A 115343-nucleotide genomic window follows, 5' to 3' on the forward strand; every position below is an offset into this window, starting at 1 on the left:
GAGACTATTCTAAGACAGAGACATCCCGACGTCTTTATTGGTCTTAAATACCGGGCTGCACCTGACGATAGATCACGTGAATGATTTCAAGGGGCCTAATATGCTCCTGGAAAACTTGGCAGACCCGGACATCCTAGCCTACCCACACCGGAAAAGAACCGGAAATCAAAGCCGCCCTGCGACTGGCACCTGTGTAACAGCGCTACCTAATTGAAAATCTATAGGCAATGCTCAAGGGATGGTAAGCTATCGCAAACAGAAACGAAAAACCGCATCATGCTTTCTCTCTCATCCTCAGCGCCGCTACAGAAGACACTATTCAGGATAGAGCATAGAATCCTGTGATGATTGCCAACAATATTCTGAATTAATGTCGATGTTCTGATATTCGTTCAAGTAAAAATATCATCCGCGGCCACAGTGTAATAAACTCAAAAAATGACCCCAGAGCATGCTGTGAGATTTTTTATTCTTCATTAAAAAAGGAGCATCTTTTTTGGCAAGAAAGTATAAGGCTTCATTATACGACCCTCCTTTTCTCCAAAATACATCAATTTTCCCTACAGCACACAGTGCTGAAAGTATGTAGCCGCTTGGCCAGCACCATTCTCGATGACCTTCTGGGCAAAGAGAGCCAAGTTTTTTTATTTCTTTATCAAAAGATTCTTGTGTTACGTATTTATTGATGAAGAAAATATTAAAGATATCCTCAAATGCACGACCTTTAAATACAATATTATTGATTCTCTTGTACTGTGAAATGCTCCTTCTTTGTCTTCTTTTTAAGTAAATTGTTCCATCTTCACTTTCAAAAATAATTCTTCTTTTAACCATATCTCGTATCGTCTGATCACATACGTCATGATCCACATCTTGGCATATTGCATTAATATCATTGGCGGTAAACTCACCTTTAACGACTCCACACAGAGCCCATAAAATCCATATCTCTGGGGAATCTAATGTTAGAACTATCATAAGATTTTATCTCTCTTCATAAGATATATAATAATATGTATTTAGTTTTCCCTGAACAATAAAATCATTGTCAAGCGTTTGACCGCTCATGGAGCGTGTCTAAAGCGCAACGTCAGACAATAAACAAGTACGATAAAGCCGTGTCATTCCCCCTCACGCCCGGTCAGACACCTGCATGAAACCCTTTACTACAGCAATGTTGAACTCTTGCTACCTGCCTCACATTACATAACCTCTGATAGAAATGATGCCTTAGAACGGTTTCAAGAGCTAGAGAACTGTCATTCACATACGAAAAACAGCATTTTTCTGCATGACGACTAGCTGCATCACAGCCGCAACACAGACGACATGACGTTCTCACACCCCTCTAACCAGCAGCCATCCCTCTCCAAAAGGAAAACTAATGAAGAAGCTCATGGTCACAAAAATCTAAGGAGGCCACACGCACCCAGCATGACCCTCAACGTTCCATGACACAACAAAAGAGCCCATCCATCATAGGCTCAGCCACCATCATCCTTAGCACGCAGCCGCTTTGAGAGCCTGACTGAGATCCGTTTTCAAGTCATCAGGATGTTCTAGCCCAATAGAGAGCCTTACATAGCCGGGAGAAACACCCGTCGCCTGCTGCTCTTCTTCCGATAATTGTGCATGCGTTGTTGAGGCCGGATGAATGGCCAAGCTTCGTGCATCGCCAATATTAGCCACATGGTAAAAGAGCCGCAGCGCATCAATAAAGCGCTGCCCTGCTTCATACCCACCACGAAGTTCAATCCCGACAAGACCGCTAAAGCCACGAGGGAGATATTTCTGCGCACGTTTCAACGCGTCTCCCTCTTGGAAAGTAGGGTAGATCACCCGTTCCACCTCTTTCTGCGCGTGTAAGAACGCAGCGATGACGTGGGCATTCTCGCTATGGCGCGCCATACGCAGAGGCAATGTTTCCACGCCTTGAAGAATTTGGAACGCATTAAAGGGCGATAAGGCTGGCCCCATATCACGCAAGATCACCGCCCGTGCCCGCAACGCATAGGCGATTGGGCCTAGCGATTTCGCAGCTTCCGTCCAGATAGCCCCATGATAGCTAGGGTCAGGCGTATTCAATAATGGTTGCCGATCCCCTGCTTTTTTCCAATCAAAGTTCCCACCATCAATGATCATGCCACCAATAGAGGTGCCATGTCCGCCAATATATTTCGTGGTGGAATACACAACAATCGCTGCGCCATAATCAAGCGGGCGCGCTAAGAGAGGTGCCGCTGTATTATCAACAATCAGAGGAATCCCATGACCCCGCCCAAGCGTTGCAATGTCCTCAATGGGGCACACAATCAGCTTCGGGTTCGGCAAGGTTTCAATATACCAGCCTCGCGTGCATTCATCGCTGGCTTTTAGAAATGCGTCAGGATCGGAAGGATCCACAAACCGGACCTCAATGCCCAGATTTTTGAGCGTATTGGCAAAGAGATTCCATGTCCCGCCGTACAAATCTGTCCCACTGACGATATTATCGCCAGCACGCGCAATATTCTGCACTGCGGTGGCCGAAGCGGCCTGCCCAGACGCCACAGCCACGGCCGCAACACCGCCCTCAAGCGCTGCAAGACGCTGCTCCAGCACATCGGTGGTGGGGTTGCCCAGCCGCGTATAGATTGTGCCCAGTTCTTTCAGCGCAAAGCGATTAGCTGCTTGCTCTGCATTGGCGAATTGATACGATGTGGTTTGATGGATCGGCGGCACAACAGAACCTGTTGTCGGGTCCGCACGCCACCCGCCATGAAGGGCCAGGGTTTCCGGATGAAGCGACGGTTCTGTCATAATCCATACTCCTTTAAGGGGCGAAAGCGTGCCTTACCAATCGTTACGATGGCCAAGCTGTTCTAAAATAGCGCGCCGTAACGCAATCACATGTGGATCATCACGATGACGCTGTTCGGCAGAAAGTTCAATAGGCTGGTCGCTCACAATGCGTGCAGGACGGGGGCTAAACACCAGAACGCGGGTCGCCAGCAGAAGCGCCTCTTCCACATCATGAGTGACCATCAGCGCGCTAAAGCCTTGTTGCTGCCAAAAGCGCCTAATCTCCCCTTGCATCGTCAAGCGCGTTAGACTGTCAAGCTTTCCTAGCGGCTCATCAAGGATCAGCATACGCGGGTTATTCACCAGAGCCCGGGCCAAAGCTACACGCTGCGCCATGCCACCAGAGAGCTGATGCGGCCATGATGTCGCGTCTTTCTCCAACCCCACAAGATGGAGCGCATCACGCACAATCTTCGGGTCGCGCTTTTTATGAATATCCAACCCTAACGCCACATTCTCCTCTACCGTCCGCCACGGATAAAGCGTGGGGTCTTGGAACATCACGATCCGATCAGGGCCGGGGCCGGTGATCTCTCGGCCATCTGCTTCAATCGTGCCCGATAAGGGCGCTTCCAGCCCGGCGATCAGACGTAACAAGGTTGATTTCCCACAGCCTGAAGGGCCGAGAAGAGCGACAAACTCCCCCGGTGCCACATCAAAGCTGACATCATCCAACACCGGGCGCATCGCCCCTTGGGCCTCATACCCATGATTGAGATGATCAATATGCAGGCTCAGCGGTTTTAGAGCGGGCTGTGTCGCTGCTGTCTTTACCATTTCAGCCCATCCTTCTGCCATCTCAACACATAATCACGCAGCTTAAAGAGCAAGGTCATCAAACTTGTGCACATGAGCGCCATCACCAGCAGCGCAGCATACATGTTCGGATAAGCGGCCCATCCTTGGGCCCATTGCATGTAAAAGCCCAAGCCAGATTTCACACCCAGCATTTCCGCCACAACAAGCATGGAGAAGGAAGCGCCCAACCCCATAAAGAGCCCAACGAAAATTTGTGGCGTTGCAGCCGGTAAAGCAACACGCAGCACAAGAAAGCGATCTTTCGCGCCCATTGTGCGGGCCACATCATAATAGGCCGGATCCACCGCCGCGACACCCGACCATGTCAACACGGCGACCGGAAAACCAGCCGATAGCGCCATCAAGGCCTCTCCGGCTAAACGCGTTGACGGCATGATAACAAACGCCAGCGGCAACAAGGCGACAGGTGGCAAGGGCCCAATAACCCGCATAATGGGACGCACCCAATAGCGAAACCGTAATGACCGCCCAAGCGCCATCCCTACAACGATCCCCACACAGGCCCCTATGCCATAGCCAATCAGGAGCAAGAGCAGAGAGTGCAGCAGACTATCTCCAAGGCGCTTCCAGTCTGTCAGGAAGACATCGAGCAAGTCTTGCGGCGTGCCGAAAAAGGGCCGTGGCAGAAGGAGGAATTTGGCCTGCGCCACCTCCCATGCACCAAGGCCTAGCCCAAGAACCGCGCTCCACGGCGCCCAATAGCGAAGCCGCTTAAGCGCTGCGAGGATGAGCAACACCACGCCACACGCCAGAAAAAGTCCGGCGAGTAACGTCGTGTCGGGAAAGTCATCTCCATCAGGGAGCCACCATGTCAGAAAGGCCGCCACCCCCCAACAAGGGCCTGCTCCCCAACGCCACACCATGTCTTTAACAGAGGAGTGCGTCGTTTCATGTGTCGTCACGCGACTCATCCCAGCAAATCCTGCGTCACACGATCAGCATAGCGGCTTGTATTAAAGGACGGACGGAAAACACCAATTCCCTTGAGGGCTTCAGCATAACGGATCACCTCATCACGGAACGGCCCATCAATGACCTGATGATGATGGCCTTGCATCCGCAGCATCTGTGCGAGATCCGCTTGACTGACCTTCGGGGCAAAAGGTTGGAAGACAGCCGCCGCTTCCTCTGGGTGGCACGGGATCCAAGCTCCCGCTTCTAAAATCGCGCTCGCCACCGCTGCGGCGACATGGGGCTCTTCTTTCACCAGCTTTTCACGCAGCCCAATCACACAGCACGCATGGTTAGCCCACTCACCCGCCATATTGCTATCAAGATCGAATAGATTGAACTGACGACGCTGCAAATAAGCCACCGGATCATCATTGGCGATGGCCTGCACGTCCCCTCGTTGCAACGCGATAGGCAGCAAATCAGACGGGAACTGCCGCCATTGCACATCCTCTTCAGGGTCAACACCTGCTTCTTTCAGGCGAATAGCAAAGAAATTTCGATCCGGCCCACCAATATCAGCCACACCAACGGTCTTTCCCTTGAGGTCTGCTAGGCTTTTCACACCAGACTTCTGCGATGTCATGAGGTAAATGCACCCCGCATGAAGCCCTGCAACCAGCTTTACCGCAAAGCCCTGTTGCAAGGGTTTGAGCCAACGCAACGCCATGCCCGGCGCACCGTCGGCCTTCCCAGTCGATAACGTCTCAAGCAACTGGTCTGTTGATCCCGCAAAATTCACGTAATCAACATCAAGGTTATATTTTTTGAAAAAGCCTTTTTCCTTCGCCACCGGAACAGCAGACGTGCAAATGGAATCCTCATTCCACGCGATCGTCAACTTACGCGGCGCACCGGGGATAGGGGGCACCTTGCCACTCCCGACCGCCTGACACTGCATTCCATCCTCACCCATCGCAGCAGCATGAAGCGCACGCCCCCCACCAAAGAAGGCCATCCCTCCTAGCGAGGACAACAACAGAGCACGACGGGATACAGAAGCACGGTCAGACATACATCACCTTAAAATGTCATCACCAAGACAAACCATTGCCTCGGTGGTCTTAATTTATAAACACCTACCACATTATGATATTTATTCAATTATACTTTTCTTGATCGTTGTAAGTATACCTCTACTCTGTATATCCTGGGAAAGGCCTTCCCTACTCCTCGCCCTCATTCTCTTGATATCGTTTATCGATATCGTCCTCATATGACAGGCAAACACTATCCTTGACGATTGAGACGCAACATACGTGTTCAATCGCATAGACAACCAAAGGTGATGTTTAAACCATCTTGCTGACAGGCTTTCGTAAACGCTGTTGTGACTTACTTGAAATCTGTAATAATTCCCATCAAACTTCGCTTTTTAAACGCACCCACTCTCACCATATCTCATCCCTGAGAGCTTGCCTTAAGCCCATGACATCATGAGAAGATTGGTTTCTTCTTTTGAGTGATCAATAAAAAAGAACAAGGCACTTCTCCCAGCCTCGTAAGGAGAGACACACCTTCTGCTTCCTCGACTTCTTGTCAGTATTAAGAAAAAAGACACCCAAGATACCGACAAAAAGAGATAATAGTTTCACAAAAAATGTTCCAATATTTCAAAGAGCGCACTGAAAGCCTATAAATTATTAGGCACGAAAATATCTTTGTATAACGACGAAACAACGATCCTTCTATATTCTCTTACAAAGGAAGCGTATGTTCCCACAACATTCACCGCCAAAAGAAAAAAATCACACCCCGAACTATGGGAAATTACCCACCTACTCCCTAGATAAGAAACTTCTCGAACATTTTGGGCCCACATTTTCTTACCATAAGGTTTTCTATGAAGCTCGCGTCCATCATTCGCAACGATACTGGCAATGATCACGCACCAACCGTGGTGTTGATCCATGGTGTTTTCGGGCGGGCCCGTAATTTGGGTGTGCTCCAGCGCGCCCTTAGCCCTTATTTCAATACCGTTGCGCTTGATCTCCGCTCACACGGAAACAGCGAACACGCGCGACTGACCTATCCGGATATGGCCAATGACGTGCTCGAAACGCTTGACCATCTCAATATCGCATCAGCAGATTTTGTTGGACATTCAATGGGGGGAAAAGTCGCTATGACCATCGCGCTCCACGCCCCTCATCGCGTGCAACAACTTCTCGTCGCCGATATTGCGCCAGCTCCGATGCATCATGGACAAAATGCGCTTGTCCAAAAACTGGATGCGCTCACGCTGCCCGCTCTTGAAACCCGGGCCGATATCCGCAGCTTCTTAAACCCTATTACCGACAACCCTGCTGTTACGGAGCTGATTGGGCAGAATATTGAGCCGGGTTCTCCTGCCCGTTGGCTCATCGGCCTGCATGAAATTGCCCAAAGCTTTCCCACAATTGAAAACTGGCCCAATACCCTGCCAAATGCGCGCTGGAGTGGCCCTACCCTCTTTATTCGTGGTGGGAACTCCCCTTACATTCAGCCCGAACATCATGGGCTGATCCATCATCTTTTCCCACGGGCGCATATCCGCACCATTCCCAATACGCACCACTGGCTTCATGCTGAAGACCCAGAGAGCTTTAACGCCATTATGCTGGATTTCTTACGTCACACAGACTAAGGCCCGCGCCATTGGGGACGGCATCACCTGACACAGTACGCGACGCGCCGCTCTGTCTTTTGCCTCACCCGTTACGCCCTGCATTTCCCACTTTTTAGGTCATTCAAGGCTCTGTTATGTATATTGCGATGAATCGTTTCCGCGTTAAACCTGACTGCTCCGAAGCTTTTGAGCAACGCTGGCAAAACCGTGAGGTATTCCTCAACACGGTTCCGGGTTTCGTCAGCTTTCAACTACTCCGTGGCCCCGAGCATGACGACCATACGCTCTACGCGTCCCATACCATCTGGGAAACGCATGATGCGTTCATTGCGTGGACACAGTCAGAACAATTTCGCCAAGCACACCGCCATGCCGGTGAGGGCCCGTCCCTTACCGTAGGCCGCCCTGTTTTTGAGGGGTTTGACGTGCTGCAAGAGCTCCATGCTTAACCATCTACAGCACCATGTGAGAGAGGGGCACACAGATGCCTCCTCTCTTTCAGAACATCCCGTTATTTTAACCGTTCAGACAAGCTCATCGCGTGAGCATCTAACCCTTCCTCCCGCGCGAGGCGAGCACCAGCCGGGCCTACTTTTTTCAACCCTTCAAGGTCTGTCTCAATCGTCGTTGTCCGTTTCAGGAAGTCATACACCGACAAGCCTGACGCAAAACGTGCCGTCCGGCTCGTGGGCAGAACATGGTTCGGCCCACCGACATAATCCCCCACCGCTTCTGGGCAGAAACGGCCCATAAAGATCGCCCCTGCGTGACGCACCTTGGCACTAAACGCACGTGGGTTTTCAACCATGACTTCAAGATGCTCTGGCGCAAAGAGATTAACAATCTCTGCCGCTTCATCGTCGTTCTGAACCGTTATGACGGCCCCGCAATCACGCCAGCTCTTCCGTGCGATCTCCGCACGCGGGAGCGTCTCTAGCTCACGTTCGACCGCAGCACTCACAGCCTCAGCAAAGGCCGGGTCTTGGGTGATCAACACAGACTGCGCCTGCTCGTCATGCTCCGCTTGTGCCAGCAGATCAATCGCTACCAGACGTGGGTCATTGGCTCCATCAGCCACCACAACGACTTCTGAAGGGCCTGCAATGCTATCAATCCCGACATGGCCAAAAACCTGCCGCTTTGCTTCAGCAACAAACGCATTACCCGGCCCAACGATACGGTCCACCGGTGCAATGCGTTGCGTGCCGAATGCCAGAGCTCCGACAGCCTGAGCCCCACCAACGCGGTAAATCTCATCAACCCCGCAAAGCTTTGCTGCCGCCATCACGAGCGGGTTAATCACACCGTCAGGCGTTGGCACACACATCGCCAAACGGCTTACCCCTGCCACACGTGCCGGAAGCGCGTTCATCAGCACAGAGGACGGATAGGCCGCTTTACCACCGGGCACATAGAGCCCCACCGCATCCAGCGACGTCCAGCGCATCCCCAAACGCAGGCCATCTTCATCGGTATAATCAATATCTTTGGGCAGCTGTGCCTCATGAAAAGAGCGGATGCGCTTGGCAGCCAAAGCAAGCGCCTCATGCGTTTCAGGCGAGACTTTCGCCGCCGCCTCATCCACTTCTGCCGCGCTTAAACGCAACTTATCAGCAGGAAGGGCGAGGCGGTCAAAGCGCTCTGTATACTCGCAAAGGGCGTCATCTCCACGCTCGCGAATATCGGCTAAAATAGCCCGCACCGGCTCCACAACAGACCCGCTTTGTTGGCCACGTTCAGCTAAAACCGCTTTAAGACTTTCCGAAAAATCAGGGGATTGTGTGTCCAGACGTCTCATGAAACTTTCTCTCCCGACTGAGCAAGCTGCGGCAAAGCCAGACGGAATTGCTCAATCAAACCATTAATCTCTTCTGGGCGCGTTTTGAGGGCAACGCGATTGACAATTAAGCGGCTTGTGACCTGGGCAATAACATCTACCTCTTCAAGCCCATTCGCCCGCAATGTTGACCCAGTATCAACCAAGTCCACGATAACATCAGCCATATCCAGCGCGGGGGCGAGTTCCATGGCCCCATGAAGATGCACAATCTCCGCATTCACCGCACGAGAGGCAAAATAGCGTCGGGCAATGGCAGGATATTTGGTGGCAACTCGCAAACGCGACCGCCCTTCCGGCATCACCTCGCCGCCCCCTTTAAGCCGGGCAACAGAAATACGGCATCCGCCAATCCCCAGATCAAGCGGTGCATAGAGGTCTGGATAATCGAACTCCATCAGGACATCCGCCCCGCACACGCCAATATCCGCTCCACCATAAGCCACAAATGTCGCGACATCGAACGAGCGCACCCGCACCACATCGAGAGAAGGCTGCGACGTCGGAAAGCGCAGACGGCGGCTGCTTTCGTCCAAACAATCCGGGGCGGGCTCAAAGCCTGTATGCTCTAAAACAGGGCGCAGCGCTTTGAGAATACGCCCTTTAGGGAGGGCAAGAATGAGCGGTGAGCTCTGCGGGTCTGTCATGAAAGGCTCCTGATCGGCACGCACGGTAAGAATCTCATTGTCCCTATCTCTACCACGTCCCAGCAGGCAGGAAAGCCCCACAAACACAGCATCACCATTAAAGCGCGTTTAATCTTTTAACAAATGGAACCTTTAAGGCAGCAAAGATTTTAAAGACGTGGCAATATCTACACGCCGCATAGTGGCAAGCCGTGCCGCTTTTAACACCGCTTCCGCCTCATCAACGGCCTTGTCTAACGTCTCATTCACCAACGCATACTCAAACTCCTCCCAATGCGACATTTCGCTCAGAGAGGCTTTCATACGTTTGGTAATTTCATCATCACTATCGGAGGCCCGACCACGCAACCGGCGCTCTAGCTCCTCAAGAGAGGGAGGCAACACAAAAAGCCCCACCACATCGTCAGGCAAAGCTTTTTTCATCAAACGATAGCCCTGCCAGTCAATGTCCAACACAATATCACGCCCTTCTGAAAGAGCCGCCTCTACCGGAGCACGTGGGGTTCCATACCCCCGACCGAACACTTCCGCCCATTCAAGCAGCTCCCCTTTTTGGGCCATCTCGCGGAATTGCTCCATCGTGCGAAAATAATAATGCTGCCCCTCTGTCTCACCAGCACGAGGCGCGCGTGTCGTGACAGAAACAGACGTAAAAAGATGCGGGTCACGCTGACGCAACGCCTGAGCAATGGTCGACTTCCCTGCTCCCGATGGCGCTGAAATGACCAAACAAACCCCACGGCGCGCTTGTTGTTGCATGACCTCATCTTCCTTCCCAATGGCCCTATGATGCGCCCTTCCTAAAGGATGACTCTTTTTCTGGCCAGAAAACATCTTCACAATGCTGTGTTTATCGCGTGACTTTTACGCTCTGCGCCCCCATAATTTTGTAATATCGGCTTTACAGCGGGGGGGTTCCTCTGCTTCCTCCAAAAGTTGGTCTAACCCTGTCATAAAGGAGACATCTCATGGCTTGGAACACACCAAAAGTGACCGAGATCCCATTGGGCGCTGAAATCAACTCTTATGTGTGCGGTGAAAAGAAGTAACTCTTCCATCACCTAAAAACAGGGAAGCGGTCTTATCCTCTTCCCTGTTTTCTTATGCCATGATCAACGCCAGAAAGGGTTCTCATGCTGGATGTCATTGTCCTTGGTGCTGGAGCGGGGGGCGGTTTCCCCCAATGGAATTCAGCAGCCCCTGCCTGTCTTAAAGCCCGTTCAGGCAACGGTGCCAAACCACGCACGCAAGCCTCGTTGGCTATTAGTGGCGACAAAGAGCATTGGTTTCTCCTCAATGCATCGCCTGACCTCCGCCAACAGATTTTGACAACCCCAGCCCTCCAGCATCACGGCTCTCCACGTGGAACGCCCGTCCAAGGCGTCATCCTCACAGGGGCAGAAATTGATACGACTGTAGGCTTGTTCACGATGCGTGAGCGTGAACCCTTCACCCTCTATGCAAGCCGTTCCTCTCTCGCCCAGCTTGACGCTAACCCGATGTTTGAAGCGTTAGACCGCGAGATTGTCACACGCTCCCCCCTTCCACTCCATCAAGCCTTTCCCCTCCCGCTCAAAAATGGCCAACCATCAGGCTTAACGCTGGAAGCATTCCCCGTCCCTGGGAAGGCGCCGCTTTACGCGGAAAAGGACGGAACAAAGGAAGATGACAGCCTCGGCCTTTCCATCAGCGACGGGCAGCGCACCCTGCTGTACATCCCCGGTTGTGCCTTCATCACGCCTGAGCTTTTAGAACGCGCTCAAGCCGCAGATCTTCTCTTTTTCGATGGCACACTCTGGGATGATGATGAAATGATCCGCGCAGGGCTCAGCCCCAAAACGGGCCATCGCATGGGCCATGTCTCTGTTGATGGAGACGACGGGCCATTGAAGCATTTTGCCGCGTGCTCAAAGCCCCGCAAAATGTTCATCCATATCAATAATTCCAACCCCATCTTGCTCGAAGACAGCCCCGAACGCCATGCCGTTGCAAAAGCGGGCTGGACTGTTGCCGAAGATGGCATGACATTTCAGCTGGAGGCCTTATGAGCACCCCACTTTCTCCCGACGCCCTAGAAGCTCGCTTACGCGAAATTGGCGCTGAGCGCTATCATCGTAACCATCCGCTCCATCAAGCGATGTATGCTGGCGAACTTACCAAAGGCCAGCTCCAAGCGTGGGCACTGAACCGCTATTATTACCAAGCACAAATCCCCATTAAGGACGCGACCCTCCTTGCACGCCTGCCAACAACAGAGCTCCGTCGTGAATGGCGCCGCCGTATTGAAGACCATGACGGCACAGAACCCGGAACAGGCGGCATTGCGCGCTGGCTTAAATTAACCGAAGGATTGGGGCTGGACACCCCCTACGTAGAGAGCCTGCGCGGCCTTCTCCCTGCCACACGCTTTGCCGTGGATGCTTACGTCGCTTATGTGCGTGATCGTTCCATTTTAGCGGCCATTGCCTCGTCTTTAACAGAGCTCTTCTCCCCCACCATTATTGGGGAGCGTATGGAAGGGATGCTGCGCAATTATTCTTTCATCTCCGAAGACACGATGGCCTATTTCGCACCACGCCTCACCCAAGCCCCTCGGGATTCGACCTTTGCACTGAACTACGTGAAAGAACACGCACGAACAGTCGAGCAACAGCAAGAGGTTATTGACGCTCTCGAGTTTAAATGCTCCGTCTTATGGACTCTTCTTGATGCTCTCGATTATGCCTATGTTGAGGGCCACACCCCACCTGGCGCCTTTATTCCAACAACACCATGAGTTCTGTCACCCTGTCCTCCGTCCCCCGTTTCACACGGGGGTATCGCCTGCAACATGACACAGTCCGTCAGCAATGGATCATCCAAGCACCTGAACGTGCCCTCATCGCAGACCCCATTGCGGCGACGATCTTACGCTATGTTGATAATACCCGTTCCGTTGACGTCATTGTGGACGCGCTCTGTCAGAGCTTTGATGCTTCACGTGAAACAATTACGCATGATGTCCTCGCCCTCCTCTCTGAGCTCGTAGAGAAAGGGATCCTTCGTCTGTGACCACGCCCATCACACCTCCTCCGATGAGCCTCCTCGCCGAGCTCACCCATCGCTGCCCACTCGCCTGTCCTTACTGTTCCAACCCTCTCGAGCTTGAGCGCAAAAACCAAGAACTCGACACGCAAACATGGAAACGGGTCTTAGATCAGGCTGCTGAGATGGGGGTCTTGCAGGTTCACTTTTCAGGCGGCGAGCCCATGGCTCGTCCTGATCTGATGGAGCTCATCACCTATGCACGTCAGCTCAATCTTTATACCAATCTCATCACCTCAGGTGTGATGATCAATGACAAGACCATGAAGGCCCTTGATGTGTCTGGTCTTGATCATATTCAACTCTCTTTCCAAGATGTGGACGTGGCTGAGGCTGACCGTCTCAGCGGGTATAAAAATGTTCAACCGCGTAAGCTCAATGCTGCTCGCCTGATTAAAGACGCTGAAATTCCATTAACGCTCAATTTTGTTCTGCAAAAAAACAATATTGACCGCATGCCAGAAATGTTCGCACTGGCCCGTCATTTAGGGGCACAACGCATTGAAATGGCCCATACGCAATATTACGGCTGGGCTCTCAAAAATCGCCTTGCGCTTCTCCCCACCCCGCAACAGCTGGAACGCGCCAATGCGTATGTTGCAGCAGAAAGCGACAAAGGCGGCCTCGCCATTGATTACGTCACACCCGATTATTACGCTGATCGCCCTAAGCCTTGCATGGGAGGATGGGGACAACGTTTCGTCAATATTTCCCCTTCCGGGCGCGTTCTCCCCTGCCATGCCGCTGAGACCATTCCAGACATGACATTCGACACGGTGAGAGAGCACTCTTTACACGATATCTGGTTTCACAGTGAGAGCTTTAACCGCTTTCGTGGAACCGACTGGATGCCAGAGCCATGCGCATCATGCGATCATAAGAAAACCGACTGGGGCGGGTGCCGCTGCCAAGCCCTCGCCCTTACTGGACGTGCCGAGGCCACTGACCCTATCTGTAGCCTCTCTTCCTTTCGGCATCTCGTCGACACGGCAATTAACGAAGCACACGCGTCACCACAGCATGACTTTCAGTACCGACGCTAACATTGTAACGGAAGAAGACCTTACGCTGTCTTCTTCCTCAAAAGTTTGGCATAGCGCCTTACTGAGAAAGACGTTTTCACCAATGGAAGATGCACAGACAGTCTGCCCCTGCTGATAGTGACATAATAATTATTGAGGCACAAATAACGCTTCAGCAGCGCTCTATATCCTGCTGCTCCACGGTAGTAGCGCCAATATAAGCTTTTCAGAGGATGCATACAGCTGACACGCCAAGGCTTACGACGCCCAGTAAAATGCAACACAGCAGGATTACGACGCGCCTCGTCATGCTCCTTCTTAGTATAAGCGTATTCTTCCCCTTCAGCACGCCCACACACATGGCTCGTTCTCTGATAAAGATAAGCGGAACTGGCGACATTCCAACGGAGAGGAAGAATGAAAATATCCTCTTTATATGCTAAATTGAGGATATCCTGATCTTGCATCGTGATATTATGCGTATTTTTATAAAAAGCTTCCGCATATAAAAATTCGAGCTTGCCATAACGTTTCTTCGCACACGCTACATCAAAGAGCAGCACGCCAGAATTAATGTAATTATTGTTAAACCCCTCTCCAAAAAGACGGCGCGATTCAATCAAACCATCTTCGTCACGTGCCCCACCCAAAACCTTACCATGAAGATCTGTATTCCAGAGCTTAGTAACGTCATCACACAGAACAACGTCTGTATCAAAATAAATAACACGCTCAACCGTTTCCGGCAGAACACTACTAATAAGAAGCCTATAATACGCATTCACGTTAATATGCTTCCTATTCATAGGGAAATATTTGACAAATGTATCCCCAATACGAACAAACTTGATCTCCAGCAATCGTCCGTAACGAGCCGTAACCTTCCTGATGACATCATCAGAAAGTCTGTCATCATGGATAACATAAAGCGTTATGTTGTCCGTGTTTCTCGTATGCCTAATAATAGAGCTAATCGTCGCACAAGCCGGTCTGTAATAATTTGCATCAAAAGACACGACGAGATTAATATGGCCTCCATAAAGAACATCCATCGGTTGATCATGATGCACCTTCTTTTCATGCAACATAATCTCTTGGGAAACTTTCTTAAAATCGAGACCAATGTCATCATCATCTGTATAAATAATCGATGCTTCTCGTATAATAAGACTTCTATCTTTTTCAGAGAGATTTTTAAGGTAAATATTCCCCAAAAACTCAGCAAGCAAACACCATAAATTCCTCTGGAAAGAACCACTTTCTGACAAATGTTCTATGTCACATATGACGGAAAACACAAAAGAGCAATAATCATGAAAAATATGGCTCTTCATGACAAATATATTCCACGGAACCATCGATGTTCCGTAAATAAACTCTAATGCATTAATATAATATTCTGGATGTTTTTCCTTTATAAGACATAAAAAGAGTTCAATATCACGCGCACTCCCTCCTTCTTCGATGAAGAAATCATAAGGAGAATAGACTCCCTCAGAAAGACTAATATCTTCTAGCGAATAACGATGAGGGATAAGCACATCACATGATTGCAAAAGGGTCGTCGCACCACGCCGAGTCCACGCATGACGGTGCACTAACCCCCCTTCTAGTCGAGCAACAGCACCGTCTTCATTCCATTTCGACGAAAGTGACAGATAACGCCTATTTTGCATCAGCCCCACATAATCGTGACGCACATTCTTCCACATCCAATAGAGGTTGGCGAGCTCTCCCCACTGCTCATACCCCCGCTCATAATGCGCCTCATCAACCTGAATGGGGACGAAAAGATCATTGCTGAGGACGGGATGGTCTCCTGAGTACCGCACATAGACCCGAGCATCAATAAGTGACATGATCTAACCCTCACCCGCACTGTTATACATCATCATAAATACCTTTTCGCTCTGCTCTTATGAGTTTCTCTTAAGATTTTCTATTGAAAACAACGTCGTAAAATCCCTATTCCGCCGCAGTATCACCTCGCCTTTTTTGATGGTTATAGCGTTGTTAAGAGAGAGAAGATATTCTCTCAAAGAAAGACGAACGCTCCTCCTCAAATGTGACCAAAAGAGCGCTTTAAGCGGGTGCATACTATTAAACTTCCACGGTTTTTGCTTTCCCGTAAAATGAATAATCTTTGGATGATTGACCGCATCTTGACGCTCTTGGTCTGAGAAGACGTTTTCTCGCCCCTCGTAATCCCCATCAGAATGAGCGCTCTTTCTATAATAAGCGGACGAAGGCACGTTCCAATTTAAAGGGAGCAGAGCGATATCATCTTTATAGGCAATATTGAGAATATCTTGATCCTGCATCGTGATATTAACGTCATTCTCATAGAATGATCGCGCATATAGGAAATCAAGATTCCCATATTTTTCGCGTGCCTGTTTAAGATCAAGAAGAAGAACTCCCGAGTTAATGTACCTATCATTCATGTGAGCGCCCCAAAGACGCCACGAGCAGACAATGCCACTTTCATCAAGAACGCCGGCAATGATATTATTGTTCAAATTAAAATTCCATAAATCAATGATATTACCACAAATAATTGTGTCAGTATCTAAGTATATTATCCTATCAATATGATGGGGAATCATATTTTGAAGTATGAGTCTATAATAAGCATTTACATTAATATGTTTTCTATTCAGAGGAAATTTATGAACAAAGTTATCCTCTACTTTTATAAAATAGAAATGAACCTCACCCTCATAAATATCTTCCATTCTATGTATAGTTGATTGAGAAAGCCCCTCATCATGAAGCACATAAAAGGTAATATCGTTCTTATTGGCCGTATGAGTGAGTATGGAGTTTATCGTCGCACAAGCAGGCTTTAAATACCGGTCATTAAACGACAGAACAATATGAACGTGCCCACCATATTCCACCTCTTTAGGGGATGCTGTCTTGATCGCCCGTGCATGCGCCGCTTGCTGAGAAAGAACCTTCCGACGGTCAAAAGAGAGATCATTGCCATCCACAAAAAGGATAGGCTGCTCTCGCAACTTTAAACTTGGCTCTACCGCTAAACGATAGATAATGTCGATATTTAAGAGGCATTCCGCCAGAAAAGTCCAATTATGACGTTGGCAGCCAATATGCCCTTCCATATCATGACGGCTCTTAAACGCTTCTAAGACGGAAAAGAGAAACGCTCCATAGGACTGAAAGAGCTCTTGTTTCATCACAAACAGATTCCAAGGCCTCATCGAGTACCCATAGAAAAACTCTAACGCATGAATGTATTTTTCTGGATAAAGCTCCTCAATGATCCTTAACAAAAGGGCGATTTCTTGCGCTGTCCCGCCCTCACGCACGTAAAGGGCATGCGGCGTTTCAACCTCTTGTAACACGGTAATCTCTTGCACATCATAAGCCCGCGGCACAACAATATCGTAGTGCTTTAAAAGGGAGCGTGCCCCCGCTAACGTCCATCCATAATGCCGAATAGAGCGCTGCGAAAACCCTTCTAAGGCGCCATCTTCTCCACCTTTGACAAGAGAGAGCAGCCGCGCTGCCCGCATCCAGCCGACATACTCATGTTGGGTGTTTTTCCACACCCAGTAGAGAGAGGTTAGCTCTCCCCACTGAGAGTAACGGTCGGATATATGGTCGCCCGTATCGTCCCCCACCATATCTGGCAGAGCCTCATCAGCCTGCTGCCGCCCCGCCTGGAGCGGCACAAACAGATCATTACCCAATACCGGGCACGCCTTCGTGTGACTGACATAGATACGAGCATCAATCACAGGCGATTTTCCTCACTTTCGGGTTAAGAACGCGCAAAACCTAGCAAATGAGGGAGAATTCTCAATAGAATCCCTCGGATTAATACCTAAATTATTGTTAGGATTTCGGCGTTTCCCGTAGGAATGACACTGTCTCCACGCAAGCAGCCGCGGCCTCCCGCCCCTTATTATGGGCATCATCGCGTGAACGCAGTACTGCTTGCTCCTCCGAATACGTCGTTAAAATACCAAATGAAATCGGTGTTTCTGCTGCCAACTGGGCCTGCATCAAACCTACCGTAGCCCCTAGCGAGATAAACTCAAAATGAGCTGTATCCCCCTTAATCACACAACCAAGACAAATAACCCCTTCATAACGCCCCGTCTGCGCTAAACGCTGCGCCATGATAGGGAGTTCAAATGCACCTGGTGCGTCGTAACAATCAACAGAGTCGATGTGATGCTCAGACAACCAAGCGAGCGCCCCTTTTTTGAGGCCACCTGTCACATCAGTATTAAAACGACTGACCACAAGCGCGATCTTAGGGGACGGAGACAAAATAAGCCCTTCTGGCGCCGTCGCAATATGCTTACTCATCGTTTAGCTCTCCTGCAAAAAATGACCCATACGGGTTCTTTTTGTTTCTAAATAATGGCGATTAAACGGATTAGATGGCACGTCCAAACGCTCCACCGCCTCAACATCAAACCCAGCGTCACGCAATCCTTGTTCTTTCCGAGGGTTGTTGGTTAACAAGCGCAGCGATGTCACCCCCAGAGCACGTAAAATGCCAGTACCAACGTCCCATTGTCGTGCATCGACAGGAAGACCAAGCGCTTCATTCGCGTCCACCGTGTCCATGCCCTGATCTTGCAGTTCATAAGCTCGGATTTTATTCACCAATCCGATGCCACGCCCTTCATGGCCACGCAAATAAACCACCACACCACTTTGCGCTTGAGATACACGGCGCAACGCTTCGCGCAATTGCGGCCCACAATCACAACGCAGAGAGCCAAGCGCATCACCCGTCACACATTCAGAGTGCAACCGCACGACAGGCGTTCCCTGCGTCGGATCTCCTTTGACAAGCGCTAGATGCTCTACACCATCAGCAGAACGAAAGGCATGAACTTTGAGATCAGCCCCACCGCAGACACTTGGTAAATTCGCGACAGCCAGTGCAGCATGCTCAGAGAGTTCTTCCTGAGGTAATACCGCCTCAACCTCTCCCACATCACCACGACCATGCAGAGCAATCCATGACCGCATCTCTGCAATACTGATCAACGGCAGCCCATGACGCTTGGCATACTGACGCAAGGCTGTCAGGCGCATCATCGTGCCATCTTCAGCCATAATTTCGCAGATAACGCCCGCTGGAAGCAGCCCAGCAAGGCGCATCAAATCGACAGCTCCCTCTGTATGGCCTTCCCGCGCCATCACCCCATGAGGGTTGGCACGAAGAGGGAACATATGCCCTGGTGAGACAATCTCGCCCGGTTGCACGTCAGGGTTTGCTGCAACCCGCACCGTCCGCGCACGATCTGCGGCCGAAATCCCGGTCGTAACACCCGTTGCGGCCTCAATAGACGCTGTAAAGGCCGTCCCGCGCGGATCTTTATTGTGCTCAACCATTGGCGGCAATCCGAGACGGTCAATTTGCTCGCCTTCCAACGACAAGCAGATAAGCCCGCACGCCTGACGGGCCATAAACGTCATCGCTTCAGCCGTCGCAAACTGCGCAGGAAGGATTAAATCACCTTCATTTTCCCGGTCTTCATCATCAACCATCACCACCATACGCCCCGCACGCACGGCGGCAATAGCTGCTTTTAGAGAAGGAGAAAGCTGTTTCATTATCCCTCTCCCCCAAGGCGACGCACGGCATCCTCTGGAGAGAACCGCAACAGATTCTCCACATATTTAGCCATCATATCGACCTCAACATTCAGAGCATCCCCCACTGACAATGTCGAAAGATCTGTATGCGTCCATGTATGCGGAATAATCATCAGACCGATCTCAAAACCCTGCACACCCTCATGCGACTGCCCATCATGAAGGTGATTCACCGTGAGGCTAATCCCATCTAACGTGATGGACCCTTTTTCCACCACATAACGCCGTAGCTCTTGTGGAATAAACATATGAAGCTTGTAGGACTCACCTGCTTTTTCCACCGACGTTAACACGGCGATCGTATCCACATGGCCTTGCACAATATGACCCGATAGACGCGTATTAAGCGATACAGCCCGTTCTAAATTAACGGACGCTCCTTTTTTGAGGCGCCCTAGCGCTGTCCGTGCAAGCGTTTCGCCACTCAGATGGAAATTTACACGACCCTTGTCATTAAACTGGGTCGCTGTCAGGCAGACTCCGTTAACAGCGATGCTCTCACCCTCTGTCAAATCTGTAAAATGACTATCAATCTGCAAATCCATCGCCTGCTCACGGACTGTCGCCTCGCAGACCTGTCCAACCTGTTCAATAATGCCTGAAAACATCTTACTTTCCCCCAATATGCAACAAAGAGAGCGGGCTCATATCTTTCTGTGAACCATCACGCATCTGCCATGACAGCCGATCATCATGGTCATTTGCCTGCTGATGAATAGTCAGCCAGTCATCCCACAAGTTCGCCTCTTTGATAGAACGCAACACGCTTGGCCCTGCCTCAATAAGCGCCCAATTCGCCCCATAATCGCGTAAGGCTACCAACATAGCCTCAAGCGATGAACAAACTCGCACGTCAAAGCCATCACGCTCTCGCGCCTTGCGCCATTCTTCTGGCAAACGCCCTTGCTGGCCCAGCACAATCAACAACCGTTTGTGACGATGCGCATGATCAGGCAGGTGACGCACTGTAAAAGACGGGTCGTCCGCTAAAACAGTGCCAATGCCGGTGATAACCGCATCAGTCGCACGGCGTATGTGATGTGCAAAAAGCAGAGATTGAGGCGATGTGAACGTTTTTGTCCCTTTAGGAGGGATCATACTGCCCGAATGATCCAGCGCCTGCTTAACGGTCAACCAGGGCCGATCCTTGGTCACCCGACAGGAAAAAGGAGCAAGTAAAGCGCGACATTGTTGCGCAATCTCTCGGTAGGCGGGCTTATCGTCTAGAAAGACGACCCTTTTTGCCCCTTCCCCTTGCGCTAACGACGCACCGCCACCGGCAGCAACAGGGTTGGGGTCTCGCGCGCCAATCCACACAGCCTGTACAGGGCTCTGCCGCAAACGCTCACTACATGGGGGGGTGCGCCCATGATGGGCACAGGGTTCTAACGTCACGAGAGCCGTATGGGCACGCTCTAACGTGCCTTCTTGATACGCTTGCTCTAACGCCATGACTTCCGCATGTGGCTGACCAGCGGCTTCATGCACACCAACGCTGAGCACACGGCCCTCTTGGTCAAGTAACACACAGCCAACGGAAGGGTTAGGCGCAGTCGCGCCTAATGTAGGAATCGTCTTTTTAAGTGCCAACTCAAAGCCTGCTCGTATGGCTTCAGTCTGATCCTGGCACTGTGCCTGCTGAGACACGGTCATGATCTCTGTCCCTATCTTTAGGGACGTCCGCGGCGACGGTACGCCTTCCTCCCCTATAAATGTCAGCACGAGCTGAGGACACACCCCAACACGACCAACCTCCACAGGTCGGAGAGCGTTCTCTCTCATCCGGACTATCACCGTCGGCTCTGGAATCACACCAGATCTGCTTGTCCTCTCTAGCTAAACCAGAGAGCGCTCGCGGGCTTAAGCAATACATACTGCTCTCACCGCCGGTAGGGATTTTCACCCTGCCCCGAGAACGTCTAAGTTTCGTCTCCCCTCTATATGGTTAAAAGCCTCCAAAAGAGCAAGGGCGCCTCCCTCTGGAAGGCGCCCTTGGCCGAGAAAACTTTTAACGAGAGAAAACTCGCCTAAACTTTCTTATAGGCCACCCAAAGCCTTCCCAACGGCACCGGCAGCAGCACCCTGTGCTCTCTGTTTAGCTTGGTCAACTTGACCCTGTGCCTGGTTCTTCAGGGAATCAACCTGATTCTGCCCCTGAGACTTCCAGTTGTTCAGCTGGCTCTGTGCTTTCTGACGCACATCGTCTGGTGCGTTCTGGATCTTATCCTTCAGCTGGCTCAGCTTCTCTTTCTTAGCGTTCAGCTTCTCTTTCTCTGCATCAATTTTGGATTGCACAGAATTGATACGCTTTTTCAGCTTAGCGCGCTGCTTCTCGGAAGCATTTTCATACTTCGCTTTCAGAGCATCCAGCGTCTTTTCATGGCTCTGCTCAAGATTAGTCAGATTATTATACTGGCTTTGAAGCTTGTTGCTTGCAGAAGCAATTGATGAAAAAACACCATTATCATCAGCATGAGCCTGTGGAAGCACAGCTAAAGATGACGCAAGAATTGACGCAGAAAAAAGAGCACGAATGTTCATGACATTCTCCTCGTTAGAAAAACACAAAACGGCAGCACAGATATTAAGACTAGAGCTTAACCGTTCCCTTCAGCAATAGCACGAAGACGGTGCGGCGCTAATAACGTTACTGCCGTTACCCCCTGTACCGTAATCAGTTTTTCTTTCTTGAAAACCCCCAAGGTGCGACTCACCGTCTCAATTGTCATGCCAAGATAATCAGCAATATCTGTCCTGGACATTAACAGCTTGATTTTAATCGGTTTTTCTTCCTTTTCCAATAAGTCAGGTGCCGCACAACAAGGAGGAAGGCTTTGCTCAATCAAGAAAGTTGCAAGACGTTCACGTGCTGTCTTGCGCCCTAATAAAACCAACCTGCGTTGCATAATAGTTAATTCACGCGATGCTTCATCACGCAAACGGTGCTCTAAATGCGGAAAACGCTGTGTAAGACGGTCAATCCCCGAATGAGAAAAACGACAAAGTGTCACGTCACAGATCGCTTCAGCGCTAAAAGCGTAGCTATCCACGGCCGCAAGCCCAAGAAAGTCACCACATTCTGCAAAGCCTGCAATTTGCCTCCGACCATCAGGTAGGAGGTTAAAAAGTTTTACGCGCCCTTCTGTTAAAACATAAAACTCATGCGCCGGCGTGCCTTCTTCAATAAAAGCGCGCCCCTTTGCAACCTGCACCCGTGCAGACTCCGCCACCAAAATCGGCAGTTCATCATCGTCAATCACATTACAAATGCTGTGCGATCGGCCAGGACAGTGGGCGCATCGCTCACGTACTGCATCACTGGTAATGGATGTCACCATGCCTGTTCCCTATAATAATTTATCCCCTTCTAACGGGAGTGGTCGCTGGTGCAAAAATAACACAACCGATAACTGTTATCGGTTTTTATATCATTTTTGATCTAGATCAAGGAACTTAAAAAAGCTTAATGCTCTTTGCATCACATCGTCTGGTTTCATCAAGATATTATCGCACTTAGGGTCAGGACATCACCGCGCTATGAAACGCTCACTCTTTAGAACGGCTTGCGCCGCTTTCGGACTGCTTGCCTCTTCCTCTCTTGCTTTGGCTAACGCCCCTCAAGCGACAAGTGCCACAGCCGCCACAACCAGCCCTATGCAAGCCGCTCCGGATGTGAACCTTCATGTTCAGGCTCCTAAAACGCGCTATCCTGCAAACTGCCTCTTCGCAAACTGCCCAGGCACAAAGGTTGGTCTCGGTAAGGGCGATTTCATTGTCCGCCTTTCTGCGATGGGTCTGATTACCAACAATACCCATTCATCTGTGAACCTTCGCAATGCCCCAGCCCCCCTCAATGGGCGCCAAGGGCACTTAAATGCAACGAACCAAGCGGCTCCTGAATTCACCTTTGAATATTTCTTCACTGACCATATCTCCCTTGACGCCATCGCTGCTTCCACACGTCATGAAGCCAAGGCTGTCGGCACCAAAGCTGGCAATGTCGATGTTGGTAGCTTCTGGGTGCTGCCACCAACGCTAACACTGGCTTGGCATTTCCGCCCACATAAACGCTTTAATCCTTATGCCGGTATCGGGATTACGGTGGCCTTCTTCCACAATACGAGCGCTGCCCACAATAATCTTGGCTTGGGAAACAACACATTTAACAAGCTGAAGCTTAACCCAACGGTTGGGCCAAGCTTCAACCTCGGATTTGACTATCAGGTTGTTGGCAATTGGTTCTTCAACTTCGATATCAAACAGATTGTCCTGCTTGATACACCCATCCACATCAACCATCACAACTCTGGTGCTGTTGGTCGCGTACATGCACATGATAGCATCAACCCAACGGTTGTGGCTGCAGGTATCGGCTACCGCTTCTAAGGTCTTGGGAATACCCGCAGACCATAAAAGGCAGACTCTCTGACAAGAGTCTGCCTTTTTATTATTTAAACAAATTGTCATGTTACTCCTCATTATCTCTAGCAAACATGACAAATGTTTCAGTTATGGAACCGTGACATAATATCCATATCATGGCAGAAGAATGCGTCTTTCTGATCACAGAAGCAGGAACCATGACATGCGCGCATCGCGTTCACTTATCACTCTGATCGTGCTGTTTCTGCTGATCGTTCTCGGCGGTTGGCAATTCTGGCGTTTCACTCACCACCCGCATGAAGTCTCGCCTGAAGCCCCCATGGTCACACAAGATGGTGACACGCTTCGTGTGAGAGTCGGCAGCCCCCTTCATAAACGCTTAATCATCGAGCCTGTCACGCTTTCCGCCTCACCGCATCATATTGAGCTACCTGCCCAAGTCATTGCCGTCCCCGGACGAAGTATTAATATTTATACACCTGTCTCTGGCCGGGTCGCCGATATTCATGTGCAGCCAGGGCAGACTGTTCAAAAAGGCGATGTCCTCGCTGTGCTTTATTCTGGAGACCTCGCGCAGGCATGGTCAGACCAGCGCAAAGCTCAAGCAACCCTGGCCCTAACGCGCAAAGCCTATCGTCGTGCAACGGCTGTCTTGTCCGCTGGGGGCAATGCTGTAAAAGACATGCAGTCTGCTCAAAATGACCTCGAGCAAGCACAAGCAGAAGCCCATCGTGCGCAAGAACGCCTTCAGGCTCTTGGGGCCAGCAGTGCAGAAGGGTACCAACCCATTATTGCCCCCTTTACAGGCACGATCGGTACCGTTTCCATTGGTGTTGGGCAAAATGTGACTGATCCAACATCAGCACTGATGACCCTTGTTGATACACAAGATGTGTGGATTTCTGCCAGCGTGCCTGAAAGCATGTTGTCAGAACTTCGCCCAACCATGACATTGAGCGCACCTTTTGACGGACAAACATGCTCGGGCCCTATCACAACACGTGACCCAACCTTACGCACAGACACGCGACGTTTGAACCTGTACCTGCGCTGTTCAAACGCACAAGGGATGTTACGCCCTGGTCAATTCACGACAGCGTCTCTCAGTATTCCAAGTCAGACGTATCTACAAATCCCCAAAACAGCACTTCTCATGAATAATGATGAAGTTTCTGTCTTTGTTGAAACCGCGGCCAATGTCTATCGACGCCGTACGGTTGGTATCCGTTACGATGAAGGGGATAATGTCAGCGTTCTCTCTGGTTTAAGTAACCATGACCGCATTATCACCCATGGCGCTATCTTACTAAACGACAACTAAGCCGGGAGAACGGCCCATGCATATTGAACGCTTTATCTCCTGGTGTTTTGAACGTCGGAAAGCTGTTTTCTTCTTCTCCCTCTTCCTCGCGATCGCCGGTGCTGTCGCGTGGAAGCAAATTCCTGTTGAGGCTTATCCTGACATTGGCCCAACCAGCGTGCTGGTCACCACGCAAATGCCCGGCCTTGCCGCCGAAGAGATGGAAAAACAGGTCACAACACCCGTTGAACGCGGCCTTGCAAGCGTCCCCGGTGTAGAAGAAAGCCGTTCAAGCAGCACATTTGGCCTCTCCCTCGTCACGCTTATTTTCCGTGAAGGAACGGACATCTACCTAGCTCGTGAGCAAGTGCAAACACAGCTTGCCAGCCTCCAGCTCACCAATGGCGCGCAACCTTCTCTTGGCCCCATTTCCGGCCCCAGTGGCGAGATCTATCGCTATACGTTGGAGTCTGACGACCAAAACCTCATGGCGCTGTCAGATGTCCAACGCTGGACGGTGATCCCAACACTTCAGCGTATCCCTGGCATTGTAAATATTGACAATTTCGGTGGTTTCACACGCGAATACCAGCTCATTCTCAACCCAAACGCTCTTATTCGCTACAGCATCGCTTTAAGCGATATTATGAATGCGATCCGCAATAGCAATGTAAATGCAGGTGGAGGACGCGTCACCCGAGGAGAGCAATCATACATTGTTCGTGGTATCGGCCAGATCCATTCTCTTGCCGATCTGAGCGACATTGTTGTCGCTCATCATGATGGTATTCCTGTTTTTGTGCATGATCTCGGCCATGTTGAGTTTGGCCATCAAGTCCGTGAAGGGATGCTCGGCAAGAACGGCAACCCCGATACGATTGAAGGTGTTGTCACCATGCTACGCGGGGAAAATCCCTCCCTCGTTTTGGATAATCTGCACAAAACAATCGACAAACTCCAAAAACAGCTCGCCCCGATGCATATGCGCATCGTCCCTTATATTGACCGCGATAATCTGGTTCAGAACACCACCGCTAAAGTTGGGGAAACGATTACGGAAGGGATTATTCTTGTCCTCGTCATCCTTTCCTTCTTTCTCGGTTCCCTCCGAAGCGCCGCTATTACCGCCGTCACCATTCCTTTTGCGCTCGCTTTCGCGTTTATCCTCATGCGCTCTTGTGGCATGGCCGCCAATCTTTTCTCCCTCGGTGCAGTGGATTTTGGCGTGATCGTTGATGGGGCTATTGTGGTAACGGAGGTTATCCTTCGTATTCGTGAAGAACACGCCACAGAACCGCTTGATTCTAAGACTGTGCTTGATGTGACCCGCCGTGCAGGACGGGCCATTTTTGCGTCTACCCTCATTATTATTGTTGCCTACAGCCCACTTTTTGCCTTTTCAGGCAGTGAGGGAAAAATCTTCCGCCCTATGGCCTATACGGTGAGCTTTGCTCTCCTAGGGGCCTTGCTATGCGCGCTCTCCCTTACCCCAACACTCACCTTCCTAGCGCTTCGTAAGCCCCATAAAACATGGCATAATCGCCCACTTGAATGGCTCCATCACCGTTATGACGCAGCCCTACAAACGGCCCTGCGTCATTCTTATGCCGTTTTCTCCGTCGCTGGTATTGCTTTAGTGCTCGTCATTATTCTTGGCGTGAGCACTGGGCGGGAGTTTTTGCCCCCTCTGGATGAAGGGGCGTTATGGCTGCAAGTGCAAATGCCAACTGGCATTTCTCTTGAAAAAGGGCAGGAAATCGCCGCCGAAGTACGCCATGCTGTCCGCGAATTTCCTGAAACATCCTACGCTATTACCCAACTGGGTCGCTCTGATGATGGGACTGATCCATGGACGCCGTCTCATATGGAAGTTCCTGTCGGGCTTATCCCTTATGACAAATGGCCTGACCGAGAGAGTAAGGCAGAATTTGTCACGCGTCTTCGTGCGCGTTTGTCCAAGGTTCCCGGTATTAGCTTTTCGATCAGCCAGCCAATGGAAGATAATATCAGTGACCTCATGGGCGGCGCTCATAGTCCTCTGGTCATGCGTATTTATGGTGATGATTTTAACGAGTTGCGCCGTATTGGGCAGCATGTCGTCAAAACCCTCTGGCAAGTGCCGGGTACGGTTCAAGCCGCCATCTTCCAAGAACCGCCCATTCCGCAAATCGCCATTACGGCTAACCGCCGTCAGGCTGCACGATACGGCCTCAATGTGTCCGATGTCTCCGATGTTATTAATAATGCTATTGGCGATGGGCCGTTAACGACGGTGATTGAAGGCGATCGTTTTTACAATGCGACCCTTCATGTTGATACGCCTCATCGCTCAAACCTTGAGATGATTAAGCAGCTTCCACTCGCTACATCAGACGGCGCAGTGGTGACCCTTGGTGATGTTGCTTCCATCAAGCTTCATATGGGGGAGAGCAACATCGCTCATGAAATGAACGAACGAGAAATCACCCTCCAAGTTGATAATGGCAGCCGCCCCATGTCCCAATATCTCGCAGACGCTCAAGCGCGGATTGACCGGGATGTCTCTTTTGACCATCAGCATTATCGTTTGGAATGGGCTGGCTCTTTCCAACAAGCGCAAGAAGCACAAAAGCGCCTCATTATCGCCTTGAGCATTATGTTCGCCGTCATGCTCGGCCTCCTCTATGCAGAGTTTAAGAAAATCCGCCAAGCTGTGCTTATTCTCAGCATTGTGCCGCTGGCGACCTTAGGCGGGCTGATTGCCCTGCATCTGCGCCAAGAAACGCTCAATATCGCAACAGCGGTCGGATTTATCGCCCTCTTTGGTGTGGCGATCCAAAACGGGATTATCATGGTCTCCAGCATTAACCGCCACCGCGAAGAAGGGCACGATATTCGCACCGCAACGCGCATAGGAGCAACCGAGCGTTTCCGCCCCGTGCTGATGACAGCTACAGTGGCGAGCGTCGGGATGCTTCCCGCTGCCGTCGCAACGGGTGTTGGCACTGACGTTCAGCGCGGGCTCGCCACTGTTGTGGTCGGTGGGTTGGGCATTGCAACCTTGCTGACTCTTTTCATTCTTCCCGTCAGCTTCTGCCATTTAGAAGAATATGTTGCTCGTCGCACCAAAACCGCTGCTCAAAGCGAGGGAGAAGAATAAGATGTCCCATCCTTTGGTTCACGCCTCCTCTCCTCTTTCTTCCCGCAAAACACGTTGGGGGCTTCCGCTTCTGCTCTGCGCTCTCAGCGGGTGTATGGTAGGGCCTAAAGGTGATACCCCGCCACTGCCTGATAAAGCCGGCTATACAGCCCAATCTATGGCCCATACGTCTGGCCGCACGGCAGGAAGCTCCATCCTTCGGCGTCAGGACTTTGTGACAGGGATGGATATCCCCGGGAAATGGTGGGAAGTCTTCAAAAACCCCAAGCTTAACCAGCTTGTTGAGCAAGCCTTGGCCAACAACCAATCGTTAAAGGCTATGCAAAATTCTCTTAAGGCTGCTTGGGAACAGCGGCGCGTGGAAGGGGCTGCCCTTTATCCAAGCATTTCAGCCCAATTTATTCCCTCACGCAACAAAACCTCTAAAACGCTCTCCCCCGTCCCAAACAATAATAGCTGGCTGTATAACCTCCATACCGCTCAGCTCAATATCGGCTATGTGCCTGACCTTTGGGGGGGAACACGCCAAGCCATTAAAGCCGGCGGTGCACAAGCAGACATCCAACATGCCCAGCTTGAGGCAACAGCCCTCACGATGGTGTCTGACCTTGTCACAGCCACGATTACGGAAGCTGGATTACGCGCGCAAATCCGCGCGAAAGAAGCTCAAATTTCAGAGCAAACCAAAATGCTCTCTATTGGAGGGTCTCAATTTGGTGCGGGCGATGTCTCTCGTCAAAGCCTCCTCGTCCAACGCGACGCTTTAGCACAAATTGAAGCGGATCTTCCCCCTCTCAAAAACCAGCTTGCCCAAACACGTGACCAAATCGCAACGCTGATTGGTAGCACCCCCAATGTGGATCTACCCGTTTTTGAGTTAGATGACTTTACACTCCCAGAGAAGCTCCCCGTCACACTTCCTGCTACCCTGCTGTCACATCGCCCTGATGTTGAAGCCGCCCGCGCTCAAATCCAAGCAGCGGCCGCACAGGTAGGGATCGCCATTGCCAATCGGCTGCCCAATGTGCAGCTGAGTGCTTTGCCAGGCGAAGCGGTCGGCCATATGAGCCAGTTCTTTAAACCTGGATATGGCAACTGGGATATCGCTGCCACTGTTACACAGCCGATCTTCCAAGGTGGGTCACTCCTACATGCCCAACGTGAAGCACGCGACAGCCTCCTACAAGCCAACGAATATTATAAATCAACCGTCATCAGTGCGATCGGTGATGTCGCCAATAGTCTGCATGCCGTAGAATTTGACAGCGACACCTTGCTGGCCGACCAAAAAGGGCTCGAAGCCGCGCAAGAGTCTTATAAAATTGCCCAAGCTCAACATCGCCTTGGCGATAATAGCGAAATTGACCTCCTCCAATCTAAGCTCGCGGTTGCTCAAGACGAGCTTTCTGTCGCTCAAGATAAGACCGCCCGTTTTTCCGATACGGTCGGGTTATTCCAATCTCTTGGCGGTGGATGGTGGCATCGTAATGATCTTGGCATGTCTCCCAAAGAGGCCAAAGAGCTCTCAAAATCTCTTCTCCCTTGGTAACAGCTCATGAACCTCACCCTTTCACTCGCCTCCTGCAGAAAAGAAACGTCGTAAAGGCACAGCGTGATATTTTTCCTTGACCGATCGGTCATTTTCTGAGAAAAAGGAATGTCGCCATTGCTGACACGTGCACCTGTCTTGAGCTCTCTTTCTGTCTCGAAGGGAGTACAATAGGGATGCCGTGTCCTTTGTTCCTTGAAAGCCTGAATGCCTCACGACCGCTCTCCTCAGAACACGCCAACCGTCTGGCCGATCGTTCGTACCGCCTTTCCACTTGGCCTTCCTCTTTTCCTAGGAGGATGTTTTTTACAGGGAGCGACCAGCTTTCCCATCGCAGGTGCTTACTTTCCCGGCTGGCTCACCTGCCTATTTATTGGGGTGATCAGTGCGATTCTCTTTCGTGCGCTGTTTCTCGCTCTCAATATTGATTCCTTCTTAAGTCTCCGACTTTTTACCTATGTATCCCTTGGGAGTCTTGTCGGGCTTATCCTATGGGTTTGTCTTTTCGGAGCCTAATTTATGGAACGTGTCCATCTCTCTGGCAAAAAGCCTTTGGGGCTTATCATTGCAGCTCTTTGCATAGCAGCAGCCCTCGGAGCCGCTTTCTATGTCGAGTATGATTCCTATCATCATCCAGAGACCGATAGCGGCACATTATATGCCGACACAGTTCATGTCGGTGCGCTCGTCGGCGGACGCCTCAAGACACTCCCCATCCGGATCAATCAGTTCGTCCATAAAGGCGATCTTCTCTACCAAATTGATCCAGAACCTTATGAGATTGCCCTACATCAGGCTGAAGCCAATCTCGGCCTTGCTCAAGCCAACCTTGAAGAAGCCGAACGTCAACTCAAGGTACGCGTCAACAATGCAGCGTCTAGCCTAAAGCGGTTGCATAATGCCGAGGATGAGCGTGATCTCCTCAGCCGCACTGTCACACGTCTTAAGCCTCTTGCGGAAAAACATTACATCTCATGGCAAGACTATGACCAAGCGCTCACAAAGCTCAATGGTGCCAATGATGCCCTTTCAGAAGCTCGACATGCCGATGAAGCCTCTCACACCGCCATTGGTGACTTAAAGCGTTCTCTCGCCTCTCGTGATGAAGCACAAGCGGCAGTAGAACGCGCACACTATAATATTCGGCAGACAACCGTTCGTTCGCCCGTTAATGGCTACATCACGAGCTTGGATGTCAAAGAAGGGGAAGTCCTTGCAGCCAATCAAATCCTCTTCACGATCGTCAGTAGTGATGATTGGTACGCCATCGCAAATATTCGTGAAATTAATTTACGCCCCGTCAAACCTGGAGCCTGTGCAACCGTTTATTCAATGATTGACCGGCAAGCCCCCATTAAGGGGCGCGTCGAAAGCATTGGGTGGGGGGTTAAAACCGACCAAATGGCTACCCAGCCCCAGAATCTTCCTTATGTAGAACGCCAGATGGATTGGGTGCACGTTTCCCAGCGTTTCCCTGTCCGTGTTCATCTCGATCCATCAACAGCACCAGACCTTCTACGTATGGGCGCTACAGCTGATGTTGAAATACTCTATGGCGCAGCCTGTCATTAAACCCATCATTCAACCCGCTTACCTTTCATGGGGGCGGGCTAGACGGCTCATCACCCGCCCAACACCGGGACGGCTGGGCTTTACACTACGTATGACCGTTGCGGCCCTATTTGGTATTCTCATTGGCGAAACATGGCAGCTTCCAGCGATGGATCTGATTCCCATTATCGTCGCTGGGGTCTGGCAAGAAGATCGCATGACAAATTTTGTGGTCGGCAAAACTGTTATTATCTTTTTCACCTTTTCATCACTTCTAACACTTTTTGGTGCCATTTTAAGGGTTAATAATTACTTTATGACCCTTTTTATTAATTTAGCACTTAGCTTTTTATTTCTGTTCTTAGGATCCGCTAGTAAATTAAAAATGATCGGAATTGTTTGTGGGATTATTCTTTCATACCTACTGATCACCCTGGATAGCGTCTCGAACGGCGATAAGATTGCCCGCTTTGTCCTTTATTCGTGGTGGGACATTATGATTGCGGCCCTCATTATTATCGTCTTTGGCCTCCTTGTTTCCCCCTCACCGCGCACGCTTCTTATGGAGCGCATTTCTTATCGTCTTCATTTAGCCGCACGGCTGATGCGTTCTCCAACGGATCGTAAGCTGAATGAAGAAGTGCATGATATCCTCCACCAAGGGACATCAAGCATGCTCACAAATGTTGCTTTGGCGACCAAAGAAAAGCTCTGGTCTCCCCATGATCTCAACTGTCTGCGTCAATCGGCTATTCATAGTTTTGGCCTTTTAACGCTCACCGATAATATGGCCCGCCATCACACCACCACTCATCAAGAAGAAAAGGAAAAACTCGCCCAGTTACTAGACGATATGGCGCACTGTTTTGATGAAGATGCCTATCCTCGCCACATAACCCCTCCCTCCATTGATCATCCAATTTTGGGTAAAATGTGCGCTATGATCGCTCGTTTTAGTGACCCATCAGAAGAAACATTGCCCCCCTCTCCTCCACCGCCTAAGTTCTTCCTACCTGATGCATTTACAAACATTGACCATATTCATTTTGCCCTCAAGGGCACTCTTGCGGTGTTAATCAGTATTGTGACCTACAAAGCCCTCAACTGGCCTGGAATTCACACCTGTATCATTACGTGCTTTGTCGTCTCCCTTCCCACTATTGGGGAAGTGCGTGTGAAACAAAATTTGCGTATCATTGGTTCCCTTATTGGATGCTCTCTCGCTATTTTAGGGATCATTCTCATTTTGCAACATCTAACCAATATCGCCCAACTCCTCCTTATGATCGGCTGTGTGCTCATCTTTGGGGGATGGATTAAATATGGCGATCCACGCATCAGTTATGCAGGGCTACAAATTATGTTGGCCTTTTTCCTCTCTGATCTTACCCATTTTACACCCGCGACTGATATCACAGTCCCCCGTGATCGGGTTATCGGTATTCTTATAGGGCTGTTGATTAGCTACGTTGTCTATACGCATTTTTGGCCCAAGAGTGCTGCTCATACGCTTGATGACAATCTAAAAAAGATCAAAAATCTCCTTCATGGTGAACACACAGCCTCTACAGAACTTGAGAAAATCGTCCTCGCCTCACGCGCACAAGAGCTTATCGGTGCGACAGAGCAATCTTTATTTCATGCTACCCTTGAACCTCAGCCCTTCAATCCCTCGCAACAGAAGCGCGTATTCTACCGCACTCAGCTTCTTCAAGCGACCACACTTATGGAAGATTTACTCAGCTTCCCCTACCCCAAGGATCAAACCCCAACTGCGCTCCATCATTTCTTGAACGAACAGCCGCAGACCAAATAAACCCTTACCAGCCCGATGTTCTCAAAGATTACACACCTCATGAAACACGCTCTTTCTACTCTCTTCCCAAGCGCTTTGTTCTGCCTCCTTTGCGGTTGCGCGACAACGTCACTCCATGACGCTCCCCCCGCGCCAGATCAGCCATGGGCCGCTACGAGTGATGAGCATGGCATGATCACGCCCCCTCAATCCCAGCATCTCCACCGCCATAAAGGGCTGGCTTTACCACCGGGGTACCGTCTTCCGACCGATTACACCCTGCCTCACCAAGACACGCCGCTCAATTTACCACCCGACCACAGCTACTCTCTCCCTGAGTTGGTTGATATTGCTCAATCTAGCAACCCGACAACGCGTGTTGCATGGAATGCAGCCCGTGACAGCGCATTAGCGACAGGTCTCACCCGCGCAGCCTATCTCCCTCAACTCACCGCCAGCGTTATAGGCGGGTACGGCTATCTCAACACGCATATCAGCAACTCCACCATGCATGGCAGCCCGCGTATTTCAGGAGAGGGCGAAGTCCAAGCGCTCTCGCTCAGCTGGCTTCTGTTTGATTTTGGAAAACGCTCTGCAAGTATAAGCGCAGCCCAACAGAATTCATTAGCAAGCAATATTCTTTTTACAGGAGCCCATCAAAAAGTTGTTTATGAGGTGACGTCAGCGTACTACCTCACCGTCGCTATTGAAGCGCATATTCACCTGATCGAACAAGCACTCCATAATACACGCGCTATTGAACGCGCTGTAAAAGCCCGCCTCCTAAACGGGCAAGCCACCGTTATTGATACAGCACGCGCTGAACAAGCCACAGCACAAGCGGAACTTAACTTAGTCCAGACACGTGGCGATCTAGAAAACCACTACCTCGCCTTGATGACAGCCATGGGTATCTCTCCAACAACTCGTCTCTCTCTTCAAAAGGAAGCCGACCGCGCTTTAACTGTTCATGACGTCACATTGAGCGAAAAAATGGTGCAAGAGTCCGTTGCCCGTCGTCCCGATGTTCTCGCTGCCTACGCCAAAGCTCGTGCCTCTCGCAGTCAAATCCAAGCGGCTCGAGCTGAATTTCTTCCCAAAGTCTCCCTTTCTGGCAATGCAGCTTACGGTGTTGGCCATCTTGGCCTTTCCGGCCTTGGAAGCTCCCCGTTCAGCGCAAACGGTAATGGCTTTGGCGGCCTCATTTTAGGGCAAATTACAATGCCTATCTTTGATGGCGGTATGCGGCAAGCACAGCTCAAACGGAGTAAAGACCAAGCCGATAGTGCTGATGCCCAATTACGTGATACACGCTACCATTCTGTCCAATCCATTGTCTCAGCAGAAAATACGCTTCATACCGGCGTGAGCGCATACCAAGCTGCCCAAAAAATTGAGCACACAGCCCAGACAGCATTTGATGCGGCTTTAGCAAGCTATAACACGGGGGAAGGGTCCGTCACGCGGCTTCTCGATCTACAAACATCCCTCTTTAACGCTACGATCATGCGCTCAGATAGCTATTACACAACCCTCATCGCCGCCGCCTCCCTTGCCTTTGCCACCGGCTCTCTCGGCGATGCTAACGCCGTTCAAAACAGTATTACCGACCCCTATGAAGCCACCCCCTAAGCCTCTCTCCATCACGCATCACAGCAACGTTATGAAGACGCCTCTATCATTTTCTTGATCGAAATTTTAAAGCGTCCATCTTATAGGAGGCTCTCTCGTGACGGGACATCATCCTCTCGCACAGAAGAGGGTAACCGTCTGAGGAAGACCTTGTTTCATGACCTATAAAGTTGCCTTCGTCACCGGCGCATCCTCCGGTATTGGTGAAGTCACCGCCAAAAAGCTCCTCCAACAAGGCTACATCGTTTACGCAGCAGCCCGGCGTATTGAACGCATGGAGCCCATGAGCCGTTTAGGGATTCATATACTCTCGTTAGATGTAACGGACGAAACCTCCCGACATGCGGCGATCACCCATATTATGACCCAATCTGGCCGTCTTGATATTCTGGTCAATAATGCAGGTTATGGCGCTTACGGCGCCCTTGAGGATATTCCTCTAGAGGAAGCACGGGCCCAGTTCGACGTTAATGTTTTTGGCGCTATGCGCCTCATACAACTTTCCCTGCCTCATATGCGCAGGCAAAAATCCGGCACCATCATCAACGTCTCATCTATCGGTGGGAAAATTTATACACCGCTCGGCGGGTGGTATCATGGCAGTAAATTCGCCCTTGAAGCGCTCAGCGACTGTTTACGCCTAGAAGTGGCGCCCTTCGGCATTCATGTCGTCATTATTGAGCCCGGAGGCATTAAAACAGAATGGGCCGACATTGCCGCAGCAAAACTCCTCAAGACCTCTGGTCACGGGCCCTACGCTGCCCAAGCACACGCGATGGCCCAAACCATAACCGGCACACTCAGCCGCCGTTATCAATCAGCTCCTGAACTCATCGCCAACACCATCGTCAAGGCCGTGACGACAGATCAGCCAAAAACACGGTATGTCGCAGGCTTAGGCGCTAAACCCTTACTTCTCCTCCGACATCTTCTCTCAGATCGTCTGTTCGACCGTCTTATCCGCCTCACAGCAAAGAAATCTCGAAGGCTGTAAACGCCCTAACCTCGTATCCGTGTTTCTCTCCCCTTTACCCTGACAGTAGGAGAGAAACCAACGGTCACGCCGTTACACAGGAAGGCTCTGCTCCAGCACCCATTGCTGACCATCAAGACAGGCCTTCACAGGAACCGCATTGGCTAAGCGGACATTCACCTCAAGCCCCATCGCGTAACGAAGCGCCCGGAAAAGAGCACCATGAGCCACAATAAGAGGAACCCCTTCAGCCTGCTCTTGAGCGCGATTAACGCCTTGAACAGCACGTGTGGTCAGCTCCTCAAAGCATTCTCCTCCTTCGGGGACAAACTGCCCTTCAATCCAAGGATTATACCAGTCCCCCATAGGCTTGCCTTCCTGCACACCAAAGCACACCTCTTGGAGGTCTCTATCATGTGTGAGAGGGAGCTCAACGCCAGCCTTCTCTTTAATGGCCTGCTGCACATACTCAGCTGTGACATACGCCCGCATCAAAGGAGAGGCCACAATATAAGAAAAAGGACGCTCTCCCTGAGCAAAAAGAGCGGCTAGCGCCTCTCCTGCACGCTTCGCCTGAGCAATGCCCGTGTCATTAAGAGGAATATCCGTCCGCCCTTGTGACAGATGTCGAGCATTCCACTCTGTTTCCCCATGGCGCAAAAACCAATAGGGGCGCGCAAGAAGTTGAGACATGGCCGTGATTTACTCCTTCATCAATCAGGTCAAACGACCTGCCTCAATCAAATAATGTCGAGACGGAACTTTCATCCGACACTGCACGGATGGCGCGTCCTAACAGATCAGCTGTTGTGATCTGACGGATATTCGGTGATTGCGTCAAGGCTTCTGTTGGCGGAATACTATCTGTTAAGGTCAACATGTTGATCGGGCTTTCTGTCACACGTTCACAGGCATTGCCGGTCAACACACCATGCGTGACATAAGCCTCCACTCCGGCTGCCCCATAACGCATGAGTGCCTCTGCAGCATTACAGAGTGATCCACCACTATCAATAATATCATCCACCAACACGCAATAGCGCCCGCGCACATCTCCAATAACGTTCATCACCTCAGAGACACCAGCACGTTCACGCCGTTTATCAATGATGGCCAAATCAACATTGAGACGACGAGCAAGCTGACGAGCGCGCACCACCCCGCCCACATCTGGGGAAACCACCATCAAGTCACGGTCAGCATGGCGCGCCATAATATCACGCACGAACAAAGGGGCCGCGTAGAGGTTATCGGTTGGGATATCAAAAAAGCCTTGGATCTGCATCGCATGCAAATCCATGGTCAGAATCCGACTCGCACCGGCTTCTGTCAGCAAGTTCGCGACCAATTTGGCACTAATAGGCGTGCGCGGGCCGGACTTACGATCCTGCCGAGCATAGCCAAAATACGGCATCACAGCCGTAATACGGCGTGCAGAGCCACGACGTAGAGCATCAAGAACGATCAATAATTCCATCAAATTATCATTGGTCGGTGTGCATGTGCTTTGGAGGACAAACATATCCTCACCACGCACATTTTCTTGAATCTCAACAAACACTTCACCATCGGAGAAGCGCCGGATCATGGTCTTACACAGAGGGAGGCCGAGTTCTTTAGCCACCGCCGTGGCTAACGGGATGTTACTGTTACAGGCGACGATTTTCATAATCAGGCATTCTCACAGACTGGCAAAAGAGCGCCTTCCTTCTACCAGCCCACCCTCTCTCTGTCATGGCTTTCTCGACAGATCGGTCTTTATTAACGTGCAGGGCTCGTAGGCGACGTATGCATAAGCGGCATATCATCATCGTCTTTATCCGCCCCCGTTTGCGGTGGAAGTGGCTTATGGTCACGCCCTGAATAATTCGTGATGATCGTATGCACAGCACCGGCGGCCTCCTGAGCCGCGGCTTCAGCGACATCACCCCATGCCCCATCAAGCGAATGAGCCGGCACCCCATGCACCTGCGTTGCAGCACCCGCTTCCTGCCCTTTGGGAGTTAAAACATGCCAGATAATCGTGACGAGCTGCTCAGCATTTTTGGCTTTAGGTGCCGCAGGAAGTGGCGCAATCTTGACCGTTGTTTTAACCGTATAATCCGCGCCTTTAGCCGATGTTTGCACAGTATTCCGCGTATCCGGGAAGAGCGTATAAAACGCACGCCCTAGCGCCACATTGCCATCCCCCGGCGCTCCTTGCACACCAGCGAAATAGACCCGCGCTGCTCTATTCATCAAGCTGTGAGGGTCGCTATGCATCAAACCAGCTTGGATACCCGTCAGATTCTGCGCAATATCAGGCGCCATCTGTAAGGCCACAGTATTAAGCGCATCAGGGTCTGCCGCCAGCCAACCAGCACGATCAATTTCCGCGCCTTCACCGCGCGCCCGCACGCGCCCGTCTGGGCCCACAATCGCATAACGTGGGATCACACCACCATCAGGCGCATGTTTTGCCCCAAGACGCACCCACCAATCACCTGGTTTAGGGTTCTGAGACACCGCCGGAACCGACTGCCCGAGCAGCGCAACAACAACATCTTTCGCCCAGCGCGCAGTGGCCGGGCGCCACGGGGCATTAGCCGGCACGGGAACTGGCACAGAAAGCCGCGATGGTGGCAGATTATCCTGCGTTAAGCGGCGCGCCTCTTGCCCGGGATTGGCAAAAGGATGCGACACACTCAAACAGCCCGGCAATCCAAGCAAAGGCATCAAAACGCACAGGGTACGACAAAAACGCATAGCCACTCTATGATCCGATACTATCAATGCAGGCACCCATCATACCCTCAAAAGGGTTCTACTCTGATTAACGATGAAGCAGGATGTAGTTAATCGTTACATCAAGATCAAAATGATCCCCTGCCATATCTGGCGGCACTGGAGGCAACTGCGCCCCTTGGAACATACCAACCGTTGCTGCATCAAGCGAATATGACCCTGATTGCCCCGAAAGACGCACAGCTGCCACCCGTCCGCTGCGATTAATAACAACATGAACAGAAGACGGGCCATCCTCTCCAGCATTACGGGCTTCATCGGGATAGAACATATGTGCACGCACCCAACGATCAATCTCCTCACCATAATCCGAGCTCACCCCTTTCACGCTATTTTGCGTTTTATAGGGAGCATTCACTTGGCCATTTAGGCTGAGAGGCCCTGTTGACAGGTCAATTGGCCCACCAGAGCCACCACGACGCCCGCGATGACGTGGATGGGGAGACGGCTCACCACTAAAGGAGAGATCCATCGGATGAGCGAAAGGATTATTATCCTGATGCGCCTGCGTGCGATGCTTTGTCGGCGAGGGGCGTGCTTTATGCGTATGTTTGGGCGTTGCAGGTGTAATCGCATGAGAGGTCTCAGGGGCATCCGCGAGCTCCCCCGATGGAGACGGCACACTCGGTGCCGAAGAGGGTTGCTGCGTCGTCGGAGCAACAGCCGTCGGTGATGATTCTGTTGACGATGCAGCGGGCGACGATGACCCACCGCCATCCTCACGTGATCGCGGCCCTTGCTCACTATGCTTTACCGGTGGCGTGTCAAACACCATATCCACCTGCGGCTGATCCGTACCTTGAGGTGAGCCGTGCGGTTGAGATGGCACTGCTGAAAACAGCCAGAACAAAAAGATATGCACCACAAATGAAAGAAAAGCTGTACCCACCAATGGGGTGTCCACCACCAGCGGAGGGCGCACCATAGGGGTACGCGCCATCTCGAGCCCTGATGGGACAGCCACATATTCACTCAAACGCTCACGGTAGCGCTTTGGGGCAACATCCGATAACGTCACAAGGCGTTTTTCCATCGATAAAAAGAGGGGCACAACAGGATCATAGTCATGACACTTCCTTGTGCCCTAGAAAAGACCGTATTGTCATTAGTCCCTTTTGAAATATCCGGACTTCTCCACGTTTTAATGGATTAATTTAACGCAATGCCTTCTCTTCCCAGCGCTTTTCAGACAGACCCAGACCTTGCTGCCTTTATCAACACTATCGGCCCATGCCCCCTTCGTGTTGATTCAACACCCTCCCCTGAAGCCTCCCTTTATACCTCCCTGCTCAAAGCCATTACGGGCCAGCAACTCCATAATGCTGCAGCACGTGCTATCTTCGGCCGTCTCTGTGCTCTCAACCTCCAAGACCCAACGCGTCCCCCACCCCCAGAACAATTCGCGCAGCTCTCTTACGAAACATTACGGGGCTGCGGCCTTTCCCAAGCAAAGATCGACACCATCCAACGGGTCGCCATCGCTCAACACAATGGCTCACTTCCCTCTTTGCAGGACGCCATCACGTGGAGTGATAGCGCGCTCATCAATACACTCACACAATTTAAAGGCATTGGCCGTTGGACAGCCGAAATGTTGCTTTTATTCACCTTTCACCGACCTGATATTTTCCCAGCTCATGACCTTGGCGTGCGCGAGGGCTGGCGCCGCCTCAAACAGCTTGCCCACCGCCCTACCCCTAAAGAGCTTCTTCAAAAAACGACTATTTTTGCCCCACACCGCTCCACCCTCACATGGTATTGCTGGGAAGCGAAAGCTCACTTAGCGCCCTCTCCCTCAGCGTCCCCGCGTTAAGAAGCAACAATCAGGTGCTAAAATCAGGTAAAGCAACGCGCTTAAGCCTATTTCTCTTGACGTCAGGCGATGAGCGTCGCACATAATGCGACAAATTATGCTGTGATGGAGGCTGTCTTAATCGTGTCTTCGTTGTTGCATGAACATTATTCCACCCTCCTTCTGGCCAAGGATACCCATGCCTAAAGAAGATCTTATCGAATTCACCGGCACAGTTTCTGAACTTCTGCCTAATGCCATGTTCCGCGTTACTCTTGATAACGAACATACTATTTTGGCCCATACAAGCGGCAAAATGCGCAAAAACCGTATTCGCGTCCTCGCTGGTGACCGCGTGAATGTGGAAATGACCCCTTATGACCTCAGCAAAGGTCGCATCACCTTCCGCTTTAAATAAGCACGAGAGGGCTTCGCCTTCTATGGTGGCTTCTTCGACCGCATCTTCTGCCGTCCCCACGAGGGAGCGCCCGGCTCTCATTTTAGCATCCGCCTCCCCTCGGCGGCTGGCTTTGCTTGAGCAAATCGGCCTGCCTCCTGATGAGATTCGCCCTGCTGACATTGACGAAACGCCACAGGCTGGGGAGCTCCCCCGTCCTTACGCGGCTCGTATGGCGCGCGAAAAGGCGGAAAAAATTGCTCGTGAAACGACCAAACCAGCCCTCATTCTCGGGAGCGATACGGTCATCGCGGTCGGGCGGCGCATTCTCCCTAAAGCGCTTGATGAAGACACGGCACGGCACTGTCTCTCTCTCCTCTCGGGACGACGCCATAAGGTACTGACCTCAGTCGTATGCTGCCCAAGCGCTGCTTGGCCTGAGGGGCATCATAATGCACGGCTGGTGGAAACATCTGTTATTTTTAACCGCCTGACCTCCCAGCAGATTGACGCGCTTATCGCCCAAGGAGACTGGCACGGCAAAGCAGGTGGGTATGCCCTCCAAGGAGCGGCCGCGGCCTATATTCGCCAGATCAGTGGCAGTGCATCTGGGGTTGTGGGGCTTCCGCTCTTTGAAACAGCCCAACTCCTTCGCGGGCAACCATGTCCCGCTCATGCGCGCTGGCTGCCTTAAATGATAGAGCTGCGGCTTTCTGGCTCCCCGGGGGAGGTTCGCATTGCTTTGCTTGAGGATGACACGCTTGTTGATGTCGCCCTCTGGCGCCCGGGCAGCCCCGATGGGTGGGGGAATATCTATGACATCCGCGTCAAGACTGTCGTCCCGTCCCTTGATGGAGCTTTTATCCAAACGGGTCAGGGAACAGACGGCTTCCTGACCTCACGTAAGAAGATAACAGAGGGCTCGTTGCTCTGCGCACAGCTCATCCGTTGTGCACAAAATGGCAAAGGTGCTCGCTTTAAACCCATTGCACGCCCAACCTCCCTTCCGCCGGCCACGGAACCACGCCTGCTACAATGCGGCCCCTCTCCTCTTGAAGAGCTGGCAGAACGCGTCCCCCACGCTCCTATTATCGTCGATGATATGACCGTCGCGGCAGCTCTCCCTGCTGCTCTCAGAACCCGCGTTCAACGGGTTCCCAAAAGTTTCGATACTGTCCTTGAAGGAGAGTGGGATGCCCTCATGCAGCCTTCCGCTTCCCTTGGGCCTTTCATCGCACATTTTTCCCCAACACCCGCTCTCACAGCAATTGACCTTGATTCCGCATCGCATCCCGACTTCGCGACCAATGTGGCCTGCTTTCCTGAGCTGTTGCGACACATTCGCTTGCGCAATCTCTCCGGCACACTCTTAATTGATCCCGCGGGTGTGCGTAGTCGCAAACGCCCTGCCCTTGTGCCATTCCTCAAGAAAGCGGTTGAGCAGGAAAACGATCCCTTACAACCCCGAGTCACGGGCGTCACCCCATCGGGGCTCCTCGAGCTCACCCGCCCGCGCCGTCGCCCTCCGCTTCACGAACTCATGCGCTCTCCTCATGGGCAGGGGTTAGCTATTTTGCGCCAGATTCTGCGTGACAATCTCCCCGGCCAGACGCTCCATGCTCCGCCTGAGATCGTACACGCCCTTGAAGAAGACCCAGATGCGCTGTCAGAATGTGTACGCACGCGCTGCCAGCCTCTGGCTTTGCACGTTGCCCCACCCTCTTCCTCTTGCTGTTGGAACCTGTCATGAGCTGCCCCATCTGCAAAAAACCAACTGCTCAAGATTATCGTCCTTTTTGCTCAGACCACTGCGCTCAAATTGATCTTGGTCGCTGGTTTAAAGGCGATTATCGCGTGCCCTCTTTCCGCCAAGATAATGACGACCCTTCTGACCGAGAAGAGCTCGCCCAAGCGCACAAAGCTGCCGCTCATCAACAGAATGATCGGTAACACGCTAGGTTCTTTTCCCTCCTGAGCAGAAAACATCAGATAGAGGGTTGATCCCCTCCCCATCATGAGGTAAACCCCTCATCACAGCAGGTGCTTCTTATTGTAGCCTTGCCCGGTGCCCGAGTAGCTCAGTTGGTAGAGCATGCGACTGAAAATCGCAGTGTCGGTGGTTCGATCCCGCCCTCGGGCACCATTTAATTCCCTTACATGTCATTCTTTGCTTGAAGAAGAAGAGTAAAAGCGTTCTCCTGTCCTGATCATGTTCTAGAGTCTTTCTCTGACAGTCTCGACATAAGGAGCTTCCGCTATGGCAGCCTCGACCCTTCCCACCATAACGTTGCGCGACGGCACCACCATTCCACGGCTCGGTATGGGCACATGGCGTATGGGCGACGATCCCGCACGCCGTAAAGACGAAGTGCGCAGCCTCCAAGAAGGGCTTGATAGCGGGCTTCGTCTCATTGATACGGCTGAAATGTACGGCTCTGGTCGCTCTGAATCCGTCGTCGGTGAGGCTATTCGTGGACGGCGTGATGATGTGTATCTCGTCAGCAAAGTCTTACCGTCCAATGCAGACTATAACGGCACGATTAAAGCCTGCAAGCGTTCACTCAGCTATCTTCAAACAGATAGCCTTGATCTCTACCTCCTTCATTGGCGCAGCAGCACACCGTTAGAAGAAACGATTGGGGCCTTTGAAACACTGCAAAAAGAGGGCCTCATTAAACGCTGGGGGGTCTCAAACTTTGATACAAGTGACATGAATACTCTGGATCGCATTAACCCTCAGGCGATGGTAAACCAGATTCTTTACAGCTTAATCTATCGCGGCACGGAATATGACCTGCAAGAACGCGATGCCCGCCATCATGTCGCGAGTATGGCCTATTGCCCCCTTGGGCAGGGCGGCGCGTTTCTCAAAAACGCCACGCTGGTACAGATTGCTCAACAGCATGAAACATCTCTTGGGCCGGCGACACCTGCACAGATTGCTCTCGCGTGGGTATTACGCCGCCCTAATGTTATCCCCATTCCCAAAGCTGCAACGCCACAGCATCAACATTATAACCGCGCCGCGACCGAGATTCAGCTGACAGAAGCCGACCTCGCAGCGCTTGATCGTGCGTTCCCGCCACCTCGTCACAAAGAACCTTTAGCCGTTATTTGATGGACAACGGTCTTTTGCCATACGGTTCTGATGAACATACCTGTTGTGAGAGCCGTGTGGGAAACAGCACCCTAGTACCAGCTGATGCCTTCGTTACGATAATACATACATATTACGCCAAAGAAGGCATCAGCAATGAAGCAGGCTCTCCTTCAGCCATCAACAGCGCGATTCATCGTCGCACGAAGCGGAAAGATCTCAACATGATGCAACGTCGCTGCTGCGTTGGTAACTTGAAGCGTTAAAGCCTCCAATGGGTTCGTCGGGAATACGAGGGCACTGCCAACCGACATCCCATCATTTGCAAACACTTCCAGCGTGCTGGCATCGAGAATGATCCGCCATTTAAAGCGCTTGCTGCCCGGCACGAGAGGAGACGAAAAGCTTCCTGTAAAAAAGGGATGGCTAAAGCCATGAAGATTACTGCGATCAAGCCACATTTGGCTTGAAAACGCATCAAAACCAATGCTCAAGCTCTCGCCCTGACGGTTCGAGAAGATCGCCGCAAAACGTCCAGAACGCCCCTGATCTCCATCAGGATCCACTGTGCCGCGGTCTTCAATCGTCACGTCTAACAACACTTCGATCGCTTGCATCACAGGAATCGCCACCTGCGTGCTACTTTGCTGTGGAAGACGTTTTTTATTAAAGGGCAATGCTTTCAAACGGAGCGCTTCTAACCGATACGGATTTTGCACCAAACGCAACCACCCAGCCTCATCACGTATCAATACAATTTGACGAGGAAGTGTCATCGTCCCACGCCATTTTTTATTAGGAACTTCCTCGCAATACTGCCAATTATTGAGCCAAGCGAAATAGGTTTTTACACCACCGGGCATATTTTCATATGTTTGTAAAGCGTAACTATCTTTTGCAAAATCAGTAAGCCCCACAACCGTATCTTCAGGCTCAAAACGCTCCCCGTCAAAATGCCCGACGAAATATTGCGTAATACTGCCCCCTTGGGGGCCGCCAGGATTAACCGACACAAACAACACCCAGCGCGTGTCATTTTTCCCCTCCCCTTCAACGGGAACTTCAATAAGGGAAGGGCATTCATAATCCACCCCGATAACACCGGCAGGGCCGAAATCACTGAGATGCATCCAATGCAATAAATCGAACGACCCATAAAAGGACACTTTATGGTCGCGCGCGCGCACTACGACCATCACCCATTTTCCGCTATCACTATGCCACAGAACTTTGGGGTCACGGAATGAGTTATGACCAATATCCAGAATGGGATTCTTGGTGTAATCAATAAAGCTTTGCCCCCCATCGGGGCTCCACGCCACATATTGTGTCTGACGTTGCGGCGTTGCGCGCGTATAAAGGGCAACGAGCCCACCGGCCATCGGGGGGAAACCCGTGTCCATCGGAGCAGGAGAGATGTCTTCCGCAACGGGATGAGGCAACTCATGAAAAAGCCCGTCTTTGGGTGGCTCTATCCCCAAAACCTCACGCTCACTGGCAGTGAGATCAACAGGCCGTCCTTTCTGCAATTCTGGCGCAAGGTCTTGCGCGGCTTCCTGCGCAGCCGTCGTCGCCGCCCCTGGCTGGGGGTTTTGTGATGTCCGAGGGGGAAACAAGCCAGACCTATTATCACGGTCTAACACCGCACATCCGCTATACGCCTCTCCGGCTTCTGTTTCCTCAATAGCCGTAGGGAGATCTTGCCAATGATAAAGATCTGTACTGACCGCATGGCCCCAATGCACATGCCCTGCATAAGGCGCATACGGATTATACTGATAATAAAGATGATAATAATGACCATCAAAAATGAGCCCGTTCGGGTCATTCATAAAGCCTGTTGATGGCGTAAAGTGAATAGTCGGCCGATAGAGAGCATCTTGCGGTGTCGTCGCAACAGGGGCTGAGGCAATATTGGGGTTATTACCCGGCTCGCCATGCGCATTATTAGGCTGCGCCGGTGCGTTATCTCCCTTCGTCGCAGAGCCCGCGTATGCCCGCCCAAAGAGTGCCCCTGTCGCAAGAAACGATCCCAGAGCCATACGCCGATTCATCATCACACGACCTTCACGTCTTTTGCACATAATGCGATGATGTCACTATAGTTGCTCTGCTTTTGCAAGCTCTCTCTTTGACGGCCCCTTATTCTCGCGGGAAAACTGCCATGAAGCGCCTCGATCCATTCCTTACTTCCTTGATCTGTGCCGTCCTCTTGGCGTCTTTCCTCCCATGCCCGCCTTCTTTGCAACCTTGGCTCTCACGTCTGACCTCTTTGTTGGTCACACTGATGTTCTTTTTCCAAGGGGCTAAATTACAACGCCATGCCATTGTTGAGAGTCTCCAAGATTGGCGTTTACAAGGGGCAACGCTGATCATGAGCTTTGGCGTTTTCCCCCTTATCGGACTCGGCCTGTTCGCGCTCTGCCATGTCATTTTCCCCAATGGGCTCCTTAAGCCTGATTTATGGACAGGTGTGCTTTTCCTGTGCTGCCTGCCCTCCACCGTGCAATCATCCATTGCTCTGACGTCCATTGCACGCGGCAATGTTCCAGCCTCTATCTGTGCCGCCACAGTGTCTAATATTCTGGGAATCCTCTTTACACCGCTCCTCGCAGGCTTACTGCTCCATCGCAGTGATAGTGGGTCTGGCCTTGGCACGATCATTGATGTCAGTCGTGAACTTCTCCTCCCCTTCATTATTGGGCAACTCGTGCAACGATGGGTTGGACCAATCGTCAAAAAACATAAAGTGCTGCTGTCTTTTACCGATCGTGGCTCAATTATCGTTATGGTCTATGCCGCCTTCAGTGCCGCTGTGCTGCAAGGGCTCTGGCATCGTATCCCGCTCATTCAACTGGGAGAGGTTGCTGTATTAGATAGCCTCTTGCTCGCTATCATCTTAGGCCTCACGGCTGCTCTGGGCCGCTTGATGGGACAGACGATTGAAAATGATATTTCGCTCCAATTTTGCGGTTCTAAAAAGTCATTGGCAACCGGGGTTCCTATGGCAAGCGTCATTTTCCCTTCCGGCGCAGGGATTGTCGTATTGCCGCTTATGCTATTTCATCAAATTCAGCTTTTTGTCTGCACCGTTCTCGCGCGCCATTACGCGCAACGACCCAACTCATAACGTATAGCCATCCCTATCACTCGGATCTTTCTTTTATGCCTAACCGTCATGCTCTGACTGAAACTTATATTGACCATCTTCACGCCCACACGCTCTTAACCGAAAGCCTGCGCGAAAATCTCCTCGAAGCCCTCAGCCGACCCGAGGCTCCTAAAACGCTGCAGCAATGGATCACCACCATTTTGGAGCAAAATCGCCAGCAAGCGCGACACATCAACCGGATGTTGCGCCAGCATGGGGAAAAGCCTCGTGATGATCATGACACCGTCTCTTCTATGCTGGACACAATGGTTTCCTGCTTGCCACCCGGCCAAACACCGCACCATCTTCTCGGTGTCGTGCTCAACCTCGCAGGCGCCATTGCACGCCAGCGCACCTCCCTCGCACTGCTACGCCTCTTAGCAGAAAAACAGGGCCTTGACCGCGAAACACAGACCCTTTCTGAGCTCCGACAAATGAGCAAGAATGCTTCGCGCGACCTAAAAGAAGTCCTCCCTTCCCTTCTTGATGAGCTAGAAAGCTAACACAGCCTTATGTCGTCCTTCCGCTTTCTTCACGCTGCTGACATCCATCTTGATAGCCCACTCCGAGGCCTTGACCGGTATGACAGCTTGCCCAAAGACGAGATCCGCCACGCAACCCGCCGTGCACTCGAAAATCTCGTTGAGCTCGCCATTACGGAAAAGGTCGCCTTCGTCCTTCTCGCAGGGGATCTATATGATGGCCCGTGGAAAGATTCCCATACAGGCCTCTTTATGGTGAAGATGCTCACTCAATTAACCAGAGCAGGGATTGAGGTCTTCTCCCTCTCGGGGAACCATGACGCTGTTTCCATTGTTCAGCAACAATTCCATATGCCCGAAGGCGTGCATCATTTCTCCTCCCAAAAGGCAGAAACCATTCTTCTCGAAAAATGGAATGTCGCTCTGCATGGGCGCAGCTTTCCTAAACGTCACGTCCCAGACGATTTCGCTCTACACTACCCCGCAGCTCACGAAGGTTTCCTGAACATCGGCGTGCTCCATACCTCCCTAGAAGGCGTCTCGGACGGTCATGACAGTTACGCCCCCTGTACGCTCGATGAGCTCAACAGCAAGGGCTATGATTATTGGGCACTTGGCCATGTGCATCGCGCTCAGATCGTCCAACAAACACCTTCATGGGTTGTCTATCCCGGCGTGCTGCAAGGACGCCACATCCAAGAAACAGGGATGTGCGGTGTCATGCTTGCAGACGTTGACAATGGACAGATCACCGACGTCCGTCCCGTTGCCTGCGATGTGCTTCGCTGGAACCCTATCACGGTCGACCTCACGGGTGCAGACGCCCCTTTCGAGCTTGAAGAGCGCGTCCAACACGCCCTCAAAGAGGTCTTTACAGCGCACCCTGACCGTTCTCTTGTCGTACGGATCACCCTCACCGGACAAACATCCCTTCACGGCTTTCTATGTGGCAGAACGGACTGGAAAGACACATTTCATGCTTTGCCAGAACTCATCAAAGAAGACACACGCTCTCTCGGCATTGAAAAAATCATCATCAACACGTCAGAACCTCGGGCAGAAACCACTCTCCACCACGAAGCACTCAACCAAAGTTTTACAGAGGCTATGGCAGACCTCGTCAACGCAAAAGAAAAGGATCAGGAATTCGCCGCTTTTCTCGCACAACTTCCCGATGACATTAAAAGTGCTCTTCCGTCACCATACGACGAAGACACTCTCGACGATGCCCGCTCTGCACTCACTTATCGCTTAAAGGGAGGAGCTCTCTAATGCGTTTCCATGATTTTTCTCTCAAATATTACGGCGGTTTTGAGCACAAAACATTCTCCTTCCCTACAGGAGCCCATGATTTCCATATTATCTACGGCCTTAATGAAGCAGGGAAATCTACGCTCTTACGCGCATTTCGTGACTTTTTGTTCGGGTTTCATCAACATACGCAAGGCGAAAATTGGAAATACAGCACGAGCCTTATTCGCCTTGGTGCGACCTTTAGTCATGATGGTCATACACAAACAGCATGGCGCCGCCGCCCTGCCACCAAAAGAGGCGATTTTTTTGACGAAGATGACGCAACGCCTCTCAACCCAGCATTACTTATACAAGCCTATGGCCAATTAACGCGCGAAGAATTCTTCCTCTCTTGGGCTCTTGACCATACGCGCCTTGCTGAGGGCGGAAAAGAAGTCGCTCATGAGCGTCAAAATGCCGAAACAACCAACCTTGCGAGAGAGTTGGGCAATATTGACAACCTTTCCGATATTATTGCCTCCCTAGAGAAGGAGAAAAGTGACTCTTGGGACAAAAAACGACGAAATCCCCGCATAAAAGAGCTTATTAAGAATTATCATGACACGAAAAAAGCGCTAAGAGACGCCACAACATCTCCGCAAAAACTCAAGGAAGCACAAGCGACCGTTCAGCATCACAATGAGCATTATAAATCATTACATTTACAGAATAACACTCTCATTGAACAAGGCAATGACTACGCCCATCTCCAGGCACTTATTGGCCCCCATACGAGCTATCAAGAAGCAAAGCGTCTCGTTGATGAACGAGCACAATCCTTTTTTGATAAAAACGAATCAGAAACAATCATTTCTCTTTTTGATGCTCGTCATAGCTCTCATCAGCAGATTGCAAAAAACAACGCTCTTCTTGAAAACAGAAAAAAAGAACTCGCCACCCTTGGTGTACGTCCATCCCTGCTTGACGATGAAAAGACCCTCATGCTTCTTTCCCAAGAAGCACTTAATGACGCCCAGCATCAAAGAGAGTTCCAAGAGAGAGAAAGAACCTATACTAAACTTGACCAAAAAAGGACGGATCTTTTCGCTCATCTTTCCCTCTCAGAAGAAAGCAGCTTCCCAACACTTGCTCAATTAAAGCCACTCTCGGATTTATTAGAAAGGTATGCTGAGATTACCGCACGTCTTAAAGAACGTCAGCGCACTCTTGCCTATACCTCTCCCCCAGAAGAGCTGCCACAAGCCCCTAATATAGAGCAATTAAACGCCCTTAAGGACTGGCTTAATACCGCCATCCCATATGCTCAACTTGATACAGAGCATGACACCTTAATGAGCACACTTGCGACACAAAAACGCTCCATCATCACATCCCTTGAAGCCTTAGCTCCTTGGACAGGAGCGTTTGAGGAAGCCGATACTCAACTGCAACGTCTCACGCCACCAAGTGAAGAAGAATGTCAGAACATTCTCTCAATCTTCAACGCCTATACACAGCAAGCGCGTGAAGCCGTCCAAAGGGCCATGACAGCACAACACGCCTATGATCGTCATGAACAGCATTATCAGCAATTCAGCCATGCTCCTGAATGGGTTTCTGAAGCCACACTCAACGAGGCCCGCCAAAAACGTGATTATTTTTTCAATAAGATCGATAAAGAAACATTCATATCGTCTTGGAAGGGCCTTAAAGACCTGATTCATCACACCGATCACCTTGCCGATCAGCGTTTTCTCTCAGCCCAAACCGACGCACATTTGCGCGATATTCGCCGTCAACAAGAACTTCTAACGCTGGATATCCGTCATGCCAAGCAAGAAGAAACAACAGCTCTGTCTGCCCTTCAAGAAGAACAAGAGAAATGGAACAAACGCCTTAATACGGCGGGTCTTCCCATTTTGACTCCGCATCAATTTTCTACATGGCGACAACAGCGCACGGCCATTTTGGCACGTTATGACACATACTATGACACGCAAGAAAAAATGTTACAGCTTGCTCGCAAACGCCAGCAGCTCATAGAGCAGTTTAAGGCGATTATCCCACATCATAAAGGGTGCGATATTTCACAGTTAATATCTATATCAAAACGAAATATAGAAGAACTTTCTTCAGAGCAAAAGCATTATGATCATGCTGTAAGAGAGCATCATAGTGCACAAAAAAACCTTATCACCCTCAAAGCCAATCTTGCAGATGCTGAGCGCGAACGCAAAGAATGGCACGACGAATGGACTCAAGCGGCTCAACGCAGTGGCTATCCTTTAACCCTGTCGCCTGATGCTCTTCCTGCGTATCAAGACCTCATTAAAACACAACAAGACTTCCAATATATTTCTGAAGAGAAACAAAATAAAGAATCAGAACGTCTCAAGCGTCAGCAACAACGCACCCAACTCTTAGAACGCCACCAAGCGGCCTCTCTTGACGCTCTGGAGAAAACATTAGAAGCCGCTAAACGCGACGATAAACAGCGGGACATTCTCTTAAAACAGAAGAAAGATAGGGAAGAGGCGCTTATTGAGCTGGAAGAGGACGCCAAGATACTCGATGATCGTCTCTCACGCTTCCTTCTCCGCCTTCCGGAAGGCAGCACCCTAGATGACCTCCTAAAGACCGCTCAACGTGATAGCGAAACAGCCCAGCTTGCAACCTCCTATCACGCAGCCAAACGCGCTCTGCTCAATGCCGGGCGAGGGCGCTCCCTTGATGACATTATTGCAGCACTTGGCACCCTTGATTATGAGCAGCTCGACGAAAAAAAGGCTCTCATCAATAAAGAAAACACTCGCCTAGAAAACGAGAAAAGCATCGTCAGTAAGCAGCTCTTCCACGCTCAACAAGAGCTTGAACAGCTTGAAAAGAAAGACGAAGCTTCAGCACTCGCTGAAGAATTACAACACCTCAAAGCGCGCATTGAAGAAGAAGCAAAACAGTATGTCTCTCTTCATGCGCAGTATCAGCTCTTACAGCATATGCTGTACCAACAAAAAGAGAAGCTTCACGGCCCCTTCCTGTCATTAGCGAGCACCTGTTTCTCACGCCTTACCTTAGGCGAATATGCAGAGCTTGCCCTAGAAAGCGACAATAAAGGCACACTCACCTTCATTGGGTTACGCCCTGATAAACAAGAAGCTGTGCCCCTACCACAGATGAGTGAAGGCACATGCGATCAGCTTTATCTTGCCCTCCGCCTTGCTGACATTCATCAGAAATTAGATGCAGGTATTTCCCTTCCCTTCTTTGCTGACGATCTTTTCATCACCTTTGATGACAAACGCACAAAAGCCGGTATGGAGCTTCTTGCAGAGCTATCACAGCGCACGCAAGTTTTCTTCTTCACCCATCAGCTTGCCACGTTAGACCATCTTCCACCAGAAAAAGCACAACGACTAGCCCTTTCAGCACATAGCTAAATTCTGTTGATAAGGTAGTGTACCCTCAACTTGACAGCAGAGAGAGTAAGAAAGGCAAGAAAGCTCCACATTATCCGAGACGGACTATTTCAGCCATTTTCTGGCGTCATCAGAATGGCATGAAATGGCTTGTTTTGATGGAACGATTATACGTGCCCATCATAAAGAAGCCGGGGCCGCGAAAAAAGGGGGAACAGAGAGCGATCAGGAACGTGTCAGAGCCTTGGTCGCTCACGCGGTGGTTTCGGATCAAAAATTTGCGTAGCATCGGATGGGCACGGGAACGCTTTGGCTTTTACCCTTTCTCCTGGCCAAGCTCATGAGGTGCCGCAGGCCCGTAACCTTCTTGATCAATTGCCCAGTTCCCAACCTATCTGCTGTGTAGCAGAGGATATGCCTCATATAAATTCAGAAAAATACGTCAACAACATACGTGCATCCCTGTCATTCCTCCCAAACGACGACAATTCCCTTTCTACTGCCCACAGTGGGCGTACAGAAACAGACATTTAGTGGAAAATCTCTGGGCAAGGCTCAAGGAATGGAGAGCGGTGGCAACACGCTATGATAAAACAGCTTCATCTTTCATATCCGTCCTCTACATCGCCGCCTCAATTGATTATCTCAAATCCTAACAGAGCCTAGAAGTCGGCACGGTGTTAAGACAGAGAGCTCTATAAGGACATCAACCCCGAAATAATAAGGTATGTTCCCCCCTGTCAGGGTAAGACCAAGAGGGCCTCTTAGACCATCGGCGCGGGCATGGATTTTTCTCGTACAACCACGCGGCTTCAACCAAAGCCTTCCTTATATGTCCTCTTTTGCGCCAACTGCCTGACTTATAACTCCCGAGCGACCATGCTCTCGGTCATGTGCTGCCAGTCATCGACCAGACTGAGTTCAACCAGCATTTCCCAAAAAGCATCCCTAATGCCGTGCTTTGCCCATTGGTGAAACTGTACATACACTGAGTTCCATTAACCGTAGCGTTCATACATCTCGCGCCATGACCATCCAACACGCAAAACATAAAACATTCCATTCAGAAACAAACGATTATCTTGTGCTGGGCAAGACCACCTTCAGGTAACAAAAGACCGGAAATCATCGCTCATTCTGTAGTCGTCATGGCACCATGCATTTACTGTTCTTCATAAAACACTCTCAACATAACCTGAAAATGTTTTGTCAGACTATTCTACATATATGGGGAAACACCGCTATGTCAGCCCATTACCACAGCACCAACAACAACTCATCATCAGAAGAATAGCTTATTTACGCACCGATCTATGACAACGCCTTAACCGTCGAAAGATGAAAACAACATCATCACACCCATCTCACATACTGTCAGACACCGAAACTAGCTCAAACATATCCTGCCACTGTAGAAACAAAAAAGGGAGAAGGCCCGCAGGCCCTCTCCCTTTCGTCATCCATCATGCTCTAGAAGCTAAGCGCTCTTTAGCTTTCCACTTTTCCAGCCAGCAAAGAGGCAAGGCTGCGAGCAAAACCGCTTGGGTCTGGTAAGGATTCCCCTTCCTGAACGCGGGCAAGGTCGAGCAAAATACGTGCATGTTCTGTCACGCTTTCACCCTTCGCGACACGATCAGCCAACGCACGAATAAGCGGATGGCGCGGGTTTAACTCCAACACAGGCGGCATAGGTGGCATAGTTTGCCCGGAACGACGCATCAGGCGTTGCATCGCCAAATCTGGCCCGCCTTCTGAGGTCATTACCACGGCACTACCTGTCAGACGAACCGTGCTGCGCACGTCTTTAACCGCCTCACCCAACGCATCCTTCAACGCAGGAACCAGCTTATCCATCTCAGCTGGCTCACCCTGAAGCTCCCCTTCTGGAGCGAACTTCTCAAGGTCTCCATGCGCCTGCGCAACAGAGCGGAACGTCTTGTCTTGGTAAGAATAGAGACGTTCTGGCCAGAAGCTATCCACTGCATCAGAAAGCAGCAACACTTCCAGCCCGCGTGCCCGGAAGCCTTCCAGTTGAGCTGAAGCTTTCAGCGCGTCTAGGCTCTCACCCACCAGATAATAGACCGCATCCTGCTCTGGCTTCATGCGGCTGATATAATCATCCAGCGTGGTGAGCTCATCACTATGGGTGGAGTGGAAACGCGCAAACCCTGCAATTTCCTGACGATACTCAGAATCTTCCCACAGACCTTCTTTAATAACGAGACCGAAATTATCCCAGAAGGTTGTGAATGCCTGATCCGCCTCTTTCGCACGGTTCTTGATTTCATTGAGCACACGACGGGTTACCGCTTTGCGAATACGCGCCAAGACAGGTGTCGCCTGCAGCATCTCACGGGACACATTTAGCGGCAGATCTTCTGTATCCACCACACCTTGGACGAAGCGCAGCCAGTTCGGCACCAAGTTCGCCTCATCTGTGATGAACATCCGCTTCACATGCAGGTGAATACGGCTCTCACGGCTGCTCTGCTCCATGAAGTCCATCGGGCGTGCCCCGGGAAGGTAAAGCAGAGACGTGAACTCTGTCATCCCTTCCGCATGCCAATGCAAGGTCGCGTAAGGCTCATCAAAAGCACGCGCAACATGACGGTAAAATTCCGTATATTGTTCCGGTGTGATCTCAGACTTCGGACGGCGCCAAAGAGCTGTCCCCTCATTGACGGTTTTATCTTCGCTGGTGCCGTCTTCTTTTGTTTCGTGCAGAACAACCGGCCATGAAATATGGTCAGCCCATTTGCGGATAATGCTCTGCACACGCATTGGGTCGAGGAACTCTTCCGCATCCTCTTTCATATGCAAAACAATATCCGTCCCAGCCTGGTCACGCTGCGCCTCTCCTAACGCATACGCCCCTTTACCTTCAGACTGCCATGAAAAAGCGTCATTAGTGCCAGCCTTGCGAGACACCACATCGACACGATCCGCCACCATAAAGGCTGAGTAGAACCCGACACCGAACTGACCAATCAAGCTTGGGCGGTCTTCCGGCTTCGCAGCACTCAGCTTTTCACCGAAGGCTTTGGTACCAGAGCGCGCAATGGTGCCAAGATTTTGAACCAATTCCTCACGCGTCATCCCCAGACCATCATCTGAGATGGTGAGAGTCTTAGCCTCTTTATTCGGCACTAAATGGATGGTCGGCCCTTCTGGAAGCGCAACAGCTGATTCCGTCTGCGCTTCAAAGCGTCTTTTATCCATCGCATCAGCCGCATTAGCGACTAACTCACGCAAGAAGATTTCACGATCTGAGTAAAGAGAATGCACCACTAAGTCGAGAAGCTGTCCAACTTCAGCGCTAAATTGATGCTGTTCCATCGTGTTCTGTGTATCGCTCATCGCGTTATGTGTTCCTTTAATCGCACGAGCGAGGTCCCAATGTTAGGCAACCTCATCTGTGCATTATTGTCCTAGAAAGCGCTTAATATATGGGAATTCTTGTCCTATTTTCAACTCTTATAGCAGGACAATGACGGCAAGCTTACGAGACAATGCCCAGCGTCGTCCCTTCATCCACCACCAACGAAGCCCCATGCATCGCGATAGCTCCTTCACTGGCTAAAAAGGCCACCACATTGGAAATGTCTTCAGGCGTCGTGAAAGCGCGTCCACTGGGGTTTGATGCCGCAATCTCGCGCAAAACATTCTCCTGCGCGGGGTCACTGAGTAACGCATCATGCATGGATGTTTTGACGCGGCCCGGCTCCACTGCATTGATGTTGATCCCCAGAGGCCCCAGCTCCAACGCTAAGGAACGTGTTAGAGATGTCACCGCAGCTTTACTCGCACTATAGCCAGAGTAATTGGCAAAGCCATAAAAACCGGAAATAGACGAAATGGCGACGATTTTACCGCCACTGACCTGCCCCATTTTCCGACGCATATAAGGCAGCGCTGCTTGGACGATATGCCACATGCCATTGACATTAACATTCATCATCCGCACGAACGCATCAGGGTTTTCGTCGGTAATCGGGGTATCAAAAAAGACACCCGCGCTATGGACGAGCACATCAAACGTGCCCACTTCATCATGAATATGAGCCATCAATTTTTTGACAGCCGCAAAGTCTGTAATATCGACGCCATGCGCCATGACATTAGGCTGACACCCGACCTCTTCTGCCGCAGCACGAACCTCTCGCACAGCGGAACCATAATCACGCGTTGGGTTGCTCCCAATCAAGACGAGATCATGCCCGTCTCGGGCAAAGCGCTGTGCAATCGCCAAGCCAATGCCAGACGTGCCGCCTGTGACAAGAACTTTCTTCGGGTGTGTCATGACTCTATCCTTTCTTATGATGGCGCGTCATTATAGCCTCATTTCTATGTAAGTGATCAGCTCCGTCTATGTCAGTCCTTCCCTGCCGACTTTATAAAACTTTAACGCGTCCAGCTCTCACAGGAAGTCTTCTTATCATCAGCGCTCTCGCTGGTATTTTCTGTGCTTCTTCACCGCTCAGCACATTCTATCACGTGTCTTTAACGGCCGTTCCCATCACATCCTTCCCGCTTTCGCTTGAAGGATGGATCAGCCAAGGCGTCATGACGCTCTTTTTTGCCGCGCTCGCGTTAGATATCCGCCAAGATATGCGCCCCGGAGGGCCATTAAGCCGGCGGCGCGAAGCGACTCTCCCCCTTATCGGGGCCTTAGGCGGCATGCTGGCCCCCGCTTTGATAGCGTTTCTATGTGGCTCTCTTATTTCTCCTAGGCCACTCCTTAGCGGCTGGGCTGTACCCACCGCGACGGACGCCGCTTTTACCGTGCCCATTCTCGCTCTTATCCCGGGGCTTCCCGCCTCTTTGCGAGCCTTTATTATGGCGCTCGCCATTTTTGATGACCTTGGCGCGATCCTCATCCTCGCGCTCTTTTATGGGCATATGCCTCATCTGCTATGGCTCGGCCTCAGTTCAGCCCCGTTTCTGGGCCTTCTCACGCTGAGCTGGTGCGGGAAAAGTGCTCTTTGGCTTTCTCTTCCCCTCACACTCTTCCTCTGGTTCACCCTCTTTCATGCTGGTGTGGAGCCCACTCTCGCTGGCGTTGTCTTTGGCCTGTGCTGCCCTCCCACAACAGGGCTCCGCCTTGCTCACATGCTTGCGGTGCCTGTTGGGCTTGTTGTCCTCCCTCTCTTTGCGCTGAGCAGTACAGGAATTGACCTCCGCCTCTGCACCGCCTCTGTTCTACTCTCCGCGCCGTTTCTGGGGGCCGCTCTTGGGCTTTGGCTGGGCAAACCATTAGGGATTAGCGGGGCTGTCTGGCTTGCCACACGCAACAAAGCCGCCCTCCCCACCTTGCGAGGGCGCGCACTTATCGGGCTGAGCATGGTCTGCGGCATTGGCTTTACCATGAGCCTCTTAATCACATCTTTAGCCTATCATAACCCAACCGCCTTGATGGAAGGACGTTGCGGCGTGCTGGTCGGCTCCTGCCTTTCCGCACTCACAGGCTGGATCGTCCTCCGCAACGCTTTCCCTCCTAACGCTAAAACCAGCTCCTGATCCCAAAGGTAAAGCGCGCTTGGGCCGCCCCTTCACCTTGCTGTCGGGCAATACGCCGCGCTTTATAAAGCGGGCTGTCATATGTAACCGCCACGTAAGGTGCGACTTTACGCCAAATTTCGTAACGTAAACGCAGTCCCGTATCGATATCCGACAGTCCTGACCCAACTCCACGCCGCCGGTCAGACTGGCTATAGGCATTCAGTTCGACCTGAGGTTGTAAAATTAGCCGGTTCGTCAAGAGAATATCGTAGGACCCTTCCAACCGAGCCGCGACACCGCGCCCACTAACAAAGCCTGCCAAACGAACATCAAATTGATAGAGCGCAAGCCCTTCAATCGCGAGAGTGCCCCACGGACGGGTTGGCCCTGAATCAATATCAAGCCGAACACCCGTTTGGAGATTAAAGTACGATGAAATAGCCCGGCTATAGAGAAGTTCATGACTTCCATCATGCACCTTCCCCTTGGTCATCGTGCCTTCGCTCTTAACCCACAGCCGGTTATAATCCGAACCATACCAGAGGTCTCCATCCCACCGAAGAGAACTCTTGCCTCCAGCCTGATACCGGCCTTCAAACTCGTTAAGAATACCGTGGAACCACCGCGCTTGATCCATCACGGGCATAACACCACCCAGTGTCACCATCGGAGCCGCCATTGGCGCATCCACGGCCTTACGGACAACACGCGCTGGGTGTTTTTTGCGCGCATGAACAGAGCCCGGTACTGTCTTCTCCGACTTAGGACGTTTTGACGCAGGTTTAGGAGATGGCTTTGGAGACATATCGCCCATATCCATCCCTTCCATTGAGCCCATATCTCCCATTGGCTCTTCAGCCTGAGCCGCTGTTCCCATGAGGATCGTGAGGAGGGGGAGCATTTTCAGGAGCTGGGTCATCACACCACCTCCACAATGCGAAACATGCCTGTATCCATGTGATACATCAGATGACAATGGTAGGCCCAGCGCCCCGGGGCATCCGCCGTAATGAGCGACCGCGTGATGGAGCCCGGCTGGGTGATAATCGTATGTTTGAAGGGGCGATACTCTCCTTGGCCATTTTCAAGCTCCCCCCACAGACCGTGCAAATGCAAGGGGTGTTCCATCATCGTATCATTGATAATCGTAAAGCGTACGCGCTCATTCCGCCTTAAACGGATCGGGCCTGATTCTGAGAATTTGCGCCCATTAAAGCCCCAAATATAACGCTCCATATTCCCAGTAAGATGAAGGATAAGTTCTCGCGATGGAGGGCGTGGATCAGGCGACGGTCTGCGTGCACGCAGCTGACTGTAGGACAATACGCGCCGGCCCGTTTTCTCCAAACCATCACCGGGACTCATGGTTCGATCCAGCGGGTGCTGTGCGATGTTTTGATTTTCCACATTTAATGGCGGAAGGCCGGGGTCATCAATTTCCTCAGCCTCACCAGCAGGGAGGGTAGAGGAGGGACGTTCCATCCCATCCATCCCCATCATCATGCCGGCCATTTTTCCTTTAGCGGGCATAGCCCCCATAGAGCCCATTCCCATATCAGCCATACCGCGCACAGGCCGGGGGTCCATCGCAGGGATGGGGCCTTGCAGTGAAGGTCGAGGGGCAAGGGTACCCGCTGCAAAACCGGTGCGGTCTTCACTTTGAGCAAAGACGGTATAGGCTTTGTCCTCTTTAGGGCGGACCAACACCGTATAAGTTTCCCCATTACCAATCCGAAACTCATCCACCGTCACGGGCTCAATAGGATTCCCGTCCGCTTCCACCACGACCATCTCAAGGCCGGAAACGCGCACATCAAACAAGGTCATGGCCGAGCCATTAATCACACGCAGCTTCACTCGCTCACCGGGGTGAAACAGCCCTTCCCAGCGCTCTTGATGACGCTTACCGTTGAGCAAATACTGGTAAACAACCCCACTCACATCTGAAATATCTGTCGCGGCCATCCGCATCTGAGACCAGCGTAAGCGGTCTCCAAACGCATGTCCCAAGCCCCCTTCAACACGGCTCTCATGCGGTAAGCTCTGCACACTCCGCTGACGAAACGTATAATAATCACTCTGCATTTTGAGGTTGCTGATAATATCCGCTGGAGGAACGTCACTCCAATCACTGAGGAAAATGACATAATCACGCTCAGACGGCGGTAGCGGGTCTTCGCCAGCTGGTTCAATAATGAGAGCCCCTGACAGACCATTAGGCTCCTGCCCGCCAGAATGGCTGTGATACCAATAGGTGCCACTTTGTTGGACAGGGAAATGATAGGTAAAGCGCCCCCCAGCAGGAATACCCGCAAAGCTCAGCCCCGGCACACCGTCTTGGTCTGCAGGGAGGCGGATGCCATGCCAATGCAGGGAGGTGGGTTCGTCTAAATGATTAACGACATGGATGGTGACCTCTTGGCCCTCCTTCCAACGCAATGTCGGGCCAGGGAAGCTACCATTGATGCAATAGATAGGCCCCGTTACCGCTCCAAATTGAGCCGAACGACGCGTAATATGAAGCTCAAAAATCGCCTCTGACGAAGAGACTGTATGAGCGAGAGCAGAAGGCACGAAACCAACTGCCCCCAAACCCGCCAACATGTGACGGCGAGACAGAGCGAACGAAGACATACGCTTCTTTTCCTTGCTGAACGCTTGCCCAAAACAGGGCGTTAAGACGAATCACGCAAGAAAAGAGATCGGCGGCCTTAATAGAGCGGGCACATAGGCCGCAGGCTGATGGTGGAAGGCCTCATATAAACGAGCACGCTTACCATCGCTCGACGTAAAAAGCGCCTTATGGTCAGATAGCAACATTAAGTCACACGCCCCATTATGGGTCACGCAACATTTGCCGTTCATGGCATGATTTTGGCCAGCTTCAGCCTGCATCGTAGCCGACAGACCCGCCTCTCTATGCTCTGGCCCCATAGAATGATGCATAGAATGCATCGACGAAACCATGTTAGACGGCATAGAGGCATGCGCCATCGTGACCGGTCCCACCTGTAATGACAGCAGGGCCAGCATTGTCAGGGCCAAATATGTCAGCTTTCTGACCACGATGAGTGTCCTTATGGTAAAGGTGCTGATAGAATCACATAAGAAAGACCCACTCCCTTTGGCAAGTGATCTTTTCGCGCAAGGAGATATTTTATCATGACCAAAACAGTTCGCATCGCCCTTCAGGGCCTGACCTGCGATGGGTGCGTTAGCTCCCTCACCACGGCTTTTATGACCAATCCAGCCGTAGAGAGCGTCACCGTCACCCGGGAGCCTTCCCAAGCTACCGTCACCTATAACTCCGCAGAAACAACGCCTGAAGCGCTATGCTCTCTTGTCGATGATGCTGGCTTTGAAGGCACTGTCAGTGAATCGTAAATAAACTCCTCCCTCACGCAAAGGCTTAACCTAAGCAGGGAAGAAAAGGTTCTCGTCTCTTTCAGAAGGCACATTCTACTATCATGGCGAACCGCCCTCACCCTTTTTCTGCCAATATCGGCCCTAAAGGGCCATGCGCCCCCACTCGTGCACGTTTCGTGCAGGGTAATATCATGCGCCATGTCGTCGTCATGGCCGGAACGGGGGCAATCGGGTTGATGGCGGTCTTCCTCGTCGATCTGCTTAACTTCCTTTATATCTCACATCTTCATGACCCGACACTGACGGCCGCCATCGCCTTTGCAACATCACTGAGCTTTGTTCAAAGTGCGGTCTCACTCGGGATGTCGATCGGTTTAGGGGCCAGCACAGGGCGACTGATTGGCGCCTGCCGCTCCCATCGAGCCCGACGACAGGCGTCTGCTTTTTTAGTGGTGATGGTTGGTGTCACCCTGCTTCTCGGCTGCACAACCGCCTTTTTTGCTCACCCGCTTTTAGCCCTCCTTGGGGCCCATGGTGGCGCTTTGGAGCACGGCACCTCTTTCCTGCACATCGTCTCACCGGCGCTTCCACTCATTTGCTTAGGCATGGCCCTTTCCTCACTCCTTCGTGCGGTAGGCGATGCCAAACGCGCCATGCGTGTCACGTTAACGGGGGCGATCTGCACCGCTATTCTCGACCCGCTCCTTATTTTCGGCCTGCATATGGGCCTTGAAGGGGCGGCCATTAGCACCGTTTTATCGCGCTGCATGATTTCGCTCAGCGGTTTTCTCAACCTGCGTGGCTATAATATGCTGGAATGGCCACGCCGCCGCATGATCCCCATTTCCTGCCAGGACATTGGCAAAATTGCCCTCCCAGCCATCGCCACCAATATGGCCACACCCATCGGCAATCTCTTTGTCACACGCTCTATGTCACGCTTTGGCCTCGAAGCGGTTTCCGGCCAAGCCGTGGTAGACCGTATGGTGCCCGTCGCTTTTGCTTTTGTTTTTGCCCTTACCGGTTCAGTCGGCCCTATTATGGCGCAAAATCTCGGCGCTCGACAGCCAGCACGCGTGCGAGAGACCTTCCTTGCCGCCCTTAAACTAACAGCTCTCTGTGTCGCCCTTGCATGGGCCATCTTTGCCGCGGGACATAACATCATTCTCCAAGCATTCCATGTGCAAGGGGCCGGCATTGCGCTCGTTAAGCTGTTCTGCTGCTGGGTGGTCGCAAGCTATATGTTTATTGGCCTGCTTTTTGTCAGCAACACCGCCTTTAACAATCTCGGCCATCCGCTCTATTCCACCGGCTTTAACTGGGGGCGCGCCACCTTGGGCACCATTCCTTTTGTTGCCATCGGGGCTCATTATGGCCCCCAAGGCGTGATGATTGGGCAAGCCTTGGGGGTGGTGGTGTTTGGCTCTCTCGCCATGGTCGCTGCTTTGTCTGTCATCGGTAATCTTGAGAAGAAATACAGCTCTTAACCCTCAAAAACCTGCTGATAAAAGGCCAGCTCACGCTGCAATGAATCAACAATGACATCTGGCGCTCGGAAACCATGCCCTTCATGCGGGTAAATATGGAGCTGCTGCTCACCCGCAAGCTGTGCTACCAGCGCTTCGGCCTGTGACAAAGGAACGACCTGATCCGCCCCTCCATGGAGGAACAAAACGGGCGCTGTAATCTTTTCCGGCCAGCTTAGGGGAGAGCGCGCACGATACACGGCTTCCCCTTCAGGCCATGGGGCAATCAGCCGGTCTGTATAACGCGCTTCAAAACGGTGCGTATCAGCCACCAACCCACGTAAGTCCGTCACGCCATAAAGCGACGTTCCTGCGACAAACAGATCCGACTGTGCCAAAGCAGACAGCACGGTCAGCCCGCCAGCACTACTGCCACGGATCACACAGCGGGCCGGGTCAACACGCCCCTGCGCGATCAAATAACGCACCGCCGCACAGCAATCACACACATCCCGCACGCCCCATTGCCCATCCAGCGCCTCTCGATACGCACGGCCAAATCCTGTGGAACCACGGTAATTAACATCCAGCACCGCAAAGCCACGTGATGTCCACCATTGCACTTTAAAGGACAAATCCGTCCGCGCTTGCCCTGTTGGCCCCCCATGAACGATCACCACCAAAGGCGGCGTCTCCTCCGCTGGAAGACAGTGCGCTCCGTGAGCTGGGGGATAGAACAACGCATAAAGGGGGCTTGGGCCGTCATCGTCCACATCAATCTGCAAGGTTTCTGGTGTGGCAATATCCTCTTTCGTCACGCCCTCTGGCACCTGCCATGCTAGGCGGAAGCGATCAGTCGGCCCTTCAAAGCCGCCCAGCGCTACAGCGGGGGGTTGATCAGCCGGGGCATCCAACCACGCCACGCGTCCGCTGCCATCTTCTAACGGAAAAGGCACATTCTCCGGCGTTCCCTCAAAAGCCAAAACGTGCCAACCACTCTCAGGCTCATAGCGCAAAAGCTTTGCCACACCATGATACAGACCACGAGCCAACAACCCGCCCCCTTCAAGCGGCACGCACGAACGCTGCCCAAAGACCCACGCAGGAAGGCCAATTTCCCCGCCAGCTGGCGGAAGCAACGCAGGCTCCCATCGTCCTTGTGCCTCGTCAAAAGCAATCGGTGTCCAGAGCCGCTCTTGCCCCTCAACCGTGCGATCAGAAAGCGCGTAAAGACGCGTGCCATCCCAGAAAGGTTCCATAACGCTGCAAGGTTCGGCCTCTCCTTCAAGAACTATGGGGGAGGCACTGCGTGTCAGAGCGGTAACGGCAAGGCGTGTTTCCGTCCAAGGCATATGGGGATTGTCCCACATCATCCATGCCAAAAACCGCCCATTAGGTGATGGACGTGGGGCTGCGTAAAAGTCCGCTCCCTCTGCCCAAACATGCTCATCTCCTTGCTCAGTAATCGATACAATCTGAGCGGTTTCTTGCCCCTCATGATGGGTTTCTCGCACACAAAACACCATCATCTCTGATGGAGCAAAGCAAAGATCGGCATAATGGCATACATGCCCGTCACTATGGGTTGCTGCACACCATGCAATCGACGGCTGCCCGTGACGGCTTAACCAAACCCCTCCCTGGCGCCGGTCACTATAAACAACCTCCACGCCATGCGCTGTCACCCGCACGTCCCATGCACCACCACCATAGACATGCACAGAAGTGCCAACATCACTGCCTTGCGGTGTCAGATCTTGGCAGTGCCCATCAGGCGCACGCCCCACCACCACACTTCGCCCTGCCTCGTCTGGTCGACGCTCTAGCCAAAAAACCCACCCTTTCTGTGCGCGCACTTCTGAGAGGGCACGGTTTTTTTGCACCATGAGGGCAGGACTGACCCAAGAGGTACGATCTGATAATGACTGTGATGAGGACATGAAAATGAGCCTTTTCTCTATGATCAGCGCCTCTCTTACAGTAGCATGAGCCGGCTACACTGTCTGTTCTGGCACGGTCATAGCAGTCACGTTTTCTTGCAGGAGTACGGACCCTGTCGCATTTTTTTGATCTTATTGGACATTTCTTCAACTCACTTGGGCATACTCTTTTTGACGTACTCGCTCATCTCCCACCGATGCACGCCTATATTGTCCTCGGGCTCATCATCATGTTTGAAAGCACGGGCATTCCTCTTCCTGCTGAAAGCTTGCTGATTTTGCTCTCCGTTTATGCCGCACGCACCCATCATCTTTCCATGGAAGGGATTATGAGTGCAGCCATCATCGGGGCTATTCTAGGCGATAATCTCGGCTATCTTATCGGTCATTATTTTGGCTACCGCCTGCTGGAGCGTCATGGCAGTAAAGTCGGCATTAACGAAGACCGCTTGCTGCTGGGCCGTTACCTTTTCCGCCGTTTTGGTGGATTAGGCATTTTGTTTGGTCGCTTCCTCGCTATTTTGCGCATTTTTATCGCACTCCTTGCCGGGGCGACGCGCATGCCTTGGAAGCATTTTATGTTTTACAATGCTCTTGGCGGGATCATTTGGGGGGCGGGCTATGTGTTCGTCGCCTATACGATTGGCGACCAAATGACCCATTTTTCTGGCCCTATCGGCCCAATCATTGGCGGCCTGCTCATCGTGAGTATGCTGAGCGGTCTCTTCTTCCTCCATCGTCACGAACATACGCTTGTTGAAAAAGCCAAACGGGACGAGGGACGTGGTGAACAGGCGCCCCAATAAACGGGGCGCCTCCTCACTTAAGGGCGTACAATAATCATCACCACAATGATCATCATTAAGATCGTGGGAACCTCATTGGCTACACGATAATAACGCTCACTATGGGCATTGCGCCCCTGTGAAAAACCACGCCACCAACGCGCGCACGTTCCGTGAAAAGCAAACATCCCAATAACGCTCACAAGCTTGGCCCACCACCAGCCCGCGTGCCAATCAACCACACCTGGCAAGGAGGCCATCGCGCTCCCTGTCAGAAAGGTCACGACCATGGCCGGCGCCATGATCTGCTTAAGCAAGCGTCGCTCCATCAGCGTAAAGCGATCACTCTCCGTTGTACCGTGCTGCACTTGAGTATGGTACACAAAGAGACGAGGAAGATAGAAAATCCCCGCCATCCACGCGATCACCGCCATGACATGCAACGCGATAATCCAACTTAAATGCATCATAAGAAACATGGTCATAGCGTGATCACCCTTATCGGTTACAAGTTCAGAGCAGGGTTAGCTTATCCTGCAAAAGTGGAAAGACCTCACGTAGATGGCGCACACGCACAAAGCCCGCCACCGGCCAATAAGGAGGCAGAGGCAGCCCGTCATCACGTAATAAAATACATGACATGCCAGCCCGACGCGCCGCATCAGCTCCCGTGTCACTATCCTCAATCACCACCGTTTCCGCCGGCGTCACCCCTTCTTGCTGGGCAGCATAGAGGTAAACGTCTGGATCAGGTTTTGGGTGGTTACGGTCTGTCGCGGAATGAATACGATCAGGTGTGAAATACCGATCCATCCCCGTGCGACGGAACTTTGCTTCCATTTCCGCCTCTGAGGAGTTTGAGCCAACCCGCATCGGCACATGCTGCGCTGTTAGAACTTTAAGCAGCGCCATCGCCCCCTCAACAGGCTCTGCCCCTTTTTCCATCAAATCAACCAAGCCTTGGCGAAGAATATCCGCTGTATTGGGTGGAAGAGGGTGGCCTAATAAGCTTTCAAGCTCCTGCGTGACTTGAGGTAATGCCTTGCCCGCAAAGCGTTCCAGCGCTTCTTGATCGGATATCTCCAACCCCTGCGAGCGGGCAAAACGTGCGGTTGCGTGGCAAGAGGGACGTTCACTGTCGATCAACACACCATCGCAATCAAAGACAACCAGTTTCAGGTTATTCCTTAGCTCTGTCATGCTCATGAAACATCCCGGATCGTTTCCACAAGGAGCGCTACATGCTCAGGCGGTGTTTGCTTCATCACACCATGTCCTAAATTAAACACATGAGGCCGCCCCTTCATACTGTCACGAATACGTCGGGCTTCTTTGACCAACTTATCGCCACCATTGAGCACCGTCATGGGATCAAGGTTGCCTTGTAAGGGGAGGGTATCGGGCACCATGCCCGCTACTTTGGTCATGTCGGCACTCGTATCCAGCGCCAATGTCTGCACCCCTGTTTTCTCAGCATATTCTGCGACCATCACACCGCCCAAACGCGGGAAGCCAATCACAGGAGTATCTGGGTGATGCCGATGGATTTCTTCCACAATCCGGCGTGTCGGCTCAATGACATAGCGGCGGAATTCTTCAGGAGGCAGCAGCCCACTCCATGAATCAAAGAGCATGACCGCTTCCGCACCCGCTTCGATCTGACCGCACAGCATTTTCGCTGTATTGGTCACCAGCAGCTCTATCAAGCGATCATACAAAGCAGGGTCTTTTTGCATCAGCTGACGCGTATGCATGAAGTCGCGCGATCCGCCACCTTCCACCATGTAGCACGACACCGTAAAAGGACTTCCAGCAAAGCCCAAAAGCGTCGTGTGCTCAGGGAGCTCAGTCGTCAAACGACGCAGCGCTTCACGCACAGGAGCTGTAGCCTCCAGCACGCGATTTTCATCCAAGGCGTCGAGGTCTTCTTTCGTCCGAATAGGTGTTAAAATCGGCCCGCGCCCTTCTTCAAAACGCAGAGACTGCCCCAACGCCCACGGGAGGATCAAAATATCGGAGAACAAGATCGCCCCATCCATCTGATACCGACGAATAGGCTGCAACGTTAATTCCACAGCGATATCAGGCGTCATGCAACGCGTTAGAAAGTCTGCTTTCTCACGCATGGCGCGAAATTCGGGAAGGAAACGCCCCGCCTGACGCATCAGCCACATTGGCGGGGGCCATACAGCCTCACCACGCAAAGCCCGCAGGAGGGGTTTTTGACCCGTTTTAACGGATGGGGAAGACGTGTTTTCCAATGTCATACAACCTACTTAATATCTATAAAGACAACGACACGATGATGATAGAAACAGAGTTTGTGCGCTTTGCGGCAAAGCTCTTTTTTATGACAAACCACAACTTACCCACAGCACAAAAAGCGCTACACCGCTTGATTCTCCAAGGAATTAAAGAGTTTTCCCATTTTTTCCACAGACTTTTATACACAAACTCTTACATCGCTCTTGTTCAACATCTCCGATCATGCACCATAGCCCAGACCTCCTCCTAACAGTACAGGCCTATTTTTTCTGCAAGTCTCGTCAATCATGACAGCTCTGTTTCTCTTCTAAAAGAAAAGCGCACCATGTCCTACTTTCCAACCCAATTTCCGCTCATTCTCGCCAGCGGGTCTTCTATTCGGCGCACACTTTTACGCCAAGCAGGGATTAACGCGACATCACGCTCTGTTGATGTGGATGAAGCCTTCCTCCGCCAAGAAGCTGAAAAAAATGCGCTTTCCCCAGCACAAACGGCTCTATCACTCGCTCGGGCTAAAGCAGAAAAAGCAGCGCACGATTTCCCCCCTCAAGCACTTATTATCGCTGCCGACCAAATTCTTGACTGCCACGGCACGATTTTTTCCAAGCCCTCCTCACGCCACCATGCCAAACAACAGCTTCAACAGCTACGAGGGCGCACCCATAGCCTCCATAGTGCGGTTGTTTTATGGCAAGGAGACCGCTGCTTATGGGAGCATGTCAGCTCTCCGCACCTCACCATGCGGAACTTTTCTGATCGCTTCCTTGACCAGTACCTAGCCCTTGATGGTGAAGAAATCCTTTATTGTGTCGGAGGTTACCGCCTTGAAGGGATCGGGATACAGCTGTTTGAGGAATATAAAGGAACCTATGACGCGATCCTTGGGCTTCCGCTCCTCCCACTTCTTGAAGCCTTACGCTGCCATGGCGGGCTAAAAACATAATTTGCTCTTGCCAGCATTGTGCAGACTCGATATAGAAGCCTCACAGGCGCGATTTTGATCACGCTATTGTGGGGCCATAGCTCAGTTGGGAGAGCGCCTGAATGGCATTCAGGAGGTCGTCGGTTCGATCCCGATTGGCTCCACCATTTCCTTTTAGGGAAAGTACCCTCCAGAAAATTCTTTTCTCACCGCTTCCTTTCTTGAAGCAGTAGCTTTTCAGCGTCGATCAATGTTATCATATAACATTGACCTATGAACGGAACTGAAGGGGTTTGCATGCGTTGTTTGCGCCATGGCGGCTTACAGACCATTTTCGCACTGAGCGTATGGGCCTTCATGAGCTTCTTCTCTTCAGTCGCTCACGCAGCTCCGCGTCATATTGTCTGTGTTGAAAGCGTTTGGTGCCGTATTGCCCAAGACATTGGCGGGGAGAGTGTCACCACACAAGCCCTCATTACCAGCCAAGATTTAGACCCTCACCATCTGCACCCCACACCCTCTATGGCCCGTCAGCTTGCGCAAGCGGACGCTGTATTGATCAATGGCGCAACCTATGATGATTGGGCGCTTCCTCTTTCAGAAAACACAATGCTGCGTATGGTCGCAACGGATTATGCGCCTTCTTGGAAAGAAGGTGATGACCCGCATCTCTTCTTCGACCCAGACACAGTTTATCACTTTGGAGAGCATTTTGCTCACTGGCTGATCTCACAAGAGCCTGACCATAAGGCCGCCATTGAGGCACGGTTAAACACATTCCAGCGCCATTATGACGCGATAACACAGCATTTAGCGTCTCTTAACGCCCGCTTTCACGGCCAAGCCATCGCTGTAACAGAGCCCGCAGGAGAGCGTCTCCTCCACCGTGCTGGACTGCACGTCATTGACCAAAGCTGGGCGCACGCCATCATGAACGATTCTGGTGTCTCTCCACGCGAAACCGCCGCACTTGAGGATGCGATCACCAAAAAAACAGTGCGGTTTTTGCTCGTCAATCCAACGGTTTCCTCACCGCAAATAGACAGGCTGGTTTCTCTAGCGCAAACGCATTCTGTGCCGGTTTTACGTCTGGGCGAAACGCTTCCTTCCGGCTTATCATGGGCTGAATGGATGAACACGATCCTTACCCCCATTGATCGCGCCTTATCACAGTCCACACCATGACCACACCATGTCTCTTTGGCCGTAAGCTTTTACTTCAGGTGGGGCCGTGTACCGTTCTCAATGATGCTGATTTTGACCTCCCTCTAAACGGAATTACCATTTTACGTGGGGCTAATGGCGTAGGAAAAACGAGCTTTCTCCGTGCCATTCTTGGGCTTACCCCTCTCCAGGCTGGCACCCTCTTGCTTGACCATAAACCTCCCAAGCAAGCCCGACATTGTATTGGCTATATGCCTCAAAAAGCCGGACAACAGGCCCCGATGTTGCCCGTCATCAGCCATGTCATCGCGTGCATTGCCGGACAAAGCTGGGGGCTTTCATGGTCGCGTGCACCACGCCGCGAAGCCTTACGTCTCTTGACCATCACAGGAGCGGTCCATCTAGCCGACCGCCCATTAGGCGTCCTCTCAGGTGGAGAGCGGCAACGGGTCGCTCTGGCTCAAGCCTTAGCCCATCAGCCACGTCTGCTCATTCTTGATGAGCCACTCGCAGCCCTTGACCCACAAGCTCGTGACGCCAATAGAATCCTCTTCTCTGAGCTCTATAACCGTTACGATATTGCCTTGCTCATGACGGCGCATAGCGCGCTTGAAGCAGATGATTTTTCATGCCCCGCTCACGAAATTTGGCTTGAAGAGGGGCAGCTTCATGTTTGACTTCCCCTTTATGCAACATGCCTTTGTCGGCTGTTTGCTCGTCTCCCTTCTTGCGGGCCCCATCGGCTGGTTTATGTTACTCCGCCGGCAAGCATTCGCTGCCCATGCTCTGCCTCATATTGGCTTCAGCGGAGCGGCCGCTGCTATCTGGCTAGGGATCGCCCCTTTATGGGGGATGATGGGCTCCAGCCTCATCGCTGGGCTGTTTATGGCCCAAGAAAGCAAAGGAGAGGGAGGCACCTTCGCGCCTATTCGTCGCGAAAGCATGACAGGACTTGTTTTGGCCGCCAGCTTAGGGATTGGCGTCTGGTGCCTCCATATGGCAAATAGCGCCTCTAATCAGGCCTCTACATTACTCTTTGGCGACGTGCTCGGTTTAAGCACCCACACTCTTTTCTCTCTAGGGGCTATTCTCATCTTCTGTATAGGCGTGCTCGGAATCATTGGCCGCCCTCTGCTCTTTAGCAGCATTGCGCCTGACCTCGCTCAAGCACGCGGTGTTCCCATCACTGTGCTGTCGCGGCTTTTTATGATGCTCGCTGCTTTTGCTGCTGCAGCATGCTCAGAAGTCGCGGGCGCGTTACTCTCTTTTAGTTTAATGATCGGCCCGGCATCCGCCGCCCTGCGCCTTGAGCTCTCCCCTACAAAGGGCCTGCTTTTTTCTCTCGTCAGCGCCCTCTGCCTCTCATGGGGTGGGCTTATCCTCTCTTGGTATACGGATGCCCCAGTGGCTTTCTGGATCGGGATCGGAGCTGTAGCGCTTTATATCAGCGCCAGTATTATCCAGCACTTACGCCAAACACGCAGACTTCTTTAGAAGTCATGCATGGTTGATACCTTCCAATGGATAAAGGCAATAAAGCTGAGCATCAAGACATGAAGAATAATCAAAAACTTCATGTCTACAACTGGCACGGCGCTTGGGTCTTTTTTCGGCCGCTTCCAAAAACGAAGATTCATCGCCTTAATGCTGCTTTAGCTGCTTGACCGTCTGGGCCAATGTTGCCCGCCAATCTGGCAATGTCACACCAAATATGCGTGCCAATTTGCTGTTGTCGAGCCGTGAATCGGCGGGACGAGGGGCGGGGGTTGGCCAATCCTTCGTGCCGATAGCGGTCATCTTGGGCATTTTCTGGCCATACGCTTCAGCACATTCAAGTGTCGCCCGTGCCAACTCAAACCATGTGGCAGCGTCCCCTCCGCCTGTCGCATGGAAGATCCCTCCATAAGAAGGCTTCCACCCAGTGCGTTTGACAACGCCAACAATGGCCAAAATCGCTTGGGCGAGATCGTCCGAACTGGTCGGATTGCCTTGTTGGTCTCCGACAACGCGAAGCTCAGGGTGCTTTGTGCCCAGCGCCAGCATCGTCTTCACAAAATTCTTCCCATAGGGGGAATAAACCCAAGCAGTCCGCAGGATGATATTTTTCCCCTCGGTCGCTAAAATGGCCTGTTCACCAGCCGCTTTCGTCCGACCGTAGGCACTTTCTGGGCAGATAGGGTCTTCCTCTGTGTAAGGCTGCCCCTTTTTGCCATTGAACACATAGTCCGTTGACACATGAAGGAAAGGAATATCACGACGTGCACATTCCTCCGCCAAACGAGCCGGCCCCGTATGGTTGGCACGATCTGCCGCGTCTTCCTCATCTTCTGCGGCATCCACAGCCGTCCACGCCGCTGCATTCACCACAAAGGAAGGCTTGAGACGATCAAGTAGGGCCGCAAATTTTTCCGGATGGTCTAGATCAACCTCAGGCCGCCCAACGCAGGTAACAGCCTCTCCGCCAAAATGACGCAGCGATGTCGCAAGCTGGCCGTGTTTACCGACCACCAGAAGAGGGGAAGAAACGGTCATGACACTCACCCTTTATAGGAAAACCACCCTTGAGCGGCAGAGAAGGACGGAGAGGCGAGGTCTTTTTCTGATAGAACCGCCTCATCAGCTGAGATCGGCCATTCAATGCCGATCTCAGCGCAGTCCCACTTAACGCTACGCTCAGAGTCTTTATTGTAGAACGACGTGCACTTGTACTGCACTTCTGTATTTTCTTCTAACGTCACAAAGCCATGCAGGAAGCCCGGCGGCACCCAAAGCTGAGACCAGTTTTCAGCAGAAAGCTCCGCACCGGCCCATTTCCCATAGGTTGGGGAACCCGTCCGTGCATCCACAGCGACATCCCAAATAGCCCCTCGCGTTGCCCGGATAAGCTTCCCTTGTGCGTAAGGCTCAAGCTGGCAATGCAGGCCACGCACGACGCCTTTTTGACGCGATAGGCTCTGATTGTCCTGAACAAAAGGTACCGTAATACCAATCTCTTTAAGGGTATTTTGATTATACGTTTCGGAGAAGAAACCACGATTATCTTCAAAACGTCGTGGTGTAATCAATAAGACATCTGGAAGAGAAAGAGGGGTAACATCCATAATGATGGCTCCTGATTATGATTTTTTACGTTTTAGGGGCCGTTTATTCCCCTCAGCGACATTCAGCAACATCCGCCCAAGTTCTGTTTTAGCCATGCTTTGCCCACGCTCACGCAGCTTCTCTGCCGAGAGAAAGCCCATACGGAAAGCAGCCTCCGTCGGTGATCCCACCAATAAGCCTTGCCGCGATTGAATAGCCTGCACAAATGTTCCAGCTTGCATCAAGCTATCCGGCGTTCCCGCATCAAGCCACGCACAGCCGCGATCCAGATGGTCCACATGCAACGTACCCTCTGCAAGGTACATACGGTTTAGGTCGGTAATTTCAAGCTCACCACGTGGGCTTGGTGTCACTTTATGGGCCATCTCACACACGCGATCATCGTAGAAATAGAGCCCTGTTACTGCCCAGTTTGACTCCGGCTCCTCAGGTTTCTCAACAATATCAAGCGCTTTACCCTGCTCATCAAATGTCACCACACCATACCGTTCGGGGTCACGCACTTGATAAGAGAAGACCGTAGCGCCACGCTGACGCCGTGTCGCATTAAGCAACATGAACTCCAACCGGTCGGCAAAAATCAGGTTATCACCCAAGGCTAATGCACAATGGGAGCCCTTGAGCCAATCCTCAGCAATAAGAAAAGCCTGCGCAATCCCTTCCGGGCATTGCTGAACCCGGTAGGTAAACTCAACACCAAAAGCCGACCCATCCCCTAGAAGCCGCTGAAATTGGGGCATATCCGTCGGCGTCGTGATAATCATAATTTCCCGAATTCCCGCCAAGATCAGCGTAGATAACGGGTAAAAGATCATCGGTTTGTCATAGACAGGCAAGAGCTGCTTAGAGGCAGCCTGCGTCATGGGATAAAGACGTGTCCCAGACCCGCCTGAGAGAAGAATACCCTTTGTATGCGGGGCTGCATGCGGAGCAAGTTCTGTCATGATCCCTTTCCCAAGCGTTGGCCATTATAGCGCTGATCCATAATCATCTGCCACCAAGACTGATGATCAATATACCACTGAACCGTTTTCCTCAGCCCAGCGTCAAGTGAATGCGTTGCCGTCCAATCCAGGCTCCGCTCTGCATGAGAGGGGTCGATCTCATAGCGGAAATCATGACCAGGACGATCCGAGACAAAATCTATCAAACGCTCACGCGGCTCTAAGTGGTCAGGCCGCAACTCGTCAACAATAGCACAAATTTTACGCACCACGTCTAGATTTGTGTGAGGTTGACGTGCACCAATCGCGTATGTCTGGCCGGGAACACCACGCTCCACCGCACGGACGAGCGCCTCAGCATGATCTTCCACATACAACCAATCCCGGATATTTTGTCCCTGACCATAAACGGGCAAGCGCTCCCTCTTAAGCGCTTTGATGATCATAAGAGGGACAAGCTTTTCCGGGAAATGTCGCGGGCCATAATTATTGGTCGTATTCGTCACAAAAGTTGGCATACCGTAGGTGCTATGCCACGCCCTCACAAGATGATCTGATGCTGCCTTTGTCGCAGAATAGGGGCTCCGTGGATCATAAGGCGTTGCTTCAGTAAAGGGAGGGTCTTCTTTGCTGAGATGCCCAAAGACCTCATCAGTCGAAATATGAAGGAAACGAAACGCCTCTTTCTTCTCCACAGAGAGGGCATGCCAGTAGCCACGCGCTGCTTCTAAAAGCGTATAAGTGCCCATCACATTTGTCTGCACAAATGCATCCGGCCCATCAATAGAGCGGTCAACATGGCTTTCCGCCGCCAAATGCATCACCGCCTCAGGCTGATATTCATCAAATACCTGCCGAAGAGCACCGCCATTCCTAATGTCGATCAATGCGTGCGTATAACGTGCGTTAGACGCAATATCAGACAGGTTTTCAGCCGACGCTGCATAAGTCATACAGTCAACATTGAGAACATGGTGAGCCGTATGCTCAATCAGATAACGCACTACGGCCGATCCAATAAAACCACACCCACCCGTCAATAGAATTCGCATACCTATCCCCCGCCTTGCAGGGGTTTTCCCCCTTACTGGTTGCTATCATCAATACTGTGTTCGTATGGCATTATATTAACGCCATGCCCTCTATAAGAAAAGCAGCTCTGATAACGAATTCAAGCGGCCCATACCTTATACAGATTGAACCACACACCAGAACACCCTTTGAGATTGGAGAGATAGTGGTAAAAGGGCCTCCAGTATTGATGGAAAGGACAGAACATGCAGCGGGACGATCTGGAAGCCAGGCTGAGAAAGGTTCTTCAAAGACCGGATCTTCTCGTCATGTCAGAAGGCCTTCAGATTGACTGTGACCCCCACTTAAAAATGGCCCTTTCCTTACGCCACACAGACCATGGTGCCATCCTGCATCTTGGCGGGTCTAGTCCACGCTTTGACACATTGTCTCCAACCTTGATCCGCTACGGGATTGAGCTTTTTTATCTCATTGAGGCTGGCATTCCCCCGATGCTCGCCAGCTTCGCCAGCGCACGCATTGCCGCACAGTTCCATTTGCTTGATGTTGCTGACGCTTGTCCACTTCCGCTCTTTCTCTCTCCTTTTGCTTCAGCTCATCCTGATAAAGACGCTCTTTTACATCGGATCGCCGATCTCTGCGCCTTTCTTCCTGATAAGGCACTGCCCAGCGCGACTGAACGCCACGACGCTGTTCAGACTGTTATGGCTCTCTGGTCTCTTCTCGCGCCAACAGAAACATTGATGGGTGGAGGAGGGGATTCCCGCCTCGCCGTCGATACAAAAACAGGGCTTAACCGTTACGCATGCTCGCATCGCCCTCGCCCTTGGGCGGTCTCTTTTGGCTCATCAACCGCTTCCTCCTTATCTGAAAGAGGCTTTGGCGGTGCCGAAAAAGCACGCCGGGCCATGATGATAGCGCTTCTGTCCAATCATAACGCTCACGATGTCCAACATCACTGCCTTGTATCCGTCAGAGAACGCATTGGCCGCCATATCGGCCTCCCTGTTAACCAAGTTATTGTCAACGCCTCTGGAACGGATTGCGAGCTCGCCGCCCTGAGCTTGGTCGCAATACGCACCTCGCGCCCCATAAGCACCTTGCTCATTGCCCCAGATGAAACAGGCAGTGGCGTGCCACTCGCCGCACAAGGGCGACATTTTGCCTCCGACAGCGCCTGTACAGACCATGTGCATAAGGGAGAACCGATTAACGGTTTTCCTCAAGAGATCACACTTATTCCCATTGCTATCCGCACTGAAGACGGGAAAAGCCGCACACGTGAAGAGATTGACCAAGAATGCCGCCAAATTGCTCTCCAAGAAGCAGAGAAGGGACGACATGTTCTTCTTCATCGCTTAGATCAATCGAAAACGGGCATGGTCGCCCCCTCCATTCATATTGTCGACGAACTCATGGAACAGCTCGGCGAGCATATCACCGTCGTCGTTGATGCGTGTCAGGCCCGTGTCAGCCCTAGCCGCATGACGCAATGGGTTCAACGCGGCATGATGGTGATGCTGACCGGCTCCAAGTTCTTTACCGGCCCCCCATTCTGCGGGGCGCTCCTTGTGCCCAACTTCCTTGTTGACCAGCTGCGCCATACATCGCTTCCCACCGGGCTGCGCCATTACAGCCATCGTTCAGAATGGCCCGATCATGCTGATAACAGCGCCCTCAACGAAGGGTATAATCTTGGCCTCGCTTTCCGGTGGGAAGCTGCTTTAGCGGAAATGGACGCGCTCTTCGCCCATTCCAATGAAACCATCCGTGCGCGGCTTGAGCATTTTATGGATTATGTCAAACAAGCCTTAGACCATATACCGCAGGTAGAGTTGATCCCCCCACCATCCCTCGGCAATGACCCTCTATGGGATGGCATCCCAACCATTCTATCATTCCTCGTTAGTGACCCGACAACACCCAATCGCCCGCTGTCCCTCGAAGACGCACGCCGCCTCCACCGCTGGCTCAATGCCGACCTCAGTCCGTGGATCTCCGAACAAAATGAGGAACCCTCCCTGTTTTGCGTCTTAGGCCAACCTGTCCCGGTCGCCCATACATCTCTTAAGGGCCCAGCGGGGGCTTTGCGCTTCTGTGCCGGTGCACGTCTTGTGTCAGGCGAGCCCTCTCATAACCATCTCAACAGCACACAACGCATGGCGCGTGAATGCCGCGATGTTCAGCGTGTGTTGAAAAAATTGCAGCTTATTCTCCGTCATTGGACTACTCTTCTTGAAGCTGACCCCATTCCTCGCTATGCGCCTCTATCACAGCCATGATGAAGGCATCACGTTTGACACAGAACACCCGCCCAACTTTAGACCCGCAAGCCCATTTTATTGATGGGCCTACCCTCCCTTCGGGAACAACACGCTTTTGGCTTGTTCGTCATGGCGTGGTTGAGGAAGATGCACGGCGCACAATGTATGGCACATTGGATGTCCCGCTCTGCCCCCACGCTTTACAAGACCATCAACCAGCCTACGCGTCTCTTGCGCGTCGTCTTCCACATGACGCCTTATGGTTTAGTTCGCCTCTCCAACGTGCCTATCAAACAGGCCTAACGATTCAAAAAGCAGGCCGTTTCTCCACGCCAATCGCGACAGAAGCGGACTTTACCGAGCAATCCATGGGGCAATGGAGTGGGGAGCCTCACGCAACCTTCCCAACACTCCTCAGCAAACCCTCGCACCCTTTCTGGTCTCTTTCGGCAGATGAAACACCTCCAGGAGGAGAGAGCATGGATCAGGTTAAACAGCGCATTGGTTCATGTTTAGAGCGCCTAGCGCACGCCCATACAGGACATGACATGGTTGTGCTCAGTCATGGCGGAGCCATTCGTATGGCTCTCGCCCATGCTTTACAATGTTCACCCGATATGGCCTTACATTTGACCGTTCAAAATCTTTCTTTATCCATCATTGAGCATATTGCCGGCTATTGGCGCGTGATCAGCGTTAATACTCTTCCCGATTTCGGGGAAAATACTCTATGAAAAAATGGTTCCATGATGATCTTTTTGCGTCCATTCTGAAAAATACGGGGAAGCTTGGATCAGGGAAACTCATCGGGGCCTTGCTCGGCTTACTCGCACTCACCTGTGCCAGCCGCGGTATGAGCGCTCATGACTTTGGGGCCCTCACCATGATTGGGGCCTATATCGAGTCCGTCTCTGCCATTGTGCAATTCCAATCGTGGCAGGTTGTTCTGCATTACGGATCAGTACCGTGGCAGAAAGGGGAAAAGAACCGCGTTAAAAATGCCATTCGCCTCGCCGTCGGCCTCGATGTCAGCGCTGGGCTCGTTGGGATGATTGGCGGGATCATTGCCGTTGTTCTCTTTGGTCATCAGCTTGGCATCCATGCCCGTTATAAACATCTTGTCGTGCTTTATTGCACACTCATCCCTGGTATAGGCGCCTCTAGTGTTTACGGGATCTTACGTCTTTTCGACCGTATCGATATCGTCGCACGCCAACAGGTCTCAACCCCTTTTGTCCGATCCATCATCTGTGTTTTTGTGTGGATTTTCCATGGTGGATTAGCTGGTTTTGTTCTCGCTTGGTATGCTGGCATCCTGGCAGGACAGCTTTATATGTGGGCTGGCGCCTGGAGCGAACTCCGGCGCCGAAAGATGCTTGATGCTCTCAAACCAAGCCTCTTTGAAGCTGCTCGGCACATGCCACAAGGCATGTGGGGGTTTGTCTGGACAGCCAGCCTTACCACCTTGCTCGAAACAACCTGGGAACCTGTCAGTAACCTCATCATTGGTCGCCTTTTAGGAACGTCCTCTTCTGGTATGTATACGCTGGCATTAACTTTTCTTGATGCTGTACAACGCCCAGCAAAACTTCTTGAAAAAAGCTATTATCCGGAGGTTGTCCGCCTCGACCCTCGCACCATACGGCCATGGAAACTGGCTCTACGCACATCTCTTCTCTCCGCTCTCGTTGGGGTTGCCGCAACGGCTCTCGTCTATATCGGCGGCGCTCCTGTGATCAGTCTTTTTGGCCATCGCTACGCAAGCGCCGCCCCTCTGATGGTCTGGATGTCTCCAGCGCTCATTTTCTTTATGGCGGGCTTGTCGATGGAAGGGGTGCTCTATACGGCAGGGCGAGCGAAATATATCATGGTCGTGCAGCTTATTAGCGTAACCTGCTATATTCCGTTCCTAATCTTTATGAGCCATCATTACGGCCTTAACGGGGCCGGACTTGCCTATGCCCTCGGCATGGTATGGCTGACCTTCCTGACCTTCCTCCTCACGATGGCCACCTTCATTCGACGCCGCCATATTATCCCTCCTCATGAACGAGAAGAAGCTCTTTAAGGGGTTATAGAGTATGTTTCCTTTTTCCCTCCCAACCCGCCTTAAACGCTTAAAGACCCCCCGCTGTTCTCAAGAATCCCTTGAGACTGTCTTTAACTATGTTCTGCTTGACGACGTTCCCTATCCCAACACGCCCCTTCCTTCAGATGTCTTGCCTCGCTCAACTTCTGAAGAAATTATGGAGAATTATCGTCTCTGCTGGCAACTGCTCGAGTTTGGCGTTCATCGTCCGCAATTTCGAGCGCTCACAAAACGCATTGCGCGCACAGGCCACGCCTCTGTTGATGAACAACGAGCCTTTAAATACGCACGGGCAAAATTCAAACATATGCGCTTTGCCTGTGCGAACCTCAGTAAAGCACATCGTTACCCACTCATTTTGCATATCGTCACTATTATTATGGGCAATATGCAGGACGCTTTTAAAAACAACCAACGCCTCAGCACGTTCATCAATGGCTGCTTCCTGTGGGTCGCCTTAACCCCAGCCTTCTATTGGTTTATCCAGTTATCGCTCCTTACCCTGCGCCTCGATAACCCAGAAGGAGTGCTCGCTTACCAACGTAAGCAAAATACTAAACTCGCACATCTCATGGAAACGCTGGATGCAACAACAGGCCATGAATTCCATATCATGCGCAAAATTATCAGCCGCCGCGTCGCTTATAATGATTCACTACGAACCATTCGCCCAAGCGAATCCCTCAACCAACTGTCAGAATATCTCGCGACCATTAACGGTATGATGGGCGATATGCATGATGATCTCATCGAAAAGAAACTCAACGGCACACAGCATTACCGTCGTGACCGCTTTGAAGCTCCGCATGAAATTATCAAACGTATTACGGTTTTCCTCACCCGTTCTAAAGCGCTAACGCCTGATTAAATCAGGCGCTTCTTGCGTAGCTGCGCAGCAATATCCTCTTTCACAGCCAAATAAGCCTGCCGCGCATCCACATGAACGCAATCTGCTCCTCCAAAAGTAAGCTGTGGCATAAGCTCAATTTTTGTCTGAAGCGCTTCCCGGTCATGATCTGGCTTACGGCCCAGCGCTGTATCCACATCAACATCTAAAACAATCACGAGATCAGGACGGTAAGCCGCAATTTTCTCGTAAAGACGCCGTTCTATCCGCGCTAACAGGCGAATGATGGGGTTATTTGTCTGCGCAGCTGACAAGCCCGGCCCGTCACATTGCCCCGGGATTTCCGCTTGTGGATAACGGTCTGTTATCACAAAATGACCTTGGTCAACGGCCTTTTTAACATGAAGGAAGCGCTTATAGCGCAACAAAGAAAACCCAAAGACAACCAAAGCCGTTACAAGACCGGGAATTTTCTCTCCCTTTGTCCGTGTCTTCTTTGCCTTTTTTGTCAGCTTTCTTTCCAACCACGGCCCAATAAGGGGCCACGTGCCAATGCGACGGCCAAGGTCACCTGAACCAAGCCCCAAATAGCCATACATTGTTGGTCGCATCCGCCCCAGACATTTTACAAGATCCGCGCTTATGCTGGACTTTCCAGACCCATCACACCCAACAAGAGAGACCAAAACCCCTTCACGTTGAGAGGCCGGTGCTGGATAAAGGGCTAAAACACGATCAACAGCCTCTTTGGCGTGTGTCAGCACTGTCTCCAAGGGCTGTGTTGAATCCAGCTCCAAAATAGGGGCCCCATTAAAACTAAGCTTTGGCAGATCACTAATTTTACGCTCAAGCTTAAAACGCACATGATCCGGCTTACGCTGCAATGCTGTTTCAATATCTACATGCAGTCGGATCACTAAGTCAGGCTTAAAGCGAGCCATACGTGCATAAAACACACGCTCAAAACGACTTAATAGCCCCGCCCAATGCTGGGTAAAATTCAAATTAGCAACTGTCGGGCCATCCATCGGGCCGGGAAGGCTATTTTGGGGGTAACGATCCGTTAAAATCGCGTAGCCTCGCCAATGCCACCAACGCATTTTGGAAAAGCGCACGACACGTCGCATAGAAAGAACAAAACCTGCCACAATAGCGACAGAGGTCGCTTTCTTCCCCGTTTGTATGCGCTTATTTTCACTTTTCGCTTTTTTGCTAACAAGCGAACCAATCAACGGAACCGGGCCAAGGGCACGTTCCAAATTGCCCGCTTGTTTGCCTAAATGACAAAAAGCTGTCGGGCGCTGTTTGGACATTTCCTCCAACAACACAGAGCCGACCGTCGATTTTCCGCTCCCATCGCAGCCAATAAGAGCAATAACGGGCTGTTTACGTCCTAAAATAGGCGTCAAGGGGTGGAGGTCTGCACACATAAGACGGGGCCTCATACCTAGTGGAGGGCGCGATAATATGGCTTTTTTCCCTAAAGAGATAGGGGCTTAATTACAGCTTCAAACCAAATTGAGAACCAACCCATGTGACCAATAGATACAACACACAGGTCAGGCTACAGCCAATGACTAGCACGAGCCAAAAATCCATGCCATGCCGTAATAAAAACGGCATCACCAAAAACATCGGTAGCGACGGCAAGACATACCAAAAGGTCGCCTCTGTGTGGTTTGCCATCAGGGACGGGTCTGGCTTTTCGAGCCATAACCACACCATCCCCAAAACAGATATGAGGGGAAGGGCTGCAATAAGCGCACCAAACCCTGGGTAACGTCGCGCAACGCTTGAAACAACTGCAATCAGAAGACCTGAAAGTATCACCTTAACAAGAAACATGGTCTATCTTACTGCGTCGTTTTAGTCCGCATCCTGATTTTTAGGGAAAAGAACGACCCGGTTATGGTGGGCACACTAGGGCTCGAACCTAGGACCCGCTGATTAAGAGTCAGCTGCTCTACCAACTGAGCTATGTGCCCATAACCGGTAGTCGTTGGCGATTTTCTAGCAGCCTCTGCAAAAGACCGCAAGAGCTTTTTTTAACGTTCTGCCTGTAAAACACGCATAAGTTCTTCAAGCTGCTCAAGCGAGCGATAACTAATTTTAAGTGACCCGCTTTTGCCGTTAAAATTAATCTGTGTTTTAAGCCCAAGCTTCAAAGAGAGATCTTCTTCCAACCGTGCAATCTCAGGAGCACGCTCCTTACAGGTTGATGACCCTTCAGCAGCGCGATTGGCCTGCGCCACGAGCGCTTCTGTTTGGCGAACATTGAGCCCTTTGTCCAACACAATCGCCATCGCCGCAACAGGGTCTGGATGGCCGAGGAGGGCACGCGCATGCCCAGCACTGAGCAAGCCATCACGCACATGCTGCAACAATTTTTGAGGCAGGTTAAGCAGCCTAATCGTGTTGGTTATATGGGAACGCGACTTCCCAACAGCGCCCGCTAACTCTTCTTGTGTGAGATGATACTCCTGCAGCAAACGCTGCAACCCTACGGCTTCTTCAATCGGATTAAGGTCAGAGCGCTGAAGGTTTTCCACCATTGCAGCAGCCATCGCGTCCGTATCATCAAGCATACGAATATGCACCGGGACTTCATGCAGGCCCGCACGCTGCGAGGCCCGCCAGCGACGCTCCCCAGCGATGATTTGATAATGGCCTTCTTTATCGGGGTTTGGCCTGACAAGAAGAGGCTGGATGACCCCGCGTGACCGAATGGAATCCGCAAGCTCATTAAGCTTATCAGAGTCCATATGCACACGCGGCTGGAAAGGACTCGGCGCTAACAGATCAACAGCAAGCGTGCCCGGCTGGTTGAACGTGACCGTCTCCTTCGAGGTCTTATGGCCAGCGCGCGCCAAGACAGGCGCTTGATCGCCCAGCAAAGCGGCCAATCCACGGCCCAATCGTTGTGGGGGTCCCTTCTTAGCCATGGCCTTATCCCTTCTTCTGACGCGCTATCAGCTCTTCAGCTAGCGCCATATAGGCTTCAGCCCCTGAGGAACGTCGCGCATAGGTTAGCACCGACTGCCCATGACTTTGCGCTTCTGGAATACGGACATTACGCGGAATCAGCGTCTGGAAGACTTGCTCACCAAAGAAACCACGCGCATCTTCAGCAACCAAAGAAGACAGATTATTCCGCCGGTCATACATCGTCAGCACGATCCCCTCGAGATGGAGATCCGCATTAAAGGCATGCCGCACCCGGTCGATTGTGCGCACGAGCTGGCTAATCCCCTCAAGAGCAAAAAACTCACATTGCAGTGGCACCAAAACACTTTGAGCAATAATGAGGGCATTGAGTGTCAACAGCCCTAAGCTCGGCGGGCAATCAATGAGGATCGTATCATACCGGTCTTTCACATGCTGCAACGCATCGTGCAGGCGATATTCGCGGCGCTCCCCATCCATAATTTCCAATTCAGCACCAGCGAGGTCTCCATTCGCAGGGATCACGTCAAGCTGTTCAATCGCACTGGGTTGGGGAAGAGTGGAAGGCTCTTCATCACCCACAAGGGCACTATAGCTCCCCCGGCTTCGCTGGTCATACTCGACACCGAGCCCCGTTGACGCATTCCCTTGCGGGTCAAGATCCACCAACAAAACACGCTGATGCTGAGCAAGAGCTGCCGCAAGGTTAAGGCTGGTTGTGGTTTTTCCCACCCCGCCTTTTTGGTTCGCAATGGCGATAATTCGAGTGTTGTGTGAAGGCTCTTTAGACACGTTTAAGTTCACTAATTTTAAGAAGAACGCCGTCCTCACTGGACTGGCTGGGGAAGCTTTCTGTTGTCATGTGCCAGTCACGGGTAGCGTCGGTCAACTCATCAGAGGCTTTTCGCCCTTTTAAAAACAAACAAAACCCCTCTTTTTTCAAAAGAGGTTCTGCCCAGCCAAGCAATCGCGACAACGGGGCTAGAGCACGCGCGGTAATAATATCCGCAGGTTCTACCTCAGCGGCCTCAATCCGTTTTGCGATGACCGTTGTCTTTACCCCGCACAGTCGGCTTGCTTCACGCAGAAAGGCGCATTTGCGCTGGTCAGATTCAATAAGTGTGACCGGATTTCCCGTCGCAATCGCGAGGATAAGACCAGGGAAGCCACCCCCTGACCCTAGGTCAATTATGCGTACTCCAGCAGGAATATGCGCCGTAAGCTGCAAACTATCCTCAATATGGCGCGACCAAAGATGGGCCATATCGCGGGGACTAATGAGGTTAATGCGGCTATTCCATTGCTCTAACAGGGCGGCAAATCGCTCTAGTTTCTCATGCGTTTCACGTGAAACACCCGTCATGATCGACTCCTGACATGCGCAAGCAGAGCAACCAGCGCAGCCGGCGTTAGGCCACGCACACGCTGCGCCGCTGCAAAATTAGGCGGCCGTGCTTCCGAAAGGCGCTCTTGCATTTCACGGCTTAACCCACCAATCGCACTGTAGTCCAGATCATCGGGAAGTTGCAGCCCCGTTTCACTTTGAAGCTGGGCAATATCGCGCTCTTGCCGGCGGAGGTACCCGCCATACCGTGCTTCTGTCTGAACATGGCGACGCACACGTTCGGGCAGCTGTCCATACCAAGGGGCAAGGGCCTTCACCTGTTCTTCTTGCGCTTGGGTCGCGAGGACATCAAGCAAGCTCCGCCGCCGTCCATCTTGAGAAACCTCAATCCCCTGTTTTTGCAGGTCTTGGGGAAGGAAGATTTTGTCTGATGCGCGTTTAATCGCCTCATCAATCTGACGCACCGTTTCCTCAAACATATGGCGCCGTTCATCACTGACACAGCCCGCCTCAATGCCTTTAGGCGTTAAACGCAAGTCCGCGTTATCGGCTCGAAGAAGAAGGCGATATTCCGCCCGCGAGGTAAACATGCGGTACGGCTCGCTAATGCCGTGCAAGGTCAGATCATCGACCAACACACCCAAGTAAGATTCATGGCGGCCTAACGTCAGCGGTTCTTTGCCCGCCACAGCACGCGCCGCATTGACGCCAGCCAGCAAGCCTTGCGCCCCGGCTTCTTCATAGCCTGTCGTGCCGTTGATTTGCCCAGCCAGATACAGCCCCGGCAATTTTCTCAGTTCAAGAGAAGGACGTAGCTCGCGTGGATCGACATAGTCATATTCAACCGCATAGCCCGGTGTCACGATCCGGGCGTTTTCCAACCCCGGCATGCTAGCAATCATTTTCTCTTGAACGGAAGCGGGCAGGGAGGTGCTGATTCCATTTGGATACACCAAGTCACCGCCGGGATTTTCAGGCAGTCCCTCTGGCTCCAAAAACACCTGATGGCTATCACGCCCTGCAAAACGAATGATTTTATCTTCAATCGACGGGCAATAGCGCGGCCCACGCCCAACAATTTCTCCCCCATACATGGCGGAGAGATGAAGGTTGTCACGAATGATCTGATGAGTCTCTGCCGTTGTGTGGGTAATCCGACAGGTCAGCTGACGATGAGGCAGCTCAGACGTGAGCGCACTAAAAGCCTCTGGCTCCTCATCCCCCACATCAGCAGGCAAGCTCTCCCAATCAATGCTATCGCGAGCAAGACGAGGAGGGGTGCCTGTTTTCAACCGCCCCATAGCAAGACCGAGCGCCTCAAGTCGCTCTCCAAGCTGCGTAGCGGGGGCCTCCCCAATACGCCCAGCTTCTTCTTTGACATCACCGGTATGGATCACCCCACGTAGGAACGTCCCACTGGTAATCACCACAGCGCCCGCATGATAGCGACGGCCATCTTCACACACCACACCGCTCACGCGCTGATCGTCAACGATCAGATCACCCACAGCACCTGCCTCAATCACAAGGTTAGGTGTCGCACGCAACAACTCCTGCACCGCCGCACGGTAAAGAAAGCGATCTGCTTGCGCACGCGGGCCATGAACAGCAGGCCCTTTGGAGCGATTAAGTAGTTTGAAATGAATACCAGCCCGATCGGCCGCTTTCCCCATAATCCCATCAAGGGCATCAATTTCACGCACAAGGTGACCTTTGCCGATCCCGCCAATGGCAGGATTGCACGACATCGCCCCGATTGTGTCGGGGTTCTGTGTCAGCAATAACGTCGCTGCTCCCGTACGAGCGGACGCCGCCGCGGCCTCGGTGCCCGCATGGCCACCACCGATGACGATCACATCATAATCTGGGGTCATGATCTCTTATTTCCCGATACAAAACTGGCCAAAAATCGTGTCGAGCAAGGCTTCAACATCCACATGCCCGGTTAAACGCCCCAAAGCGCGCATCGCCAAGCGCAGCTCTTCACCACGAATCTCCGGCCATGGTGCGCTCATCGCACGCTCTAAATGATCCCGCGCTTCCTCCAGCCCAGCACGATGACGGGCCCGCGTTAGGGGAGGAGCCGCACGTTGGTTCATCAACGTCTTCACCACATCACTGAGGATCGCCCGCAGCGGAGCAATCCCCTCTGGGCTTTGCGTATGGATGCCAATCTCTCCCTCTAACGCCGGCACAAGGTCAATCTTTGTGCGGACACGGATCGCATCAGGAGCCAAGGTCTCAGCGTCATCACCGGGGCCAACAAGATGCAGTACCCGATCCGCCTTTTCTACATGGCGCATAGCACGACGGATCCCTTCCGCCTCAATCTCATCATCCGTCTCGCGCAGCCCGGCGGTATCAATCAAACGCAGCTTAATACCATCCAGCATCCAATCCACACTGATCGCATCACGCGTCGTCCCGGCTTTTTGCGTAACGATCGCCGCATCATGCCCACACAGCGCATTCAACAAGCTCGACTTCCCAACATTAGGCGCCCCTGCGATGACAACCGTCAGGCCTTCACGCGTGATTTCTCCACGTTCATCCTTTAAATGCTCGCTCATCTCGTGGCCTAAAGCCCGGCACTCTCCAAGCAGCGCTTCTTCCACCTCAGCTGGCAGCTCCTCGTCGGGAAAGTCAATCAAGGCCTCTTGCTGCGCAAGTACCTGCCGCAAACGCTGGCTCCATCCCTGATACAACGTGCTTAACACACCATCAGCTTGGGCAAGCGCTTGCTTCCGCTGGGCCTGTGTTTCCGCATCGACAAGGTCGGCAATCGCTTCCGCCTGAAGCAAATCCAGCCGCCCTGCTTGAACAGCGCGGCGCGTAAACTCACCCGGCTCGGCAGGCCGTGCTCCAAGAGAAACGAGGGCCTGTGCGACCGATTCAATAATCGCGGGGCCGGCATGAAGATGCAGCTCAGCGCTATCTTCTCCCGTATAGGAACGCGGGCCTGGAAGCCACAGGATCAAAGCCTGATCCAACACCTCTCCATCATGACGCAAAGAGCGTAAACTTGCGTAACGTGGAGCAGGTAACGAGCCTGCAAGGCTCTCAAGAATGAACGCACTTTGAGGCCCACTGAGCCGCATCACGGCAATCGCCGCACGGCCAAGCCCGGTCGCGAGTGCAAAAATAGTGGGGGTCTGTGAAGACATGGAGGCAGTCATGGGTGCTTCCATACAGCACTCTTGAAGGAAAATCAGCTTTATTGACGTTCTCAGCTCAAAAAGGCAGCTTAACGCTATGGCTCAGCTTTCTTTTCACATCCCTCTTGGCACCATCACTCTCAGTGAAGACGATGGCCACATTGTCTCTCTGGATGAAGGGTGGGGCCGTGACCAAACCGAAACCCCGCTTTTGGTCAGAGCACGTACCTTGTTGCAGGATTATTTCGACGCAGTCACCGTTGATCTCTCATCCCTCCCAGTACGCCCATATGGAACGAATTATCAGAAACGCGTCTGGGAAGAGGTGCGTCACATTCCTTTTGGCCAAACACGACGTTACGGCGACATCGCACACGCTATCGGTGGAAGTGCCCAATCCGTCGGGACGGCCCTTGGCGCTAATATGATCCCACTTCTTATTCCGTGTCACCGGGTGGTCAGCGCACGGGGGTCTGGTGCGTATTCCGCCTTTGGCGGTGCTGAAGACAAAGTCCGTTTACTCGACCTTGAAAACGGCTTTTAATACACATAGGGTTCCTACCAAAAAGGGGCCCTAAGGCCCCTTCATGATTAGTTATTCATCGCATCAAAGAAGTCTTGGTTAGACTTACTATAGCGAAGCTTGTCGAGGAGGAAGTCCATCGCATCCATCGTGCCCATCGGGGCCAAGATGCGGCGGAGCACCCACATTTTCGACAAGGCAGCACGATCCACCAACAATTCTTCTTTCCGCGTGCCAGACTTCGTGATGTCAATCGCAGGGAAGGTGCGTTTATCGGAAAGCTTACGATCAAGGATGAGCTCAGAGTTACCCGTGCCTTTGAACTCTTCAAAGATCACTTCATCCATACGTGAGCCCGTATCAATCAACGCTGTCGCGATAATCGTGAGCGAGCCACCTTCTTCAATGTTACGCGCCGCACCGAAGAAACGCTTTGGACGTTGCAGCGCATTGGCATCAACACCACCGGTCAACACCTTACCAGAAGACGGAACAACCGTATTGTAGGCACGCGCTAAACGAGTGATGGAATCAAGCAAAATGACCACATCACGTTTATGTTCAACGAGACGTTTGGCTTTTTCCAACACCATTTCCGTCACCTGAACATGACGGTTCGCAGGCTCATCAAACGTAGAAGCCACGACTTCACCGCGCACAGAGCGCGCCATGTCGGTCACTTCTTCAGGACGTTCATCAATGAGAAGAACGATCAGGAAAACGTCAGGATGGTTCGCGGTAATAGATGCCGCAATGCTCTGCAACATCACGGTTTTACCCGTACGTGGAGGAGCGACGATCAAGGCACGCTGGCCCATCCCGATAGGGGCAACCAGATCAATAACACGCGAGGTATGATCGCGCTGGTCACGGCGGCCTTTGCTCTTGGCCGTCTTCGGTGTTTTCTCGTCTTCCTTTGGTTCCGTTTCCATCCGCAAACGACGTTCTGGGAACAAAGGCGTTAAGTTGTCAAAATTAATGCGTGATCGGACAGTTTCCGGCGCTTCAAAATTGATCGTATTGACTTTTAGCAGAGAAAAGTAGCGCTCTCCGTCACGCGGAGCGCGGATTTCCCCTTCAACCGTATCCCCTGGACGAAGGCCAAAACGGCGGACTTGGTTGGGTGAAATATAAATATCATCTGGCCCAGGGAGGAAGTTAGCCTCTGGGCTACGGAGAAAACCAAATCCATCAGGAAGGATTTCGAGAGTACCTTCCCCATACACAATCTGGTCACGCTCAGCCAAGGTTTTGAGAATGGCAAACATGATGTCCTGCTTACGCATGGACGAAGCATTCTCAATATCCAGCTCTTCAGCATAATCGAGCAGATCAGCAGGAGTTTTCTTCTTCAATTCGGCGAGATGCATGAAAATATGCGCCTTGATGTGCCCCTTAGAGGGACAATATCTGACAGAAAGAGAAGATACACCGTCGGCATGGAAGCTCCACCAAGGGAGCCGAGCAAGAACGATAAGCTGAACAAACAGGCTATCAGAACATTTCCCGTAACAAAGACGGGACGAAAAATGGTGTATCCGATGCGGAGGGAACGATCAAAAGCAGGAAAACCTGCCCTGTTAAGATCGCTCTATTCCTTAGAGAAGGACCCTCCGCTCTGTCAAGACGCTCTTCCCTTAATTATAGGACTTTCATCATCGCTTCCGCTGTTCGCAAGGAAAGCGCCATGATCGTCAAGGCCGGGTTTGCTGCTCCTGCACTCGGGAATATTGAATGGTCACTGATCCACAAATTGTCGATGTCAAAGCTTTGCCCGTAAGGCGTGACCACGGCTTTCGCGCTATCTTTGCCCATACGGCATGTGCCAATCATATGGGCAGCGCGGCTGAAAACACGAATATCTTTCGCATCAACAGAGCGCCATAGAGCTGTCATCACGTCGGTTGCATGACGGTGCATGGCTTCTTCATTGGGGCCATAGCTGTAATCAATGCGCGGTTTGGGCAGACCAAAACCGTCCCGTTCCTCTGATAACGTCACGCGGTTTTCATCACGCGGGAGCGTTTCGCCATGCATCCCAATCCCGGCACTGTGGTTATAGTGGGCCAGTGTTCGCGCCAATGATTCACCGCGTCGGTTACTGCCGCGCGCCAGCCCAGCCGTCCACGTAACGGGCATCATACCCAAAGACTGCAAAAGATAACCGCCCGCAAAATCAGCCCCTTTAGGGCGGATCATATCCTCCGTGATGGTCAGGGATGGATACCCCTTATTAGGCCGCATTTCGTCATCAAACACACCCCATACTTGGGTCGAGATATGGGTCATATAATTGCGTCCCACTAAGCCGGAGCTATTAGCAAGCCCTGTATGGAGCAGCAGACGCGCTGTCTCCACAGCACCGGCGGAGAGCACAACAGAACGGCATTTTTGGCGTTCTTCTCGCCCAGCGCGCTGGTAAATCACGGCCGTAATTCGCCCTTGAGTGTCACGCTCAAAGCCTGTGACCATACAGCCTGGGCGTATCTCCCCACCATGCGCAACAGCCATCGGTAGCCAGGTATTATCGGCTCCCGACTTTGAACTATTACGGCACCCCTGATGGCACGCTCCGCAATTTTGGCACGCATCACGCCGCCCATAATAAGGCTGGTCACGTTCTTGGGTGACCAAAGCAACAGGACCATCAGCATGGCGCAAACCGACCTGGTCACAGGCATCGCGCATTTTAAGCGCAGCTCCATTAGCGGCCGGTGGTGGGTACGCATAGCGACGCTGAGCATCCCATGGATAAGACGCAGGACCACTCACCCCGATAAAATCCTCAACCCGCTCAATGTAAGGGAGCAGCTCATCATAGCCGAAAGGCCAGTCTTCGCCCTCTCCTGTCTCTGTTTTAAGCTGAAAATCACGCGGATCCATTCGCGGCAAAAAAGCACCATAATGGAGCAGCGACCCACCAACGCCCGTGCCACTATTATTACCGCCAAAGGCTTGGGGCGTTGTACCGCCAGAGAGGCGCTCATGACGCCAATAGAGCTCCTGAGCACCCATTTCATCAGGTGTATAGCGGTTTGCGTCAAATTTAGGCCCAGCTTCTAAAGCCACAACCGTGCGTCCTTGCCGGGCAAGTTCAGCCATTAATGGCGCGCCACCTGCGCCCGTACCGACGATAACGGTATCAACGACTTTATTGGCAGAAAACCGTGTCATTGTCTCATTCATGAACGCACTTCCGTAGATGTGTGTGTACTGGGGTACATGGGGATTGTACGACCCCATGACCGTGTGGGTACCGAGTACCGGGGACGGTACTGTACCCGGTTATAAAAAGGGGATTGTACACAGCCTTACTGTGGACAATTCTGGATAACGTGCTGCACCCTTTGAGAAAGCTTAGCCTTAGAGTTGTACACAGTGTGAGTAAGATGGGGTACATTTTTAGAAAGCCGGGTACCACAGTACTCACAGGCTTCCTCTCCATCTCCATCTTTTTCTCTTTTTATATTTATTATTAGGGAGAGAACACTTTCCTGTGCATTGATCATCTCGCACTCACAATCCTTCAAAGAGATCACGTTGGTTTAACCCAATTTCTTGGAAGCCTTGGAGATGATCATCCCCACCTGTCAAAAGAGCTGAAATATCCAGCGCCTCTTGAACGACCGGATGAGCAAAAAAAGTGCCTATAATATCGGCTCGAAGATCACAGCTCCACAGAGACATCTGATGAGGCGTTAAAGACGTTGGCACAGCTTCAGGAAGAGTTCCTTCCAAGGCGTGATCAAGAAGCTCCCCACGCTGAGCGGATGAGAGAGTGTGGTATGAACGGTGATGACGTGCATGAGCGTGCGCTTCAATGCTGTGTAACCCTTTCTCCCAAGCCTCTTTATCAGCTGGGAGATCAGCATAACGCCAGCCATCACGTAACCCATCTAATGCCTGATCGAGAAGGAAAGCTAATGGCACATTAACGCCATCGGGTAAGAGGAGATGTTGAGGGAGAATATCGTCACAGATTCGCTCTAAAAGCGAAAAAGAGTCGAGCGAAAGATGGCAGGGCCGCTCTTGCGGACTGTCCAACCGATCTAAAAGCAGAGCACGAGTTCGTGATGAAAGATGCGCTGACTCTAGGAGAGAAGGCGATGTTAGGGTCATAACAGAGGGACCATTATAGAAGATATCATGGAACAACTCTTCCCGTTTGGCTGAAAAATACGGTATCGTGAACCGGAAAAGATGTTCTTCTTTAAGGAAAGCATCTTCTTTTATTGTTAATGTCTGCACGACAGGAGCCAAAATGACGGTTGAGATCCAGGTGCCCGTTTTGGGTGAAAGCCTTAATACGGCGACAGTGGCACGCTGGTTAAAAAAGCCTGGAGACTACGTGCAGGCCGGTGAGATTATCGTTGAGCTGGAAACAGATAAAGTCACCTTAGATGTGCCCGCCCCTGCATCCGGTCAGTTGCAAAAAGGGCGGTCTGAAGGGGAGGATGTGGAGGTCGGCCATGTGCTGGCAACGATAGATGAAACGGCCACAGCTCCTGCTCCTCCAAAAAAGGCTGAGAAGACCGTAGCAGACAAAGCAGAAGCGGCACCTCCTGCACAAAAGGCTCACTCAGCGCCACAGAAGGCGCCTGAGAGGCCTGTAGAGGATAAAACGCCCAGCGCACCCGTTCCACCAGTGCCCCCATCAGAGGGCGAGCGGCGGGTGCCTATGAGCCGGTTGCGTAAAACCGTTGCACGAAATCTCAAAGAGGCACAGAACACAGCGGCTCTTTTAACGACATTCAACGAAGTTGATATGACAGCTGTTCGTGAGCTTCGTGCCCTTTATCGGGACAAATTTGCCGAAAAACATGAGGGTACACGCCTTGGGTTTATGTCCTTTTTCGCTAAAGCGGTGACGGGTGCGTTAAAAGATTACCCAGCTTTGAATGCGCGGATTGATGGCGATGAGGTCGTTTACCGTGATCATGTTAATCTCGGTATTGCTGTCGGTACAGAACGCGGCCTCGTTGTGCCGGTATTGCGACAGGCTGAAACGATGAGCTTTGCGTCGATTGAGCGTCAAGTTGCTGATTATGGGAAGCGTGCACGTTCTGGGAACTTGGCTCTTGAAGAATTAAGTGGAGGAAGCTTCACTATCACCAATGGCGGTATTTTTGGCTCGCTTTTGTCCACGCCGATCGTCAATGGCCCTCAATCGGGTGTTTTAGGCATGCATGCCATTCAAGAACGTCCTGTTGCTCGTCATGGCGAAGTGGTGATCCGTCCCATGATGTATGTGGCACTGACATATGATCATCGACTTGTTGATGGGCGTGAAGCGGTGAGTTTTCTAGTACGGCTCAAAGAGTTAATTGAAGACCCAAGACGGCTTCTCTTGGATTTATAAGCCACCGTTATGCGTATAAAAAAGTCCGACCCTTCAGAGATGAAAGGTCGGACTTTTTAACGAATGATGCCTACTAGATGGGCACGAAAAGCTTATTGGCCCCAATTTGAGGGAAGCTTTCCACCATTTTGAGCGAGTTCTGAGTAGACTTGCTTGATCAGCCACACATTCATTGTCGCGGTGTCATTTTTATCACCGCTATAATGAAGCTCATCAGCGAGTTTCTGGCGGGATGTCAGAGAGCTATCCAACCCAAGAAGCTTCAGCAGATCCACAATTGAGGTCTGATAATTTGAAGGCTGACCCGCTTTAGCCGCGAGGTCTTTTAACACAGCTTCAACATCAACCTGCGCAACAGAAGGGGCCGCTCCAGATTCAGCAGAAGGAGCCGCAGCGGGGGCTGAGGCAGCCTGTGGTGCTTCAGCCGCTTGAGCGGAGGAAGACCCCGCAGCGAAGTGAACGACCTTAGAGACGATATCGCTAAACAATCCCATGAGAAAACTCCTTTGTCATGACAGAGAACCTTTCCTACCGAAGAAGAGGCAGGAAAGGCATGATCATGGCTTAGTAACGGTAAAGATCGTGTTTAAAAGGCCCCTCGACAGAGACGCCAATGTAATCGGCTTGCGCTTTGGTCATTTTAGAAAGCTTTGCACCGACCTTCTCAAGATGAAGGGCAGCAACCTTTTCATCAAGGATTTTAGGCAGCGTATAAACTTTAGCTTCATACGTACCAGGCTCTGACGTCCAAAGTTCAATCTGAGCCAATGTCTGGTTGGTGAAGGAGGCGGACATCACAAAGGATGGATGGCCCGTCGCATTCCCCAGATTAACCAAGCGGCCTTCAGAAAGAAGAATGATGCGGCGGTTTGGTGCCAGCTCAATTTCATCAACCTGTGGCTTAATGTTGGTCCATTTATGATTGCGCAGGGCAGAGACCTGAATTTCGCTGTCAAAATGGCCGATGTTAGAAACAATAGCGCGGTCTTTCATGGCACGCATATGTTCAATGGTGATGATATCTTCGTTCCCTGTGCAGGTGACAAAAATATCGCCACGAGGAGCAGCATCGTCCATTGTGACGACTTCATAGCCTTCCATGGCAGCTTGAAGAGCGCAGATAGGGTCGACTTCTGTCACAAGAACGCGGCAGCCTGCATTGCGGAGGGAGGCAGCAGAGCCTTTACCCACATCACCGTACCCTGCAACAACAGCAACCTTACCGGCCATCATCACATCGGTGCCACGGCGGATGGCATCGACCAAGCTTTCACGACATCCATAAAGATTATCGAACTTGGATTTTGTCACGCTGTCATTGACGTTGAAGGCAGGGACTTTCAGCTTCCCTTCGCGCTCCATTTCCCACAGACGATGCACACCCGTGGTTGTTTCTTCGGACAGACCACGCACATCCTTGAGGAGTTCAGGATATTTTTCATGCATCAATGTGGTGAGGTCGCCCCCATCATCAAGGATCATGTTGGGTGTCCACCCATCAGGGCCCTTGACGGTCTGCTCAATGCACCACCAAAATTCTTCGTCTGTCAGGCCTTTCCAAGCGAAGACCGGCACCCCAGCAGCGGCAATAGCAGCGGCAGCTTGATCTTGTGTGGAGAACACATTGCAAGAAGACCAACGTACACTTGCCCCTAAAGCGACGAGCGTTTCAATCAGCACTGCGGTCTGAATGGTCATATGCAGGCAACCGGCGATGCGTGCCCCTGCGAGAGGTTGGCTCTCACCATATTCTTCGCGAAGAGCCATCAAACCGGGCATTTCACCTTCAGCAATGGAGATTTCTTTGCGACCCCAATCCGCAAGGGAAAGATCGCGAACTTTATAGTCCTGTGTCGCCATGACATGTTCCTTATCTGTCAGTCATTGGGTTGACGGAAATGGAGTAGAACGTAAACGCTCTTCTAGTCCCCATAACGATAGAGGGAACTATAAAGCTTTGCTCAAGAGGTGGAAAGAAGAGGCTGCTTCTTCCACAGAACATTCAGAAAAAATGCATTTAATATTGCGTTTGACGATATGACGTGTCAGAGACCGGAAGATTATATGGAGTGAGGGCCATTATGACGTGGAGACCTTCATTCTATAAATGTTTTTGGTGATGTTTCTGCCATGAAGGGAGGATGCCGTGTCCGATAACACTGCCCGCAACTTTCCCTTCACGGTGTTAGATCCATCATTACGCGGGGGCAAAAAGCCCACGATTGCTCACGGGCTTGTTTGGGCGATTGGTGTTTCCCCTGGCAAAGAGCTGCACTCTTTAGATGCAGAGACCGTTCAAGCGCTTCTTGCTCCCTCTTCGTCATCAAATGCTCATCTGGATAAAGCAACCCGAGGGTGGGACTGGGCGTGGCTTCATTTTGATACGGTGCATAGTTCAGCACGTGCCCATGTCGCACAACTTAGAGATTTCCCCGAAGAAGCCGGGGCCATGCTGGCTGAGACGGATTACAGCATTGCCCTTGAAGCAGAAGATGACCGCGTATGGGGCGCTTTGCCTGCTTTTGATGATGCCCTTGCTGAAGAAGACCGTGAGATTTGTGCATGGCGCTTTGCGATGAGTGAGGAGCTGCTCATTACAACGCGCCGCACGCCAATCCCAGTGTTAGGGACGGCTTACCGGTCATTACGAGGGCGTGGTATTCCGCCTAATCCTGCTGGTGTTATTGATCGTGTGTTGCGTGACTTCACAGGCACAGTGCGGCGGCAGCTGGCTCAGCTTGATGATGAGCTTGACCGTGCTGAGGATGTTTTGCTGACCATTGAGCATGGTTCTGATCTTGGGCATTTGGGCGGTATCGTTGGTAAAGTGCGGCGCCGGGCGACAGAGCTTCGGCGTGTGGTGATGCCGATTGATCGTGTGCTGCGTGATGAAGATTTGGAACTGCCTGAATGGGCAGAAGATGATTTGCGCGATCGCGCTGAACAGCAAATTCACGCAGCGCTTGATGACCTTATTGCGCTTCAAGACCGAGCACGGTCGCTACAAGATGAGCTCGCATCAGGCCAAGCTGAAGAAACTAACCGCCGGCTTTATATTCTCACTATTGTGACGACGCTCATGCTTCCAGCAACGTTTGTGACTGGATTCTTTGGCATGAATACGGGAGGCATGTTCCTTGCTGAAGGTGGATGGGGAACTGTGCTCGCTGGGGGGTGCTGCTTCCTTTCTATGGCAGTGACCTTTATTTTTATGAAGCTAGCGCGATTGCTGTAGGGGTGAGTTTGTACTTCTTTTACCGGAAAGAGCGTATTTTTTCGATCACGTTATAGACAGAAGCTTGATGTGAGCCCATCTGTGTAGAAGGGGAAGATCCTTTCCACGAAAAATCAGAACGGTCGATTAGAGAAACAGGATCAATTGTCTTTACTCTTTAGTGGTCATGATTACAGTCAAGACCAGATAGAAAAGGTAGGAGACCTTAACATGTCTGATAATACACTACGCACAACAGCAGGTGCTCCTTGGGGGAGCAACCAAGATAGTAAGTCAGCTGGTCCACGCGGTCCGCTTTTATTAGAAAATTATCAACTTCTCGAAAAGCTGGCGCACCAGAATCGTGAACGTATTCCAGAACGTACGGTTCACGCGAAAGGCTCTGGCGCACACGGAACGCTGACCATCACCAATGATATCAGCAAATATACCCGTGCTAAGATTTTCTCTGAAGTCGGGAAGAAGACGGATATGTTCATCCGCTTCTCAACCGTCGCAGGGGAAATGGGCGCAGCTGATGCTGAGCGTGACGTTCGCGGCTTCTCGATGAAGTTCTACACCGAAGAAGGAAACTGGGATCTTGTTGGTAATAACACCCCCGTTTTCTTTGTCCGTGATCCGATCAAGTTCCCAGACTTCATCCATACGCAAAAGCGTCACCCACGCACCAATATGCGTTCAGCAACGGCAATGTGGGACTTCTGGTCTTTGTCACCAGAAAGCTTGCATCAGGTTGCTATTCTGATGTCTGACCGTGGTCTTCCAAAAGGCTTTCGTCACGTCAATGGTTACGGCAGTCACACCTATTCTCTGTGGAATGAGAAGGGTGAGCGCTACTGGGTAAAGTTCCACTTCAAAACCCAGCAGGGGCATGAGTTCTATACGAACGAAGAAGCCGCAAAGGTTGTTGGGGAAGACCGTGAGTCTTCACAGGCTGACCTGTATAACGCGATTGAGCGTGGCGATTTCCCACGTTGGAACGTGTATATTCAGGTCATGGAAGAAGAAGAAGCGGAACGCGTTAACTTCAACCCATTCGATGTGACAAAGGTTTGGTCTCATAAGGACTATCCTTTGATTGAAGTGGGTGTGATGGAGCTTAACCGTAACCCAGACAACTACTTTGCTGAGGTTGAGCAGTCTTCCTTCTCCCCATCGAACATCGTTCCTGGGATTGGTTTCTCACCTGATAAAATGCTTCAGGGTCGTATCTTTGCTTATGCGGATGCCCATCGCTACCGCGTTGGCACACATTACGAATCTCTGCCCATTAACCGTCCGAAATTCCCTGTGAAGAATTATCACAAGGATGGTGCTATGCGCTTTGATGAGCCAAAAACTGGGGATGGTGGCTTTTATGAGCCTAACTCTTTCGGTGGGCCTGTTGAGGATAAAAGCGCCATTGAGCCGCCATTGCGCGTCAGTGGTGAAGCAGCTTACTACGAACATCGCTCAGATGGAGATGATTATACTCAAGCGGGTAATCTCTTCCGTCTCTTTGATGATGCTCAGAAGCAGCGCTTCTTTAAAAATATCGCAGGGGCGATGGCAGGTGTGCCGCAGCACATTATTGACCGTCAGCTTGGTCATTTTGAAAAAGCTGATCCAGCTTGGGCTGAAGGGGTGCGCAAAGCACTTGCAGGCTAAGGCTTTGTAGAAAGCAGGCTTTGCCGCGTAAGAAAGACACATAGAAGCCCTCCTCCAGACTTTCTGGGGGAGGGTTTTTATATGACAGTTTTATGATTTTTAAGGGAGGAACGTTTAAAGAGGGTCTTTTTTAAAGATTTAAACTAAACTTTATTTTATAAGCGCCCTTCACTGTTTTCCTCATAAAGGGTGCAAAGCCTTATGGTGTGTGTGCGTGACATGCAGGCTGTCTCTTTTCTGGTTGCTTTGGCATTTCCTCTTCCTGCATGGGCAGAAGATGGAACAGATGCCATCAAAGAGCTTCAGCGTGAGGTCAAAGAGATGCGTTCACAAATGCAAGGTGAAATTAACCATCTCAAACAGGATTTAGCACGCGAACATGCGCTCCGAGAGCGTGAGCATGCGTCTCTTATCGCGATGGAAAAGCGGTTGGACAATCGAACGACTCCGTTACGTCCAACGGTGCCCACAAAGAAGCAACATGTGGAAAAACCAATGATGGCCCGCACGCGGACGGTTTCGCCAACCTCTTCAGCGCCAATTGTTGTCGCGCAGAAGAGGACGGAGGCTCATCATGAACCTTCCCATGATGAGGTCGCACAGACGCAGCTTGTGTCTTCTGAGCAGCCTTCTCCTTCTCCAGCAGCGCCGAAAAACACATCGTTAATGCCCGTATGGACGCGTCCTTCACGATCTGATCAATGGGTGGAAGGGCGTAATACTCCACCAGATCATGGGTTAGACCTTTCTCTTTCAGACTTTAAACATGCAACGGAAGAGGCTGAGGTGATGGAAGTCGGTGGAATGCGCATTGGCTTTCCTTCAGGTCGTCCAACTCTTTCATCAAAAGATGGACGCTACGCTTTTTCAGTCGGTCTTGTTGCGCATATTGATATCGGTGGCTTCCCCTCGTCAGACGGACAGCGTTATGGCGGGGCAGGACGTTTTGCGAAGCTGAATGAAAATGCACGCCGCCTACGTCTGCCTTTAAGCTGGCGATATAATAATTTCATCGTTTCTCTCACCCCCGAATGGGGGCGGACTGTTGATGGAACAGCCGGGCTTTACGAAGCGAACATGACCTATACGGGCTTTAAGAACAGCAAGCTTGTCTTAGGTTATTATCAGCCACGTGTGACGCTTTATGATTCTGAGAGTTCTAACGATTTCCAACTGATGGAACGTCCAGCTATTTCAGAGGTTGTGCGTCTTATCTCTGCGGGTGACGCGCGTATGACGGTCGGTGGTAAAACCCATGGGAAAGATTGGTTTGCCAGCGCCTATCTCACAGGCCAAACATATGGGGATCGCACAGCAGATCCGACGATCTCAGATAGCCAAGTGGGGTCGGTATTGCGTGTTGCGGGGCGGCCTGTTCACTCAAAAGACTGGGATCTCCATCTTGGTGCATCTGCCACTATGTCCTTTAAGCGTAATCAAAATGCGCAAGGGCGTGTTTTGGCGTTAATCGATCGTCCTGAAACGCGCTTAACCAACGAACGCCTTGTCGGCACAGGGACGTTGCTAGGGGTTAAAAATGCGTGGGCCGTAGGGCCAGAAATTGCCTTACGGTATCGGTCGTTACTCGTGCAGGCGGAATATTACCATGTTGGTGTCACGCGTGAGCAGCAGCAACGCCAACAGCCGGCGCCTAATCTTGGTTTTGATGGCTATTATGTGTCGGCAGGATATACGCTCATTGGGCGTCCACGTCGCTATCGTGATTCATCAGCGGCCTTTACGGCCCCACAAGCAATGGATGAATTTGACCCGACGAAAGGGCATTGGGGGGCACTTGAGGTGGTTGGACGCTGGAGTGTGATGGATTTTAATAGTGGCCTTGAGCGAGGCGTCTCCCCGTCATTGACAGGCGGCGTGCAGGGCGGAAAGCAGAATGTGCTTTCTGGTGGTTTAAACTGGTATCTAAACCGTCATTATCGCGTTCAGGTTCAATATAGTCATATTCACGCGACACCTTCACGAACGGTCGGCACGACAAACAATCAGGGGCGAACCATTAATATGATTGGGTCACGCTTTCAGGCTGCTTTCTGATGTCTCATAAAGTAAAGGCGGAGAAAATTCCCCGCCTTTACTCTCTTTTAGAAAAGAACGTCTAATTAAGCGTCAGCTCCTGCAACGGAAGCCCCTTCCTTAAGACGTTTAACCGTAAAGGTTTGTTGAGTGTCACCTTCCCAGCCCTTCAGCGTAACGCGCAGCTCTTTCCCAGGAGCAAGCTCGCCAATGGCGCGAAGCTGGTCAGCATTGCGGCCCATCATGAACTGGAAGTCGTTCAGCACAACGACATTGTCTCCCTCTGGGCGGAAATGAGCAGGCTCACATTCCTGACCTTTGGCATCCAGCACGGTAGCAACAGTACGGTCGAACAATGCTGACAGACCATTGAGCATTTCAAAGGTCATGGGTGTCAGCTTTTCCCATCCCATCAGGCTGGCTGCATTAAAATGGGTCAGCTCATTGCGTGGGTTGATGCTGAACCATGTGTCACGGTCTTTAACGCGCAGACCAATCAGATTGTCACCCGCATCAACCATTTCAATATCTGGAAGGGAGCGTGGAAGAGAAGAACGCTTACGCAGCACTGCTGTTGATGGGAGGTTCAACGGCACAGGCGCTAAAGCAAAAAGATCTGGATATTCGTTAGGTGTGAACGGACGACGAATCAACTCATCACGGATCGGGTCATGATCAATGATATGACCAAACCAGTCGATTAGCCATAGACGGGTCAGGGATACTGAATCACTCATACACAATTCCTCCAGACTTTATATTGTTATTCCACGATACCGAAGCAACTTATCGGTTGATTTGAAGGCATTTCATCATAACACCAGATAAAGCTGCTTTCTCAGAGGAGCGGAAACTTCCAAAACTTGGATCAATCCCATTCCCTACCTGCGCAGATAGATAATGCTTGTATACGTCAAGATAAAGGGTGAAATGGCTAAAAATATGACGAATTTGTCCACAATACTCCCATTTTCTGTCTAATGGAGCGTAATGGAATGCGTCTGAGGGAGACCATGGCTCATCTGTCCATGGTGTGCCAGGTAATTCATCAGTTCCGCCCAATAATCCTTTATTGGGCCGTTGTCTAAGAAGGATATCGCCCTCTTGGTCTACTAAATAAAAATGTACGCCATAGCGATTAGGGCGTGGTTTTTTAGGGGCGCGTTGAGGAAGGTGAGAAGCTTGGCCTGCTTTATGCCCTTGGCATGTGAGGCGCCACGGGCATGTAAGGCATGATGGCTGACGTGGCGTGCAAATTGTTGCGCCAAGGTCAAAAAGGGCCTGCGCAAAGTCAGAAGGGCGTTGTTGAGCGCTAGCATCTTCGTTAAGTGTCGCCGCTTTTCGTGCCAGTAAAGGCCGAGATTTTGGGAGCGGGTCGGAAATGTTAAAGAGGCGTGCGGTGACACGTTCAACATTGCCATCAACGGGGACAAAGGGACGATTAAAGGCAATCGCAGCAACGGCGCGAGCTGTGTAGGCACCAATCCCCGGTAACGCTAAAAGTTCGTTAAGTTCAGAGGGAAAAGAGCCCATTTCAGCGATACGCTGTGCGCAAGCATGGAGGTTTCGTGCGCGGGCATAATACCCAAGCCCAGCCCAGAGGCGCAAAACCTCGTCTTGCGGTGCGGAAGCGAGATCCGTAATCTGGGGGAACTTTTCAAGAAAGCGTTTATAGTAGGGTGTAACCGTCTGCACAGTGGTTTGTTGCAGCATGATTTCACTCAACCAGACATGATAAGGGTTGGCTGTCTGGCCGGGTTTGGCACGCCACGGTAAATCACGTCGGTGACGGTCATACCAACGGAGAAGAGAAGATGTATCGGGTGTCACACAGGTGGATATGATGAAAAAACAGACGTCCGACAAGAGCGAGAACCAAAAACTCAAATCAACGCGCCCTACGTCTGTAAAAAAACGCTCGGCTTTTCAGCCGCCGTCACGGACACGTAAGGGGATGATGATTGGTGCGTTAGTTCCCTCGGTAACGAAACCGGCTTTTAAGCGGAAATCACCGCTATTTATGCGGCTTATTTTGGATTGGGACTCTATCGTGGGGCCTTCTATGGCTCAGCAAAGCGAACCATGCCGGTTGCGACCGGGGGTGCTCACGCTTCGCTGTTCTGGACCAATGGCGATGGAAATTCAGTATGCTGTTCCTCAGCTTTTAGAGCGCATCAATACAGCGTGCGGTCTGAGTGGTGACGGCGCGATACAACAGATCAAACTCGTGCAAGACCGTAAGATAGTCGCGGTACGACCGCTCACAAAAAAGGCCGCCTCTCCCACTCCAGTGGCGTTGCCAGAGATGGAAGAGGGGCCTTTACGTGATGCTCTTGAGCATCTTGGTGGGCAGATTGCTGCCCACTCAAAACATCGTCGCTCTTAGTTTTTCTCACCACCAATAATGGCAGAGGCAGGATAGCCCTGTGCGAAGAGATGGGCGCGCATCCCACAGAAATTCACCTGACGTTCGATTGTTTTGCGAACATTCGGTTTTGCGTGATAGGCGATCCCCATTCCCGCAGCGCTTAGCATTGGGATATCGTTGGCGCCGTCGCCTGTTGTGATGGATGCTTGCAGCTTCACGCCACGTTCAGCGCAGAGGCGTTCTAGATGCGTTTTCTTTTCGTCCGGGCCAAGGATTGGGCCAAGAAGTTGACCCGTGATGACACCATTTTTGATCTCAAGATCATTCCCGTAATGCTCATCAAAGCCGCAAAGTGGAGCGGCGCGGGCCGTAAACCAATCGAACCCACCAGAGATCAGCGCTGTGCGGGCCCCGTTGGCTTTCATGGTCTGCACGAGCTCACGCACCCCATCGCTAAGGTCTAGCACGTGCAACACTTCATCAAGCAGGGATTCAGGCTGGCCTGCCAGCACAATGGTGCGTTCACGCAAAGACGTTGCAAAATCCATCTCACCATTCATGGCGCGATTGGTAATATCGGCAATCTTGTCGCCTGTGCCTGTGCGTTTGGCAAGCTCATCAAGCGTTTCACCTGCAAAAGTGGTGCTATCCATATCGGAGATCAGCACGGCTTTGCGGCGGCCACGATTCTTGTTGAGAATCGCATCAACTTTAAAAGGGGATAATGTTGCGCGGATTGTTTCCGGTGTTGGGGCGCCAGCTTCTGGCGTTGGGCAAGGGATATCGACCGCTTCACCCTCAGACAGGGTGACAGGGGCCTCGCCTTTGACCAAATTGCGCGCAATATCAATAGCTTCGTTGGACAAAGTACCGTGTTTGCGGTTTGCAACGAGGGTAAGGACATAAGGAAGGGACATGACAGCTCTCGCTAACAGCTCAGAAGATATGGCAGAACAGCACGATGAATGCTCCTGATAACGCGATCATTGTGGCCGGCCCAACCTGTTCGGGCAAGTCAGCATTAGCGCTTCATTTGGCAAGGCAGTGTTGCGGTGTCGTCATTAATGCGGATTCTATGCAGGTTTACCGCGAGTTAGACATCCTTACAGCCCGCCCCACGGAGGCTGATGAAGCGGCTGTTCCTCATCGTCTTTACGGTGTTTTGGAGGCATCCCAGCCAGGAAGTGTAGCGTGGTGGCGACAACAAGCACTAAAAATCATGAAGGAGTGCTGGGCAGAAGGGCGCTTGCCCATTCTGTGTGGAGGCACAGGCATGTATCTGCGTGCTTTGACGGATGGCTTGGTTGAAGTGCCAGACCCCGGAGATCAAGCGCGCCATCAAGCGCGGGCTCTTTTGGCAGATATTGGCCCAGAGGCTTTGCATGAGCGTTTGAGCCAGATGGACCCAGAAACAGCATCGCGCCTCAAGCCCAATGATTCCCAACGTATTGCACGTGCGTGGGAGGTGCGCATGGGCACGGGGCGTGGCTTGGCCGCGTGGCAGCAAGAGCCGGCTCTTCCAGCAGCTCCGTGTCGTTTTGTTTCTGTGCGTCTTGATCCCCCGCGCGACGAGCTTCGTGCGGCGATTGCACGCCGTTTTGACGCTATGCTTGAGGCGGGGGCCTGCGATGAAGTCGCCGCGTTGCTTGCTCAGCATTTACCTGACACTGTTCCAGCCATGCGGGCGCATGGTGTTCCCGAGCTTGCACGCGTGCTGCGTGGGGAGTCTTCCCTAGAAGAAGCGCGAGAAACTGCGGTTCGTGCTATTGGGCGTTATACACGCAGGCAGGCCACTTGGTTCCGCCATCATCGCCTTGGTCGAGAGGGTGATGATATGGTTTCATTTCACAGAATGAGTGAAAGTACGCAACTTTTGGAAAGAGAAATACAAAAAATAGAAAATTTTATTCAAAACCGAATTGACCAGTCCTAGGATGGCGTTCTAGAGGGGAAGGGTATTTTTTTCGTTCTTGGATAGGAGCCGCCTATGCCTGCTCATAAGACAGCCGCGACATCACCGATGCTTTCGACCGGTGCTGAGGTCGTTCTTCGCGTTCTCGAAGAGTATGGTGTAGAGGTTATCTTTGGGTATCCTGGTGGGGCTGTTCTGCCTCTCTATGATGCGTTGTTTGAGCGGAAAAAGATTCGTCATATTCTTGTCCGCCACGAGCAGGCTGCTGTTCATGCAGCGGAGGCCTATGCACGCTCAACAGGGAAAGTGGGCGTTGTGCTGGTCACGTCAGGGCCGGGAGCGACAAACGCTATCACGGGTCTGACAGACGCGAAAATGGATTCCATTCCGCTTGTGTGCCTGACTGGGCAGGTGCCCGTGCCTTTGATCGGCAAGGATGCTTTCCAAGAAGCAGACATTGTGGCGATGACCAGCCCGGTGACGAAGAAGAGCACCATGGTGCGTGATGGCGCTGAGCTGGCACCCACCATGCGTGAGGCGTTTGAGATTGCCCAGAGTGGCCGTCCAGGGCCTGTTGTGGTGGATCTTCCCAAGAACGTCACTGTAGCAGAAGCGCCTTTCCCGCCGGCTCCTCAGACTGAAAAGCAGGAAGTCGTTGCCTCCGTTGATAAGTCTGCGATTAAACAGGCTGTTGAGGCGATGAAGAAGGCGAAGAAGCCTCTCCTTTACACAGGCGGTGGCGTGATTAATGCGGGTGATGAAGCATCGACTTTGTTGCGTGAGCTGGCACGGCGCACAGGCTTCCCTGTTACCTCGACGCTCATGGGGCTAGGGGCGTTCCCTGGTTCAAGCGACCAGTTCCTTGGTATGCTGGGGATGCATGGGGCGGTAGAAGCCAATATGGCGGCTCATGATTGTGATGTGTTGGTCTGCCTTGGGGCTCGCTTTGATGATCGTGTTACAGGGCGTGTTGATGGTTTCTCACCGCATTCGTTCAAAATTCACGCGGATATTGACCCACGTGAATTTGGCAAGATCATTACCGTTGATGTGACCCTTCAAGGGGATTTGAAAGCAACGCTGAAGGCCCTTCTCGACGCTTGGGGTGATGCAAAAGCTGAAGACCTTACGCCATGGTGGAAAGAGATTGACCAATGGCGCCAGGTGAACGGCTTTGGCTATGAGCAAGACACGGCGTCTGACGCGCCTATTAAACCGCAATATGCGATTGATCGGCTTTATGCGCTGTCTCACAAGACAGGACGTGACACCTTCGTGTCCACAGAGGTGGGACAACACCAAATGTGGGCCGCGCAACATTTCGGCTTTGATGAACCGCGTCGTTGGCTGACATCTGGTGGGCTTGGTACGATGGGCTATGGTTTGCCTGCTGCTGAAGGGGCACAGGTCGCTCATCCAGACGCTTTGGTGATTGATATTGCCGGTGAAGCGTCAACCTTGATGAATATTCAAGAGCTGGGAACCTTGGCGCAATACCGCCTTCCGGTGAAGATTTTCATCCTCAATAATCACTATCTTGGCATGGTACGTCAGTGGCAGGAGCTGATCCACGACAAGCGCTATTCTGAATCGTACAGCGATGCGTTGCCAGATTTCGTAAAACTGGCGGAATCTTTTGGGATTAAAGGCCTGCGTGCAACATCGGTTGGTGAGCTTGATACCACGATTGAAGAGATGTTGTCTCATAACGGTCCGGTGCTCGTGGATGTGCACGTTACGGCTGAAGAAAGCTGCTATCCGATGATTCCGTCGGGTGCGACCCATAACCAAATGCTCCTTGGGCCGGATAAAGTCTTCGGTGGGGCGGAGCTAACGGAAGAGGGGAAACGCCTCGTTTAAAACGAGAGCGTCTTTCTTAAAAAATGACTGTGAGGTCGAGGGTGTTCCCCTCGACAACGTTGGGGGCTGGTGGGCCTCGTTCAGATGGCCTTGAGGGGCTAAAAGGAGCAAGTTATGCGTGTTTATTATGATCGTGATGCGGATATCAATTTAATCCAAAATAAAAAAGTGGCGATCATTGGCTATGGGAGCCAAGGCCATGCTCATGCAACCAACCTGCGTGATAGCGGTGTGCGTGAGATGGTGGTGGCTCTGCGCCCTGGATCTAAGGCTGCACCAAAGGCTGAGGCTGCCGGTTTCCGCGTTGTGACCCCTGCTGAAGCAGCAGCTTGGGCGGATGTTGTGATGATCTTAACACCAGATGAAGGGCAGGCTGCTCTGTATAAAGACCATCTGGAGCCTAACCTGAAGCCGGGTACCGCTCTGGCGTTTGCTCATGGTCTGGCGATCCATTTCCGTCTGATTGAACCCAGCCCTGAGATGGATGTGTTCTTGATCGCACCAAAGGGCCCTGGCCATACGGTGCGTTCTGAATATGAAAAGGGTGGCGGAGTGCCTTGCTTGGTGGCTGTGGAGCAGAATGCGTCCGGTCATGCTCTGGAACTGGCTCTGTCCTATGCCTCTGCTAACGGTGGAGGCCGTGCTGGTGTGATCGAAACCTCCTTCCGTGAAGAAGTGGAAACAGATCTGTTTGGTGAGCAAGCGGTTCTGTGCGGTGGCACGATCGACCTGATCCGTGCAGGGTTCGAGACGCTGGTTGAAGGTGGTTACGCTCCAGAAATGGCTTATTTCGAATGTTTGCACGAAATGAAGCTGATTGTGGATCTGCTTTATGAAGGTGGGATTTCCAACGTGAACTACTCCATCTCCAATACGGCTGAATATGGTGAGTATGTCAGTGGCCCACGCGTGATTACATCTGAAACCAAGGATGCAATGCGCAAGGTTCTGCGTGACATTCAGGATGGCACCTTCGTGCGGAACTTCATTCTGGAGAATCAGTCAGGTAATGTGACGTTTAAAGCGACACGCCGCCATAATGATGAGCACCAGATTGAAAAAGTGGGTGCGAAGTTGCGTGAGATGATGCCGTGGATCGCTAAAAACAAGCTGGTCGACAAAACACGCAACTAATCATTATATCTGTATTCTTTGGAAAAGCCTCTCTTTTTGCTCTTTTAGAGCTGGAAGGGGGGCTTTTTTATAACAAATACTTAATTTTTATAGCAGAATAAGGTTTTTATCATATTAAAGGTTGCATTTAGAAGAGATGGTGTTTAACAAGCGGCTTTCTTTAAGCCCAAGGGGGCATTATGCCCAACAGGCTGTCTACTGGTTTGGGGGTACGTCATGAACGCACTTGCTCAACTGGGGATGGTATCGGAATGTCCGAGAGATATCCAGAACGCTAACACAGTCCCGGCTGAGGCCGAATGTAAGGACTATTTTATCTCGCGCGACGGCGAGCAGTTTGCAGGGAATCACCTGCTGATTGACTTCTGGGATGCCCAGAACTTGAATGATCCACAACGGATTGACGGTATTTTACGCCGCGCTGCAGAAGCAGCAGGGGCGACGATTCTGCACGGCCATTTTCATCATTTTACCCCTAATGGGGGTGTGTCTGGCGTGCTCGTTTTGGCAGAAAGCCATATTTCTATTCACACATGGCCTGAGCGTCAATTTGCTGCGGTTGATGTGTTCATGTGCGGCGCCTGTGATCCGCATCTCTCACTTCCTGTCATGCAAGAATTGTTTCAGGCAGGACGGGTTGAGTTGGATGCCTTTCGTCGTGGACGTGTCCAAAAACGCATGAAAGACCTAGCGTAAGCAACGCGTATTTCAGCAAAAAATAAATAGAAGATGTGGCGAAGCTGTTTTGAACGGCTTCGTCATGTCGTGATGATGTGTGGAAGGATCGGATATGGCCGATACATGGTTTAATGAGAGCCTTTACCCTGATTGGGGCCAGCGGTTTCAGACGGTGCGTGAGCTTGCACGAGAGCGTTCTGATTTCCAGGATATTGTGGTTTTTGAAAGCACCTCTCACGGCCGCGTTTTAGCGCTTGATGGTGTGATCCAGATTACTGAGCGCGATGAGTTCGTGTATCAAGAAATGCTGGCTCATGTACCGTTGCTTACGCACCCAAAAGCAGAGCGTGTGCTGATTATTGGTGCCGGAGATGGTGGCGTGCTTAAGCGCGTTCTGCAACATAATACGGTTAAGCAGGCTGTGATGGTCGAGATTGACGGCCGCGTTGTGGAGCTTGCTAAAGAGCATATGCCGATGATTGCGGGTGATGCGTGGCATGATCCACGTGCTGACGTGATTATTGGTGATGGGATTGATTATGTCGCTAAAGCAGCGCCGTCTTCTTTTGACGTGATCATTGTTGATAGCACAGACCCAATTGGCGTGGGCGAGGTGCTGTTTACAGATGAATTTTACCGCGATTGTGAACGGATTCTCTCTGACGAAGGCGTGATCGTGAACCAATGTGGTGTGCCGTTTATGCAAGCAGATGAGCTGCAGGAAACGAGTGCACGTCGTGCGAAATTCTTCCCGCATGTAACGGCCTATGTCGCTGCGGTTCCGACCTATGTCGGTGGCTTTATGACGCTGGGTATGGCGAAAAAAGGCAAGAACCCGCATCAGCTGGATGTAGAGCAGATCAGACAACGTGCCCAAAAAGCGGGGCTTTTGGAAAGTTGCCGCTATTGGACTCCAGAGGTGCATATAGGCGCATTCGCCCTCCCTCCCTATATTGCAGAGCATCTCCCCGCTGTTCAGGGGTAATGTGCTGAAGGATGAAGAGTATGGTTCGTCGCGTAACGGTTTCTGATGTTTTGAAAATGAAGGCAGAGGGGCGCCGTATCCCTATGGTGACGGTGTATGACTACCCCTCTGCGTTGATTGCAGAACGGGCTGGCGTGCCGGTTGTCTTGGTTGGGGATTCCCTTGGGATGGTTGTGCATGGTCATAACACCACCCTTCCGATCCGAGCCGATGATATGATCTTCCATGCTCAGATGGTGATGCGCGGCAGCCAGAATGCTTTGGTTGTGGTTGACCTTCCTTTTCTAAGTTACGCAACGGAGCAAGATGCTGTCACAACAGCCCGGCGTATCATGCAAGAAGGCGGCGGGCAGGCTGTCAAACTTGAAGGCGGGGCGGAAATCGCACCGATTGTGCGGCGTCTGACAGAAATGGGCGTTCCCGTTATGGGGCATTTGGGCCTCACGCCTCAATCACAGCATCAGCTTGGATTGCGTGTGCAGGCGAAAGAAGTGCGATCTGCTCGTAAATTATTAGCCGATGCTCGCGCACTTGAAGAAGCCGGTGCTTTTGGCGTTGTGTTGGAGCTCGTCCCGGCAGAATTGGCCGAGCTTGTGTCGAGTGAGTTGACGATTCCAACCATTGGAATTGGCGCCGGTGTGGGCTGTGATGGCCAAGTGCAAGTTTGGCACGACCTTTTAGGAATATTTGATGGTAAGTCGCCACGCCATGCTCATCGTTTTGCTGAAATTGGCCCACAGATGGAAGAGGCTGTACGCCACTATGCCGAACAAGTGAAAGAGGGCAGTTTTCCTACGGCGGCGCAGAGTTCAAAAATGAATCCAGAGGTTTTGGCAGAGCTTAAAAAAGATATTTCTTCTTCAAAATAAAGAGAAGAGAGATTGTCAGCTTCTGGAGATACTGGCACAGTGAAGCTCTCGTTACGGGAGAGACTGGCTAACAATGCCAGCGCCGAAGGAGCAACCGCCCCGGAAACTCTCAGGCAAATGAACCGAAACGAGAGGTTATTCTGGAGAGAGGTGCGTTAGCATCCGCCGATGGGATAATGATCTCAGGCAGAAGGACAGAAGGGGCTGTGTCGCAGGCTGGAAAAGTCTGCGATGTGGTTTTGTCCAATTTTTGCCGGGGTCATCCCTCTGATGAACGAACCTCTCAAGCACACACCTCTCTACGATCTTCACGTATCACTTGGCGCCAAGATGGTGCCTTTTGCGGGCTACGAGATGCCCGTTCAATACCCGATGGGTGTGATGGAAGAACATCAACATACGCGCCATAAGGCGGGATTGTTTGATGTGTCTCATATGGGTCAGCTTCGTATTCGTCCGCGTTCTGGCGGCGGGGCTGAGGCCGCAGCAGCGTTTGAAACGCTTGTGCCGATGGACTTTATCGCTTTGCCTGAAGGGCGGCAGCGTTACGCGCTTCTGACCAATGAGCAGGGCGGTATTCGTGATGACCTGATGGTTGCGCGACAGGCGGGCGATCTGTTCGCTGTTGTTAATGCGGCCAATAAGGATAGTGACGCTGCTTATATTGAAAAGCAGCTGGCAGGAGACTGCCAAGTCACCCGACAGTTTGACCGCGCCCTTCTCGCCCTTCAAGGGCCGAAAGCGGTAGATGTCATTGTTGATCTCTTTCCCCAAGCAGCCGCGATGCGGTTTATGGATTGTGTGGATACAACCCTTGATGGTGTTGCTGTCACTCTTTCGCGTTCAGGCTATACGGGCGAAGATGGCTTTGAGCTTGGCCTTCCTGCCGACAAAGCAGAGGCTGTAGCACGAAAGTTGCTCGATCATCCTGATGTTGCGCCGATTGGTTTGGGAGCCCGGGATTCACTCCGTCTTGAAGCAGGGTTATGCCTTTATGGCCAGGATCTAGATACCACCACGACCCCGGTTGAAGCGGCGTTGGTTTGGTCGATCCAAAAGAGCCGCCGTCCCGGTGGGGAGCGTGCAGGTGGGTACCCTGGAGCGGAGATGATTGCTCAGCAGCTTGAGACAGGGGTGTATCGTAAACGCGTTGGCCTTATTCCTGAAGGGCGTGCTCCTATTCGCGCAGGGGTAGAGCTTTTTGCTGATGAGGCCGGGACGGAAAAGGTTGGCCGTGTCAGCTCTGGGGGTTTTGGCCCGACAGTCGGTGGCCCTGTTGCGATGGGCTATGTCAGCAAAGAGAAGGCAGCGCTTGATACGCCGCTTTTTGCGTCATTGCGTGGGCGTATGGTGCCGGTTGTCGTGCGTCGTATGCCGTTTGTTCCTGCTGGGTTTAAGCGTTAATTTTTCACGATAAGGACAGTTATTATGACCACACGTTATACTGAAACGCATGAATGGGTTCGTCTTGAAAGCGGCAATATTGCCACCATCGGGATTACAGCCCATGCCGCTGAAGAGCTGGGCGATGTTGTGTTTGTTGAAGCGAAAGATGTTGGCACGCACCTTAAAGACGGGGAAGCCGTTGCCGTTGTGGAATCTGTTAAAGCGGCTTCTGATATTTACACGCCTTTGGCCGCTACGGTGGAGAGCGTCAACAGTGCGCTGACAGATGACCCTGCTCTGATTAATGGCGACCCGGAAGGGAAAGGGTGGATCTTGACGGTGACGTTGGACGACCCAGAAGCGTTTAACACGCTGCTGAGTGCGGAAGATTACAAGAAACTCTAAGAACCTTATTGTTCTTTTACCCCTTTGGTGGAGCAGCCCCGATGTCTCTTTGTTGGCCTGAACAGACCGTTCCTTTCAGTCGGCGCCATAATGGCCCAAGCCCTGCGGATCAGCAGGAAATGCTTCGTACATTAGGGCTAGAGAGCCTTGATGAGCTGGTTGATCAGGTTGTGCCTCAGAGCATCCGTCCGTCCATCAAAGGGGCAAGCATTGGCCAAGGGGTGAGTGAGGCAGAAGCCCTTGAACGTTTACGGCGTATGGCGCGGAAGAACCGCCCCATGACGTCTATGATTGGGCAGGGCTATTACGATACGTTTATGCCGTCTGTCGTGATGCGCAACGTGATGGAAAACCCTGCTTGGTATACGGCTTATACGCCCTATCAGCCAGAGATCAGCCAAGGGCGTTTGGAAGCGTTGCTTAACTTCCAAACTTTGGTCAGTGACTTAACGGGAATGCCTGTTGCCAATGCGTCCTTGCTTGATGATGCAACAGCCTGTGCGGAAGCGATGGCGATGGCTCATCGTGTGGGAAAAAAACGCTCTAATCGCTTTCTTGTGGATCAAGACATTCATCCGCAGGTGCTCTCTGTGATGCAAACGCGCGCCCGTCCTCAAGGATGGGAGATTGAGGTAGCTTCCCTTGAAGAGGGCATACCAGAAGGGCCATTTTTTGGCGCCTTACTGGCTTATCCGGGCTCATCGGGAGAGGTGCGTGATCCACGCGTATGTATAGAGGCGCTACATCAGCAAGACGCTATCGTAACGCTTGTATGTGACCCAATGGCGCTTGTGTTGCTGGAATCCCCGCAAGTATTAGGCGCCGATATTGCTGTGGGATCTATGCAGCGTTATGGCATGCCGCTGGGCAACGGTGGGCCCCATGCTGCCTTTATGGCAACAAAGGATGCGTATAAGCGCTCTACCCCTGGGCGGATTGTTGGTGTGTCGCGTGATCGTGCAGGTAAGCCTGCGTTGCGGTTGGCACTGCAAACGCGTGAGCAGCATATTCGCCGTGAGAAGGCGACGTCCAACATTTGTACGGCTCAAGCGCTTCCAGCCATGTTGTCAGGTTTTTATGCGCTTTATCATGGGCCAGAAGGGTTGCAGGCGATTGCAACACGGATCCATCGTTTCACGTCTATTTTAGCGGCCGGTTTTAAAGCGCTTGGGATAACGCGTCGTAACACGCACTTCTTTGACACCATCACGTTAGAGTTCGGGGCGCAGGCTGCAACATTTTTGGACAAAGCGCGTCAGGCTGGCATTAATCTGCGTGATATGGGCGCTGGGCGTGTTGGTATCTCCTGTGATGAAACCACGCAAGCGGAGACGGTTCGTACGTTATGGCGTTGTGCAGGGGCTGATGATGCCCGTTTAGCGGATTTTGAAAAAGAGCTTTCTGTAGGCGACGAAGGGCTTCCTGCGTCTTTGCGCCGTCAGGGAGACCTCTTAACGCATCCTATTTTCCATCGTTATCATTCTGAAACAGATATGATGCGTTATATGCGTCGTCTTGCTGATAAGGACTTAGCGTTGGATCGGAGCATGATTCCATTGGGGTCGTGCACGATGAAGCTCAACCCCGCGACGGCGATGATGCCCATTACATGGCCAGAATTTGGGCGTATCCATCCTTTCGCGCCAGAGGATCAAAAGCAAGGATATACCGAGCTTTACGTCTATCTTGAAAAAGCACTCTGTACGCTTTCAGGCTATGATGCCGTGTCGCTTCAGCCTAACTCTGGTGCTCAAGGTGAGTTCGCTGGGCTGATGGCTATTGCAGCGTATCATCGGGCTCATGGGCAAGGGCAGCGCCATGTGTGCCTTATCCCGGCGTCGGCTCATGGCACGAACCCGGCCTCTGCTCAGATGGCGGGGATGACGGTGGTTGTCGTAGCCTGTGATGATGCTGGGAACGTGGATGTTGCGGATCTTAAAGCGAAGCTAGCCCGGTATGAGGGTGATGTAGCGGCCGTGATGGTGACGTATCCATCAACCCATGGTGTGTTTGAAGAGCGTATTACAGAGATCTGTGCGCTGGTGCATGAGGCTGGCGGGCAGGTTTATCTCGATGGGGCTAATTTAAATGCGCAGGTTGGTTTGGCGCGCCCGGGGAAATATGGGGCGGATGTCTCTCATTTTAACCTGCACAAAACCTTCTGCGTTCCTCATGGTGGTGGGGGCCCAGGGATGGGGCCGATCGGGGTGGGGGCGCATCTTGCCCCTTACCTACCCTCGGGTGAGGCAGGTGGCGAGCGTATTTCAGCAGCCCCTTATGGATCTGCGTCAGTTCTGCCGATTTCAGCTGCCTATATCATGATGATGGGTGATGAAGGCTTACGCCAAGCCTCCATTGTGGCGGTGCTGAATGCGAACTACATCGCTAAGCGGCTTGAAGGGGCTTATGAGGTTCTCTTCCGTGGGGAGAGTGGCTTTACAGCACATGAATGTATCCTCGACTTGCGTCCGCTTAAGGAAAAAGCCGGGGTGACGGTCGATGATATTACCAAGCGCCTGATTGATTATGGCTTCCATGCGCCAACGGTCAGTTTTCCCGTGCCGGGAACGGTGATGATTGAGCCCACCGAATCTGAAAGCCGGTGGGAGCTGGATCGTTTTTGTCAGGCGATGCTCTCTATCCGTGAAGAGATTGCCTTGATTGAAACGGGGGAGCGCCAGTATGAGGAAACGCCTCTTGCCTATGCCCCTCATACAGCGGCTGATCTCGTTTCTGAATGGCCACGGCGTTATAGCCGTCACGAGGGGGTCTATCCTGCTGGGACGGAGATTGATAAATATTGGCCAGCTGTGGGGCGGATTGATAATGTCTGGGGAGATCGGAATTTGATGTGTTCCTGCCCTGATATTGCCTCTTATGTTTCGGATACACAGAACTAGGTAAATGCGCTGGGCGTGTTGTGCCATCAATAGATGTTATCCCTATCATGTGCTTGCCACTGACGTGAAAGCAGGCCATGCAGGGAGAGCACTATAGGAAAGGATATTTCACCATGAGTGACGCTATTCATATTCTCGCTATCGTTACGACTGATGCAGATAAAGCGCCTGCATTAGAGAAGGCTGTACAGCGCTGTGCTGCATTTTCTTTGAAAGAAGAGGCCTGCAAGCGTTATGAGATTTCACGCGACCTTGAAAAGGTTGGTCGTTTTACTGTGAGTGAAATTTGGGCGTCACAGTCTGGCTTTGAAACGCATCTTGCTTCCACTCACTTTGGTGAGTTGGTGGAGCAGGTTAAAAGTCAGGGTGCTCAGCTAGACGTGCTTAAAACACAACCACTTGAACCAAAAGCATAAGACGGAGGTAACAGGCTATGGCCGATTATCGCCTGGGGATCGATTTTGGTGGCACGAAGATTGAAGTGCTGGCCCTTGATCGAGCAGGGAAAGAGGTACTGCGTGAGCGTGTATCCAACCCCGGTAAATATGATGAAGCTGTGTTGGCTGTGCGTGACCTTGTGCTCAAAGCTGAGCAGACGGTTGGTTGTGTTCCCGCGCATCGTATCTCAGCAACACAGCCTTCTTCTACGCTGGGGATTGGTATTCCAGGCTCTCTGTCGCCTGAGACAGGGCTAGTGCGTAATTCCAATGCGACATGGCTCAACAATAATCCATTTAAGGTGGATGTTGAAACAGCACTTGATCGCCCCGTCCGCATTGAAAATGATGCGAACT

104 protein-coding genes, 3 tRNA genes, 1 pseudogene and 3 riboswitches (1 of these 111 cut by a window edge) are annotated in these 115343 nt (G+C 51.8%); of the genes and pseudogenes, 58 read left to right on the forward strand and 50 right to left on the reverse strand.

Annotation, left to right across the window (positions count from 1 at the left end; translation table 11 throughout):
* Positions 1-405: 405 nt before the first annotated feature.
* From F457_RS0103815 to F457_RS0103835, 5 genes are all read right to left on the reverse strand, one after another.
* Entirely contained in the window at positions 406-978 is a 573-nt protein-coding gene (locus F457_RS0103815) for a hypothetical protein (protein WP_018979812.1), read from the reverse strand.
* A 522-nt stretch (positions 979-1500) separates the two neighbouring features.
* On the reverse strand, positions 1501-2799 hold the full coding sequence (locus F457_RS0103820) for an O-acetylhomoserine aminocarboxypropyltransferase/cysteine synthase family protein (protein ID WP_018979813.1): 1299 nt from the start codon (positions 2797-2799) through the stop codon (positions 1501-1503).
* 33 nt (positions 2800-2832) lie between these two features.
* Entirely contained in the window at positions 2833-3618 is a 786-nt protein-coding gene (locus tag F457_RS0103825) for an ABC transporter ATP-binding protein (protein ID WP_018979814.1), read from the reverse strand.
* Positions 3612-4571, reverse strand: a complete 960-nt coding sequence (locus F457_RS0103830) for an ABC transporter permease (RefSeq protein WP_018979815.1) — start codon at positions 4569-4571, stop codon at positions 3612-3614. Before F457_RS0103830 ends, F457_RS0103825 begins: the two co-directional genes overlap by 7 nt.
* Positions 4568-5626 (reverse strand): ABC transporter substrate-binding protein, encoded by a 1059-nt coding sequence (locus F457_RS0103835; RefSeq protein WP_018979816.1) that lies wholly within the window; start codon positions 5624-5626, stop codon positions 4568-4570. The genes F457_RS0103830 and F457_RS0103835 overlap by 4 nt, the downstream gene beginning before the upstream one ends.
* Before the next feature lie 828 nt (positions 5627-6454).
* Between F457_RS0103835 and F457_RS0103840 the strand changes: the two genes are divergently transcribed.
* Complete coding sequence (locus tag F457_RS0103840; protein ID WP_018979817.1) at positions 6455-7237, forward strand: alpha/beta fold hydrolase; 783 nt, start codon at positions 6455-6457, stop codon at positions 7235-7237.
* Positions 7238-7353: 116 nt separating this feature from the next.
* Positions 7354-7668, forward strand: a complete 315-nt coding sequence (locus F457_RS0103845) for an antibiotic biosynthesis monooxygenase family protein (protein ID WP_018979818.1) — start codon at positions 7354-7356, stop codon at positions 7666-7668.
* Between the two features lie 62 nt (positions 7669-7730).
* Here the strand turns inward: F457_RS0103845 and hisD are convergent, their stop codons facing one another.
* From hisD to gmk, 3 genes are all read right to left on the reverse strand, one after another.
* A complete protein-coding gene (hisD, locus tag F457_RS0103850; protein ID WP_018979819.1) occupies positions 7731-9017 on the reverse strand; it encodes a histidinol dehydrogenase in 1287 nt (428 codons plus the stop codon).
* Positions 9014-9703 carry an ATP phosphoribosyltransferase gene (gene hisG, locus F457_RS12105; protein ID WP_018979820.1) on the reverse strand — a complete coding sequence of 230 codons (690 nt, stop codon included), beginning with the start codon at positions 9701-9703 and terminating at the stop codon, positions 9014-9016. Before hisG ends, hisD begins: the two co-directional genes overlap by 4 nt.
* A gap of 132 nt (positions 9704-9835) precedes the next feature.
* Positions 9836-10462 carry a guanylate kinase gene (gene gmk / locus F457_RS0103860; RefSeq protein WP_018979821.1) on the reverse strand — a complete coding sequence of 209 codons (627 nt, stop codon included), beginning with the start codon at positions 10460-10462 and terminating at the stop codon, positions 9836-9838.
* Positions 10463-10671: 209 nt separating this feature from the next.
* Here gmk and pqqA point away from each other — a divergent pair, with 209 nt between their 5' ends.
* The 5 genes from pqqA to pqqE all read left to right on the forward strand — a co-directional run bounded on the left by pqqA (position 10672) and on the right by pqqE (position 13830).
* Complete coding sequence (gene pqqA / locus F457_RS13520) at positions 10672-10752, forward strand: pyrroloquinoline quinone precursor peptide PqqA (RefSeq protein WP_010502998.1); 81 nt, start codon at positions 10672-10674, stop codon at positions 10750-10752.
* 84 nt (positions 10753-10836) lie between these two features.
* A complete protein-coding gene (gene pqqB / locus F457_RS0103865) occupies positions 10837-11751 on the forward strand; it encodes a pyrroloquinoline quinone biosynthesis protein PqqB (protein ID WP_018979822.1) in 915 nt (304 codons plus the stop codon).
* Complete coding sequence (gene pqqC, locus F457_RS0103870; protein ID WP_018979823.1) at positions 11748-12479, forward strand: pyrroloquinoline-quinone synthase PqqC; 732 nt, start codon at positions 11748-11750, stop codon at positions 12477-12479. Before pqqB ends, pqqC begins: the two co-directional genes overlap by 4 nt.
* A complete protein-coding gene (gene pqqD / locus F457_RS0103875) occupies positions 12476-12754 on the forward strand; it encodes a pyrroloquinoline quinone biosynthesis peptide chaperone PqqD (RefSeq protein WP_018979824.1) in 279 nt (92 codons plus the stop codon). Before pqqC ends, pqqD begins: the two co-directional genes overlap by 4 nt.
* 23 nt (positions 12755-12777) lie before the next feature.
* Positions 12778-13830 (forward strand): pyrroloquinoline quinone biosynthesis protein PqqE, encoded by a 1053-nt coding sequence (gene pqqE, locus F457_RS0103880; RefSeq protein ID WP_040920799.1) that lies wholly within the window; start codon positions 12778-12780, stop codon positions 13828-13830.
* Between the two features lie 20 nt (positions 13831-13850).
* Here pqqE and F457_RS0103885 read toward each other — a convergent pair whose 3' ends face one another.
* The 8 genes from F457_RS0103885 to F457_RS0103920 form a co-directional block, all read right to left on the reverse strand.
* Positions 13851-15668 carry a glycosyltransferase gene (locus tag F457_RS0103885; protein WP_018979826.1) on the reverse strand — a complete coding sequence of 606 codons (1818 nt, stop codon included), beginning with the start codon at positions 15666-15668 and terminating at the stop codon, positions 13851-13853.
* A gap of 57 nt (positions 15669-15725) precedes the next feature.
* Positions 15726-17570, reverse strand: coding sequence for a DUF4422 domain-containing protein (locus F457_RS0103890; protein WP_018979827.1), 1845 nt, complete (start codon positions 17568-17570; stop codon positions 15726-15728).
* A 97-nt stretch (positions 17571-17667) separates the two neighbouring features.
* Positions 17668-18147 (reverse strand): 6,7-dimethyl-8-ribityllumazine synthase, encoded by a 480-nt coding sequence (gene ribH, locus F457_RS0103895; protein WP_018979828.1) that lies wholly within the window; start codon positions 18145-18147, stop codon positions 17668-17670.
* A 3-nt stretch (positions 18148-18150) separates the two neighbouring features.
* Positions 18151-19410, reverse strand: a complete 1260-nt coding sequence (locus F457_RS0103900) for a bifunctional 3,4-dihydroxy-2-butanone-4-phosphate synthase/GTP cyclohydrolase II (protein WP_018979829.1) — start codon at positions 19408-19410, stop codon at positions 18151-18153.
* Positions 19410-20060: a riboflavin synthase gene (locus tag F457_RS0103905; RefSeq protein WP_018979830.1), complete on the reverse strand. Its 651-nt coding sequence runs from the start codon at positions 20058-20060 to the stop codon at positions 19410-19412. The genes F457_RS0103900 and F457_RS0103905 overlap by 1 nt, the downstream gene beginning before the upstream one ends.
* A gap of 1 nt (position 20061) precedes the next feature.
* The gene (ribD, locus tag F457_RS0103910) at positions 20062-21105 is read right to left on the reverse strand and encodes a bifunctional diaminohydroxyphosphoribosylaminopyrimidine deaminase/5-amino-6-(5-phosphoribosylamino)uracil reductase RibD (RefSeq protein ID WP_018979831.1); all 1044 of its coding nucleotides are present in this window, start codon (positions 21103-21105) and stop codon (positions 20062-20064) included.
* Positions 21106-21218: 113 nt separating this feature from the next.
* Positions 21219-21373, reverse strand: a riboswitch (FMN riboswitch).
* A gap of 116 nt (positions 21374-21489) precedes the next feature.
* On the reverse strand, positions 21490-21993 hold the full coding sequence (locus F457_RS0103915) for an Atg14 domain-containing protein (RefSeq protein ID WP_018979832.1): 504 nt from the start codon (positions 21991-21993) through the stop codon (positions 21490-21492).
* A gap of 56 nt (positions 21994-22049) precedes the next feature.
* Positions 22050-22664 (reverse strand): Crp/Fnr family transcriptional regulator, encoded by a 615-nt coding sequence (locus tag F457_RS0103920; protein ID WP_026294169.1) that lies wholly within the window; start codon positions 22662-22664, stop codon positions 22050-22052.
* A 325-nt stretch (positions 22665-22989) separates the two neighbouring features.
* On the opposite strand from F457_RS0103920, the gene F457_RS0103925 reads away from it, so the two are divergent.
* The 9 genes from F457_RS0103925 (at position 22990) to F457_RS0103965 (ending at position 35795) form a co-directional block, all read left to right on the forward strand.
* Positions 22990-23838 (forward strand): OmpW/AlkL family protein, encoded by an 849-nt coding sequence (locus F457_RS0103925; RefSeq protein WP_018979834.1) that lies wholly within the window; start codon positions 22990-22992, stop codon positions 23836-23838.
* 199 nt (positions 23839-24037) lie between these two features.
* The gene (locus F457_RS0103930; RefSeq protein ID WP_018979835.1) at positions 24038-25156 is read left to right on the forward strand and encodes an efflux RND transporter periplasmic adaptor subunit; all 1119 of its coding nucleotides are present in this window, start codon (positions 24038-24040) and stop codon (positions 25154-25156) included.
* A gap of 16 nt (positions 25157-25172) precedes the next feature.
* Entirely contained in the window at positions 25173-28274 is a 3102-nt protein-coding gene (locus tag F457_RS0103935) for an efflux RND transporter permease subunit (protein ID WP_018979836.1), read from the forward strand.
* A 1-nt stretch (position 28275) separates the two neighbouring features.
* Positions 28276-29823: an efflux transporter outer membrane subunit gene (locus F457_RS0103940; RefSeq protein ID WP_018979837.1), complete on the forward strand. Its 1548-nt coding sequence runs from the start codon at positions 28276-28278 to the stop codon at positions 29821-29823.
* A gap of 207 nt (positions 29824-30030) precedes the next feature.
* Complete coding sequence (locus tag F457_RS0103945) at positions 30031-30339, forward strand: YtcA family lipoprotein (protein ID WP_018979838.1); 309 nt, start codon at positions 30031-30033, stop codon at positions 30337-30339.
* Positions 30340-30342: 3 nt separating this feature from the next.
* Positions 30343-31395, forward strand: a complete 1053-nt coding sequence (gene mdtN / locus F457_RS0103950; protein WP_018979839.1) for a multidrug transporter subunit MdtN — start codon at positions 30343-30345, stop codon at positions 31393-31395.
* The gene (locus F457_RS12110; RefSeq protein ID WP_018979840.1) at positions 31376-33190 is read left to right on the forward strand and encodes an FUSC family protein; all 1815 of its coding nucleotides are present in this window, start codon (positions 31376-31378) and stop codon (positions 33188-33190) included. Before mdtN ends, F457_RS12110 begins: the two co-directional genes overlap by 20 nt.
* Positions 33191-33229: 39 nt before the next feature.
* On the forward strand, positions 33230-34801 hold the full coding sequence (locus F457_RS0103960) for a TolC family protein (protein WP_018979841.1): 1572 nt from the start codon (positions 33230-33232) through the stop codon (positions 34799-34801).
* Between the two features lie 157 nt (positions 34802-34958).
* Positions 34959-35795, forward strand: coding sequence for an oxidoreductase (locus tag F457_RS0103965; protein WP_018979842.1), 837 nt, complete (start codon positions 34959-34961; stop codon positions 35793-35795).
* A 72-nt stretch (positions 35796-35867) separates the two neighbouring features.
* Here the strand turns inward: F457_RS0103965 and F457_RS0103970 are convergent, their stop codons facing one another.
* From F457_RS0103970 to F457_RS12115, 4 genes are all read right to left on the reverse strand, one after another.
* Positions 35868-36467, reverse strand: coding sequence for a histidine phosphatase family protein (locus F457_RS0103970; protein ID WP_018979843.1), 600 nt, complete (start codon positions 36465-36467; stop codon positions 35868-35870).
* Positions 36468-36510: 43 nt separating this feature from the next.
* On the reverse strand, positions 36511-37443 hold the full coding sequence (locus F457_RS0103975; RefSeq protein WP_018979844.1) for a ribose-phosphate pyrophosphokinase: 933 nt from the start codon (positions 37441-37443) through the stop codon (positions 36511-36513).
* A gap of 92 nt (positions 37444-37535) precedes the next feature.
* Positions 37536-38519, reverse strand: a complete 984-nt coding sequence (locus F457_RS0103980) for a hypothetical protein (RefSeq protein WP_018979845.1) — start codon at positions 38517-38519, stop codon at positions 37536-37538.
* A 67-nt stretch (positions 38520-38586) separates the two neighbouring features.
* Complete coding sequence (locus F457_RS12115) at positions 38587-39609, reverse strand: energy transducer TonB (RefSeq protein WP_245539106.1); 1023 nt, start codon at positions 39607-39609, stop codon at positions 38587-38589.
* Positions 39610-39720: 111 nt separating this feature from the next.
* On the opposite strand from F457_RS12115, the gene F457_RS12120 reads away from it, so the two are divergent.
* The 7 genes from F457_RS12120 to F457_RS0104025 all read left to right on the forward strand — a co-directional run bounded on the left by F457_RS12120 (position 39721) and on the right by F457_RS0104025 (position 43865).
* The gene (locus F457_RS12120; protein ID WP_018979847.1) at positions 39721-40371 is read left to right on the forward strand and encodes a DNA-3-methyladenine glycosylase family protein; all 651 of its coding nucleotides are present in this window, start codon (positions 39721-39723) and stop codon (positions 40369-40371) included.
* Positions 40372-40549: 178 nt separating this feature from the next.
* Positions 40550-40768, forward strand: coding sequence for a translation initiation factor IF-1 (gene infA, locus F457_RS0104000; RefSeq protein WP_018979849.1), 219 nt, complete (start codon positions 40550-40552; stop codon positions 40766-40768).
* Positions 40769-40790: 22 nt separating this feature from the next.
* On the forward strand, positions 40791-41441 hold the full coding sequence (locus F457_RS0104005; protein ID WP_018979850.1) for a Maf family protein: 651 nt from the start codon (positions 40791-40793) through the stop codon (positions 41439-41441).
* Entirely contained in the window at positions 41442-42497 is a 1056-nt protein-coding gene (locus F457_RS0104010) for a ribonuclease E/G (RefSeq protein ID WP_018979851.1), read from the forward strand.
* On the forward strand, positions 42494-42697 hold the full coding sequence (locus F457_RS13525; RefSeq protein WP_083912703.1) for a DNA gyrase inhibitor YacG: 204 nt from the start codon (positions 42494-42496) through the stop codon (positions 42695-42697). Before F457_RS0104010 ends, F457_RS13525 begins: the two co-directional genes overlap by 4 nt.
* 117 nt (positions 42698-42814) lie before the next feature.
* A tRNA-Phe gene (locus F457_RS0104020) sits at positions 42815-42890 on the forward strand.
* A gap of 114 nt (positions 42891-43004) precedes the next feature.
* Positions 43005-43865: an aldo/keto reductase gene (locus F457_RS0104025; RefSeq protein WP_018979853.1), complete on the forward strand. Its 861-nt coding sequence runs from the start codon at positions 43005-43007 to the stop codon at positions 43863-43865.
* A 152-nt stretch (positions 43866-44017) separates the two neighbouring features.
* Here F457_RS0104025 and F457_RS0104030 read toward each other — a convergent pair whose 3' ends face one another.
* Positions 44018-45901, reverse strand: a complete 1884-nt coding sequence (locus F457_RS0104030) for a glycoside hydrolase family 32 protein (RefSeq protein WP_018979854.1) — start codon at positions 45899-45901, stop codon at positions 44018-44020.
* Between the two features lie 107 nt (positions 45902-46008).
* Between F457_RS0104030 and F457_RS0104035 the strand changes: the two genes are divergently transcribed.
* From F457_RS0104035 to F457_RS14355, 5 genes and pseudogenes are all read left to right on the forward strand, one after another.
* Complete coding sequence (locus tag F457_RS0104035; protein WP_018979855.1) at positions 46009-46974, forward strand: bile acid:sodium symporter family protein; 966 nt, start codon at positions 46009-46011, stop codon at positions 46972-46974.
* 35 nt (positions 46975-47009) lie between these two features.
* Positions 47010-47498 carry a DUF892 family protein gene (locus F457_RS13230; protein WP_018979856.1) on the forward strand — a complete coding sequence of 163 codons (489 nt, stop codon included), beginning with the start codon at positions 47010-47012 and terminating at the stop codon, positions 47496-47498.
* A 9-nt stretch (positions 47499-47507) separates the two neighbouring features.
* Positions 47508-48749, forward strand: a complete 1242-nt coding sequence (locus tag F457_RS0104045; RefSeq protein ID WP_018979857.1) for a metallophosphoesterase family protein — start codon at positions 47508-47510, stop codon at positions 48747-48749.
* Positions 48749-52147 carry an AAA family ATPase gene (locus F457_RS0104050; RefSeq protein WP_018979858.1) on the forward strand — a complete coding sequence of 1133 codons (3399 nt, stop codon included), beginning with the start codon at positions 48749-48751 and terminating at the stop codon, positions 52145-52147. Before F457_RS0104045 ends, F457_RS0104050 begins: the two co-directional genes overlap by 1 nt.
* A gap of 17 nt (positions 52148-52164) precedes the next feature.
* Positions 52165-52782, forward strand: a pseudogene (locus tag F457_RS14355) (IS5 family transposase).
* An 832-nt stretch (positions 52783-53614) separates the two neighbouring features.
* Here F457_RS14355 and htpG read toward each other — a convergent pair.
* Together htpG and F457_RS12140 are read right to left on the reverse strand one after the other, a co-directional pair.
* A complete protein-coding gene (gene htpG, locus F457_RS0104065) occupies positions 53615-55483 on the reverse strand; it encodes a molecular chaperone HtpG (RefSeq protein WP_018979861.1) in 1869 nt (622 codons plus the stop codon).
* A 142-nt stretch (positions 55484-55625) separates the two neighbouring features.
* Positions 55626-56426: an SDR family NAD(P)-dependent oxidoreductase gene (locus F457_RS12140; RefSeq protein ID WP_018979862.1), complete on the reverse strand. Its 801-nt coding sequence runs from the start codon at positions 56424-56426 to the stop codon at positions 55626-55628.
* A gap of 68 nt (positions 56427-56494) precedes the next feature.
* Here F457_RS12140 and F457_RS0104075 point away from each other — a divergent pair, with 68 nt between their 5' ends.
* Positions 56495-57643: a Na+/H+ antiporter NhaA gene (locus F457_RS0104075; RefSeq protein ID WP_018979863.1), complete on the forward strand. Its 1149-nt coding sequence runs from the start codon at positions 56495-56497 to the stop codon at positions 57641-57643.
* On the opposite strand, the gene F457_RS0104080 is transcribed toward F457_RS0104075, so the two are convergent.
* Genes F457_RS0104080 through F457_RS0104090 form a run of 3 tightly spaced genes read right to left on the reverse strand, consistent with a single transcriptional unit; the run spans position 57627 to position 60691 of the window.
* Complete coding sequence (locus F457_RS0104080; protein ID WP_018979864.1) at positions 57627-58544, reverse strand: copper resistance protein B; 918 nt, start codon at positions 58542-58544, stop codon at positions 57627-57629. The two genes, F457_RS0104075 and F457_RS0104080, sit on opposite strands and share 17 nt — an antisense overlap.
* Entirely contained in the window at positions 58544-60259 is a 1716-nt protein-coding gene (locus F457_RS0104085) for a copper resistance system multicopper oxidase (protein ID WP_018979865.1), read from the reverse strand. Before F457_RS0104085 ends, F457_RS0104080 begins: the two co-directional genes overlap by 1 nt.
* Before the next feature lie 51 nt (positions 60260-60310).
* Positions 60311-60691 (reverse strand): hypothetical protein, encoded by a 381-nt coding sequence (locus F457_RS0104090; protein ID WP_018979866.1) that lies wholly within the window; start codon positions 60689-60691, stop codon positions 60311-60313.
* Positions 60692-60787: 96 nt separating this feature from the next.
* Here F457_RS0104090 and F457_RS0104100 point away from each other — a divergent pair, with 96 nt between their 5' ends.
* Together F457_RS0104100 and F457_RS0104105 are read left to right on the forward strand one after the other, a co-directional pair.
* Positions 60788-61009 (forward strand): heavy-metal-associated domain-containing protein, encoded by a 222-nt coding sequence (locus F457_RS0104100; protein WP_018979868.1) that lies wholly within the window; start codon positions 60788-60790, stop codon positions 61007-61009.
* Between the two features lie 83 nt (positions 61010-61092).
* On the forward strand, positions 61093-62478 hold the full coding sequence (locus F457_RS0104105; protein WP_018979869.1) for an MATE family efflux transporter: 1386 nt from the start codon (positions 61093-61095) through the stop codon (positions 62476-62478).
* On the opposite strand, the gene F457_RS0104110 is transcribed toward F457_RS0104105, so the two are convergent.
* Complete coding sequence (locus F457_RS0104110; RefSeq protein WP_018979870.1) at positions 62475-64397, reverse strand: S9 family peptidase; 1923 nt, start codon at positions 64395-64397, stop codon at positions 62475-62477. The genes F457_RS0104105 and F457_RS0104110 overlap by 4 nt on opposite strands.
* A gap of 230 nt (positions 64398-64627) precedes the next feature.
* Between F457_RS0104110 and F457_RS0104115 the strand changes: the two genes are divergently transcribed.
* Positions 64628-65203, forward strand: coding sequence for a DedA family protein (locus F457_RS0104115; protein WP_026294174.1), 576 nt, complete (start codon positions 64628-64630; stop codon positions 65201-65203).
* A gap of 17 nt (positions 65204-65220) precedes the next feature.
* Here F457_RS0104115 and hemJ read toward each other — a convergent pair whose 3' ends face one another.
* The 3 genes from hemJ to hemE are packed head-to-tail and all read right to left on the reverse strand — an operon-like array spanning position 65221 to position 67449.
* Positions 65221-65667 (reverse strand): protoporphyrinogen oxidase HemJ, encoded by a 447-nt coding sequence (gene hemJ, locus F457_RS0104120; RefSeq protein ID WP_018979872.1) that lies wholly within the window; start codon positions 65665-65667, stop codon positions 65221-65223.
* A gap of 28 nt (positions 65668-65695) precedes the next feature.
* Positions 65696-66388, reverse strand: a complete 693-nt coding sequence (locus F457_RS0104125) for an HAD family hydrolase (RefSeq protein ID WP_018979873.1) — start codon at positions 66386-66388, stop codon at positions 65696-65698.
* Positions 66385-67449, reverse strand: coding sequence for a uroporphyrinogen decarboxylase (gene hemE / locus F457_RS0104130; RefSeq protein WP_026294175.1), 1065 nt, complete (start codon positions 67447-67449; stop codon positions 66385-66387). The genes F457_RS0104125 and hemE overlap by 4 nt, the downstream gene beginning before the upstream one ends.
* Positions 67450-67772: 323 nt before the next feature.
* Between hemE and F457_RS0104140 the strand changes: the two genes are divergently transcribed.
* The 5 genes from F457_RS0104140 to F457_RS0104160 all read left to right on the forward strand — a co-directional run bounded on the left by F457_RS0104140 (position 67773) and on the right by F457_RS0104160 (position 71027).
* On the forward strand, positions 67773-68390 hold the full coding sequence (locus F457_RS0104140; RefSeq protein WP_018979876.1) for a Maf family protein: 618 nt from the start codon (positions 67773-67775) through the stop codon (positions 68388-68390).
* Between the two features lie 70 nt (positions 68391-68460).
* A tRNA-Ala gene (locus F457_RS0104145) sits at positions 68461-68536 on the forward strand.
* A gap of 130 nt (positions 68537-68666) precedes the next feature.
* Positions 68667-69554: a metal ABC transporter solute-binding protein, Zn/Mn family gene (locus tag F457_RS0104150; protein ID WP_018979877.1), complete on the forward strand. Its 888-nt coding sequence runs from the start codon at positions 68667-68669 to the stop codon at positions 69552-69554.
* Complete coding sequence (locus tag F457_RS0104155) at positions 69551-70210, forward strand: metal ABC transporter ATP-binding protein (protein WP_018979878.1); 660 nt, start codon at positions 69551-69553, stop codon at positions 70208-70210. The genes F457_RS0104150 and F457_RS0104155 overlap by 4 nt, the downstream gene beginning before the upstream one ends.
* Positions 70203-71027: a metal ABC transporter permease gene (locus F457_RS0104160; RefSeq protein WP_018979879.1), complete on the forward strand. Its 825-nt coding sequence runs from the start codon at positions 70203-70205 to the stop codon at positions 71025-71027. The genes F457_RS0104155 and F457_RS0104160 overlap by 8 nt, the downstream gene beginning before the upstream one ends.
* Before the next feature lie 147 nt (positions 71028-71174).
* Here the strand turns inward: F457_RS0104160 and rfbD are convergent, their stop codons facing one another.
* The 4 genes from rfbD to rfbB are packed head-to-tail and all read right to left on the reverse strand — an operon-like array spanning position 71175 to position 74631.
* Positions 71175-72065, reverse strand: a complete 891-nt coding sequence (gene rfbD, locus F457_RS0104170; protein ID WP_018979881.1) for a dTDP-4-dehydrorhamnose reductase — start codon at positions 72063-72065, stop codon at positions 71175-71177.
* Between the two features lie 5 nt (positions 72066-72070).
* On the reverse strand, positions 72071-72634 hold the full coding sequence (gene rfbC, locus F457_RS0104175) for a dTDP-4-dehydrorhamnose 3,5-epimerase (RefSeq protein ID WP_018979882.1): 564 nt from the start codon (positions 72632-72634) through the stop codon (positions 72071-72073).
* Positions 72635-72649: 15 nt separating this feature from the next.
* Positions 72650-73579, reverse strand: a complete 930-nt coding sequence (gene rfbA, locus F457_RS0104180) for a glucose-1-phosphate thymidylyltransferase RfbA (RefSeq protein ID WP_018979883.1) — start codon at positions 73577-73579, stop codon at positions 72650-72652.
* Positions 73576-74631 carry a dTDP-glucose 4,6-dehydratase gene (rfbB, locus tag F457_RS0104185; RefSeq protein WP_018979884.1) on the reverse strand — a complete coding sequence of 352 codons (1056 nt, stop codon included), beginning with the start codon at positions 74629-74631 and terminating at the stop codon, positions 73576-73578. The genes rfbA and rfbB overlap by 4 nt, the downstream gene beginning before the upstream one ends.
* 288 nt (positions 74632-74919) lie before the next feature.
* On the opposite strand from rfbB, the gene F457_RS0104190 reads away from it, so the two are divergent.
* From F457_RS0104190 to F457_RS12145, 4 genes are read left to right on the forward strand one after another with little or no spacing between them, the layout of a single operon-like run.
* On the forward strand, positions 74920-76893 hold the full coding sequence (locus F457_RS0104190) for a hypothetical protein (RefSeq protein WP_245539108.1): 1974 nt from the start codon (positions 74920-74922) through the stop codon (positions 76891-76893).
* A gap of 14 nt (positions 76894-76907) precedes the next feature.
* Complete coding sequence (locus F457_RS0104195; protein ID WP_018979886.1) at positions 76908-77609, forward strand: histidine phosphatase family protein; 702 nt, start codon at positions 76908-76910, stop codon at positions 77607-77609.
* Positions 77606-78943 (forward strand): lipopolysaccharide biosynthesis protein, encoded by a 1338-nt coding sequence (locus F457_RS0104200; RefSeq protein WP_018979887.1) that lies wholly within the window; start codon positions 77606-77608, stop codon positions 78941-78943. The genes F457_RS0104195 and F457_RS0104200 overlap by 4 nt, the downstream gene beginning before the upstream one ends.
* 13 nt (positions 78944-78956) lie before the next feature.
* Positions 78957-79832: a hypothetical protein gene (locus F457_RS12145; protein ID WP_018979888.1), complete on the forward strand. Its 876-nt coding sequence runs from the start codon at positions 78957-78959 to the stop codon at positions 79830-79832.
* Here F457_RS12145 and F457_RS14075 read toward each other — a convergent pair.
* The 8 genes from F457_RS14075 to mnmE form a co-directional block, all read right to left on the reverse strand.
* Positions 79829-81241 (reverse strand): nucleoside/nucleotide kinase family protein, encoded by a 1413-nt coding sequence (locus tag F457_RS14075; protein ID WP_018979889.1) that lies wholly within the window; start codon positions 81239-81241, stop codon positions 79829-79831. The two genes, F457_RS12145 and F457_RS14075, sit on opposite strands and share 4 nt — an antisense overlap.
* Before the next feature lie 70 nt (positions 81242-81311).
* Positions 81312-81656: a DUF3147 family protein gene (locus tag F457_RS0104220; protein ID WP_018979890.1), complete on the reverse strand. Its 345-nt coding sequence runs from the start codon at positions 81654-81656 to the stop codon at positions 81312-81314.
* Between the two features lie 64 nt (positions 81657-81720).
* Positions 81721-81796 (reverse strand) — tRNA-Lys (locus tag F457_RS0104225).
* 60 nt (positions 81797-81856) lie between these two features.
* The gene (locus tag F457_RS0104230) at positions 81857-82753 is read right to left on the reverse strand and encodes a ParB/RepB/Spo0J family partition protein (protein WP_018979891.1); all 897 of its coding nucleotides are present in this window, start codon (positions 82751-82753) and stop codon (positions 81857-81859) included.
* A gap of 4 nt (positions 82754-82757) precedes the next feature.
* Positions 82758-83546 (reverse strand): ParA family protein, encoded by a 789-nt coding sequence (locus tag F457_RS0104235; RefSeq protein WP_018979892.1) that lies wholly within the window; start codon positions 83544-83546, stop codon positions 82758-82760.
* Positions 83539-84117, reverse strand: a complete 579-nt coding sequence (gene rsmG, locus F457_RS0104240; RefSeq protein ID WP_018979893.1) for a 16S rRNA (guanine(527)-N(7))-methyltransferase RsmG — start codon at positions 84115-84117, stop codon at positions 83539-83541. Before rsmG ends, F457_RS0104235 begins: the two co-directional genes overlap by 8 nt.
* Positions 84114-85973, reverse strand: coding sequence for a tRNA uridine-5-carboxymethylaminomethyl(34) synthesis enzyme MnmG (mnmG, locus tag F457_RS0104245; protein WP_018979894.1), 1860 nt, complete (start codon positions 85971-85973; stop codon positions 84114-84116). The genes rsmG and mnmG overlap by 4 nt, the downstream gene beginning before the upstream one ends.
* A 6-nt stretch (positions 85974-85979) precedes the next feature.
* Complete coding sequence (gene mnmE / locus F457_RS0104250) at positions 85980-87263, reverse strand: tRNA uridine-5-carboxymethylaminomethyl(34) synthesis GTPase MnmE (protein WP_040920811.1); 1284 nt, start codon at positions 87261-87263, stop codon at positions 85980-85982.
* An 88-nt stretch (positions 87264-87351) separates the two neighbouring features.
* Between mnmE and F457_RS0104255 the strand changes: the two genes are divergently transcribed.
* Positions 87352-87798, forward strand: coding sequence for a methylated-DNA--[protein]-cysteine S-methyltransferase (locus F457_RS0104255; RefSeq protein ID WP_018979896.1), 447 nt, complete (start codon positions 87352-87354; stop codon positions 87796-87798).
* A gap of 47 nt (positions 87799-87845) precedes the next feature.
* On the opposite strand, the gene rho is transcribed toward F457_RS0104255, so the two are convergent.
* The 3 genes from rho to F457_RS0104275 form a co-directional block, all read right to left on the reverse strand.
* Positions 87846-89147, reverse strand: coding sequence for a transcription termination factor Rho (gene rho, locus F457_RS0104260; RefSeq protein ID WP_018979897.1), 1302 nt, complete (start codon positions 89145-89147; stop codon positions 87846-87848).
* Positions 89148-89418: 271 nt separating this feature from the next.
* Entirely contained in the window at positions 89419-90963 is a 1545-nt protein-coding gene (locus F457_RS0104265) for a GMC family oxidoreductase (protein WP_245539109.1), read from the reverse strand.
* A 330-nt stretch (positions 90964-91293) separates the two neighbouring features.
* Positions 91294-91896, reverse strand: coding sequence for a gluconate 2-dehydrogenase subunit 3 family protein (locus tag F457_RS0104275; protein ID WP_026294182.1), 603 nt, complete (start codon positions 91894-91896; stop codon positions 91294-91296).
* Positions 91897-92038: 142 nt separating this feature from the next.
* Here F457_RS0104275 and sucB point away from each other — a divergent pair, with 142 nt between their 5' ends.
* Complete coding sequence (sucB, locus tag F457_RS0104280) at positions 92039-93136, forward strand: dihydrolipoyllysine-residue succinyltransferase (RefSeq protein WP_018979901.1); 1098 nt, start codon at positions 92039-92041, stop codon at positions 93134-93136.
* 92 nt (positions 93137-93228) lie between these two features.
* On the opposite strand, the gene F457_RS0104285 is transcribed toward sucB, so the two are convergent.
* Positions 93229-93630, reverse strand: coding sequence for a DUF3597 domain-containing protein (locus F457_RS0104285; protein WP_018979902.1), 402 nt, complete (start codon positions 93628-93630; stop codon positions 93229-93231).
* Positions 93631-93700: 70 nt separating this feature from the next.
* Positions 93701-94996, reverse strand: coding sequence for an adenosylhomocysteinase (gene ahcY, locus F457_RS0104290; RefSeq protein WP_018979903.1), 1296 nt, complete (start codon positions 94994-94996; stop codon positions 93701-93703).
* A gap of 286 nt (positions 94997-95282) precedes the next feature.
* Here ahcY and F457_RS0104295 point away from each other — a divergent pair, with 286 nt between their 5' ends.
* The 3 genes from F457_RS0104295 to F457_RS12155 all read left to right on the forward strand — a co-directional run bounded on the left by F457_RS0104295 (position 95283) and on the right by F457_RS12155 (position 100073).
* On the forward strand, positions 95283-96371 hold the full coding sequence (locus tag F457_RS0104295) for a CorA family divalent cation transporter (protein WP_018979904.1): 1089 nt from the start codon (positions 95283-95285) through the stop codon (positions 96369-96371).
* Between the two features lie 210 nt (positions 96372-96581).
* Positions 96582-98018, forward strand: coding sequence for a catalase (locus F457_RS0104300; protein ID WP_018979905.1), 1437 nt, complete (start codon positions 96582-96584; stop codon positions 98016-98018).
* Between the two features lie 201 nt (positions 98019-98219).
* Positions 98220-100073: an OprO/OprP family phosphate-selective porin gene (locus F457_RS12155; protein ID WP_018979906.1), complete on the forward strand. Its 1854-nt coding sequence runs from the start codon at positions 98220-98222 to the stop codon at positions 100071-100073.
* Between the two features lie 65 nt (positions 100074-100138).
* On the opposite strand, the gene F457_RS13235 is transcribed toward F457_RS12155, so the two are convergent.
* On the reverse strand, positions 100139-100789 hold the full coding sequence (locus F457_RS13235; protein ID WP_018979907.1) for a hypothetical protein: 651 nt from the start codon (positions 100787-100789) through the stop codon (positions 100139-100141).
* Positions 100790-100838: 49 nt separating this feature from the next.
* Complete coding sequence (mutY, locus tag F457_RS0104315; protein ID WP_018979908.1) at positions 100839-101882, reverse strand: A/G-specific adenine glycosylase; 1044 nt, start codon at positions 101880-101882, stop codon at positions 100839-100841.
* A gap of 10 nt (positions 101883-101892) precedes the next feature.
* Between mutY and F457_RS0104320 the strand changes: the two genes are divergently transcribed.
* Positions 101893-102438 (forward strand): DUF721 domain-containing protein, encoded by a 546-nt coding sequence (locus tag F457_RS0104320; RefSeq protein WP_026294184.1) that lies wholly within the window; start codon positions 101893-101895, stop codon positions 102436-102438.
* Here the strand turns inward: F457_RS0104320 and serB are convergent.
* Positions 102435-103337 carry a phosphoserine phosphatase SerB gene (serB, locus tag F457_RS0104325; RefSeq protein WP_018979910.1) on the reverse strand — a complete coding sequence of 301 codons (903 nt, stop codon included), beginning with the start codon at positions 103335-103337 and terminating at the stop codon, positions 102435-102437. The genes F457_RS0104320 and serB overlap by 4 nt on opposite strands.
* 44 nt (positions 103338-103381) lie before the next feature.
* Between serB and miaA the strand changes: the two genes are divergently transcribed.
* From miaA to F457_RS0104380, 11 genes are all read left to right on the forward strand, one after another.
* Positions 103382-104353, forward strand: coding sequence for a tRNA (adenosine(37)-N6)-dimethylallyltransferase MiaA (gene miaA / locus F457_RS0104330; RefSeq protein WP_018979911.1), 972 nt, complete (start codon positions 103382-103384; stop codon positions 104351-104353).
* Positions 104354-104407: 54 nt separating this feature from the next.
* The gene (gene ilvB, locus F457_RS0104335) at positions 104408-106192 is read left to right on the forward strand and encodes a biosynthetic-type acetolactate synthase large subunit (protein WP_018979912.1); all 1785 of its coding nucleotides are present in this window, start codon (positions 104408-104410) and stop codon (positions 106190-106192) included.
* 114 nt (positions 106193-106306) lie between these two features.
* Positions 106307-107326 carry a ketol-acid reductoisomerase gene (gene ilvC / locus F457_RS0104340; protein ID WP_018979913.1) on the forward strand — a complete coding sequence of 340 codons (1020 nt, stop codon included), beginning with the start codon at positions 106307-106309 and terminating at the stop codon, positions 107324-107326.
* 216 nt (positions 107327-107542) lie between these two features.
* Entirely contained in the window at positions 107543-108022 is a 480-nt protein-coding gene (gene speD / locus F457_RS0104345) for an adenosylmethionine decarboxylase (protein ID WP_018979914.1), read from the forward strand.
* A gap of 94 nt (positions 108023-108116) precedes the next feature.
* Positions 108117-108989 carry a polyamine aminopropyltransferase gene (speE, locus tag F457_RS0104350; protein WP_018979915.1) on the forward strand — a complete coding sequence of 291 codons (873 nt, stop codon included), beginning with the start codon at positions 108117-108119 and terminating at the stop codon, positions 108987-108989.
* 20 nt (positions 108990-109009) lie between these two features.
* Positions 109010-109858: a 3-methyl-2-oxobutanoate hydroxymethyltransferase gene (panB, locus tag F457_RS0104355; protein WP_018979916.1), complete on the forward strand. Its 849-nt coding sequence runs from the start codon at positions 109010-109012 to the stop codon at positions 109856-109858.
* Between the two features lie 44 nt (positions 109859-109902).
* Positions 109903-109993, forward strand: a riboswitch (glycine riboswitch).
* Positions 109994-110062: riboswitch (glycine riboswitch) on the forward strand. It begins immediately after the preceding riboswitch.
* 66 nt (positions 110063-110128) lie between these two features.
* On the forward strand, positions 110129-111262 hold the full coding sequence (gene gcvT, locus F457_RS0104360; RefSeq protein WP_026294185.1) for a glycine cleavage system aminomethyltransferase GcvT: 1134 nt from the start codon (positions 110129-110131) through the stop codon (positions 111260-111262).
* 24 nt (positions 111263-111286) lie between these two features.
* Positions 111287-111649: a glycine cleavage system protein GcvH gene (gene gcvH / locus F457_RS0104365; protein ID WP_018979918.1), complete on the forward strand. Its 363-nt coding sequence runs from the start codon at positions 111287-111289 to the stop codon at positions 111647-111649.
* 41 nt (positions 111650-111690) lie between these two features.
* The gene (gcvP, locus tag F457_RS0104370) at positions 111691-114549 is read left to right on the forward strand and encodes an aminomethyl-transferring glycine dehydrogenase (RefSeq protein ID WP_051081292.1); all 2859 of its coding nucleotides are present in this window, start codon (positions 111691-111693) and stop codon (positions 114547-114549) included.
* Between the two features lie 113 nt (positions 114550-114662).
* On the forward strand, positions 114663-114965 hold the full coding sequence (locus F457_RS12165; protein ID WP_018979920.1) for a putative quinol monooxygenase: 303 nt from the start codon (positions 114663-114665) through the stop codon (positions 114963-114965).
* 17 nt (positions 114966-114982) lie between these two features.
* Positions 114983-115343: the 5' portion of an ROK family protein gene (locus tag F457_RS0104380; protein WP_018979921.1), read on the forward strand. The gene runs 596 nt beyond the window's last position; the window shows 361 of its 957 coding nt (coding positions 1-361); it begins with the start codon at positions 114983-114985; its stop codon lies off the right edge, out of view.

Origin of the sequence: Saccharibacter floricola DSM 15669, from assembly GCF_000378165.1 — a bacterium.
Taxonomy (GTDB): domain Bacteria; phylum Pseudomonadota; class Alphaproteobacteria; order Acetobacterales; family Acetobacteraceae; genus Saccharibacter; species Saccharibacter floricola.

Bases quoted from the DNA above. Each gene is read 5' to 3' on its own strand.
- F457_RS0103815 (WP_018979812.1), bottom strand. From the start codon at position 978: ATGATAGTTCTAACATTAGATTCCCCAGAGATATGGATTTTATGGGCT.
- F457_RS0103820 (WP_018979813.1), bottom strand. From the start codon at position 2,799: ATGACAGAACCGTCGCTTCATCCGGAAACCCTGGCCCTTCATGGCGGG.
- F457_RS0103825 (WP_018979814.1), bottom strand. From the start codon at position 3,618: ATGGTAAAGACAGCAGCGACACAGCCCGCTCTAAAACCGCTGAGCCTG.
- F457_RS0103830 (WP_018979815.1), bottom strand. From the start codon at position 4,571: ATGAGTCGCGTGACGACACATGAAACGACGCACTCCTCTGTTAAAGAC.
- F457_RS0103835 (WP_018979816.1), bottom strand. From the start codon at position 5,626: ATGTCTGACCGTGCTTCTGTATCCCGTCGTGCTCTGTTGTTGTCCTCG.
- F457_RS0103840 (WP_018979817.1), top strand. From the start codon at position 6,455: ATGAAGCTCGCGTCCATCATTCGCAACGATACTGGCAATGATCACGCA.
- F457_RS0103845 (WP_018979818.1), top strand. From the start codon at position 7,354: ATGTATATTGCGATGAATCGTTTCCGCGTTAAACCTGACTGCTCCGAA.
- hisD (WP_018979819.1), bottom strand. From the start codon at position 9,017: ATGAGACGTCTGGACACACAATCCCCTGATTTTTCGGAAAGTCTTAAA.
- hisG (WP_018979820.1), bottom strand. From the start codon at position 9,703: ATGACAGACCCGCAGAGCTCACCGCTCATTCTTGCCCTCCCTAAAGGG.
- gmk (WP_018979821.1), bottom strand. From the start codon at position 10,462: ATGCAACAACAAGCGCGCCGTGGGGTTTGTTTGGTCATTTCAGCGCCA.
- pqqA (WP_010502998.1), top strand. From the start codon at position 10,672: ATGGCTTGGAACACACCAAAAGTGACCGAGATCCCATTGGGCGCTGAA.
- pqqB (WP_018979822.1), top strand. From the start codon at position 10,837: ATGCTGGATGTCATTGTCCTTGGTGCTGGAGCGGGGGGCGGTTTCCCC.
- pqqC (WP_018979823.1), top strand. From the start codon at position 11,748: ATGAGCACCCCACTTTCTCCCGACGCCCTAGAAGCTCGCTTACGCGAA.
- pqqD (WP_018979824.1), top strand. From the start codon at position 12,476: ATGAGTTCTGTCACCCTGTCCTCCGTCCCCCGTTTCACACGGGGGTAT.
- pqqE (WP_040920799.1), top strand. From the start codon at position 12,778: ATGAGCCTCCTCGCCGAGCTCACCCATCGCTGCCCACTCGCCTGTCCT.
- F457_RS0103885 (WP_018979826.1), bottom strand. From the start codon at position 15,668: ATGTCACTTATTGATGCTCGGGTCTATGTGCGGTACTCAGGAGACCAT.
- ribH (WP_018979828.1), bottom strand. From the start codon at position 18,147: ATGAGTAAGCATATTGCGACGGCGCCAGAAGGGCTTATTTTGTCTCCG.
- F457_RS0103900 (WP_018979829.1), bottom strand. From the start codon at position 19,410: ATGAAACAGCTTTCTCCTTCTCTAAAAGCAGCTATTGCCGCCGTGCGT.
- F457_RS0103905 (WP_018979830.1), bottom strand. From the start codon at position 20,060: ATGTTTTCAGGCATTATTGAACAGGTTGGACAGGTCTGCGAGGCGACA.
- ribD (WP_018979831.1), bottom strand. From the start codon at position 21,105: ATGACCGTGTCTCAGCAGGCACAGTGCCAGGATCAGACTGAAGCCATA.
- F457_RS0103915 (WP_018979832.1), bottom strand. From the start codon at position 21,993: ATGAACATTCGTGCTCTTTTTTCTGCGTCAATTCTTGCGTCATCTTTA.
- F457_RS0103925 (WP_018979834.1), top strand. From the start codon at position 22,990: ATGAAACGCTCACTCTTTAGAACGGCTTGCGCCGCTTTCGGACTGCTT.
- F457_RS0103930 (WP_018979835.1), top strand. From the start codon at position 24,038: ATGCGCGCATCGCGTTCACTTATCACTCTGATCGTGCTGTTTCTGCTG.
- F457_RS0103935 (WP_018979836.1), top strand. From the start codon at position 25,173: ATGCATATTGAACGCTTTATCTCCTGGTGTTTTGAACGTCGGAAAGCT.
- F457_RS0103940 (WP_018979837.1), top strand. From the start codon at position 28,276: ATGTCCCATCCTTTGGTTCACGCCTCCTCTCCTCTTTCTTCCCGCAAA.
- F457_RS0103945 (WP_018979838.1), top strand. From the start codon at position 30,031: ATGCCTCACGACCGCTCTCCTCAGAACACGCCAACCGTCTGGCCGATC.
- mdtN (WP_018979839.1), top strand. From the start codon at position 30,343: ATGGAACGTGTCCATCTCTCTGGCAAAAAGCCTTTGGGGCTTATCATT.
- F457_RS12110 (WP_018979840.1), top strand. From the start codon at position 31,376: ATGGCGCAGCCTGTCATTAAACCCATCATTCAACCCGCTTACCTTTCA.
- F457_RS0103960 (WP_018979841.1), top strand. From the start codon at position 33,230: ATGAAACACGCTCTTTCTACTCTCTTCCCAAGCGCTTTGTTCTGCCTC.
- F457_RS0103965 (WP_018979842.1), top strand. From the start codon at position 34,959: ATGACCTATAAAGTTGCCTTCGTCACCGGCGCATCCTCCGGTATTGGT.
- F457_RS0103970 (WP_018979843.1), bottom strand. From the start codon at position 36,467: ATGTCTCAACTTCTTGCGCGCCCCTATTGGTTTTTGCGCCATGGGGAA.
- F457_RS0103975 (WP_018979844.1), bottom strand. From the start codon at position 37,443: ATGAAAATCGTCGCCTGTAACAGTAACATCCCGTTAGCCACGGCGGTG.
- F457_RS0103980 (WP_018979845.1), bottom strand. From the start codon at position 38,519: ATGCGTTTTTGTCGTACCCTGTGCGTTTTGATGCCTTTGCTTGGATTG.
- F457_RS12120 (WP_018979847.1), top strand. From the start codon at position 39,721: ATGCCTTCTCTTCCCAGCGCTTTTCAGACAGACCCAGACCTTGCTGCC.
- infA (WP_018979849.1), top strand. From the start codon at position 40,550: ATGCCTAAAGAAGATCTTATCGAATTCACCGGCACAGTTTCTGAACTT.
- F457_RS0104005 (WP_018979850.1), top strand. From the start codon at position 40,791: ATGGTGGCTTCTTCGACCGCATCTTCTGCCGTCCCCACGAGGGAGCGC.
- F457_RS0104010 (WP_018979851.1), top strand. From the start codon at position 41,442: ATGATAGAGCTGCGGCTTTCTGGCTCCCCGGGGGAGGTTCGCATTGCT.
- F457_RS13525 (WP_083912703.1), top strand. From the start codon at position 42,494: ATGAGCTGCCCCATCTGCAAAAAACCAACTGCTCAAGATTATCGTCCT.
- F457_RS0104025 (WP_018979853.1), top strand. From the start codon at position 43,005: ATGGCAGCCTCGACCCTTCCCACCATAACGTTGCGCGACGGCACCACC.
- F457_RS0104030 (WP_018979854.1), bottom strand. From the start codon at position 45,901: ATGATGAATCGGCGTATGGCTCTGGGATCGTTTCTTGCGACAGGGGCA.
- F457_RS0104035 (WP_018979855.1), top strand. From the start codon at position 46,009: ATGAAGCGCCTCGATCCATTCCTTACTTCCTTGATCTGTGCCGTCCTC.
- F457_RS13230 (WP_018979856.1), top strand. From the start codon at position 47,010: ATGCCTAACCGTCATGCTCTGACTGAAACTTATATTGACCATCTTCAC.
- F457_RS0104045 (WP_018979857.1), top strand. From the start codon at position 47,508: ATGTCGTCCTTCCGCTTTCTTCACGCTGCTGACATCCATCTTGATAGC.
- F457_RS0104050 (WP_018979858.1), top strand. From the start codon at position 48,749: ATGCGTTTCCATGATTTTTCTCTCAAATATTACGGCGGTTTTGAGCAC.
- htpG (WP_018979861.1), bottom strand. From the start codon at position 55,483: ATGAGCGATACACAGAACACGATGGAACAGCATCAATTTAGCGCTGAA.
- F457_RS12140 (WP_018979862.1), bottom strand. From the start codon at position 56,426: ATGACACACCCGAAGAAAGTTCTTGTCACAGGCGGCACGTCTGGCATT.
- F457_RS0104075 (WP_018979863.1), top strand. From the start codon at position 56,495: ATGTCAGTCCTTCCCTGCCGACTTTATAAAACTTTAACGCGTCCAGCT.
- F457_RS0104080 (WP_018979864.1), bottom strand. From the start codon at position 58,544: ATGACCCAGCTCCTGAAAATGCTCCCCCTCCTCACGATCCTCATGGGA.
- F457_RS0104085 (WP_018979865.1), bottom strand. From the start codon at position 60,259: ATGTCTTCGTTCGCTCTGTCTCGCCGTCACATGTTGGCGGGTTTGGGG.
- F457_RS0104100 (WP_018979868.1), top strand. From the start codon at position 60,788: ATGACCAAAACAGTTCGCATCGCCCTTCAGGGCCTGACCTGCGATGGG.
- F457_RS0104105 (WP_018979869.1), top strand. From the start codon at position 61,093: ATGGCGAACCGCCCTCACCCTTTTTCTGCCAATATCGGCCCTAAAGGG.
- F457_RS0104110 (WP_018979870.1), bottom strand. From the start codon at position 64,397: ATGTCCTCATCACAGTCATTATCAGATCGTACCTCTTGGGTCAGTCCT.
- F457_RS0104115 (WP_026294174.1), top strand. From the start codon at position 64,628: ATGTTTGAAAGCACGGGCATTCCTCTTCCTGCTGAAAGCTTGCTGATT.
- hemJ (WP_018979872.1), bottom strand. From the start codon at position 65,667: ATGACCATGTTTCTTATGATGCATTTAAGTTGGATTATCGCGTTGCAT.
- F457_RS0104125 (WP_018979873.1), bottom strand. From the start codon at position 66,388: ATGAGCATGACAGAGCTAAGGAATAACCTGAAACTGGTTGTCTTTGAT.
- hemE (WP_026294175.1), bottom strand. From the start codon at position 67,449: ATGACATTGGAAAACACGTCTTCCCCATCCGTTAAAACGGGTCAAAAA.
- F457_RS0104140 (WP_018979876.1), top strand. From the start codon at position 67,773: ATGTCCTACTTTCCAACCCAATTTCCGCTCATTCTCGCCAGCGGGTCT.
- F457_RS0104150 (WP_018979877.1), top strand. From the start codon at position 68,667: ATGCGTTGTTTGCGCCATGGCGGCTTACAGACCATTTTCGCACTGAGC.
- F457_RS0104155 (WP_018979878.1), top strand. From the start codon at position 69,551: ATGACCACACCATGTCTCTTTGGCCGTAAGCTTTTACTTCAGGTGGGG.
- F457_RS0104160 (WP_018979879.1), top strand. From the start codon at position 70,203: ATGTTTGACTTCCCCTTTATGCAACATGCCTTTGTCGGCTGTTTGCTC.
- rfbD (WP_018979881.1), bottom strand. From the start codon at position 72,065: ATGACCGTTTCTTCCCCTCTTCTGGTGGTCGGTAAACACGGCCAGCTT.
- rfbC (WP_018979882.1), bottom strand. From the start codon at position 72,634: ATGGATGTTACCCCTCTTTCTCTTCCAGATGTCTTATTGATTACACCA.
- rfbA (WP_018979883.1), bottom strand. From the start codon at position 73,579: ATGACAGAACTTGCTCCGCATGCAGCCCCGCATACAAAGGGTATTCTT.
- rfbB (WP_018979884.1), bottom strand. From the start codon at position 74,631: ATGCGAATTCTATTGACGGGTGGGTGTGGTTTTATTGGATCGGCCGTA.
- F457_RS0104190 (WP_245539108.1), top strand. From the start codon at position 74,920: ATGTCAGAAGGCCTTCAGATTGACTGTGACCCCCACTTAAAAATGGCC.
- F457_RS0104200 (WP_018979887.1), top strand. From the start codon at position 77,606: ATGAAAAAATGGTTCCATGATGATCTTTTTGCGTCCATTCTGAAAAAT.
- F457_RS12145 (WP_018979888.1), top strand. From the start codon at position 78,957: ATGTTTCCTTTTTCCCTCCCAACCCGCCTTAAACGCTTAAAGACCCCC.
- F457_RS14075 (WP_018979889.1), bottom strand. From the start codon at position 81,241: ATGTGTGCAGACCTCCACCCCTTGACGCCTATTTTAGGACGTAAACAG.
- F457_RS0104220 (WP_018979890.1), bottom strand. From the start codon at position 81,656: ATGTTTCTTGTTAAGGTGATACTTTCAGGTCTTCTGATTGCAGTTGTT.
- F457_RS0104230 (WP_018979891.1), bottom strand. From the start codon at position 82,753: ATGGCTAAGAAGGGACCCCCACAACGATTGGGCCGTGGATTGGCCGCT.
- rsmG (WP_018979893.1), bottom strand. From the start codon at position 84,117: ATGACGGGTGTTTCACGTGAAACGCATGAGAAACTAGAGCGATTTGCC.
- mnmG (WP_018979894.1), bottom strand. From the start codon at position 85,973: ATGACCCCAGATTATGATGTGATCGTCATCGGTGGTGGCCATGCGGGC.
- mnmE (WP_040920811.1), bottom strand. From the start codon at position 87,263: ATGTCTTCACAGACCCCCACTATTTTTGCACTCGCGACCGGGCTTGGC.
- F457_RS0104255 (WP_018979896.1), top strand. From the start codon at position 87,352: ATGGCTCAGCTTTCTTTTCACATCCCTCTTGGCACCATCACTCTCAGT.
- rho (WP_018979897.1), bottom strand. From the start codon at position 89,147: ATGCATCTCGCCGAATTGAAGAAGAAAACTCCTGCTGATCTGCTCGAT.
- F457_RS0104265 (WP_245539109.1), bottom strand. From the start codon at position 90,963: ATGAATGAGACAATGACACGGTTTTCTGCCAATAAAGTCGTTGATACC.
- F457_RS0104275 (WP_026294182.1), bottom strand. From the start codon at position 91,896: ATGACCCTAACATCGCCTTCTCTCCTAGAGTCAGCGCATCTTTCATCA.
- sucB (WP_018979901.1), top strand. From the start codon at position 92,039: ATGACGGTTGAGATCCAGGTGCCCGTTTTGGGTGAAAGCCTTAATACG.
- F457_RS0104285 (WP_018979902.1), bottom strand. From the start codon at position 93,630: ATGGGATTGTTTAGCGATATCGTCTCTAAGGTCGTTCACTTCGCTGCG.
- ahcY (WP_018979903.1), bottom strand. From the start codon at position 94,996: ATGGCGACACAGGACTATAAAGTTCGCGATCTTTCCCTTGCGGATTGG.
- F457_RS0104300 (WP_018979905.1), top strand. From the start codon at position 96,582: ATGTCTGATAATACACTACGCACAACAGCAGGTGCTCCTTGGGGGAGC.
- F457_RS12155 (WP_018979906.1), top strand. From the start codon at position 98,220: ATGGTGTGTGTGCGTGACATGCAGGCTGTCTCTTTTCTGGTTGCTTTG.
- F457_RS13235 (WP_018979907.1), bottom strand. From the start codon at position 100,789: ATGAGTGATTCAGTATCCCTGACCCGTCTATGGCTAATCGACTGGTTT.
- F457_RS0104320 (WP_026294184.1), top strand. From the start codon at position 101,893: ATGATGAAAAAACAGACGTCCGACAAGAGCGAGAACCAAAAACTCAAA.
- serB (WP_018979910.1), bottom strand. From the start codon at position 103,337: ATGTCCCTTCCTTATGTCCTTACCCTCGTTGCAAACCGCAAACACGGT.
- miaA (WP_018979911.1), top strand. From the start codon at position 103,382: ATGAATGCTCCTGATAACGCGATCATTGTGGCCGGCCCAACCTGTTCG.
- ilvB (WP_018979912.1), top strand. From the start codon at position 104,408: ATGCCTGCTCATAAGACAGCCGCGACATCACCGATGCTTTCGACCGGT.
- ilvC (WP_018979913.1), top strand. From the start codon at position 106,307: ATGCGTGTTTATTATGATCGTGATGCGGATATCAATTTAATCCAAAAT.
- speD (WP_018979914.1), top strand. From the start codon at position 107,543: ATGAACGCACTTGCTCAACTGGGGATGGTATCGGAATGTCCGAGAGAT.
- speE (WP_018979915.1), top strand. From the start codon at position 108,117: ATGGCCGATACATGGTTTAATGAGAGCCTTTACCCTGATTGGGGCCAG.
- panB (WP_018979916.1), top strand. From the start codon at position 109,010: ATGGTTCGTCGCGTAACGGTTTCTGATGTTTTGAAAATGAAGGCAGAG.
- gcvT (WP_026294185.1), top strand. From the start codon at position 110,129: ATGAACGAACCTCTCAAGCACACACCTCTCTACGATCTTCACGTATCA.
- gcvH (WP_018979918.1), top strand. From the start codon at position 111,287: ATGACCACACGTTATACTGAAACGCATGAATGGGTTCGTCTTGAAAGC.
- gcvP (WP_051081292.1), top strand. From the start codon at position 111,691: ATGTCTCTTTGTTGGCCTGAACAGACCGTTCCTTTCAGTCGGCGCCAT.
- F457_RS12165 (WP_018979920.1), top strand. From the start codon at position 114,663: ATGAGTGACGCTATTCATATTCTCGCTATCGTTACGACTGATGCAGAT.